The sequence below is a fragment of the bacterium (Candidatus Blackallbacteria) CG13_big_fil_rev_8_21_14_2_50_49_14 genome (genome assembly GCA_002783405.1).
Taxonomy (GTDB): Bacteria; Cyanobacteriota; Sericytochromatia; order UBA7694; family UBA7694.
Genome location: PFGG01000071.1, coordinates 1 through 110011, shown reverse-complemented (window position 1 = coordinate 110011; position 110011 = coordinate 1). Strand labels below are relative to the sequence as shown.

Annotated in this window: 93 protein-coding genes, 4 tRNA genes and 1 pseudogene; 42 read left to right on the top strand and 56 right to left on the bottom strand. The window is 49.3% G+C overall.

Annotation, left to right across the window (positions count from 1 at the left end; translation table 11 throughout):
- Positions 1–29 precede the first annotated feature (29 nt).
- The gene (locus tag COW20_19995) at positions 30–449 is read left to right on the top strand and encodes a hypothetical protein (protein ID PIW45631.1); all 420 of its coding nucleotides are present in this window, start codon (positions 30–32) and stop codon (positions 447–449) included.
- A 172-nt stretch (positions 450–621) separates the two neighbouring features.
- A complete protein-coding gene (locus COW20_19990; protein PIW45630.1) occupies positions 622–1122 on the top strand; it encodes a hypothetical protein in 501 nt (166 codons plus the stop codon).
- Between the two features lie 343 nt (positions 1123–1465).
- Here the strand turns inward: COW20_19990 and COW20_19985 are convergent, their stop codons facing one another.
- Positions 1466–1687 (bottom strand): hypothetical protein, encoded by a 222-nt coding sequence (locus COW20_19985; protein ID PIW45629.1) that lies wholly within the window; start codon positions 1685–1687, stop codon positions 1466–1468.
- A gap of 67 nt (positions 1688–1754) precedes the next feature.
- Here COW20_19985 and COW20_19980 point away from each other — a divergent pair, with 67 nt between their 5' ends.
- The gene (locus tag COW20_19980; GenBank protein ID PIW45628.1) at positions 1755–5777 is read left to right on the top strand and encodes a hypothetical protein; all 4023 of its coding nucleotides are present in this window, start codon (positions 1755–1757) and stop codon (positions 5775–5777) included.
- Positions 5778–5836: 59 nt separating this feature from the next.
- On the opposite strand, the gene COW20_19975 is transcribed toward COW20_19980, so the two are convergent.
- Positions 5837–6244 carry a hypothetical protein gene (locus COW20_19975; GenBank protein PIW45634.1) on the bottom strand — a complete coding sequence of 136 codons (408 nt, stop codon included), beginning with the start codon at positions 6242–6244 and terminating at the stop codon, positions 5837–5839.
- Between the two features lie 564 nt (positions 6245–6808).
- On the opposite strand from COW20_19975, the gene hrcA reads away from it, so the two are divergent.
- The 8 genes from hrcA to COW20_19935 all read left to right on the top strand — a co-directional run bounded on the left by hrcA (position 6809) and on the right by COW20_19935 (position 16105).
- Positions 6809–7867: a heat-inducible transcription repressor HrcA gene (hrcA, locus tag COW20_19970; GenBank protein PIW45627.1), complete on the top strand. Its 1059-nt coding sequence runs from the start codon at positions 6809–6811 to the stop codon at positions 7865–7867.
- 16 nt (positions 7868–7883) lie between these two features.
- On the top strand, positions 7884–8501 hold the full coding sequence (gene grpE, locus COW20_19965; GenBank protein PIW45626.1) for a nucleotide exchange factor GrpE: 618 nt from the start codon (positions 7884–7886) through the stop codon (positions 8499–8501).
- A gap of 68 nt (positions 8502–8569) precedes the next feature.
- Positions 8570–10453, top strand: a complete 1884-nt coding sequence (locus COW20_19960; protein PIW45625.1) for a molecular chaperone DnaK — start codon at positions 8570–8572, stop codon at positions 10451–10453.
- 35 nt (positions 10454–10488) lie between these two features.
- Positions 10489–11736 carry a molecular chaperone DnaJ gene (gene dnaJ / locus COW20_19955; protein ID PIW45624.1) on the top strand — a complete coding sequence of 416 codons (1248 nt, stop codon included), beginning with the start codon at positions 10489–10491 and terminating at the stop codon, positions 11734–11736.
- Positions 11737–11889: 153 nt separating this feature from the next.
- Complete coding sequence (locus COW20_19950) at positions 11890–12408, top strand: hypothetical protein (GenBank protein ID PIW45623.1); 519 nt, start codon at positions 11890–11892, stop codon at positions 12406–12408.
- 100 nt (positions 12409–12508) lie between these two features.
- Entirely contained in the window at positions 12509–13348 is an 840-nt protein-coding gene (locus COW20_19945) for a hypothetical protein (GenBank protein ID PIW45622.1), read from the top strand.
- A gap of 2 nt (positions 13349–13350) precedes the next feature.
- Positions 13351–13953 (top strand): hypothetical protein, encoded by a 603-nt coding sequence (locus COW20_19940; GenBank protein ID PIW45621.1) that lies wholly within the window; start codon positions 13351–13353, stop codon positions 13951–13953.
- Position 13954: 1 nt separating this feature from the next.
- The gene (locus COW20_19935; GenBank protein PIW45620.1) at positions 13955–16105 is read left to right on the top strand and encodes an ATP-dependent DNA helicase PcrA; all 2151 of its coding nucleotides are present in this window, start codon (positions 13955–13957) and stop codon (positions 16103–16105) included.
- Here the strand turns inward: COW20_19935 and COW20_19930 are convergent.
- The 3 genes from COW20_19930 to COW20_19920 are packed head-to-tail and all read right to left on the bottom strand — an operon-like array spanning position 16102 to position 21265.
- The gene (locus COW20_19930; GenBank protein PIW45619.1) at positions 16102–16689 is read right to left on the bottom strand and encodes a hypothetical protein; all 588 of its coding nucleotides are present in this window, start codon (positions 16687–16689) and stop codon (positions 16102–16104) included. The two genes, COW20_19935 and COW20_19930, sit on opposite strands and share 4 nt — an antisense overlap.
- Positions 16690–16727: 38 nt before the next feature.
- Complete coding sequence (locus tag COW20_19925) at positions 16728–17864, bottom strand: hypothetical protein (protein PIW45618.1); 1137 nt, start codon at positions 17862–17864, stop codon at positions 16728–16730.
- A complete protein-coding gene (locus COW20_19920; protein PIW45617.1) occupies positions 17861–21265 on the bottom strand; it encodes a hypothetical protein in 3405 nt (1134 codons plus the stop codon). The genes COW20_19925 and COW20_19920 overlap by 4 nt, the downstream gene beginning before the upstream one ends.
- A gap of 152 nt (positions 21266–21417) precedes the next feature.
- Here COW20_19920 and COW20_19915 point away from each other — a divergent pair.
- Positions 21418–21507, top strand: a tRNA-Ser gene (locus COW20_19915).
- Positions 21508–21510: 3 nt separating this feature from the next.
- A tRNA-Arg gene (locus COW20_19910) sits at positions 21511–21586 on the top strand.
- A 93-nt stretch (positions 21587–21679) separates the two neighbouring features.
- Here the strand turns inward: COW20_19910 and COW20_19905 are convergent.
- Positions 21680–22678 (bottom strand): hypothetical protein, encoded by a 999-nt coding sequence (locus COW20_19905; GenBank protein PIW45616.1) that lies wholly within the window; start codon positions 22676–22678, stop codon positions 21680–21682.
- A 214-nt stretch (positions 22679–22892) separates the two neighbouring features.
- On the opposite strand from COW20_19905, the gene COW20_19900 reads away from it, so the two are divergent.
- Both COW20_19900 and COW20_19895 read left to right on the top strand, forming a co-directional pair.
- Positions 22893–23249 carry a hypothetical protein gene (locus tag COW20_19900; protein PIW45615.1) on the top strand — a complete coding sequence of 119 codons (357 nt, stop codon included), beginning with the start codon at positions 22893–22895 and terminating at the stop codon, positions 23247–23249.
- A 44-nt stretch (positions 23250–23293) separates the two neighbouring features.
- Positions 23294–23908: a hypothetical protein gene (locus COW20_19895; GenBank protein PIW45614.1), complete on the top strand. Its 615-nt coding sequence runs from the start codon at positions 23294–23296 to the stop codon at positions 23906–23908.
- On the opposite strand, the gene COW20_19890 is transcribed toward COW20_19895, so the two are convergent.
- Genes COW20_19890 through COW20_19875 form a run of 4 tightly spaced genes read right to left on the bottom strand, consistent with a single transcriptional unit; the run spans position 23820 to position 28445 of the window.
- Positions 23820–25367, bottom strand: coding sequence for a hypothetical protein (locus COW20_19890; protein ID PIW45613.1), 1548 nt, complete (start codon positions 25365–25367; stop codon positions 23820–23822). The genes COW20_19895 and COW20_19890 overlap by 89 nt on opposite strands.
- Positions 25368–25376: 9 nt before the next feature.
- The gene (locus tag COW20_19885) at positions 25377–25970 is read right to left on the bottom strand and encodes a hypothetical protein (protein ID PIW45612.1); all 594 of its coding nucleotides are present in this window, start codon (positions 25968–25970) and stop codon (positions 25377–25379) included.
- A 16-nt stretch (positions 25971–25986) separates the two neighbouring features.
- Positions 25987–27846, bottom strand: coding sequence for a hypothetical protein (locus tag COW20_19880; GenBank protein ID PIW45611.1), 1860 nt, complete (start codon positions 27844–27846; stop codon positions 25987–25989).
- A 59-nt stretch (positions 27847–27905) separates the two neighbouring features.
- Positions 27906–28445: a hypothetical protein gene (locus tag COW20_19875; GenBank protein ID PIW45610.1), complete on the bottom strand. Its 540-nt coding sequence runs from the start codon at positions 28443–28445 to the stop codon at positions 27906–27908.
- A gap of 132 nt (positions 28446–28577) precedes the next feature.
- On the opposite strand from COW20_19875, the gene COW20_19870 reads away from it, so the two are divergent.
- From COW20_19870 to COW20_19830, 9 genes are all read left to right on the top strand, one after another.
- A complete protein-coding gene (locus COW20_19870; GenBank protein ID PIW45609.1) occupies positions 28578–29195 on the top strand; it encodes a hypothetical protein in 618 nt (205 codons plus the stop codon).
- Positions 29192–29725 carry a hypothetical protein gene (locus tag COW20_19865; protein PIW45608.1) on the top strand — a complete coding sequence of 178 codons (534 nt, stop codon included), beginning with the start codon at positions 29192–29194 and terminating at the stop codon, positions 29723–29725. Before COW20_19870 ends, COW20_19865 begins: the two co-directional genes overlap by 4 nt.
- An 86-nt stretch (positions 29726–29811) precedes the next feature.
- Positions 29812–30768 (top strand): glucokinase, encoded by a 957-nt coding sequence (locus tag COW20_19860; GenBank protein ID PIW45607.1) that lies wholly within the window; start codon positions 29812–29814, stop codon positions 30766–30768.
- Entirely contained in the window at positions 30765–32522 is a 1758-nt protein-coding gene (pyk, locus tag COW20_19855; protein ID PIW45606.1) for a pyruvate kinase, read from the top strand. The genes COW20_19860 and pyk overlap by 4 nt, the downstream gene beginning before the upstream one ends.
- 52 nt (positions 32523–32574) lie before the next feature.
- Entirely contained in the window at positions 32575–33267 is a 693-nt protein-coding gene (locus COW20_19850) for a hypothetical protein (protein PIW45605.1), read from the top strand.
- Positions 33264–34124, top strand: a complete 861-nt coding sequence (locus COW20_19845; protein PIW45604.1) for a hypothetical protein — start codon at positions 33264–33266, stop codon at positions 34122–34124. The genes COW20_19850 and COW20_19845 overlap by 4 nt, the downstream gene beginning before the upstream one ends.
- A complete protein-coding gene (locus tag COW20_19840; protein PIW45603.1) occupies positions 34121–35902 on the top strand; it encodes a hypothetical protein in 1782 nt (593 codons plus the stop codon). Before COW20_19845 ends, COW20_19840 begins: the two co-directional genes overlap by 4 nt.
- A 94-nt stretch (positions 35903–35996) precedes the next feature.
- Positions 35997–36365 (top strand): glyoxalase, encoded by a 369-nt coding sequence (locus COW20_19835; protein PIW45602.1) that lies wholly within the window; start codon positions 35997–35999, stop codon positions 36363–36365.
- Positions 36366–36445: 80 nt separating this feature from the next.
- Positions 36446–38428, top strand: a complete 1983-nt coding sequence (locus COW20_19830; protein ID PIW45601.1) for an HD family phosphohydrolase — start codon at positions 36446–36448, stop codon at positions 38426–38428.
- A gap of 18 nt (positions 38429–38446) precedes the next feature.
- On the opposite strand, the gene COW20_19825 is transcribed toward COW20_19830, so the two are convergent.
- Entirely contained in the window at positions 38447–39172 is a 726-nt protein-coding gene (locus tag COW20_19825) for a bifunctional demethylmenaquinone methyltransferase/2-methoxy-6-polyprenyl-1,4-benzoquinol methylase UbiE (GenBank protein PIW45600.1), read from the bottom strand.
- 199 nt (positions 39173–39371) lie between these two features.
- Here COW20_19825 and COW20_19820 point away from each other — a divergent pair, with 199 nt between their 5' ends.
- Entirely contained in the window at positions 39372–39614 is a 243-nt protein-coding gene (locus tag COW20_19820) for a hypothetical protein (protein PIW45599.1), read from the top strand.
- A 58-nt stretch (positions 39615–39672) separates the two neighbouring features.
- On the opposite strand, the gene COW20_19815 is transcribed toward COW20_19820, so the two are convergent.
- The gene (locus COW20_19815) at positions 39673–40017 is read right to left on the bottom strand and encodes a hypothetical protein (GenBank protein ID PIW45598.1); all 345 of its coding nucleotides are present in this window, start codon (positions 40015–40017) and stop codon (positions 39673–39675) included.
- Positions 40018–40168: 151 nt separating this feature from the next.
- Here COW20_19815 and COW20_19810 point away from each other — a divergent pair, with 151 nt between their 5' ends.
- Positions 40169–40843 carry a hypothetical protein gene (locus tag COW20_19810; GenBank protein ID PIW45597.1) on the top strand — a complete coding sequence of 225 codons (675 nt, stop codon included), beginning with the start codon at positions 40169–40171 and terminating at the stop codon, positions 40841–40843.
- On the opposite strand, the gene COW20_19805 is transcribed toward COW20_19810, so the two are convergent.
- The 3 genes from COW20_19805 to COW20_19795 form a co-directional block, all read right to left on the bottom strand.
- Entirely contained in the window at positions 40840–41730 is an 891-nt protein-coding gene (locus COW20_19805) for a glutamate racemase (GenBank protein PIW45596.1), read from the bottom strand. The two genes, COW20_19810 and COW20_19805, sit on opposite strands and share 4 nt — an antisense overlap.
- Positions 41731–41744: 14 nt before the next feature.
- The gene (locus COW20_19800; protein PIW45595.1) at positions 41745–42209 is read right to left on the bottom strand and encodes a hypothetical protein; all 465 of its coding nucleotides are present in this window, start codon (positions 42207–42209) and stop codon (positions 41745–41747) included.
- A 96-nt stretch (positions 42210–42305) separates the two neighbouring features.
- Positions 42306–42863 carry a 30S ribosomal protein S5 alanine N-acetyltransferase gene (locus COW20_19795; protein ID PIW45594.1) on the bottom strand — a complete coding sequence of 186 codons (558 nt, stop codon included), beginning with the start codon at positions 42861–42863 and terminating at the stop codon, positions 42306–42308.
- A gap of 793 nt (positions 42864–43656) precedes the next feature.
- Between COW20_19795 and COW20_19790 the strand changes: the two genes are divergently transcribed.
- Positions 43657–44523, top strand: coding sequence for a hypothetical protein (locus tag COW20_19790; protein PIW45593.1), 867 nt, complete (start codon positions 43657–43659; stop codon positions 44521–44523).
- Positions 44524–44754: 231 nt separating this feature from the next.
- On the top strand, positions 44755–45240 hold the full coding sequence (locus COW20_19785; GenBank protein ID PIW45633.1) for a crossover junction endodeoxyribonuclease RuvC: 486 nt from the start codon (positions 44755–44757) through the stop codon (positions 45238–45240).
- Positions 45241–45280: 40 nt separating this feature from the next.
- On the opposite strand, the gene rfbB is transcribed toward COW20_19785, so the two are convergent.
- The 4 genes from rfbB to COW20_19765 all read right to left on the bottom strand — a co-directional run bounded on the left by rfbB (position 45281) and on the right by COW20_19765 (position 47694).
- Complete coding sequence (rfbB, locus tag COW20_19780) at positions 45281–46321, bottom strand: dTDP-glucose 4,6-dehydratase (GenBank protein ID PIW45592.1); 1041 nt, start codon at positions 46319–46321, stop codon at positions 45281–45283.
- A 24-nt stretch (positions 46322–46345) separates the two neighbouring features.
- Positions 46346–46431 (bottom strand) — tRNA-Leu (locus COW20_19775).
- A 69-nt stretch (positions 46432–46500) separates the two neighbouring features.
- Positions 46501–46573: transfer RNA gene (locus COW20_19770), tRNA-Phe, on the bottom strand.
- Positions 46574–46728: 155 nt separating this feature from the next.
- Positions 46729–47694, bottom strand: coding sequence for a hypothetical protein (locus tag COW20_19765; protein ID PIW45632.1), 966 nt, complete (start codon positions 47692–47694; stop codon positions 46729–46731).
- Here COW20_19765 and COW20_19760 point away from each other — a divergent pair.
- From COW20_19760 to hppD, 3 genes are read left to right on the top strand one after another with little or no spacing between them, the layout of a single operon-like run.
- Positions 47621–49249, top strand: coding sequence for a xanthine dehydrogenase (locus tag COW20_19760; GenBank protein ID PIW45591.1), 1629 nt, complete (start codon positions 47621–47623; stop codon positions 49247–49249). The two genes, COW20_19765 and COW20_19760, sit on opposite strands and share 74 nt — an antisense overlap.
- Positions 49250–49253: 4 nt before the next feature.
- Complete coding sequence (locus COW20_19755; GenBank protein ID PIW45590.1) at positions 49254–50429, top strand: homogentisate 1,2-dioxygenase; 1176 nt, start codon at positions 49254–49256, stop codon at positions 50427–50429.
- Positions 50430–50433: 4 nt separating this feature from the next.
- Positions 50434–51477 carry a 4-hydroxyphenylpyruvate dioxygenase gene (gene hppD, locus COW20_19750; protein PIW45589.1) on the top strand — a complete coding sequence of 348 codons (1044 nt, stop codon included), beginning with the start codon at positions 50434–50436 and terminating at the stop codon, positions 51475–51477.
- 3 nt (positions 51478–51480) lie between these two features.
- On the opposite strand, the gene COW20_19745 is transcribed toward hppD, so the two are convergent.
- A complete protein-coding gene (locus tag COW20_19745; GenBank protein PIW45588.1) occupies positions 51481–52233 on the bottom strand; it encodes a hypothetical protein in 753 nt (250 codons plus the stop codon).
- A gap of 268 nt (positions 52234–52501) precedes the next feature.
- On the opposite strand from COW20_19745, the gene COW20_19740 reads away from it, so the two are divergent.
- The 3 genes from COW20_19740 to COW20_19730 all read left to right on the top strand — a co-directional run bounded on the left by COW20_19740 (position 52502) and on the right by COW20_19730 (position 59731).
- Complete coding sequence (locus tag COW20_19740) at positions 52502–53359, top strand: hypothetical protein (GenBank protein PIW45587.1); 858 nt, start codon at positions 52502–52504, stop codon at positions 53357–53359.
- Positions 53360–53365: 6 nt separating this feature from the next.
- Positions 53366–57628 carry a hypothetical protein gene (locus COW20_19735; GenBank protein PIW45586.1) on the top strand — a complete coding sequence of 1421 codons (4263 nt, stop codon included), beginning with the start codon at positions 53366–53368 and terminating at the stop codon, positions 57626–57628.
- Between the two features lie 132 nt (positions 57629–57760).
- Positions 57761–59731, top strand: coding sequence for a hypothetical protein (locus COW20_19730; protein PIW45585.1), 1971 nt, complete (start codon positions 57761–57763; stop codon positions 59729–59731).
- Positions 59732–59771: 40 nt separating this feature from the next.
- Here the strand turns inward: COW20_19730 and COW20_19725 are convergent, their stop codons facing one another.
- The 17 genes from COW20_19725 to COW20_19645 all read right to left on the bottom strand — a co-directional run bounded on the left by COW20_19725 (position 59772) and on the right by COW20_19645 (position 78337).
- Positions 59772–61001, bottom strand: a complete 1230-nt coding sequence (locus COW20_19725) for a hypothetical protein (GenBank protein ID PIW45584.1) — start codon at positions 60999–61001, stop codon at positions 59772–59774.
- On the bottom strand, positions 60998–64135 hold the full coding sequence (locus COW20_19720) for a CusA/CzcA family heavy metal efflux RND transporter (protein PIW45583.1): 3138 nt from the start codon (positions 64133–64135) through the stop codon (positions 60998–61000). Before COW20_19720 ends, COW20_19725 begins: the two co-directional genes overlap by 4 nt.
- A gap of 3 nt (positions 64136–64138) precedes the next feature.
- Positions 64139–65542, bottom strand: a complete 1404-nt coding sequence (locus COW20_19715; GenBank protein PIW45582.1) for a hypothetical protein — start codon at positions 65540–65542, stop codon at positions 64139–64141.
- A 58-nt stretch (positions 65543–65600) separates the two neighbouring features.
- A complete protein-coding gene (locus COW20_19710; GenBank protein PIW45581.1) occupies positions 65601–66032 on the bottom strand; it encodes a hypothetical protein in 432 nt (143 codons plus the stop codon).
- A 172-nt stretch (positions 66033–66204) separates the two neighbouring features.
- On the bottom strand, positions 66205–66690 hold the full coding sequence (locus COW20_19705) for a hypothetical protein (protein PIW45580.1): 486 nt from the start codon (positions 66688–66690) through the stop codon (positions 66205–66207).
- A 108-nt stretch (positions 66691–66798) separates the two neighbouring features.
- On the bottom strand, positions 66799–67815 hold the full coding sequence (gene aroF, locus COW20_19700; GenBank protein PIW45579.1) for a 3-deoxy-7-phosphoheptulonate synthase: 1017 nt from the start codon (positions 67813–67815) through the stop codon (positions 66799–66801).
- Positions 67816–68619, bottom strand: coding sequence for a tryptophan synthase subunit alpha (locus COW20_19695; protein PIW45578.1), 804 nt, complete (start codon positions 68617–68619; stop codon positions 67816–67818).
- Positions 68616–69827, bottom strand: coding sequence for a tryptophan synthase subunit beta (gene trpB, locus COW20_19690; GenBank protein PIW45577.1), 1212 nt, complete (start codon positions 69825–69827; stop codon positions 68616–68618). Before trpB ends, COW20_19695 begins: the two co-directional genes overlap by 4 nt.
- Complete coding sequence (locus COW20_19685) at positions 69824–70480, bottom strand: phosphoribosylanthranilate isomerase (GenBank protein ID PIW45576.1); 657 nt, start codon at positions 70478–70480, stop codon at positions 69824–69826. Before COW20_19685 ends, trpB begins: the two co-directional genes overlap by 4 nt.
- Positions 70473–71264 (bottom strand): indole-3-glycerol phosphate synthase, encoded by a 792-nt coding sequence (locus COW20_19680; protein ID PIW45575.1) that lies wholly within the window; start codon positions 71262–71264, stop codon positions 70473–70475. Before COW20_19680 ends, COW20_19685 begins: the two co-directional genes overlap by 8 nt.
- Positions 71261–72262, bottom strand: a complete 1002-nt coding sequence (gene trpD / locus COW20_19675; GenBank protein ID PIW45574.1) for an anthranilate phosphoribosyltransferase — start codon at positions 72260–72262, stop codon at positions 71261–71263. The genes COW20_19680 and trpD overlap by 4 nt, the downstream gene beginning before the upstream one ends.
- On the bottom strand, positions 72259–72834 hold the full coding sequence (locus COW20_19670) for an aminodeoxychorismate/anthranilate synthase component II (protein PIW45573.1): 576 nt from the start codon (positions 72832–72834) through the stop codon (positions 72259–72261). Before COW20_19670 ends, trpD begins: the two co-directional genes overlap by 4 nt.
- Positions 72831–74282: an anthranilate synthase component I gene (locus COW20_19665; GenBank protein ID PIW45572.1), complete on the bottom strand. Its 1452-nt coding sequence runs from the start codon at positions 74280–74282 to the stop codon at positions 72831–72833. The genes COW20_19670 and COW20_19665 overlap by 4 nt, the downstream gene beginning before the upstream one ends.
- Positions 74283–74539: 257 nt before the next feature.
- Positions 74540–75580, bottom strand: a complete 1041-nt coding sequence (locus tag COW20_19660; GenBank protein PIW45571.1) for a hypothetical protein — start codon at positions 75578–75580, stop codon at positions 74540–74542.
- Positions 75540–76262 carry a hypothetical protein gene (locus COW20_19655; protein PIW45570.1) on the bottom strand — a complete coding sequence of 241 codons (723 nt, stop codon included), beginning with the start codon at positions 76260–76262 and terminating at the stop codon, positions 75540–75542. The genes COW20_19660 and COW20_19655 overlap by 41 nt, the downstream gene beginning before the upstream one ends.
- Before the next feature lie 189 nt (positions 76263–76451).
- Positions 76452–77177, bottom strand: coding sequence for a DNA-binding response regulator (locus COW20_19650; protein PIW45569.1), 726 nt, complete (start codon positions 77175–77177; stop codon positions 76452–76454).
- 122 nt (positions 77178–77299) lie between these two features.
- Complete coding sequence (locus COW20_19645) at positions 77300–78337, bottom strand: hypothetical protein (protein PIW45568.1); 1038 nt, start codon at positions 78335–78337, stop codon at positions 77300–77302.
- Positions 78338–78474: 137 nt separating this feature from the next.
- Here COW20_19645 and COW20_19640 point away from each other — a divergent pair, with 137 nt between their 5' ends.
- Positions 78475–79167: an endonuclease V gene (locus COW20_19640; GenBank protein PIW45567.1), complete on the top strand. Its 693-nt coding sequence runs from the start codon at positions 78475–78477 to the stop codon at positions 79165–79167.
- A gap of 58 nt (positions 79168–79225) precedes the next feature.
- Positions 79226–80107: a bifunctional DNA-formamidopyrimidine glycosylase/DNA-(apurinic or apyrimidinic site) lyase gene (locus COW20_19635; protein ID PIW45566.1), complete on the top strand. Its 882-nt coding sequence runs from the start codon at positions 79226–79228 to the stop codon at positions 80105–80107.
- Here COW20_19635 and COW20_19630 read toward each other — a convergent pair whose 3' ends face one another.
- The 7 genes and pseudogenes from COW20_19630 to COW20_19600 form a co-directional block, all read right to left on the bottom strand.
- Positions 80108–81196: a chemotaxis response regulator protein-glutamate methylesterase gene (locus tag COW20_19630; GenBank protein ID PIW45565.1), complete on the bottom strand. Its 1089-nt coding sequence runs from the start codon at positions 81194–81196 to the stop codon at positions 80108–80110.
- Positions 81193–81834 (bottom strand): octanoyltransferase, encoded by a 642-nt coding sequence (locus COW20_19625; GenBank protein ID PIW45564.1) that lies wholly within the window; start codon positions 81832–81834, stop codon positions 81193–81195. Before COW20_19625 ends, COW20_19630 begins: the two co-directional genes overlap by 4 nt.
- Positions 81831–83057: a hypothetical protein gene (locus COW20_19620; protein ID PIW45563.1), complete on the bottom strand. Its 1227-nt coding sequence runs from the start codon at positions 83055–83057 to the stop codon at positions 81831–81833. The genes COW20_19625 and COW20_19620 overlap by 4 nt, the downstream gene beginning before the upstream one ends.
- A complete protein-coding gene (gene lipA, locus COW20_19615; GenBank protein PIW45562.1) occupies positions 83050–83958 on the bottom strand; it encodes a lipoyl synthase in 909 nt (302 codons plus the stop codon). Before lipA ends, COW20_19620 begins: the two co-directional genes overlap by 8 nt.
- Positions 83959–83965: 7 nt before the next feature.
- Positions 83966–85960, bottom strand: a complete 1995-nt coding sequence (locus COW20_19610; protein PIW45561.1) for a hypothetical protein — start codon at positions 85958–85960, stop codon at positions 83966–83968.
- Positions 85961–86428: 468 nt separating this feature from the next.
- Positions 86429–86938, bottom strand: a pseudogene (locus COW20_19605) (hypothetical protein).
- A 172-nt stretch (positions 86939–87110) separates the two neighbouring features.
- A complete protein-coding gene (locus tag COW20_19600; GenBank protein PIW45560.1) occupies positions 87111–87617 on the bottom strand; it encodes a hypothetical protein in 507 nt (168 codons plus the stop codon).
- A gap of 224 nt (positions 87618–87841) precedes the next feature.
- Here COW20_19600 and COW20_19595 point away from each other — a divergent pair, with 224 nt between their 5' ends.
- Positions 87842–88786, top strand: a complete 945-nt coding sequence (locus COW20_19595; GenBank protein ID PIW45559.1) for a hypothetical protein — start codon at positions 87842–87844, stop codon at positions 88784–88786.
- Positions 88787–88818: 32 nt separating this feature from the next.
- Here the strand turns inward: COW20_19595 and COW20_19590 are convergent, their stop codons facing one another.
- From COW20_19590 to COW20_19575, 4 genes are all read right to left on the bottom strand, one after another.
- Positions 88819–90615 (bottom strand): hypothetical protein, encoded by a 1797-nt coding sequence (locus COW20_19590; protein ID PIW45558.1) that lies wholly within the window; start codon positions 90613–90615, stop codon positions 88819–88821.
- A gap of 87 nt (positions 90616–90702) precedes the next feature.
- Positions 90703–91101: a hypothetical protein gene (locus COW20_19585; GenBank protein ID PIW45557.1), complete on the bottom strand. Its 399-nt coding sequence runs from the start codon at positions 91099–91101 to the stop codon at positions 90703–90705.
- A gap of 4 nt (positions 91102–91105) precedes the next feature.
- On the bottom strand, positions 91106–91585 hold the full coding sequence (locus COW20_19580) for a hypothetical protein (protein ID PIW45556.1): 480 nt from the start codon (positions 91583–91585) through the stop codon (positions 91106–91108).
- Complete coding sequence (locus COW20_19575) at positions 91569–92165, bottom strand: tRNA (adenosine(37)-N6)-threonylcarbamoyltransferase complex ATPase subunit type 1 TsaE (protein ID PIW45555.1); 597 nt, start codon at positions 92163–92165, stop codon at positions 91569–91571. The genes COW20_19580 and COW20_19575 overlap by 17 nt, the downstream gene beginning before the upstream one ends.
- A gap of 611 nt (positions 92166–92776) precedes the next feature.
- Here COW20_19575 and COW20_19570 point away from each other — a divergent pair.
- Both COW20_19570 and COW20_19565 read left to right on the top strand, forming a co-directional pair.
- Positions 92777–95290 (top strand): hypothetical protein, encoded by a 2514-nt coding sequence (locus tag COW20_19570; GenBank protein ID PIW45554.1) that lies wholly within the window; start codon positions 92777–92779, stop codon positions 95288–95290.
- Positions 95290–97035 (top strand): hypothetical protein, encoded by a 1746-nt coding sequence (locus COW20_19565; GenBank protein PIW45553.1) that lies wholly within the window; start codon positions 95290–95292, stop codon positions 97033–97035. Before COW20_19570 ends, COW20_19565 begins: the two co-directional genes overlap by 1 nt.
- Positions 97036–97099: 64 nt before the next feature.
- Here COW20_19565 and COW20_19560 read toward each other — a convergent pair whose 3' ends face one another.
- The 6 genes from COW20_19560 to COW20_19535 form a co-directional block, all read right to left on the bottom strand.
- A complete protein-coding gene (locus tag COW20_19560) occupies positions 97100–97468 on the bottom strand; it encodes a hypothetical protein (protein ID PIW45552.1) in 369 nt (122 codons plus the stop codon).
- Positions 97469–97482: 14 nt separating this feature from the next.
- Complete coding sequence (locus COW20_19555; protein ID PIW45551.1) at positions 97483–98232, bottom strand: hypothetical protein; 750 nt, start codon at positions 98230–98232, stop codon at positions 97483–97485.
- A gap of 22 nt (positions 98233–98254) precedes the next feature.
- The gene (locus tag COW20_19550) at positions 98255–98995 is read right to left on the bottom strand and encodes a hypothetical protein (GenBank protein ID PIW45550.1); all 741 of its coding nucleotides are present in this window, start codon (positions 98993–98995) and stop codon (positions 98255–98257) included.
- Positions 98996–99102: 107 nt separating this feature from the next.
- Complete coding sequence (locus COW20_19545) at positions 99103–99738, bottom strand: MBL fold metallo-hydrolase (GenBank protein PIW45549.1); 636 nt, start codon at positions 99736–99738, stop codon at positions 99103–99105.
- On the bottom strand, positions 99739–100653 hold the full coding sequence (locus COW20_19540; protein ID PIW45548.1) for an esterase: 915 nt from the start codon (positions 100651–100653) through the stop codon (positions 99739–99741).
- Positions 100654–100655: 2 nt separating this feature from the next.
- Positions 100656–101477, bottom strand: a complete 822-nt coding sequence (locus COW20_19535) for a hypothetical protein (protein ID PIW45547.1) — start codon at positions 101475–101477, stop codon at positions 100656–100658.
- Positions 101478–101657: 180 nt separating this feature from the next.
- On the opposite strand from COW20_19535, the gene COW20_19530 reads away from it, so the two are divergent.
- Genes COW20_19530 through COW20_19520 form a run of 3 tightly spaced genes read left to right on the top strand, consistent with a single transcriptional unit; the run spans position 101658 to position 105020 of the window.
- Positions 101658–102476 carry a hypothetical protein gene (locus tag COW20_19530; GenBank protein ID PIW45546.1) on the top strand — a complete coding sequence of 273 codons (819 nt, stop codon included), beginning with the start codon at positions 101658–101660 and terminating at the stop codon, positions 102474–102476.
- 9 nt (positions 102477–102485) lie between these two features.
- Positions 102486–103721: a hypothetical protein gene (locus COW20_19525; protein ID PIW45545.1), complete on the top strand. Its 1236-nt coding sequence runs from the start codon at positions 102486–102488 to the stop codon at positions 103719–103721.
- Positions 103722–103724: 3 nt separating this feature from the next.
- A complete protein-coding gene (locus tag COW20_19520; protein ID PIW45544.1) occupies positions 103725–105020 on the top strand; it encodes a hypothetical protein in 1296 nt (431 codons plus the stop codon).
- Here the strand turns inward: COW20_19520 and COW20_19515 are convergent.
- Positions 105004–108501 carry a hypothetical protein gene (locus tag COW20_19515; protein PIW45543.1) on the bottom strand — a complete coding sequence of 1166 codons (3498 nt, stop codon included), beginning with the start codon at positions 108499–108501 and terminating at the stop codon, positions 105004–105006. The two genes, COW20_19520 and COW20_19515, sit on opposite strands and share 17 nt — an antisense overlap.
- Entirely contained in the window at positions 108482–109900 is a 1419-nt protein-coding gene (locus tag COW20_19510) for a hypothetical protein (GenBank protein ID PIW45542.1), read from the bottom strand. The genes COW20_19515 and COW20_19510 overlap by 20 nt, the downstream gene beginning before the upstream one ends.
- Between the last annotated feature and the right edge of the window lie 111 nt (positions 109901–110011).

Sequence of the window (110011 nt, the reverse complement as noted above, 5' to 3'; positions counted from 1 at the left end):
GCAAGACCTGATGAACATAAGGTGATAAAATGCGGATTTTCAGGATACTGTTGATTGGCGGCTTGCTTGGATTCGGTTTGATGCTGGCAGGATGTAAAAAAGACAATCTCAGCGTAAAATATGCTGATGGCAGCGGCAATTTATATGTCATAATTTCCCAGCCTCGACCGCATTTGAGTTATCGTCCGGTGAGCCCTGCTTTGAGTTCCAGTGGAATATACCATGGGGGAGAGCCCGTCGAGCGCAATTTGGAACCAACACAAATTCAGGCATTACGCGTCAGACTTGAAGCTGCTCTGAAAAATCAGAACGTTCATATTCAACATCGTGTGAAAATGTCTGGCGCCCTGGAAGTATACAGTGATGAGCAGACTTTTTCAGTTATTCTGTCACCAGGTTGTGCCGAGCAGGTGGCGCTTGAAAAATTACTTCAAACTCTTAAACAATGACTTAAAACTTCAGCAGCTCAATTGAGCTGCTGAAGTTTTAAGAGTCCTTTTCTGTTTATTTAAATCTTTATTTTAAACCACAGCCTAAGTCAGTTTTTTTCGACAAGAATGACGTGAGAACATCTGTCTACATACTTGCTGATGTGAGTGAGAGAAAAGAGAGCGAAGTTAGATGAAGTCTGGATTGCAATTTTTGTTGGTGAATAGTCTTGTCTTGTTTATTCTGGGAGGGTGTGCTCAAAGCGTCAATACGACAGTCTCTGCACCTACAGACGTAAAAGAACCAGTGCGGGCTCTTTTGCCCCAAGAAAAGCCACAGCCATCAGCCTCTCCTGTTTCTATCGCAACGGTTTTGAAAGTTATTACCAGTGAGAATTTGCAGCTTCAGGTCGGAGAAGAGCTCATGTTGGTGGGGGATGTCGAAATGAGCGACAAACGCAAACTGAGTTTCGATCAAATTCAAAAACAGCTCAAAATTGAAAACCTGAAGCCAGATGTTTTGTCTTTGGATATTGGCCAACGCTTAATCAAAGCGCTCAAACCAGGTCTTGCTGAGGTGCGTATTTCTCCACTGAACCAAGAAAAATTGGGATTGACAGTTAAGGTTTTGATTGTTGCCCCCCCTCCAGCGATTGATCCCCAAGTGGCGCTAGTCGAACTGGAGATTGAATAATGCCATTCTGGTCGATTTTTCTTGTTTTAATCATGGTTCTCAGTTCCTGTCAAAACGACAGCGCGCCTCCTGCCTTGGGAACCGCTCCACAAACGCCTCCAGCGTCATCTCTTGCTAACCAAACCGCAGGTTTGGGCGTTCAGATTTATTGGCCTCTTTCTCAAAAATTCGGCATCAAAGCCATTCCGATGGCCGCTGAAGAACTTCAATTGGAAATTACCGAGGTTGCGACCCGTCAGAATTTGTATCGCTCGACGTTTTCACGCTCCGATGTTGAAAAAGACCGTATCAGTCGTCAAATTCGCATCGATATGCGGGGCAGCAAAGAGAAAGAAGTTGTTTTTTATGTTTCAGTACGCGATAAATTAAAAGCGGTTATTGCCTCTGCCAAGCAAACCATGAAGCTTAAAGCCGGTGAAGTCAACCGTGCGCAATTGAAAGTTACCCTTACCGCTGAATCTGTCAGTATCGGCGGTGGCGGCGGTGGTGGCGGTGGCGGTGGTGGTGGCGGTGGAACCACGAGCGGTGGAACCACTACCGGCGGTGGAGGGGGTGTTGTTGTCATCCCAACTCCAGCTCCAACACCTGCTCCTACGACCTATACCATTACGCCGGATCTGAATACCTTTTACGTGGATGTAGATCAGCCTTTCAGTTTAGACTTTAAGGTTTGGAATGGTACAGTGACAGGCTACTTATGGCAGTTTGCGGGAACGACAGGATTGCCCGCCGGTTTGTCTTTTACCAGTGCGACAGGCGGGAATGTCACGGGTTCACCTGCGCCCCTCAATGGTTTGCTGAGTGTTCCCGATAATACCGTCACCTTGCATGGAACAACTTCAGAAATAGGAACCTTTCCGTTTACTCTGACCGTTACCAATGGTGCCCAAACGACCCAGCGAGCCTATAATCTTGTCGTGCGCTCCTTGCAGATTTTTCCAGGCTCGATTGCGCCTGCCAATGCGGGAAGCGCCTATAATCAAGCCTTTAAAGCAATGTATGGTAAAGGCCCCTATACCTGGAGCAGTACAGGAACTTTGCCTCCGGGGCTTTCTGTCGGGACGAGCACCTCTGATACCGTCAGCTTGAGCGGAACGCCTGACGGCAATATCAATTTGCGAACCTATACTTTTACGATCAAAGTAACCGATAGCAATAACCGCAGTGCTCAGCAAACCTATGTTTTGGGCTGTGGCAACGGAGCTTTGGCTGATTTCCGCAATGCCCAGCCCGTGGTCAATACCGTCAGCCCTGTTTCGGGTGCAAATAATGCGGCCCAGACCCTTACGATTTCGGGTTCAAATTTTTCAGCTACAGCCCAGGTCTTTTTAGAAAGAATTCCTTTGACGGTCGTTTCAAGAACAGGCTCAACCCAAATTGTGGCGACTGTGCCCGCTGGCGTCGCCGCCGGAGCCTATAATATCTTGATCATGAATCCTGACAGTGCGGTTGGCCGGATTGAGGGGGGCTTGGCAAATGGCTATACGGTGACCGATGCCGGCGGACTTGTTTCAAGTGTGCCTGTGATTGCTGGGGTCTATTTACGCGCGCAGCCTATTGTTCCCACGACCACCATTGAGGAATTGCAAGCCCAGGTGCTGACCTACCAAGGAAATCTATTGCGCAGTCTTGATCAGAATACCCTTGAATTTGCACCTGTTTTGATTCAAGGCGCAAATTTTAAACCTGACTCACTGGTCTACCTTTCCGAGTTGATTTTGCCTGGATTTTATATCAATGAATTTCAGATTCTGGCGATTATTCCAACCAAACTGCTTTTCCCAGACTTACCTGGAGGGGGCGATCAGTTTACAGGCTATAATAAGCTTCAAATTGTGAACCCCAATTTGGAAGTTTCAGATGTCAATCAGGGGAAATTGAGTGTTACGGGAACGATCACGACTGCTGAAGGGCCGGGAGTAGGACGAATCTCCTATGTTTATCCTCAAAAAGGTTTTGACAGTGAAAACAACCGTGTTGTGGCCAAGGGCTGTGGTTTTGAACGTCCCCATAGCTTTACGATGGGAAGCTCGGCCATCACTCAGAAATTGGTGGAACTGCCTTCGGTCGCCCGCATGGCGATTACACCGGGAACACTTTTTCCCAATACTTCTGCCTATGATTTAAAGCTTTTCAGGGTGGTCAGTCTGCAACCTGTGCTTTCAGATACGGGCAGTGCTGTTTTTACAATGCAGGCCCGTGAGCGCAAAGTCACCTCCTGTACACCGGCTCAAATTGTTCCCAATTTGACTTTGGCGATTAATGTCAATGGAACAGGCATTGAGCAGGGGGTGCAGATCAAATATATCCGCAACGGGGGAACAGCCAACGGCACAGAATACAGTGCCCCGATTACAGGGGTAAAAACGTCGCTGGTTGCGATTCCTGTGGTGCCTGCCGGGCTTCCACAAGGGGAATACAAGATCAAAATGACCTGGCCTGATAATTTTAGCTATACCACTTCAGGTACCTGTCTCACGATTCAGCCTCTGGCCAATCAGGCTGCGCCTGTGATTAATTCAGTCAGCCCGAGTTCGATCAGCAATAATATTCTCGATCCCAATGCCGTGGTCACCTGGACAATCAATGGCAGTGGCTTTGCCAGTGGGGCTTCGATTTATATTGGCGCGAAACAGGCTATCAGTGGAACAGGAAGCGCAACTCAGCTGACGCTGAATTCAGATTCCATTTTTGGAATGCCCGCAGGCGATTATACGATTACCGTGGTGAATCCAGACGGGCAAGCTGCCCAATCACCTTCTAAGTTGACGGTGACAAATGGGGGAGCAACCTTGGCGGGTACACCGCAAATCTTGGGGATCAGTTATCCCAGTGGCCCTGTGACTTATAAATCGATGCTTTTGCCTAACTATCCAGATTCTGGTTACGTTTATTTTACTGCCTCGAATATTTTACCCGGTTCCTATGTTCAGGTGGTTAAAGATCCCAATTCCGCCTTTAATCCGCAGGATGCGTATTTGGATGGCGTGACGATTATTGATCAAAATTCAGGTTCTGTGCGCGGAATTTTGCCTCATTTGCCCGCCGGGAATTATTATCTGCGTCTGGTCAATGCCGATGGTCAGATGCATACCTCGACTCCCTTTGTCACCTTTGCCAACTCTGCTGCCCCTGAAATTGAAACCGATTTGACCAAACTGACGGGTGCGACAGATTGTAAACAACCGATTTGCCCGGCCTCTTGGCCGAATAATCTTCCGGTGACCCTGACCATCAATGGGGCGGCTATTGATGCGACCCGTACTACCAATTTTGGTGTGCTTCCCTATTACTCTGGGGTGCAATTGGTTTCAATTGCGGATCCCAGTTCGGTGGTGACGCTTCAGAATGTTACGTCTTATGGCACGAAGATTATTGCTGGTTTGCCTGATGGGGTCAGTGCCGGTGAATACCGTGTGCGGGTGGTGAACCCTGATGGCCAAAGCAATGATACCAGCAATTCGGGAGCCAAGCTTGTCAAATTTACGGTTCTGGATTCTTCGACCAAATGGTCACGTGCGCAACGCATGCCCAATATTGTCGACCCTGGAGCCTTGTCAGCAGTTCATGGGCGCATGGGGGGAACGGCTGTGGTGGATCCTGATGCAAATGGCAAGATTTATTTCTTTGCAGGCAATGATGCGCGTCAGAATTATAATTTCCCCACCAATACCCTGATGGCCTATTCCGAGGGTTCGTTCTGGGAAAATCTTTCAGGGCATTCTGCTACCGCTCCGAATGGCAATGTTCCAGCCAATCTTACCAAACGTATGTACCATGCAGCAGCTTGGAAAAATGGCGCTACCTTTGCCGATGACCGCATGTTTATTTATGGTGGAATTACCTGGAGTTGTGATTCGGCCTTGTCCTGCCCGACACTCAATGGGGCCAGTGGTTTGGATGATCTGTGGATGTACAAGCCCAGTGATAATACCTGGACACAGATCACGATTTCAGGGCCTAAAAAAATGCTCTTTCTGCATAAAATGCATTGGAATCCAGCAGATAACTCACTTTATATATATGGTGGCGCAGAGGGGGCAAGTTTTTTAAATAAAATTTTCAAATTGACGGTTAATGAAGCCAATGCGACCGCCACCTGGAGTGAAGTCACCTTCACCGGCGGCCCCGCTAATCTGCTCAATGCCTTTGATATGATCAGTGATCCTGCCAACTCCCGCTTTTATATTCTGGGGGGAGGCGAGGTCATTACGGGCATGCCATTTAACTCAAAAATCTGGGTGTATCATACGGGTAGCAATACCTGGACACAGCTGACCTCAAACAACAGTGCCAATTATGTGCCGCGAGGCTATGGTTCACACGGGTTTGACCCTGTCAATCGGAGGATTTTTGTCTATGGGGGCGGTACGACTGCCTCTGGTTCTGCGCCGAATGGCGGGCTGAGTTCAGATCTTGGGATTGGTGTGATTGACAATCTGAGCAATCCCACCGCGATTACCTGGACAAAAGATGCTACGATTCCCGTCAGAACACGCTGGGCACAGACTTCGGCCTGGCTACAGGGCCGCTTCTATGTTTTGGGTGGCAAAGACAGTGGCAACAATGTTCTGCTCTATGATCCCAGCAGTCCCGTGGATCCTTTTGCGACAGGACATTCTTACTATACTGACTTCTGGCAGTATATTCCCTAAAGCACAAAACGCCCTGGAGCAATTTATGCCCCAGGGCGTTTTGAGAGTAAGGCCTGAGATCAGGACAAAACACTCAGTTTCACTTTTAAAACTCCTTTGCCCAAATAGCCAATTTGTTTAAAGGCTTCAGGGGAAAGATCAATGATCCGGGCTGGTTTAAAAGGGCCGCGATCATTGATTTTAACAACCACACTTTGTTTGTTTTCAAGATTGGTTACCAAAACTTGGGTTCCAAAGGGCAGTGCTTTGTGGGCTGCCGTGAATTTATTGATATCGTAGGTTTCTCCGTTGGCAGTACGACGGCCATGAAAATAGCCTCCATACCAGGATGCGTAACCTGTTTCTCCCTCTGCGGTGGGACTCAAATAACGGAAGCTGCGCAAAGGCCGGGCTCCCAAACTTTTTCTCAGTTGGTTTGTCAACCCAATCAGGGTTGAGAGTTGACTTTGACCCAAAGCCTGGGCCATGGCAGGAGACACTTCAAGAATCGGTTGCTCCTGGTATTGAATCAAATAATGCCGACCGTTATAAATGGGCCGAATCTCATCACTTTGCAAAGGACGTCCCTGGGCGTAATGATTCAGGTTGCGCGCCAGATCCTGCATGCTTTCTTCAATTTCAACGATTTGAGAGGGTTCAGGAGAAAAAATTCTGAACCCGGATTTTTGACCATTTAAGGTCATGGATACACTGTGGGAGTCGCGTAAATAGCCGACCACTTGGGTGGTGGCTGCTTGCAGAGGGGAAACAGGAGAGACTAAAAGACTGATAAACAGGCTGCCCGTCAGCAATAATTGTCTGGACATGGCGTTCTCCTTTTCCATAATTATTAAGTATAAAAAATACATTTTATCCGCGATCAGGGATCATGTTATAATACCTTGACCTCAGACGGCAAATTTTTGCCTTGTTCTCCCCTCTCTCAAAACAAGTGACAGTCATCGTTTGGTCTGTATTCAGAGAAGTTATTGGCACTCTCGATAATAAAGTGCTAAAATAAACGCAGGTTAAGAAATCTGGAAATAGTGTCTATGTTGCCTGATTTTCAATTATCTGAACGTAAACAAAACCTTTTGAGTGCCATCATCAAGGATTATATTAGCCATGGTGAGCCTTTGGGTTCCCGCACGCTGTGCAAACGCCATTCTTTTAGACTCAGTCCTGCAACCATTCGCAATGAAATGGCTGAGCTGGAAGATGCCGGCTTATTGATTCAACCGCATACTTCGGCCGGCCGGGTACCTTCGGATAAGGGGTATCGGTTTTTTGTGGATCATTTAATGGAATCCTATGTGCCGACACTTGAAGAAAACCAATTTTTGCGTCGTTTGGAGCAGACATCCAAAGCAGTAGATGCAATTCTGTTTCAAGCCATTCGGATTTTATCCGATGCCACCCAAAGCATTGCTGTGGCAGAAACGCCTCATATTCGCAGCAACCCTGTCAATTCTGTACACATGTTGCCGATTGATGAAGATTCCATGGTTCTGAGCCTGACCTATGTAGGGGGAATTCGCCGCCAATCGGTCATTCGTCTTTCTCAGCCGGTCTATTCTGAAGTGCTCTCGATGCTCACCAATTATCTCAATGGACAACTCAACGACAATATCTCTTTGAACGAGTTGTTTCACCGGATTGCAACGGGGTCTTTGGAAAGAGAAATTCTCAATTATAAATCGATGGTTTTGGAAATGGTTTCTGAAATTTATGCGCAGGCCCAACGCGAAGAGAAAATTTATTTAAGCGGAACCTCGCATTTACTCAAAGAACCAGAGTTTCATACGACCGAAACCGCCTATCCGATTTTGCAATTTTTGGAGCAGGATCAGTTTGTGCATCAATTGTTTCAGCGTTTGAACCAGGAGGTTCAAACCAAGAAAAGTGATGTATACTGCCTGATTGGATACGAAAATTTTTATCAGGAACTGAAAAATTGCAGTTTTGTGGCCACTCCGTATTTTATCGACACCAAAGCTTTGGGGATGATTGGCATTCTTGGGCCAACCCGCATGGATTATGCTAAGGTGATGGGACTATTACAGACTGTTGCCAATAATTTAACACATACATTAACCAGATTTTTTAGCTGAACCGGAGGTAAGCGGAATGAATGAAAGATCCGCAGAAAATGAGCAAATTCAGATCGAGAATATAGAAGAATCTTCTGATGCGAATCTTGAAGCAGAGAGCATTGAAGAAATTTCTCTTGAAGAGGATCTTTCGGAGGCCGCAGCTGTTTTTGGAGCGCCCCCCACGAATCCTTCAGAGCTTGCTGAAATGAAAACTCAAATTGAACAATTGCAAACCAGAAATGATCAACTGATGCGTGTTGCTGCCGATTTTGAGAATTATCAGCGCCGAGTGGCTCGGGAACGTGAAGATTTGATTAAATTTGCTGGTCAACAGATTGTCACCAACCTGCTGGAGGTGATTGATAATATTGAGCGTGCTTTGCAAAATGAAGTGAAACCAGAAGAGTTCTCCCATTTTGTAGAGGGCGTCAAAATGATTCATAAACAATTTTTGGACGTGCTTCAAAAATCAGGTGTTGCAGTGATTGACGCGGTAGGACAGCCCTTTAATCCTGAATACCATGAGGCGATTATGAGTGAGTCCACCAATGACTACCCCGATGAAACTGTAATTGCTGAGTTTCAAAAGGGTTATCAGATGAATGGACGGGTGCTGAGACCCTCGATGGTCAAGGTATCCAAAGAAGATTAAGCACCCTGTGCACTTTAGAATATGAACAAGTTTTGCTGAGTTAAGCAAGGAGGATTAAGACATACGTTATGGGTAAAGTAGTTGGAATTGACCTTGGCACGACGAACTCTGTTGTAGCCGTACTTGAAGGTGGAAAACCAGTCGTTATACCAAATGCAGAGGGCAGTCGCCTGACCCCTTCTGTGGTCGCGTTTACAAAATCAGGTGAGCGTTTGGTGGGCCAGATTGCCAAGCGCCAGGCGATTACAAATCCAGAAAATACGATTTATTCAATCAAACGTTTTATTGGCCGCCGTTGGGATGATACCCAGCAGGAGCGCACCCGCTATCCTTATCACACTGAGCGTGGCAAGGACAATATGGTGGAAGTTGCTGTTCTGGGCAAGACCTATACTCCCCAAGAAATTTCTGCCATGATTCTGAGTAAGCTCAAACAAGACGCAGAAGCTTATTTGGGTGAGCCTGTAACACAAGCCGTTATTACCGTTCCTGCCTATTTTAATGATGCTCAGCGTCAAGCGACCAAAGATGCGGGCACGATTGCAGGTCTGGAAGTTCTGCGTATTATCAATGAACCTACTGCCAGCTCATTGGCCTATGGTATGGACAAAGGCCATGAACAGACCATTCTTGTTTTTGACTTGGGTGGGGGAACCTTCGACGTTTCTGTCCTGGAACTGGGTGATGGCGTTTTTGAAGTAAAGGCGACCAGCGGGAACAACCACCTGGGGGGCGATGACTTTGATGAGCGCATTATTGATTGGTTGATTGATGAATTCAAACGTGATCAGGGTGTAGATCTTTCCAAAGATAAAATGGCCCTGCAACGTTTGAAAGAAGCAGCTGAAAAAGCCAAGATTGAGCTTTCCTCTGTCTTTGAAACAGAAATCAATCTGCCTTTTATTACCGCAGATCAGACGGGCCCCAAGCATTTGAATGTGAAATTGACCCGTGCCAAATTTGAAGAAATTTGTGCTGATTTGATTGAAGGCACGATGGGGCCCATGCGTGCAGCCATGAGCGACTCTGGTCTGCAGGCCAGCCAAATCAATAAGGTCATTCTCGTGGGCGGTTCAACCCGTATCCCCGCCGTTCAGGAAGCCATTCGCAAATTTATCAACAATGAACCTGATAAAGGTGTGAATCCTGATGAAGCTGTGGGCTTGGGCGCTGCGATTCAAGCCGGTGTTTTGGGCGGCGAAGTCAAGGATGTTCTCTTGCTTGACGTCACTCCACTCAGCCTTGGGATTGAAACTTTAGGTGGCGTTTTTACCCGCATTATTGAACGCAATACCACCATTCCGACCAGCAAAAGCCAGATCTTTTCAACGGCAGCTGATGGTCAGACCAGTGTTGAAATTCACGTGCTTCAGGGTGAGCGTGAAATGGCCTCTGATAATAAAACCTTGGGCCGTTTTACACTTGAAAACATCCCGCCTGCTCCCCGTGGTGTACCCCAGGTTGAAGTCACGTTTGATATTGATGCCAACGGCATTGTCAATGTCAAAGCGAAAGACAAAGGCACAGGTTCTGAACAGAAAATTACCATTGCCAATGCCGGTGGTTTGAACAAGGATGAGATTGAGCGTATGAAGCGGGATTCTGAAGCCCATGCGGCAGAAGATAAAAAACGCTTGCAGAAAGTCGAACTGCGTAACCAGGCCGACAGCTTAATCTACACCACAGAAAAAACCTTGCGTGATATTGGCGATAAGCTTGAATCCTCAGACCGTGACGCAGTCAATGCTGCGATTACTGAACTGAGAAAATCGCTGGAAGGTGATAATCTGGACGAGATCAATGCCAAATTGACCAAGTTAAAAGACACCATGTATGCCGCTTCATCAAAAATGTACAAACAGGATGGGGGCAGCTCTTCCTCCTCTTCAGGTGGCAGCTCGCATTCTGAAGACGACAATATCGTCGATGCAGATTATGAGGAAGTGAAATAAGTCAGATTCTGACTTTCACTGAACGGAAGAGTTAAGTGTCTAAAAAAGATTATTACGAAGTATTGGGATTGTCGCGTGAAGCCACAGATGCGGATCTGAAGAAGACCTATCGCAGGCTTGCGCGACAGTACCACCCAGATGTGAACAAAGAGCCCGGCGCTGAAGAAATGTTCAAAGAAATTTCTGAAGCGTATGCCGTATTGAGCGATCCTCAGCAAAAAGCTGCGTATGACCGTTTTGGTCATGCAGGCTTGGGTGGCTTTCAGGGCGGATACCAAGGCGGTTTTGACGGCTTTGGAGGGCTGGGAGATATTTTCGAAGCCTTTTTTGGACGTGGACGCGACCCCTTTCAATCCCAGCGTGGCGGGGGGGGCAGTTCTCGCTCACGCGCTGAGAGAGGCTCTGATCTGCGTTTGGATCTGGAGGTTGAATTTCGCGATGCCATTTTTGGTATGGAGCGTGAAATCAACCTTCAGCACCTGGAGTCATGTGATACCTGCGAAGGTTCTGGGCTTGAGCCTGGAACCAATGTGGTTTCATGCCCCATGTGCCGGGGCAGTGGGCAGATACAGCAGCATCAGCGCACGGCTTTTGGCACCTTTACGCATATCGCGACCTGCCCCAAGTGTCAGGGCAAAGGGAATATCGCTGAGACACCCTGTAAATCCTGTAAAGGCGCAGGGCGTGAGCAAAAGAAAAAGACTTTGAAAATTAAAATTCCACCTGGCATAGACAGTGGCGTGCGCTTGCATGTCAGTGGAGAAGGCGATGCCGGGCTTTCGGGTGGACCTGCAGGCGACTTGTATATCGTACTGCATGTTTTGTCTGATGCTGAGGGTGTCTTTGAACGTCAGGAGCAGAATATTTATACCCATGTTTCTGTGGGCTATGCTCAGGCGGCCTTGGGAGATCGGATCGAAATACCCACGCTTGAAGGTCCCACAACGCTTGAAATTCCTGCTGGAACTCAGCCTGGAACCGTTTTTACGCTTAAAAATAAAGGCGTTCCTTTTCTGAATAACAGTGCTTTACGCGGTGACCTTTTGGTGACTGTAGAAGTGGCTGTTCCGCAGAAGGTGGGTGGCGAAGAAAAGGCCTTGCTTGAAAGTCTGTTTGTACTTGAAAAAGGCCTGAGCCGAGGTGAAGGGGGCTTTTCTATGCAGGAGGATGGCGGTCTGGTGACGGCTGAAAAATCTACGCAACGCGGAAAAGAAAAAAAACATGGTTTTTTTGATGTGCTCAAAGAAACCTGGAAATCCCATCATCCAGGCAAAGAGGATTAAGTTTATTCCCTTTGCTGTTTGAAATATTGAAATTTGAACCCCCGGTTGGAGAAAAATGTCCAACCGGGGGTTCATTCTTTGTCAGCAGTTGGGGCATTGCTTCCTGGCGGGGTACAATGATGCAAAACAATGTGGAAAGAAAGGTTGCCTTTCATGAAGATGCTTTTCGCTTTGCTTGCCGCTTTTTTCGTGTTTGGAACTTCCCCTGCTCATGCAGAAACACAAAATGCAGCTCCTCCTGAGCACCATCCTTTCAGCCTTGAGGCGGGTGCGGGCATGAATGGCGTTTTGCCTTTTTTTCACGCAAAAATGGGCTGGCGTCTGCCAGGTTTGGATGAAAAGCTTGAAACCTACCTGGATTATAGTTTCTGGAACTTGGGGCAGTCACCCGCGATGCTTCAGGTTGTTTTGCTGGGTGGGAAATATTATTTTCAACCCATGGGCCAGATACATCCTTTTGTAGGATTGAATGCTGGTCTTACCTATTTGGTCGGAGGGCCTGTGGTGGGCAATCCTGGCTTTGTGGACCCTACCAGTATGATGGGTTGGGTTTTACAGGCCGGGGGCGGGATTGATTTGATGATGACCGATCACTTTGGCTTTTCCGGCGCTGTTTATTTGGGGTATCCCTTTTGGGTGCGTCCAGAATTGAATTTGCGCTGGGCTTTTTAAAAATAATTACAAAAAAGTAAAATAAAATATTTACAATTAAGTAATTAATTGTTAGGATAGATATATGTTCTTCAACTCCAACTTACAGAGGTTTCAGAAAATGAAAAAGTATCTCTCCCTGTTGCTTGTTCCAGGGCTTTTGGCGGGGCTTTCGTCCTGCGGCCCGACCTATTCCTCGGCTACCTTTCCCAGCATGCCCTCTCCTTCGGCCTCACCTTCAGATCGATCAGCTTTGTCTTCGCTGATTGGCGAATCGGTGATTAGCAAAGAAGAGCAGCAATTGCGCGATACCCTGCAACGTAAAATTGAAGTGAAATTTCCTTTGCGGATCGGCGTGATCTATTACAGTTACAATTCTCAACTCCAATCTCAAGATCAAGAGAAAATTTTTGAATCGGTTCAAAAAAACTTTAAAGATTCGGGATTGGTGCGTGAAACCTTTCAAATTTCCAGCAGCCTCTTAGGCAATGGTGCAAATATTGATACGGTGCGTCAATTGGGAGCCCGTTTTCAAGCCGATATTGTCGTGATTGTCTCTGGCTCACATCAATTTGAACGATCCAGTGTTCAGAACTTAAGCTTTTTCGATAGCTTTACGGATCGCAGTTACTATGAAAGCAATATGACGATTGAGGCCATTGGTCTGGATATTTTTTCGGGAACCTTTTTAAATCCCCTGCGCAGTGTGGTGAAGACAGAACCACAACTTTTCGATCGGGCCGCGGCTGATTTTACCAGCCAGACCTATACCTTTCGCAAAGATGCCGAAGCCAAAGTTTGGACCGATATGAGCGCAAAGTTTATTGAAAGCCTGAAAACCCTGAAACAGGAAATTGAAAACCGGGTGCCGACTCCCAGCGCTTCCCCTTCGACTCCTGTTCCGAGCCCTTCCGTTACGCCGTTCCCTGAAGCAAGTGCATCCCCCGCAGGAGGTAAATAATCATGAAACGTTTTAAACTTTTAGCAATCTCATTGGGTCTCTTTACCGCATCCGTTTTTTCAGCCTTGCCTTCACAGGCGGCGATTCAACGCAGTGCTGACTTTTCTCCTGGTAATACGATTGGGGTGGGCATGTTTGGCCTCTCCTATGACTACGGAATTGGAAATTTCAGTCTGGGAACCTCCTTCAATACCAGTATGGCCTCTTCTTTCAGCTATTCAGGTTTACGTATGCTGCCTTCCGTGCGTGGGATGTGGCGTTTTATGGATATGGATGGCCTCTCTGCAGGGGTTTTGGCTGGATTGCAATATGATCCAGGCACTGTGGGGGGGCGTGCCTATCTGACACCCGATCTGGGGGTGGGTATGGCCTATAATTTCAAGCTTTTTGAATTGCCCATGGCCCTGCGTCTGAATCTGACTTTGGCACTTGGGAACAGCTACAATACCTATTACTCAGATGTTTCAGACCAGCCTGTTCCCAATCTCTTTCAACGCTTGACGATTGGGCCTCAGTCCAGCCTGGAGTTGGCGATTATGCCCAATCAGAACCTTGAAATTACCTTCGGTGGAGGAACTGTTCTGGGGATGCGTATTAAGCTCTAGCATGCTGAATGCGTCTCAGAAACTCGCTGTTGAACACCCCGGTGGCCCCGTTTTGGTGCTTGCCGGGGCGGGAGCGGGGAAAACACGGGTATTGACCCAAAGGGTGGCTCATCTGATTGAGTTGCAACGTGTTTCCCCCTCCCGTATTCTCGTGGTGACGTTTACCAATAAAGCTGCGCGAGAAATGAAGGAGCGCTTGATTGGCCTGATTGGCCAAAGTGCTGTGGATCGTCTTTGGATAGGTACCTTTCACGCAATTTGTGGTCGTCTTTTGCGTCAGGAAATTTACCGCTTGAATTATACTTCCTCTTTTGTCATTTACGATACCGAAGATCAAGAAAAATTGATGCGCGAAGTCTTGTCTGCTCTTGATCTTGAAACCAAGCAGGCCCGTACCTGGCTGCGGCAGGTCAGTGGTTTGAAAAACCGTGGGCTTTTGCCCCATGCCTTTCGCCGTGAGGCAACTGAATTTCATGAGCTGAGTCTTGCCAAGATTTATGATCTCTACCAGGAACGCCTGGCCCGCAACAATGCCCTGGATTTTGATGATCTCTTGCTTTTGACTTTGCGTTTGCTGGAAGAACAGCCAGACTTGCGGGAACGCTGGCAAAACCATTTTTTACACGTTTTGGTGGATGAATACCAGGATACCAACCGCGTGCAATTCAACCTTTTGCGGTTGCTTTCTCAAAAAAACCGCAATATTTTTGTGGTTGGGGATGTAGACCAGAGTATTTATTCCTTTCGCCATGCTGATTTTCAGATTATCTTGGGTTTTCAGGCTGATTACCCCGAGTCTGCTGTGATTAAGCTTGAGCAAAATTACCGCTCCTTAAAACCGATTTTATCTGCCGCCAATACCTTGATTGACTATAACCGCGATCGCTTTGATAAAACTTTGCGCAGCACACGGGGCGAGGGCTTGCCCTTGCAGTATTACCAGGCCCGCAGTGAATATCAAGAGGCTGATTTTGTGGTGCATCAGGTCCATCAGCTCCTGGAGCGGGGGCACGCTTTGGGGGATATCTGTGTTCTTTACCGTACCAATGCGCAATCTCGCCTGTTTGAAGAGCGCTTGATCCGTCAGCGGATTCCCCATCAATTGATCGGGGCTTTTCGCTTTTATGAGCGCAAAGAAATCAAAGATATTCTTGCCTATCTGCGCGTTTTGAACAATCCTTTGGACGATCTGAGTTTGAAGCGGATTTTGAATATTCCCAAGCGGGGGATTGGCGCAAAAACGCAGCAAGGTCTTGAGCGTCAAGCTGAACGGGAAGGGTTGAGTCTTTGGGATACCCTTTCCAGTCCGGCTTGTTTGGTAAATCTTCCTGGCAAAGCCCGTACCGCGATCCAATCTTTGATGGAATGGCTAAAAGGCTTGCGCGAAAAGCCTCCTGAGACCGTGGCAGAATTGATACAGCAGGTCTATACCGGCAGTGGCTATGCCCAGGAATTGCAAAAAGGGGATCCCGGAGAAACGGAAGAGCGCGAGAACCATATTGAAAGTTTGATTCAAGCTGCGCGCGAATATCAGGAAAGCCTGCCGGAAGGTATTTTGGCGGGGTTTTTAGAGCAGATTGCTCTGATGTCGGATATTGATGGGCTCAAAGCAGAAGGGCGTTTGCTGACCTTAATGACCATTCATGCCGCCAAAGGGCTTGAATTTCCGATTGTTTTTGTGACGGGGCTTGAGGAGGGGATTTTTCCACATAACCGGGCGATTGCAGCTGAAGAAAATGGTGAAGATGGTCCGATCGAAGAGGAGCGACGCCTGATGTATGTCGCGATGACACGCGCCCAGGACGTGCTTTGGCTGACACATGCCCAACAGCGTACTTTTTATGGCGCTCCTCAATATCAGCAGCCTTCGCGTTTTCTGGAAGAGCTTGAAAAACATTTACCCCAAGTGGCCGCTCCTGTTTCTGAACCTGCTCCCGCCCTTTCGCGTTTGTCTGAAATTGTGGATACGCCCTTGCCAAGCCAGTCTTTGGTAGAAGGCTGTCAGGTCTATCATGCGCAGTGGGGCGAGGGGAGGATTGAAAAAATTACGGGCAGTGAAAAACGTAAAATTGTGATTGTTGCCTTCGGCAATGGCATTGGCAAGCGTATTTTGGATTTGGCATCTGCCCCCTTGGAGCGCATTTGGACTTAGGCTGAGGGGGGAAGCGGTTGGTTTGAAATCTCGGAAAGTGTCAGTAAAAAACTCAGGAAATGCGTGAGCGTTTGCTGGTTTTGTTTTCTTTCTACTCTGCGATTCCAGCGTTCGACAATTTGGTGATAGCGGTGAAATTCATCGTTTCCTGAGGCCAGATGTTTGCGGGCTTCTTGGAGTGCCATTTTTTCGACAGGCGTTTTATCACAGTAATCCTGGTAAAGAAAATCTATATCTGGCATGATTCTGAGTCGGCCATTGGGCTGTTGATCAAAGGGAAAACTGCGGCAAGCCCTTGGTCGGGCGGGGTAATTCAGACATTGACCCTGTTCACCTAAAAATACACAGGCATCATCGCTTTCCCTGCGTTGCAGGTAGAGAATAAAGTAATTCTGATCGAGTAAAACAGCTTCTGGGTGCATGGGGTGAGAACGGTGTTTGCGGACAAAGCTTTCAGGTTCAGCTTGGGGGTGTGCTTGTCTGAGTTGGATCAAATCGGCGTGCGAAAGAGGCACATCCATTTCTCTGCAACATTCTCCACATTGGTTACAGGCAAAGTTCAAGCGCGGTTGAATAAACCACATGGTTCCTCTATCTATCTGTTTTTCTGGAGATGGTGTTTTTAGGAGTATGCGCTGTCGAGGGGTAAGACGACAGTGAAAATAGAACCTTGTTCGGGTGCTGTTTTTAGTAAAATTTGCCCATGGTGTAAATCGACAATCTGTTTGACAATGGCCAGCCCCACGCCGGTTGAACTTTCTCCTCCGGTGGGTTGAGCTGATAAACGCTGAAAATAGCCATACAAATTTTTGAGATCTTCTTCGCTAAATCCAGGGCCTTGATCTTGTATTTCAATCAGGGCTTTTTCGTTTGCTTGTGCAATATGAACTTTGATCTTGGCGCCAATAGGAGAGTATTTGATGGCATTGTTGAGCAGATTATCAATGACCTGTTTCAAGCGGTTAAAATCGCCCATTACACACAGATTTGTATTTTCTGCGAAGCTAAATTCAAGTTCTTGATCTTTGGTTTGGGCCTGTGGCTGATAGTGGGCAACGACCTGTTGCAAGAGTATCGGCAACGGTACGCGGCTGATCTGCAGTTCAATCCGCCCCAGTTCAAGGGCTGCGGTGTCGAGCAATTCTGTAATCAGTTCAAACATGCGGGTTGAAGCTTTATACAGCGTATCGACAATTTCACTGAGTTCATCGTTCTCCATGATGACGGGATATTTGCTGAGAATGGAGGAAAATCCCATCACAACCCCCAAGGGGTTTTTGAGATCATGGGAAGCAATACTCAGAAAGCGATTTTTCATTTGGATCGCCTCCTGAAGCTCCTGGTTGCGTTTTTGCAGCGCATCTCTGGAGCTTTTGAGTTGCAAATGGGTTTTGACCCTTGCCAGAAGCTCGGAGGCGTTAAAGGGTTTGGTAACATAGTCAGCGGCTCCCGCTGAAAAACCTGCGATGACGCTTTCCTCATCTGTTTTTGCCGTCAGAAATATAATCGGGATATCGCAGGTTTTGGTTTCTGCTTTGAGTTGTTTCGCGACAGTCAAGCCATCCATGCCGGGCATCATATAATCGAGTAAAATCAAATCAAAATCAGTTTCTTTGACTTGGGTTAAGGCATCCATGCCGCTGGTGGCGAAGGAGAGTTCGTAGTCTTCTCCTGCCAGAATCGAGGCGACCAATTGAATATTGGCGGGCACATCATCCACGATCAAAATATTGGCAAGAAGTGGGGGATCCTGTTTCATGGAACGGATTTGCTTTCAGTATTGAGATAGGGAGGCAAAATATTTTCCAACTGTTCCAGTATACGGTTTACAGCTTCAATATCAAAGCGTTTGACTGCATTTTGTAAATCGTTTCCCAATTGGATGAACGCCAAGAGTTCCAGACGTTTTCCCTGATCTTCTAAGACATTTGCAAACTCGCCTATTTTTCTGAAGTTTTTATTGCGAAGTGTTGATTCATAGAGTTTTTTAAGCTTTTCATCCCAGACCGCTTGAAAGTCTGCTTTTTTTTGTGGAGAAATATCCGGTTCAGGGTTTGATTCTCCTGATGGGTTGGGGGCTGAAATAGGTTTGCTCTGGCTGGAATAGGGGAGGTAGTTGGCCATGACTTCAATAATTTGTTTTAGGGTTGCGGGTTTGTGCAAATAAACATCAAAACCCGCTTTCATAATATTGTGGCGATCCTGTTCTAAAACTGAGGCGGTCAGAGCAATGACGGGAATGTCTTTAAATTTGGGATCCTGGCGTAAGATTTGGATGGCTTCGTAGCCATCCATTACAGGCATGCGGATATCCATAAAAATTAAGTCAGGTTTTTCCTGCTGAATTAAATCCAGAGCTGTTTGGCCATTTTCTGCCTCTGAGAGCTTGAATTGATAGCGTTTGAGCATTTCCAGCATCAGGCGACGGTTGATTTCTACATCGTCAACAATCAGGACATGGCTGTCAGGGGTAAACAGAATTTGTTCAGGCAGATTTTCTTTTTCCTGTTCTTCATGTGAGAAAAGCGTGACAATCGGAACCTGTTTAAGACAAACTTGAAAAATACTGCCCTGGCCAGGGATACTTTCCAATTGAATACTGCCATTCATCATTTCGACCAAGCGCCGGGTAATGGTCAGACCCAGCCCTGTGCCTCCGTAGCGTTTTGTGGTGTGGCTGTCTTCCTGTAGGAAGGCTTCAAAGATGGTTTCCTGCGCTTCGGGTTCAATGCCGATCCCCGTATCTTCGATTATCAGCATCAGGTCAACAGAGCTTGCATCTGCTGGGGAACTGGTGGCCATGGCGCGCAGGGCGACATAGCCTTCATGGGTGAATTTAATTGCGTTGCCCACCAGATTGAGTAAAACCTGGCGTAAACGAATTTCATCCAGAAGCAGGCTTTCTGGGAGGGTTGGATCTATTTCGAGAATGAAGCGTAATTTTTTTTCATCGGTTTTTTGAGCAAAAATTTGTTCTATTTCGCTGAGCAGATGCCGTAAGCGGACGGCTTCGGGCACAATCTCAAGCCGACCCGCTTCAATCTTGGAAAGATCTAACAAATCATTGATCAGGGTCAAAAGGGATTTTCCCCCTGCCTTGATAGAAGCCAGATAGTTGCGTTGCTGGATATTTTCGACCTGGCTTTCCAATAATTCCGAAAAACCAATCACGGCGTTTAGCGGGGTGCGGATTTCATGGGACATATTGGCTAAAAATTCAGACTTTGCCCGATTGGCACGCTCGGCTTCTTCTTTTGCTGCCACCAAGGCTTCTTCGGCCTGTTTGCGTTGGGTAATGTCTTCAATTTGAGCAATAAAGAACAAAGGGGTCTCCTGTTCATCACGCACCAGTGAAATGCTGAGCAAAACCCAAACAATATGCCCCTGCTTATGGTAATAGCGCTTTTCCATTTGATAGCTTGAGCGTTTGTTTTGTAGCAGTTCTTGTGTATATTCAAGGTCGGCGCTCAGATCTTCAGGATGGGTAATCTCCTGAAAGGAGCGCTGGAGTAATTCATCGCTTGAAAAACCCAAGAGCAGACAGAGAGAGTCGTTGACTCTTAGAAAATAGCCTGAGGGCAAAACCAAGGCCATGCCGATGGCGGCATTTTCAAAAGCGCTGCTGAATTGGGCCTGATTCTGTCGCAACTGTTCTTCTGTCTGTTTGCGTTCGGTAATATCGGTTGAAACGCCCAAAACTCCGATTTGGCCCATGGGGGTTTCAATTGGGGTTTTGATGGTGTCAAACCAGATTTCTCGATTTTTAAGTGCAATTTTTTCTTCAAGCTGAATGGGCGTACGTTCTATGAGCACTTGTTTATCTATGGCATTGTAAAAAAGAAAATTGGTTTGCCTGGGGTTTTCAGGGGGCAGGCTTTTATAGGTTTGAAGTTCTTCGACGGTTTTATCGAAAAATCGAGCGGTGGCTTCATTGACCATCAAAAAATGACCTGATTCATCATTTACAAAAACCAAATGGGGAATGGTATCAATGACTCTTCTTACAAACTGTTTCTGACGTTCTAACTCGATTTCAATCTGTTTACGTTCGGTGATATTCAGCATGGCACCGGTCCAGCACACTCCCCCAGTTTCAAGGCTTTGTGGCAAGGCCCTGCCTCTGACCCAGACGGGTTCACCCGTATTGTGTCTGAGGATGCGCCCTTCCCAGCCCCAGGGAGAAAGGGTTGCTGCTGAGTCTTTGAGTGCACGTTGGTAAGATTCTTGGTCTTCGGGGTGAATTTGCAGGGGAGAATTGGGGGAGTGCATGACAGAGTGGGCGGAGATGCCAAACATATGTTCGACCCCTTGGCTGATAAACGGAAAATACTGACGGCCTTGTGGATCTTCTACAAATTGATACAGAATACCCGGTACATTGGCTGCGATGTCTTCAAACAGACGCTCTTTTTCTAGTAGTTTTGCTTCGGCACTGCGGCGCGCGGCCATGCTCTCTGCAACCCACTCAAGCGCTTTACGTGCGGTTAAATCGTGCATAATGCAGAGAATTTCTTCTGGAACAGTGGGCAGCACAACCAGGGTGATTTCGGTGGGTAGGTAGTCACCCGAACTTTTTTGAAAAAGCCATTCAAAGCGATGGGTGCCTTTTTGACGGGCAATTTCAGTTTGCTCCAAAAAACTGGCGATAGAAGCTTGACCACTGGGTTGTGTGGCAGGTGAAAATACTGCCAAATGGCGACAACTCAGTAATTCCTGTTGATCTGCGCAGCCCAGTAAGTGAACGGCGGCATCGTTGCTTTCACGAATGCCGTGGCTGTCGAGCACCAAAACGGCGTCTGTACTCTGCTCAAAAAGATATTGAAATTTATTTTCGGCCAAACGTTGCGCGGTGCTGTCGACGACCAGCAGGAGCCGTCCTCCAGACGCAGAGGCCTCATTCTGCAGCAGGTAAACATCAAAAATGCGGTAATCAGGGGCCGTTTGAATACTTTGAAAATATTCAAAACCTGAGCTGAGCTGAAGCAGACCCTCAAGTTGGGGAAAAAGCTCTTTGGCATTTGTGCCTTTTAAATCATGCCGACCCGCAATCAGAACGTGACCGTCTACCCCCTCAATCTCTCCTTTTGCTGATAAATTCAGGAGTGAAAAAGGCAAGCGGGTCGAGATCAATTGTAAGATTTGGCTATTGAGAATCGACATTTTATCTGCTTTTTTTTGGATTTACTCTCTAGCATCTTACCTGAAAAAATGCCGCGAGTGAAAAGAATCGAGATTGTTCCACACAATCCCCTTGAATCCCAACCCAGGGTACGTTAAAATAGCAAGGCATTGGTGAAACGCACCTCCCTCGGGGAGGGATGGCCGAGAGGCTTAAGGCAACGCTTTGCTAAAGCGTCGAACTGGTTATACCGGTTCCGTGGGTTCGAATCCCACTCCCTCCGTACGCGCTCGTAGCTCAGTGGATAGAGCAACTGACTACGAATCAGTAGGTCGCAGGTTCAAATCCTGCCGAGCGCGCCTCAATCACCCTTTTATTTAAAACCCCGCTTTTAAAAAGCGGGGTTTTGTCTTATCTGGGGGAAGACCAAGGTTCTTGGGGGGCTGGGTTGGGCTTCAGGCTGCGACCAGGGCGACTTCCATCGCCTGTTGGGTGGCGCTGACGACCTGACGGATGGTCTGTTTCAGCGGCATGGAGATTCTTGCGCCGCAGGCGAAATGGTGGCCGCCGCCGCCAAACTGTCGCGCAATCTGATTGACGTCCATATGACATTTTGAGCGCCAACTGACTTTGACATAGCCCTGTTTGGTTTCTTTAAACAATAAAATCACTTCTGCAGTCGCCACGGTGAGCAAATCGGAAATTAAATAATCACATTCTGTTTCTTCAAGGCCGTAGCGTTCCAGCATTTCTTGACTGATCACAGCCCAGACCAGGGTATCATCCAAACTGGATTGAATCTTTGCAAAAGCTTCACCCATCAGGCGCATCAGGTTGATCGGTTTTTGCTGATTCAGCATTTGATTGATATAAGTGGGATCTGCGCCAGCAGAGATCAGTTCAGCTGCCTGACGCAAGGTCTCAGGATGGGTGGTTGGGGTGGTAAGGTTGCGTGTATCAAAGACCAGGGCCGAGTAAAGCACTGTGGCGATGGTTTTATCGAGCGGGCAGCGCAAATCTTTGAGAATACGCCAGACAATATCTGCTGTGGCTGGAGAGGATTGATCGATAAACGCGTATTTAGTAAATGTCACAGGGCCCAAGTGATGATCCAGATCTAACCAGGGGTTGACCAGTTTAACGGCTGGATGTAGTTGTTTGGGAGTACCCAGGTCTACAAAGATCATTTTCAGATTCATGTCCAGGGGTTGTTCCAATTGAACATCTGCATGTTGAAGCAGATAGTCCATATAGGGGGGAGTGGCTTCAGGCAAATAGATTTGTACGTTTTTTCCCAGTTTGCGTAAACCCAGATACAGACCAACAGCGGAACCAATTGAATCGGGATCAGGATGGATATGGGGGCAAATCAGGAAATTATCATTTTCTTTGAGAAGTTTTGCGACTTCACGGGTTTGTGAGAGTGGTATGTGTTCGCAGGGGGCACTGAACATCCGTATTCCTTTGTCTTTGCAAGGTTTAACTATGTCTTATCATAGCATAAGCAAGGCTATGACTTGTTTTTATTGATTTTTATTAAGAATCACGAATAAATGTTGTGCTTCAGGGGGGAAAGTGGCTTGACTTTATCTGAATCCACTTGAATATATTCAACTATTCATATATTTTAATTAGTATAAACTAATTTTTCCCAGTGAGGAAAACGTCATGTTGAAAAAATTAAGCCTTGTATTGATCTTTCTGAGTTTAACAGGGGGAGTTGCTTTTGCCGAGACGTGTCAGCCGAAGCCGCATTGGGGATTTCCTGCGCACAAGGTTGCGCGCAGTTCGGCTTGGCCCAAGTCTTGTCAGAATCTGGTCGCCGCGCAAATTGCAGAAGAAAAGATTCCGGGTTCTGCTGTTCAAATCAGCAAGGCCCAATGGAGCCAATGGGTGCGCTTGAACAGTGGCAGTTTGCCGCAGCACAAAATAGCGCGTCTGTTTGAAAATCATTGGATGCCCCGTGTTTTGAGCAGTGGCCAAGCCTATTCAGCCTACCCTCTGCATAAACAGGCACGAAAATAACCAGAGCCAAAGGGTCAGAACCCGATATGATAGAATAGGACACTATGTCTATCTTTCGATTTATTTTGGCCTTTTTGCTTGTGCTTGAATTCAGTTTGCCCGCTTGGGCTGAGCCAGCCTATCGCTTGCAGTTTGCTGAACCCGTAGCAGCAGAGCTTCTCAGCACGCCCAGTGATTATTGGATGGAAACCAGTTTTGCTTTGGTGGGCAGTGCTGCGGGCAATGGGGTGGCCTTGCTCAGCTTTTTTCTGGTAGATATTGCACCTACGGCTTTAAGTGATGGCAGCTCTGCACCCGCTGATTTGATTGGCTCAGGAGGAGCTCTTTGGCTTTTATTGCTGCTTTTACCGGCACTCACCACTCCCTTGACCTTGCAGTTTTTTTACCCGCTGCCGGAACATCTTCAGACTGATTTTTGGTCGACTTTACTGGGCAGTTCTGCCGCTGTGCTCTTACATGCCGTGCTGATGATTCCCCTCTTTTTCTTGGCGAAACAGCCCAGTTTAAGCCAGAGCATCTATCTAATTGCACCTGCAGCTTTGTTTTCGGGCATTTTAATTGAAGGCCTGGCTACGGCCTGGTTTTATGATCAGTCGCGCTCTCTGCGTCTGGAACAGGCCGATGCAGGTCTGAAACTGGTATATCATCTGACTTTTTAAGACAAATTGAAAGATCGATTTCAAAGAAGCGTCGCCAGGGAAAATGCAAATGCCGAATTTCTGCGGGGGTCTGTTGCAGCGCTTTGAAATCTTCTTGCCATTGCTTGAGGCGTTCATTGCCAAAACTTAGAAAACGCAGGCAGGAATCCAAGGTGACAGGCTCGCTATAGTGCGCGCAGAGACGTTGCCGCATGATGCCCTGGTACCAGCCATCATCGAGCAGACGTTCTAAAAGAAAACGCAGTTGTAATTTTCGATCTTGTTGATGCAGACAGGCTTTGAGCCAAGCGAGGGCAAAGCCAAGGGTATTGCCTGTGGTATTCCAGGCGCTGTAGACGCTGAGCCTGTGAAGGGCTTGCTTTTCTTCGAGCTGTTCAAGCAACTGCTGATCTCCGCCATTGGCATAACAAATATCTGCCAAGGCAGAAGGCAAATTCTGAGTTTCCAAGGCCTGTACAATGCGTGCATATTCTGCAGGGGTGATGGGCTGACGGAATGCGCGATCCAGGTATTGATCGGTCTGTCTTTGGGGGGGATTGTGAATCCAGAGTTGAGCTTGGGCCTGTTCTGCCGAGACCCATTCGATGCCTGCTGCTTGGGCTTGGGCCTGAAGGGTTTCGCTCAGCGGAACGCCTTCATAAAGGGTGGCCATTTCACAGGTTTCTGGAAAACTGTAATTAACCGCGACTTTCAAGCGCTCAGGCACGAGGGTGCGCATGAAGAGCACGGAGGCGATTTCATCTGCACCGGGATAGATCAAGACTTTCTTCTCCAGCCCTCTTGCCTGAATCTGGCTGCTCAGTTCGGTTTTTTCCTGTATATTCCAGCCGTATTCTCCTGAATCGTCGCAGCCAATATACAGATTTTCAAAAATACCGTCTTGTGCATATTGCAAAGCCTCAAGCAACAGTGTGAAATTGCGTTGACGCAAAGCCCGGTAATCAGTCAAAACTGCTGTGGGCAGGTGGGTTTTGAGTGCTTGATATTCCTGTTCCAAGCTGGGCTCGGGGTGCTTGCTGAGATAATCCTCAAGCCAGGCGTAGCGGTGAATATCGGTGCCATAGTCCGCCCAATAGGGGCGTTCTTCAGTGGCGTCATTGTGATTTGAAAGGCGCAGCAGAGTGGCAAAGGCTGAGATACGTAAGCTGGGGAAACGCGCTTTGAGCTTTTTCAGATCCGTCAGACGGGCTTGTAGATTTTGCAAGCTTTCTGTGGATTTGCGTGAAAAAACAAGCCCACCATAAAGCCAGGTATCCAGGCTTAAAACCAAGACCTGCGCTGTGTCAAGCTGATTTTCCAACCAGCTTTGCAACTGATCGAGGCGGGCGGGTTTTTGAACATTGCCCAAAATCTGAGCCGGGGGTAAGGCTGCTTTAAAACCTGTGATGGCCGCCAGCTCAACCGGAAAACGGCTGGTGCAGGGACGGTTATCAAGGGGCACCAGCAGAATATCGGTCATGAGGGCGCTTTAACGGCGGGAACTGAAAAGGTCAAGTACAGATTTTTTCAGCGCAGAACCCGACTGTACAAAGAGCAGACGGAAAACCAATCCCAGATAAGTGGGCCATGAAATATAGCCATCGGGAGTTTCGTGTTCTGTTGAAAAAACGGATTCTTTTTCTTTTTCTTCGTCAATGACCTGTTCGCCAGAGACATTCAGACCTGAAAGCTCATAAAAATCAAGATTCAGAAGCGTGGGGTACATGTCTCTGGGATTGAGCTTGATTTTGAGAAATTGGTCAATCGTGTCGCAGTTATAGTAGGTTTCTTCGATTTGGTTCATGATCTCTTTTTTGAGATTCATGGAAACTTCTACAACGCGGTTCAGTGGTAGTTTTTGAATAAACCACTCCACCATTTCTTCAGACACTTCGGTGGTGCGTTTGAGCATACTGCTCAGATGGGGCATTAAATCACGTAAACGAAACTCGAGATTTACGCCCACCCCAACCAGACGGTCTTCGGTGCCCGTGAGGATAATTTTTGCGCTTTGGGGGTCAATGGGCTTATCGTCCAAGGACATAATATAAGCCCCGATATCAATCATCTGATGATAGAGCATGATGCTTTACCTTACCTCATTCCTCATCTTCATCTTCTTCCTCGTCTCCCTCATCCCAGTCTTCATCGGATTCTGAAGAGCTGGCCCTGACCATTCTGCCCACCAGAACAGCACGTTGTTTGGCTGCTTTTTGTGCCTTTTTCTTGATTTTATCCTGAATCATCAAGGCCCACAAGGAGGGCTCTTCTGCGCGCAGGGTAGGCACCAGATTGGCCATGATGCGATAGTGGATATACATCTGAAGTTGAGAAATCTGCTCTTTTTGGATTTCTTCAGGCTGTTCCAGGAAATCTTCCATTTCATACAGATATTTTTCGGCCATGTTCTGAGCGACAACCAGAGAGATTTCACGCATGCCCTGGTGAGCCAATTCAGAGACCAAGTCCGTTTGTTCAATATCTTCATGCATTTCAGGCAATGCGGCTTTGATATGGGTGCAAAAATCATTGGCGGCAGTAATCGCAACGAAATTAACCAACATTTCGGATTGCTCAATATCGTTGATCAGGGTCGCCCGTTTATTGTCGTTGAAGAGCAGAGCGCCGCGGACCGCTTTGCTGACTTCCTTATCGACTTCTTCGAGCATTTCCTCGATAATTGCGGCTTCGGCACCGGCATCGGTATCCATGGAAATGATATCGTTGCCAACGACCATCATTTTAGACTGCTTTTCAGTGCTGTCATTTTCCATGAAAAAGCCTTTGATATCGGGCTTTTTAATCTGGCGGTCCATAAATTCTTGAAAGGCTTTTAGGCCACGTGGCTGGTTGAATTTTTTGGCTTCAGCATATTCAATCGCCTGTTCTGCCAGTTCATTCATGGCGATATTAAAGAGATAGGCCAGTTTGGGCTTGTCTTTCAGCTCCAGGAATTTGCCGATTTGAAGCCAGACCTTGCGCAGTTTATTGGGCGCATGCTCTTGCTCTTTTTGCATTTCAATCAGTTCTTCAGCTTCGTCCTCTTCAAGCTCTGCGATCATAAAATCGAAGATATTGTCGAAGTATTCGCTGTAGTAGTCGATTTGTTTGGGCACATTATCGCCATGGGTCATGGGGTTGATGACGCGCTCTTTGAGCTTTTCTGGCAAAATGGGCGGTGCGGTTTCAATCGAACGTACCAAAATATCCAAGGCCTGTTGAATATAGCGCAGTTCCAATGGCATATAGCCTTGGGGTTGGTTGGTGGTCATGACGATTAGAATGGACATGACCTCTCCCTTAACAATTACGGGCAGAAGCAACATCGATTTAATGCCGTAGGGAGCGGCGAACTGAACCACGCCCTGGTCTGAATATTTTGAACAATCGGGAATCATGAGAAACTGGCGGCTGCTGCGCACCTGTTCCATAATGGCCAGTGGGTGCATGAAAACACCTTCTAGATCAGGCAGTTGTCCGCCTTTGAGGGGTTCTTTCGGAGGAGGAACAGGCATGGGGATTTTGGGGGCATCATCTTCCGTTTTTTCCTGCTTGATTTTGACTTCCATGATTTCAGTGCCCACAACTACGCGTTTGACCTGGGGGCCTTCATCTTTTTTTTCGGGTTTAGGGGGCAGGTTGCTTTGCTGGCGAATCAGACAGATTTCGCCCCCATGTTCAGGGTAGGTTTCGTAAGCCGTGGCAACACAATGATCTGCTTTGAGCATGAGTTTAAAACGGTTGCAGGCCAATTTCAGCATCAGCGGAGGGTCAATAACCGAGGTTTCTAATTCAGATTGAAAATTGCCCACCAGCTTTTGGAGTTCCATGGAGCGCATCCGCTCCTGCTCCATGCGTTTCTTTTGCTCAGCCAGCGCCCGTTTCTGATCACGGGTCAGTTTTTGAGGTGGCTGTCCCTGTACAGGTTGGGCACCTGGGGGGAGATTTGGATTCTGCATAGTCTTGGTCTAACCCTTTCCTGGCTCGTTGTCTGGCTTGATCTTCTGCGCAAAATACATCAAAGGGATTCTTCAATATCCTCTTCTTCATCTTCTTCTTCAGGATTATATTTTACGCCTTTTTTCAGAGGCGTTTTTACTGAGACATTGAAGGATTTTCCGCCGATTTTAAACGACATATATCCGTATTCGCGATCCACTTCAATTTCAAATTCGCGCCCTGAAAAAACTTTTCCCATGGCGGCTGCCATGGCCCGCATGGCGGCGGGGGGAATACTTTGGCCTGCGCCCAAGAGTGAGCGGGGGGGAACATCGGCCTGAATTTGTTTTTGAGCATTGGTCATATTCGCAACAAAGCGGTTCATGCCATTGTCTTGGGCCAGCTTCATCAATTGCTGCTGATCTTGAGAGGGCAGCTGGGTCAAGGCGTTGACATTGGTCGTGGGCAGTTTGACCTGGTTCTGCATTTGATTGAACTGTTTGGCGTCAACCTTAGGTTGCGCCTGTACGGGCCTTGCCTGCTGAGGTTGCGCTGCAGGTTGGGGAACCTGTATCTGTGGTGTCTGAGGGGATACCTGATTTACTCCACCGAACGACATAGCAATCTCCTTCCAGGGCATTTACGTTTCTTTATTGTAACCGATCTTGGGAATGGGAATCCAGTCCCTGACTTTGCCGGGCACATCAGGTTCTCGCTATACTGTATAGAAGCCTTGCTTATCGGAGCCTTCATGCCTCACCGACCCTTAGCTTATCTGAATCCCGCTTTGCGCAGTCGCTTGATTCGTGCTGCGCTCAATGCGGACTCAGCTTCAGATATTATTTTCCTGCTTGAGGAACTCGAGCTGGAGAAGCCTCTGGAAAACACCCCTGAAGAACTTCAGTTTTATTTACAGTCTTTGTTGGCGCGTCTGGCACGTGACTCAGCACAAGAAGCTTCTTTTGTTCGGTGTTGTGAAGGGCTTGCTCAATTTTATCTGTTTGGGGCGGGAGAAGATCCTGTGGTTTTAAGAGAAATCAATCAGGCTTTGCCGCCTGGTTTGTCTTTTAGTCTCAAATCAGGACGTCTTTTGCTGGAGCCTTTACAGTTTTATGCTGAAGACAATCTCTTTGTTCAGGAAAGCAGGATCTGTTTTTTGGATTCTGTGGAAAGTGAAACCTTGATCGCGGGAGAACCCAAAGAAAAGCCGGAGCTGCTCTTATTGGCGCCGGAACTGCCTGAGGTATCTGAACCCGTGGCCGAAACCCCTGAATCGAAGGGGGAATCCCGTCAAAGTCAGCATCAGAGAATTGTGACGCAACGCATGCATATGTTGAAGAATCAGCTTACAGGATGGACAGGACCATGAGTTCAGAAATGGAAAATTTTAGAAAACTTTGTCAGCCGCTTTATGGTTTTTCGTATAAGTATTTTGATCAGCTCAAACCTGAAGATTTGCCCAATTTGGTGTATAACTTTATTCTCAGTCCGTTGGAAATTTATGAATTGGTCAAAAAAGCCCAGGCCCAAATTCCTGAGCTTTTCAAAGTCGTAAGAGAAGAAGACGAAGTGATGGACCTTTGGGCCCACAAGGAAATGGTCTTGAAATGTTTGGTGGTTTTGACCAATTTGAATTTTCTTTATGAACCGCTTAAAAAGGTCAATTTACTTGAAGAAGCGGTTGCGATTCGGGATCGCCTGATCGATGACTTTACCGAGAAGATTCTGGAAGACCCTGCTGTTTTGGCTTCGATTCAAGAGGGGACGATTGAAGAAGAAATTGAGAAGCGCAAACGCAGCAAGGCGATTTTTAATTTTCAACCCTTGTTTGAGCAGCATCGCTCTTTGGTGGTCGAACCCTTGGGGGTACAGTTTCAGGAAATTCCTGAGAAATTTTAATACTTTGTGCTTTGAGAGTTGACGGATCAACAGGCCTTGGTATGATACACACACAGATTGAGGAAAGTGGTAGTTGATAAACAATTATGAGTCTGGCGATTGGTTTTGATCTTGGCGGTACAACTGTAACTGCAGCCCTTGTCTCTGAGACTGGGGAGATTTTAACTCGCCTGGAGGCCCCCACGCCTGCTGAGCAAGCGGCTGAAAAAACGCTTGAGTTGATGAACCGTCTGTTTCATTCTCTTTTCGAGCAGGCACCGGGCTCTGTGGCAGGCATTGGCATGGGATTGGCTGGTTTGGTCGACCCTTTTGCGGGCATTGTGCATACCTCTCCCAATTTGCCGCTTTGGAAAGATGTGAATTTGCGTGAACCCCTTGAACGTGAATTTCAAGTGCCTGTTTACCTTGACAATGATGTCAAAGCCATGGCTTTGGGTGAATTGCATTTTGGCGCAGGCCAGGGTGCCGATTCGATGCTCTGTCTGACTGTAGGCACAGGGATTGGCAGTGCGATTGTTCTGCAGGGTAAGGTTTATCGTGGCGCGACCCTGTCTGCTGGCGAGTTTGGGCATGTGACCGTGGTGCAACAGGGCGGAAAACTCTGTGGCTGTGGCAATACGGGCTGTCTTGAAACGGTGGCCGGCACCCAGGGGATTTTGAGCCTGGCCCAGCGCTATCTGGAACGCGGCCAGGCCCCTATTCTGGCAGAGCGTGTGTTGGCGGGTGAAAAACTGATGCCACGCCTGGTGGCTGAAGCTGCCGCTGCAGGAGATGCCGGCGCCCAAAAAGTCTGGCAGGAAGTGGGAGATTGGTTGGGAACCGCTCTGGCGGGAGTGGTCAATTTCTTGAATCCCGAAAAAATAGTGATTGGGGGAGGCATTGCGCAAGCAGGTTCCCTGCTCTTTGATCCGGTTCAATCAGCGATTCAGACCCGGGCCTTTGCCCTACCGGCCCAAAAAGTGCAGGTTCTTTCTGCGCAATTGGGCCCCGACGCTGGTATTATTGGCGCCTCAGTACTTGCGCGCACAGGAGTTCAAGCATGAAAAACTTTCGTAAAACCAAAATTGTAGCAACCTTGGGGCCAGCTACGGCCAACCCCGATATGATTGAAGCCTTGATTCGACAGGGTGTGAATGTCTTTCGACTTAATTTTTCCCATGGCAGCCATGAGGATCATCTTGTCACCCTCAATACCATTCGTTCTATTTCACAGGAAAAAGAGTTGAATGTTGCGGTGTTGCAAGATTTGCAGGGCCCTAAAATTCGCATTGGCGAAGTTGAAAATGGCGAGGTCGAATTGATCGATGGCAGCCTTTTCTGTATTACCACAGAGACCTGTGTGGCTACCGCTGAGCGGGCTTCGGTTTCTTATCCCTATCTTATGGAAGATATTGAGGTGGGTTCCCGTGTTCTGATCGATGATGGACATATGGAATTGAAAGTCGAAGAAAAAACAGAGCAGGAATTGGTCTGTCGTGTGGTACATGGGGGACCTTTGCGACCTAAAAAAGGTGTTAATTTTCCCGATGCCGCGCTGCAGATTGCGGCCTTGAGTGAAAAAGACAAGCGTGATTTGGCGTTTGCCGTTCAGCACAAAGTGGATTTTATCGCTGTTTCTTTTGTGCAGCGCCCGGCTGACGTGATGGAGGCCAAGGATTATCTCACCAGCAAAGGTGCGTATATTCCCGTGATTGCCAAAATTGAACGCCAGGAAGCGATTAACAATATTGAAGCGATTATCGATATCGCCGATGGTGTGATGGTGGCCCGAGGCGATTTGGGCGTTGAAATTCCGACCGAAGATGTGCCTTTGGCGCAGAAGAAAATTATCCGGCTCTCGAATCGGGCGGGCAAGCCTGTGATTACGGCAACACAAATGCTGGATTCGATGATTCACAGTCCCCGACCGACCCGTGCGGAAGCCTCAGATGTGGCCAATGCCATTTTGGATGGCACCGATGCGGTCATGCTTTCGAACGAGACCGCCACAGGACGTTTTCCGCTCGAAGCGGTTGAAACCATGCACAATATTGCGCTGACGATTGAAGCTGAAATGGCGCGCAATGCTTCCCGTCGCTTGCCCAACCAACCCGCCCAGAATATTGCTGCGGCAGTCGGAACGGCGGCTTGTCAAATGGCTCATCATTTACATGCCACCGCGATTATCACCGCGACCCTGGGAGGCTCAATTACCCGGCAGGTGGCGAAACATCGCCCTTCGATGGTGGTGATAGCCGCCACCCCCCATCAAAAAACCTGCCGTGAAATGAATCTTTTGTGGGGAACCTACCCCATTTTAATTACACCTTCTGAGGATACCGATACACTGATGCGAACGATTCTTGATCAGGCGATTCAGCATGAGCTGGTCAGCCAGGGAGATACCGTGATTATGACTGCAGGCATTCCTGCCGGACAACCGGGCTCGACCAATATGGTCAAAGTCGAGACGGTTACCAAGGTTTTGGCCAATGGCATGGGCTTGGGCCATAAAATTGTCAGTGGCCGTGCCGTTTTGGCCCACACGGCCGAAGAGGCCATGAGCAAGGTGCAGGAAGGGGATATTCTGATCACCACCATGACCACCCGCGATTATATGCCCCTCATGGACCGTATCAGTGGGATCATTACCTCTGAGGGCGGCTTGACCAGCCATGCCGCGATTGTAGGCATGTCCTTGGGCATTCCCGTGCTTTTGGGTGTGGCCAATGCCTTTGAAATTATCCGTGAAGAGGGGCAAATTACGATTGACCCGAACCAGGGCTTGATCTTTACAGGGATTCCCAATATTACCTGATGTGGAATGGGATATCTGCCAGGGTTCTGAATCCTGGCTTTGATCTGTTTTAATGCGCCGAAGCCTCTTCGCTCTGCTTGAACTGCCCTGGCTTTTGGTTTTGAATTTCTGGAACCACTTTTATACCTTTGGATTGTGGTTAGAGGAAGCCTATCGCTTTTATCGTCTCTATCCCCTTTTTCTGGCTGATCTCTATTGGATGCTGGAATACGCCTGGTCTTCACCCTTTTCCTTGAGCCGCAAGGCCACTCAAAAAGAAGGCTTGCCAGAAGATTTGACGGTGTATGGGGAAACGCCCTGGACGACCCTGGAGGCCATTTGCCAGGAAATTGAACTGAAGCCCGAGGACGTTTTTGTAGAATTGGGCTGTGGTACAGGACGCAATCTGCTCTTCGTTTCGCTTTATTTTTACTGCCGTTCGCTGGGCTATGAGCTGGTGCCCCGTTTTATTGAGAAATTGCGCTGGCTTCTGCACAAGCTCAAACTTGAAGCGACGATTCAGATCTTCTGTCAGAATTGGTTTGAGGCCGATCTCAGTTCTGGAACCGTTTTTTTTCTGGTGGGTACCTGTTACAGTGACGAAAATTTGGAGCGGGCCTCACAAAAATTACGTGAACTTCCTGCTGGAGTGCGTGTGATTACGGTTTCTTGGGCTTTGCCTGAAGCTGATTTTGAAACGCTCAAGAGCCAGCAGATGCGCTTTTCCTGGGGCAAGGGCACCGTCTTTTTTCAGCGCCGCCGTTGAGTTTGTTTTGCTGTCTGAATTTGGACTCAGGCAGTGATCGCGTTATGATAGGATCGCTTTTGGAATCTTTTGGTGGAGTGGTGCAGATGTATCTGTTTCATCTCAGTAATTTACCCTTTGCGCTGATTATGGCAGCTTCTTTTTTCTTTCTGGCTCTGCAAGGGCTGGGCGGAGAACAGGGGAGCGATCATGAGCTGGAGCATGGGGGCGACACAGAAGCCACTGAAGGAGAACTGGAGAATCCTTGGCTGGGTTTTATCAACCTGGGCAAACTGCCACTTTCAATATTAATGATTCTTTTGTTTTTCTTTTGGGGCGCCAGTGGTTTGTTACTGAATACAGCGCTGTCAATGCAGTTGCAGGCTCACTCTGTTTGGGTTCTTTTGCTGAGTCTGGGAATGGGCTTGGCAACTTCGGCTTTTCTGACCCGTTTTTTTTCAGGCGTCTTTGCGCGCTTTTTTGTAGAAAGTTCAGCCGCCACTACCCCTGATGATTTGGTGGGATGTGTGGGGACTGTGATTTCTGGGCAAGTCCCCCCCTCTGGTGGGGCGGGTTCTGGGCGTGCGCATATTTACACCACGCATGGAACCTTGCTGCAGATTGCTTGCCTGACGCATCCGGGCTGTCAAAATCCGCAAAAGCAGGAAACCGTTTTTGTGACAGGCTATGACCCTGTCACGCGAAACTATACGGTTTTGCGCCATGAAAGTGAAGACTTTTTTCACTATCTGGGAGCGCCAGAACGGACGGAAACACTGCGTTCCCGCTTGGAGCAGAGCCGCAAGTATCAAGTACTCAGTCATTCTGAAAATGAACAGAATTTGTCTGATGAAAATGAAAGAGGTAATTTTGAATGAATGATATGGTGACGTTGATCGCCGGCCTGATTGGTCTGGTGGTGGTCTTGCTGGTGGGGCTGATGACTGCAGCTTCAAAGCTGTATATAAAAACCCCCAGCAGTCGGGCCTTTGTGCGCACCGGCAGTGGCAAAGCCAAGGTGGTGCTCGATGGCGGTTCTTGGGTGATTCCTTTATTGCATGAACTGCGTTGGGTTTCGCTGGAAACCATGCGGATTGAAGTGACCCGTAGCAGTGAAGCGGCTTTGATTACTGGGGATAAATTGCGTGCCGATGTCTCCGCTGAGTTTTATATCCGGGTAGAACCCACAGAACAGCAGATTTTGGCGGCTTCCCGCAGCTTGGGCAACCGTTCGATTTCTGAACTCGAAGTGGATGCCTTGATTGCCCCCAAACTGATCAGCGCCCTGCGCAGTGTTGCGGCGCAGAAAACCCTGATGGAACTGCATGAAAAACGCGATGATTTTGCCGATGCGGTTCATCATATCGTCAAAAATGAACTGGATGAAAATGGTCTTTTGCTTGAAACTGTGACGATCAGCAATTTGGATGCCTCGACCTTTCGCAGCGACGAGAATTATTTCGATGCCCAAGGGGTCAGCCATATTACCGAAACGATTCAAAAAGCTGCCCGGCGTAAAAATGAAATTGAGCAGGGCACCAAAGAAGAAATTGCCCGCAAGAATGTAGAAACTCGCAAGGCGATTCTGCTTTTGGACAGTGAGCAAAAAGAAGCCGAGCTTCAGCAGGAGCTTGAAATCAACCGCATGGAGATTGAACAGCGCCGTCAGATTGAATCTGAAACCGCTGAGAAAATTGCCTCGCAGGAAAAGGTCAAAATCACCCAACAGCAATCGGTGGATGAGGCCAAAATTAAACAGGAACTGGCGGTCAAAAACGCCCAGATCAATTCTGAAATTCAGTTGATTGAACGCAGCCGTGAAAAAGATACTGCCGCTGAATTGGCCAAGGTGGCTGTGGATAAAGCGCGTATCAAAGCGGAAATTGAAATTGTCGATCAGAAAAAAGAAAAAGAAGTGGCTGCAGCCCAAGCCCAGGCTGAAGTTTTGCGCAAGGAAAAAGAGCGGCTTGAATTTGAAGCCGAACGCGAACGGGCGCGTCAGGAAGTTCTGAATGTTGAAGAGGTCGTCAAGGCCCGTCGTCTGGCTGAAATTGAAATCATTGAAGCCCAGGCCGCCGCAGGCAAAGAAAAAGTGGGGCGTGAAATGGAAATCGAAGTGCAGGCTTTGAAACTGCAGCGCGAAGCCCAAGCTAAATTTGAAGCCTCTGATCTTGAAGCCAAGGCGATTGAACGTTTGGCAGAAGCCGAATTGGCACGTGCCACAGCTGCTGCTGAAGGTGAGCGTTTGATGTTGCAGGCCCGCAGTCTTTTGGGCTCAAATCTCCTGATTCAGGAACTGATTCAAGTCTTGCCGGATATTGCCCGTGAATTGGTCTCTCCGGTTGGCAAAATCAACGATATCAAATTGATTCAGATGGGTGGCATGGGCGGCCCAGGGGGCGATGGAAGCAAGTCTGGCCTGGGAGAAACCCTGCTGCGCTCGACCATGCTCTATCCTATTCTGAAAGAGTTGATGGATAGCCAAGGCTTGGATTTGAACCAATTGCTCAAGGATTTGGTGGGCAAGGTCAGCTCTGAGAAATCTGCTGCCCAACCCACTCAAAATGTACCTTTGGTCAGTTCTCAGCCCCCTGCTCCCCCTCCGGTGCCGATGGTGGTCAACAAGCCCAAACAGGTGCCCAAATCGAATCCATAAAACGCGCTTGAATCAGAAGGTCTTCTCTCTAGAGAAGGCCTTCTGCTTTTGCTCAATACCACTGAAAAACACAAGCAGTTATGAGGTTACTCCTATGCCCTTGCTCACCGCAGTTCACCATGTGCAAATCACCGTTCAGGCGGATCAGGCAGCGGCCGCCCGCCAGTTCTATTTGGAGGTATTGGGGCTGAAAGAGATTTCCAAGCCCCAAGCCTTGTTGGCGCGTGGTGGGTTTTGGTGTGAATTGGGAGCACTGCAGATTCATATTGGGCTTGAAACATTTTCTGTACGTGCTGAGAGCAAAGCCCATTTGGCCTATCAGGTAGACGATCTCGCTGCCTGGCGGAATCATCTGCAGACCCAGGGGATTGTGATTCAGGATTCGATCCAAATTCCTGGGCTGGAACGCTTTGAATGCCGCGATCCTTTTGGCAACAGGATGGAGTTTCTGCAATTGCTTTGATCGGCAGAGCGTTCCCGTGAGAACGGAAGTAGCCGTGCTATAATTGAGGTTACGCCGGATAGAGCGATAAGGTGGAGTGCATGCCCGCAGAATTATTTCCTGTTTACTATATCAGTCCTATTTTTGATAGTTTTGTTTCCCATATTGAAAGCCTTTTGGGAGAGCGTTTTGCCTTTTATTCTGTACACACCAGCGATATTTCCAGCTTGGATCTGAGTTCCCCCCGTATTTTGATGTGTGGCCTGCCTGAATTTAAACTTCTGGAAAAACGTCCTGCTGTTGAGCTTTCTGCTCTTTCCTGTATTCTCTGTTTGGAGCATGCCCAGCAGTTTGATGTGGCTTGGACCGGTCTGCCCTGGTTGGCTGAATATTGTGTGGGGCCACCCGAGCCGGAACGTCTGGCTTTTTTACTGAACCGTCTCTATAGCCTGTCATTAACTCAGGCTGAAATGCACCGTCTGTCTGCGCAATTGGCGCAGCAACGTCATCGCTTGCAAGATTTGAATGAAATTGGCGTGGCACTTTCAACCGAGCGCAATTTAGACACCCTGATGGATAAAATTCTCAAAAGCAGTATGGAAATCACGGCTTCAGATTCGGGCAGTTTGTATCTGATCGAGACCCGTGCGGGGGTGGAAGAAGATCCCAAAAATCCCTTTGCGAACAAGGGCTTGCGTTTTAAGTGGACGCGGAATATGAGCCTGAAATTGGATTTCAGCGAATTTTCAATGGATATCAATGAGAAAAGTATCGCGGGTTATGTGGCGTTGAGTGGCGAGCCTTTGAATATTCCCAATGTCTATACCCTGAATCAAAACTATCCCTTTAATTTTAATCAGAGTTTTGACCAGAATACAGGTTATCATTCCCAATCGATGCTGACTGTGCCCATGCGCAATCCCAAGGGCGAAGTGATTGGCATTCTGCAGATGCTGAATAAAAAACGCGATTGGTCAGCGCCTTTGGATTTAACCAGCCCGCAAGCTTTGCAGGCGGATATTCTGGTTTTTGGGGCTGAAGATGAAAGCCTGCTTTCTTCTTTGGCCAGTCAGGCCGCTGTAGCGATTGAGAATGCCCGTTTATACGCCGCAATTCAATCCCTGTTTGAAGGCTTTATTCGGGCTTCGGTGCAGGCGATTGAATCGCGAGACCCGACCACTTCGGGCCACTCTGAGCGTGTGGCCGTTTTAACGGTCGGGTTAGCTGAAAAACTGGACCGTGTCGATCAGGGCCCCTATCAGAACGTGCGCTTTTCTCGGCAGGAACTGAAAGAGATTCAGTATGCCTCTCTTTTGCATGACTTCGGCAAAATCGGCGTGCGTGAAAATGTACTGGTCAAGGCTGAAAAACTTTATCCCGATGAACTGAGCGCTATTCAGCACCGTTTTGAGCTGATTCGCAAAGGGCTTGAAAACGACTATAATCTGCGCAAACTTCAGTATCTTTTGGAAATGGAAAAAGACAAGGCCCTGCAGTTTTTTCCTGAGCTGGAAGAAGAATATTTCCGCCGCTTGCAAAAACTTGAAGATAATTTTCAGTTGATTCTGCAGACCAACCGGCCCACGGTTTTGGCGCAGGAAGCTTCTCAGCGCTTGCAGGAAATTCAGCATGAGGTCTTCAGTTTTAACCAACAGGATTATCCTTTGCTCACCCCCTTTGAACTTTCCCGCCTTTCGATTGTGAAGGGCTCGCTGGATCAGGACGAACGCCTTGAGATTGAATCCCACGTGACCCATACCTTTGAGTTTTTAAGCCAAATTCCCTGGACCACGGAATTAAAGAACGTGCCCCAGATTGCCTATGCCCACCACGAGAAATTAAATGGCAGAGGCTATCCACGCAGTTTGAATGCCGAAGAAATTCCTGTACAGTCAAAAATGATGACCATTTCAGATATTTATGACGCCCTGACGGCCAGTGACCGCCCCTATAAAAAAGCCCTGCCAATTTCCAAAGCTTTGGATATTTTGGGCTTTGAGGTCAAAGATGGCATGCTCGATGCCGAGCTTTATAAGATCTTTGTCGATTCAAAGGTCTATGAGCTGATTCATCATTCCGCCTGAGGATTCAGTCTGCGGTTTTTAAAAGGCCTTATCGCCCTGGTAAATCGTGGCAATGCCGAAGGTTTGGGGCATAAAATCAACATTCTGAAAACCCGCAGCAATCATATGATCGCAAAAATCCTGACCACAGGGGAAGGTTTCAATCGTTTGATTGAGATAGCGGTAAGCGGCGTCATCACCTGAAACCGCTGCGCCTATCCGGGGCAGCAAATGACGCAGATAGAGCAGGTATCCGGGGCGAACCAGACGGCTTTCAGGCAAAGAAAACTCAAGAATCAAAGCGCGTCCACCGGGTTTGAGGCTGCGGTAAATTTCACGCAAACAGAGATCCATATCCAAAACATTGCGAATTCCAAAGGACATGGTGACGGCATCATAGCTCGCCGCTTCGACAGGAATTTCGCAGGCATCACCCAAGCGCAGTTCGGCACGGTTTTCCAGGCCTTCTTGTTTGAGTTTTTGGCGGCCATAGCTGAGCATCTGTTCAGAAAGGTCAAGCCCCAAGGCCTCGCTGATGCTTTTGTTTTCCTGGCAGAGGGTAATCAGCACATCGGCGGTACCTGTGGCCAGATCCAAGAGTTTCAAATCAGGGCGTGGGGGGAGCTGCTGAGCCAATTTTTGCCGCCAGAGCGTGTCAATGCCCATGGAGAGGGTATGATTGAGAAAATCATAGCGGTGGGCAATCCGGTCGAACATTTGCCAGACATTCTGGCGACTGGGTGAGGGAGCTGAATGTGTTTGCATGTTTCTCAGTATAGTACAGGGCTTAGCTGGCTGGCACCCTTTTGCTTTCACAGGCTCGCTTCAGGCAAAATCGATCGTGGAATCTACTTGACGAAAATGAAAACTGTATTGAGAGTGTCACAATTTGTAAATACTCTTGAAATAATTCAGACCTGTGGTTTATGATAATTTTAATCACGCTCGTACTGGAGAAAAGCCTATGGCAGGATCTGTTTCGAATCACCCGATGCGCAGTCTCTTCAGTCTTGAACGCGAAGTTGAAATTGACTACGTGCAGATTCGTCCGACTTCCCGCGCCTTAAAGCAACCCCAACCCCTGGCTCCTCAGCCAGATCTGCGTTTTCGCGATACGCTGGAGCTTTCCCCCGCTCCCCAGGAGCAAAATCCTTTGAACCTGCTCCAATTTCCTGTTCCCCGTGCGATGCGTTCCGCTTCTGTTTAAAAATTGTCACAATTAAACCCGAATAAAGGTATGTACCTTTATTCGGGTTTTTTGAATCTTAGGCCCGATAATCCAGAACGGGTTGGCTGGGCAAGCCGGGCATGGCTTGGTTCAGATCCACACCGGTGCATTCGAGAATGCCCGCTTTGAGAAAAACATCAGAAGGGCCTTGGGCAGAGGCAAAGTTTTGAAACATTTTCAGGGCATCTTCGCTTTCGAGATAGACCAATAAAAAATCACCCATGGGAGTTTGCTGAATATGCCAGCTTTCCACGGGAACACCCAGTGATTTTTGGGATTGGTCGAAGGCTGTGGCGTGTTCGCCTGAAAGTCCCTGTGCAATTTCACGGACACGATCGGTTTTTCCGGGCAGAATGGGAAACATGGCAGAAAAAATAGCCATTGCAAAGTATCTCCTTTATCAGCTGAATTCACGGGCATTCTAGCATAGGAAGAAACTTCTGTCCTGCCCCCCCAAATGGAGTGTTAAAGCAAGTTTAATTTTTGTTTTTCTATAATTTAAAACATCAAAGCAATGAAACAGGAAAACTCTTATGACAGCGATTCAAAAGACCCCGGTTCTGACACCCCAAGTACAAGTGCCCGCTGCTCCAGCCCCCGCTGTTGTGAGCCCTGCTGTCAAAGCTGAGGCCCCCCCTGCTCTGGCACAGGATTCTGTAAACGTTTCAAATACAAGCCGTACGCCCTTGCAACGCCATGTTGACTTTTTTGACCGCAACCATGATCGTACGATTACCCTTTCAGAAACCTATTCTGGTTTGCGTGCCCTGGGCGTGGGCCGGGTGACTTCGGCTTTGGGAGCTGCCTTTATTAATGGGGGCTTGGGTTTTCGCACCGGTGAAACTGCCCTTTCGTTGAAGGTCAATACCGATAAAATTGCAGCTGCCAAGCATGACAGCGACAGCGATGTGTATGATCAAAAAGGTGAGTTTAACGCCGCTAAATTTGACGAACTCTTTGCCAAATATGATTTAAACCAGGATGGCGCGCTCTCTCGCGAAGAATTCCAGAATTTCAGAGCCCGCAACAAGGAAAGTACAGCTGGCGGGATTGCCTCCAAAGGGGAGTTTGACCTGCTTGTGAAAATCGCTGCAGAGCCCCAGAAGGTAAATGGCAAAGAGACCCACGTGATCTCTAAAGAACGCATGCAGTCCTTCTATGATGGCCGTCTCTTTTATGACCTGGCTGGAGAGAAAGCTCCTTTTTAGAGCGAAACCGGCAGCAGCAGGGCAGGGCTCTGCTGTGGGGTCTGGCTGAGCCGCCCATGCAAATCGCTTTGGCGCAAATGCCGCAATTCTTTTTCAAGATAGCGTTCGGCCAGGGGCTGAAAACTGGCAGGATGCGCGGTGGTATAGACATGGGTGCTGGGCTGTGGGTCTGTATTTAAAAGCCGGTTTTGGCTTAATTCTTTGGCAATTTTATCTACCAAACGCTCGGCTGGATCCAGCAGAGCGACTTTTTCACCCAAGCTGGCCCGAATCGCGCGTGCCAGATAGGGGAAATGTGAGCAGCCCAGAATCACGCCATCGAGGCCCTTTTCTTGAAGGGGCTTGAGACGTTCTGCCACGAGCTGATGGGCTTCGGCCCCTTCCCAGCGGCCACTTTCGACCAGGGGCACAAAATCTGGGCAGGCCAATTCGTGCAATTCTACGAAGGGATGGTTGAGCTGGAGCATGCGGCGGTATTGCTGGCTGCGAATCGTGGCCTCGGTCGCCAAAAGCCCGACTCGGCGGATGGTTGGGGGCAATTGAGCGCCTGCCTGGGCCAGGCCCAGAACAGGTACCCCCTGGTAGCGTTTGAGGGCAGGCAAGACGATTACCGAAGATGTATTGCAGGCCACAGCGATCATTTTGACGCCATTTTCGATCATGAAATCAATAATTTCGTGGCTGAAGCGTTGAATCTCTTCAGGTGAGCGCCCACCATAGGGCACGCGGGCCGTATCGGCGACATAAATCACGGATTCCTGGGGCAGTTTTTGCCAGAGCTGGCGTAAAACAGAAAGCCCCCCCAGACCTGAATCATAAATACCGATTGGGGCCTGGGGGTGGTGCATACATCTCTCCTGCGAAACACTAATGTGAATATTATGCATCGCTTCAAAGGGGGTTAATCAGCGACCCCAATCACAAATTCAACTTCAACAGCTGCATTCAGAGGCAGCTCGTTGACACCCACCGCAGCGCGGGCATGGCGGCCCTGTTCGCCAAAGATTTCACCCAGCAGTTCAGAAGCGCCATTGATCACCTTGGGTTGATCGCTGAAGCCATCGGCACTTTGTACAAAGCCCCCGACCTTGACGATCTGCGTGATCCGGTCGAGATCGCCCAAAACATCCTGGGCCACGCTCAGGGCGTTGAGGGTACACTGGCGGGCCGCGGCATAGGCCTCTTCAATGCTGACCTCCTGTCCGACTTTGCCGGTATGCAGCAGTTTGCCGTCTTTGAGCGGCAATTGCCCGGAGATAAACAGCAGATTGCCGTAGAGCACGGCAGGGATATAGGCGGCGACGGGTTTGGGGGCAGGGGGCAGCTCCAGACCCAGGCTGGCGAGTTTTTCAGTTATGCGTCCCATAGCGAGTTTCACTTTCTATTTTGAGAGGTTTGGGTATTATCGCATACCCCCTGAAAGGGTGGAGGAGGGTTGCTATTTCAGAGCAACAGTTAAAATTCAGGCTTCTGTTTCTTGCCACTGCTCGGAGAGTTTATAGCTCATTTGATGATCCCGCCATTCCCCTTTGATTCTGAGATGGGTTTTAGAAATTCCCAGCTCTTGAAATCCCAGTCTTTTCAGGAGTTGAGCACTTCTTCTGTTTTCAGGTATATAATTGGCCTCTACTCTGTGTATATTCAGTTCTTGAAAAACGTATGTCAAAGATGCCAAAACCGTTTCATACATGAGCCCCTGACCTTCATGGCGGCTGGCTATTTTATAACCCAGTCTGCAATTTTGAAATGCCCCACGTTCGAAGTTGGTATAGTTGATCAGCCCTATCAATTCCTGGGTTTGTTTTAAAAATATGCGCAACCGAAAGGATTTTCCAGACAGATACTCTTGTTGATGTTCTGCTGTTTTGGCCTTCCAGTGTTGAATTGTATAGAACCCGGTCGGTGGGATGGGATCCCAGGGGGCAAAATGGGCTTTATTCTCAAGATAAAATTGAGTCAGGGCTTCTGCGTCATCTGGGCTGGGCGGTTTTAAGATACAGCGTTCTGTTTCTAAATGCATTTTCTTTTCTTTCTGGATAGGCCAATCCGTTTTTTAAAAACGTGATTGTGGGATTTTTTTACTTGGTTTTATGAAAAAATTTAGGATGCTACTTGTGAGAATCCTAACATAAAACGATAGTTTCGATTAAATTCAGAAATAACCCTGCTGGAGCGGGTGTGTTTAAGCTGACCTTTACCTAAAAAAGTGGACACCTGAGAAGAGAGGTTTACACTTAGCCCCATGAATTTGTCCAAAGTATTGATTTAATAAAATTTTGTATTGCTTCAAAAATCTGTGTAGACTGAATATTAAGCATTTTTGGAGGCATCCGAAGAAAGGATGCTTTGTTTTAGCTTATACCCCAAGCCTCAGTTGTTAGTGACCAAGGAGTCTTACAGCTGAGGACAGTATCGCTATAGACATGACTTTTAGGCTTTATTGATGCCGCTCTCTGACTTGTCAAGCTAAAGCTTTGGTAGAAACAAGGGAAAAGAAATTGCGAGCTAATAGTTTCACCATTATTTGGTTAGCCATATTGCTTTTATGTGCTTGTGAGCAGAAGCAAGGATTGCCTCCTGCTGATATAAAGCCAAGCAGTACAGTATCTCCCATCTCTGTTCAACCCTCTCAGGCAACTCCCACTTCAACACCCAGTGACAAACCCTTAACTTCGTTGCCGAGCCAAAGTTCAGTTTTTCTTACCAGTCCAACTCCAGTAACACCAACATCATTGCCATCAAATACCCCAACACTTCCCCCAAGTTTGGTCAATGGATTCAGGACAAATGCTCAGTTCTCAGCTCCAACGCAATTGGTTGTTGATTACAACGATATTTTATATGTCGCTGATAGCGGTCATCACGCGATTCGTAAAATTTTACCCAATGGGCAAGTCATAACGCTCAGTGGAAATGGTTTTCCTGGCCTTAAAGACGGCCCTGTAGCTCAAGCTCAATTTAATAATCCAACAGGTATGATTTTTGATAAAAATGAGGTTCTTTATATCGCTGATACAGGTAACCACGCCATTCGTAAGATTTCTAAAGATGGAATAGTGTCTACTGTCGTTGGCAAAGGTTTAGCTGGCTTCAAAGATGGTTTGATCTCTGAAGCCTTGCTAAATAGCCCAACAAATCTGGCCTGGAGTCAGGATGGTGCATTGTTGATTACTGATACACAAAATTACCGAATCAGGAAATTGATTTTCGGCCAAGGCATTCAAACCTTTTTATATTATCAAATAGGGTTATTAGAGGCAATTACTACTGTATTAAAGGATAAATTGTATGCCATTGGAGGAGAAAGATTTTTAGAATTATTTTCCAATGGAGAATATAAAGAGATTAAGCTTGATTTATTCATTAAATTAAGCTCTCCACGTGGAATAACCTCAGATAATCAAGGCAATATCTACATTACTAATATACATCGTTACGGTCGTGTTTTAAGAATAGATAAAAATGGAAAAGCAGAAGATTTAGTCGATTTTTATTTTGGCCCAGAATCGGGCTATATTTATAACCCTGAGAAGCCAACTACCCTCCAGGGGCCTGCTGGAATTGCGGTAAATTCTCAAGGAGAGATTTATGTTGCTGAGATGTTCCAAAATAGAATTATTAAATTGATTCCTAAACCTGGAGCAATGATTCATTCCTTGGAAATATTTGCTGGAAAATAAGTGAACTTGTGTATTGTTTCTTTTCATTCAAAACTATTAAGGGCCTCGTTGTTTGCATAAAGGCAGTCTGAGCCTTAAAAGAGCGCGCGCTGAAGCTTGTGCTTTTCACTGATGCCTTCTCTCCTGCATCTCCTGGACAAATGAAACATTTTGTATTATTCTGTATGCAATGATGAGAGCCTTATCTCCAGCCTGATTCAGGCTGAGCGGTTTTCCCTGAAAGCAGAAATTATGTCTCAACCCACACGTATTTTGGGCATCGATCCGGGCAGTCACCGGGTGGGCTATGGCCTGCTCGACTGCCTGCCCGGCCGCTTTGATGTGGTGGGCTTTGGCACCCTCGAAACCCCGCCCAAATCGCCTGCCAGTGTTTGCCTGCCCACCATTTATGAAGATTTACAGGAATTGGTAAAGGGCTTTCAGCCCCATGTGGTGGCGATTGAACAGCTTTTTTTCTTTCGCAATCTGACCACGGTTATGCCTGTGGCCCAGGCGCGGGGGGTGATTTTACTGAGCATGGCCCAAGCAGGTCTGGAAGTAACCGAGTATACACCCCTGCAGGTCAAAATGGGGTTGACCGGTTATGGCCGCGCCAGTAAGCGTGAAGTTCAGGAAGCGGTTGCGCAATGGCTGGGCCTTGAAAAAATTCCCAAGCCCGATGATGCCGCCGATGCCCTGGCGATTGCCTTGTGTCATGCCCACCAAATCGGCTTTTAAAAGGGGCTCTGAGCCCGGTTGCTGGGGGAAGCCAAAAAATTCAGGGGTTTTCGCTCAGCCAGCGATCAAAACCGTAGGTTTCGCTGTAACCTGGCACCTGTTGGGCCTGTTGTTGAACCACAGCCCGCCACCACTGCGGGTTTTCAAGATACCATTTGACAGTCTGGGCAATGCCTGTGGCAAAATCTATCTGTGGCTGCCAGCCCAAATGGCTCTGAATTTTTTCACTGTTCACAGCGTGGCGGCGTACATGGCCCAGGCGGTCGGGCACGAATTGCAGCAAATCACGTGAAATGCCGAGGCAGTTCAGAACCGTGCGGCTGATTTCAAGTACGTTTTTTTCACAGTCTGCGCCAATATTAAAAACCTCGCCATTGTATTCGGGTGCGGAATGTAAAACGGCATCAATTGCGCGGCAATGATCCTGAACATGGATCCAATCTCGGGTATTCTGACCATGCCCATAAACAGGCAGGGGCTGATCGTGCAGGGCCTGTAGGATAAAACGGGGAATCAGCTTGGTGGGGTCCTGGCGGGGGCCATAATTATTGGAACAGCGCGTGCGCACAATCGGCAGACCATAGGTTTCGTAATAGCCAAAAGCCAGTAAATCCTGACCGGCTTTGCTGGCGGCATAGGGGCTGCAGGGCATGAGCGGATCGGTTTCGAGCGAGGGGCGATCCTGCCAGGCATTGCCATAGACTTCGTCGGTGCTGACCACCAGAATGCGTTGCGGTGGGGTTTGGCGGCAGGCTTCGAGCAGAACCCGTGTGCCTTCAATATTGGTGCGGATAAATTCGCCACTGGCGACTATCGAAAGATCGACATTGCTTTCAGCGGCAAAGTGAATCAGCAGATCGTGTTCGGCGACCAGGGGATTGACCTGTTGGGGATCGCAGACATTGCCCTGCACAAAGCGATAGCGTTCTGAGTTTTGAAAGGGTTCGATATTGGCAGGAAAGCCTGCATAAGTGAGAAGATCGAGGTTGGTCAGCTGCCAATCGGGATGCGTGCGCAACGCATAATCCACGAAATTGGAACCAATAAAACCGGCTGCTCCGGTAATAAGTACACGCGTCATTCGTTAAAGTTTCCGGCAGGAAGAAGGTGGGGACGGAGGGAGTTGAACCCTCATGCGCTTTCGCGCGCTACCCCCTCAAGATAGTGTGTCTGCCATTTCACCACGTCCCCGGGGAGGTTCAGAAGACCCTGGCTGTAAAAGAGGGGTGCATTGGCGGGTCTTCTGAGATCCATGAAGAGTGCCCAGAGGCGGAATCGAACCGTCGACACGCGGATTTTCAGTCCACTGCTCTACCGACTGAGCTATCTGGGCCCTTCGAAGAAGAATTATAGCATAAGCTTTTCTGACCGCAACAGGATATCTCTTAAGGATAGTTTTTTTTTCTTAAAATCTTTTCTTAATCACGACAAGGCTCTGGGCTTAACCTCTCGCAGACACAGGATTTGAGCTGAAAGAAATTTTGGGATCTAGCTTTCGCGAAAAAAGGGAGAGGCTATAAATTCTTTGAAATAGTCCTGCAGCAGTTCCTGGCCTTGGGCGGGGGCCACCCCTCCTTTTTGTGCTGCTTCGGCAATAAAAGCCAAGGTATCTGCTTTTTGGCGGCTATAAAGCCGTGTGAAACCCGTGACCAAGCCGACGAGACCTGGGGGCAGGTGGCTGATCTTGGCGGGTTTGCCCAGCACTTCAAAGGCCAGTTGTGCAATTTGCTTTTGGGTCAGGGTTTGGGGCCCCCCGACTGCCCATTCTTTTTCTTTGGCAATCATGGCTTTGACGCAGACCTGGGCCAGATCGGCCCCATGAATCGGGTTGATGGTGCTTTCACCGTGGCCCAAAACATAGGCTCTGCCCCGTTTTGCCATTTTGAGATATTCGGTCATGTCTGAAAAATAGCCAGTGGGGCGAATAATGCAAGAGGTGGTGGGCGATTCCTGTAACTCACGTACAAAACGCTCTTTGGCCTGAATGACTTCAAGATTGGGATCGAGGGCTTGGGTCAAAAGCGAGACATAGATAAATTTTTTCAATTCAGGGCTTTGTTGTGCTTCCAGCAAAAGATGGTGGTTGCCCTGGTAATCGACATCTGCAAAGGTTTGTTTACCTGCGTCACGGGTCAGACCGACACACGAAATCACGTATTCAATGTCCCGGCAAATGCCTCTCAGGGTTTCGGGCCGGGTGAGATCGGCCACCACGATTTCATCGACTTCGGGGCCTACGGCGGGCTCTAAAAAGGGGCCGCGTTTCCAGAGCTTTTCACGGTTGCGTACCAGTGCGCGCACACGGTGGCCCTGGCGTTTCAGTTCATGTACTACGTGTTTGCCGAGATAACCTGTGGCTCCGGCCACAAGCACGAATTTCATGGTTGGCTGTGTTTCCTGCGGGTCATTCGGGTCTGGAGAATGCGAGGTCTTCAGAGCCTGTGTGAGGGCCATTGTACCACAGGCTGGCTTGCTGAAAAGTCAATTGCCTAAGGCTGAACTCGTGAGCAATGCTATAATAGAAGCCAAATTCAGACATGAGGAATCCGGTATGCGCGATTATATTCTGCTCTATCTCAATGGCAAGCGTCATAAAATTCGTGGCGAACAGGCTTTTATGACCCTGGCAGAATATTTGCGTTATGAGCGGGGTTTGACGGGCACCAAGATTGTCTGTGCAGAAGGGGATTGTGGGGCTTGCAGTGTGTTGCGTGGTGAAACCCTGCCCGATCAGTCTGAGCTGCGCTACAGCACGATCAACGCCTGTATTACCTTTGTGCATTTGATGGACTGTACCCACGTGATTACCGTGGAGGGCCTCAAAGAAGACGATGCCCTCAGCCCGGTGCAAACCGCGATGGTCGAAAATTATGGCGCACAGTGTGGTTTCTGCACCCCTGGTTTTATTTGTGCCATGACCGATTTGGTCAATCACCAGGCTTATCAGAACCCCAAGGGCCAGCAATACCTCGATGAAAAACAGGTGCGCAATGCTTTGACCGGCAATCTCTGCCGCTGTACAGGCTATGCCCCGATTATTGAAGCCGGTAAAAAAGTGGATTTGACCCAGTTTACCCCCCTGCAAAAACGTTATGATACACCCGAAATGGTGGCTGAACTCAAGCAACATCGCCAGATTGGCGTGAATATTCAGGCCGATCACCTGCAGTTTTATGCGCCCACTTTGCTTGAAGAAGCGATTCGGTTTAAACAGGAACGCGAAGCGCGGATTTTTTCTTCAGCGACCGATATGGGGGTGCTGATCAACAAGGAGCGCAGCAATCCGACTGTGATTTGCAGCCTGAACCTGACCCCCGGTGCACATGCCCTGAGCGAAGAAGAGGGCGTGATTCAGGTCGGGCCCAGGGTGACCCTCAATGAACTTGAGCATTTTTTACGCGATCGGATTCCTGAATTTTCGCGCCTGCTCAAAATTTTTGCTTCGCCGCAAATTAAAAACAAAGGCACCCTGGTGGGGAATATTGCCAATGCCTCCCCGATTGCAGATACCCTGCCCTTTTTGATGGTGGCCGATGCTGAAGTGGAACTGATGGGGTTGCAAGGCGCGCGCCGTGTGAATATTAACCGCTTTTACACAGGTTATAAACAGCTGGATATGCGTCAGGATGAGTTGATTTCCAAGGTCTTGATTCCTGTGCCCGCAGCCCAGGATATTATTCGTCTTTACAAGGTTTCCAATCGCAAAGATCTGGATATCTCCACCCTGACAGCGGCCTTTCGTCTGAAAGTGAATGCCGGGCAGATTGAACAGGTGGCGATAGCCTATGGGGGCGTGGCGGCGACCGTGGTGCGCCTGCCCAAAACCGAGGCTTTTTTAATGGGCAAGCCCTTGAATCAGGAAGTCTGTCAGCAGGCAGGGGTTTTGGCCTGCACTGAAATCAGCCCGATTTCTGACGTGCGTGCCTCGGCGGAATACCGTCTGCAGGTGGCTGAAAATTTATTTTTGAAGTTTTACCATGAAATGCAGCCCGATGCGGTAGGAGTTTGATTGCATGCCATTTTATATTCAACGCGGAGAAATTCCGCCCAAACGGCATATTGCCTTTGCCAAGCCCAATGGGGAGCTTTACCGGGAAGAACTCTTTTCGACCCAGGGCTTTTCGAATATTTATTCCAATAAATACCATCACCATATGCCTACCAAGGTGCTCAGGGATGAAAAGCTCAGCCTGAACCATGGGCAAACCTGGGTCGACCCGCTTTTACAGAATTATAAGGCGCACAGTTGGCGGCTCAAAGGCGGGGGGAATTTTTATTCGGCCCGCCAGAAACTCTTGTTTAACCGCGATTGCGCATTGTATACCGCGCAGGTGACTGAACCCTGTACCGAGTTTTATCGCAATGCCTATGCCGATGAGGTGATCTTTGTGCATGAGGGGCAGGGCACGCTTTTTTCTGAGTATGGCAAGCTGCAGGTCAAGCGTTGGGATTATGTGGTGATTCCCCGAGGAACCACCTATCAACTTGAGTTTGAGCAGCCGGGCCCTGTGCATCTTTTTGTGATTGAAACCTATGGCATGGTGGGGGTTCCCCGCCATTACCGCAATGAAGCCGGCCAATTGCTCGAAACCGCGCCCTATTGCGAACGGGATATTCAAAGGCCCGCGTTTACTGAACCGATTGTTGAAAAGGGTGCTTTTCCGGTGGTGGTCAAATATGGCGAGCATTATCAGCGCAGCTTTTTAGAGTGGCACCCCTTCGACCTGGTGGGCTGGGATGGTGCGGTTTATCCCTGGACAATCAATATTCAGGAGTTTGCGCCTTTGGTGGGCAAGATTCACCTGCCCCCCTCGGTGCATTTGCTGCTGAGCACCCCGCAATTGGTGATTTGCAATTTTGTACCCCGGCTCTATGATTTTCATCCCCAGTCCATTCCGGCCCCCTATTACCATTCCAATGTGGACAGTGATGAGGTGCTGTATTACGTAGAGGGCAATTTTATGAGCAGGACTGGAATCGAACCCGGTTCGCTGACCTTTCACCGCAAGGGCCTGCCCCATGGGCCACAGCCCGGCAAGACCGAAGCCTCGATCGGTCAGAAAGAAACCTACGAATACGCGGTCATGGTGGACACCTTTGCCCCCCTTGAAATGACCGAACATTTCCGCCAGTGCAGGGAAGAAGACTATAACCAGAGCTGGCTGGAACCTAGCACCACAGAGGAGTAAACAAATGAATGAGAAGATGAATCCGCTTGGCTTGACAGGCATTGAATTTACAGAATTCGCAGCCCCTGAAGAGAGCATGATGCACGATGTTTTTATTGAATTTGGTTTTTCAAAGCTGAAACGGTTCAAGGGCAAGCAGATTGTCTATTACCGTCAGAATGGGATCCATTTTCTGCTCAACGATGAAAAAGCTGGATTTACGGCTGAATTTGTCAAAGCGCATGGCCCGGCGATTGCCTCGATGGGGTGGCGGGTTAAGGATGCAGCCTTTGCCTATCAGACAGCCTTGGAGCGGGGAGCGAAACCTGCTGAAGACAGTCACAAGGACCTGCCCTATCCTGCGATCTATGGGATAGGCGACAGTTTGATCTATTTTATTGACCGCTACGAGGGGGAGAACACGATCTGGGCGTCGGATTTTGAAGACCTGGAAAACCCTCAAATGGTAGCTGATAAGGGGTTCTTGGCGATTGACCACCTGACCAATAATGTTTTTAAGGGCACAATGGAGTATTGGGCCAATTTTTACAAAGAGATCTTTGGCTTTACCGAGGTGCGCTATTTTGATATCCGGGGCGCCAAGACCGGCTTGGTTTCCTATGCTTTGCAAAGCCCCTGTGGCACTTTCTGCATTCCCATCAATGAAGGCAAAGACAATAACAACAACCAGATTGATGAATATCTGCAGATCTATAAGGGGCCGGGGGTTCAGCATTTGGCTTTTCTCTGCAAAGATCTGGTGGCCTCTTGTGAAGCACTTGATCCGCAGAAAATTTCAACCCTGGATATTGGCGACGATTACTATGCCACGATCTTTGAACGGGTCCCCTTTGTAAAAGAAGATAAAGAAAAGATCAAGCAATTGCAGATTCTGGTGGATTCTCAAGCTGAAAATACCTATCTTTTGCAAATTTTTACCCAGAACCTGTTTGGCCCCATTTTTATTGAAATGATTCAGCGTGAAGGCGAAAAGGGCTTTGGCGAAGGCAATTTTCAGGCTTTGTTTGATTCAATTGAACGGGATCAGGCCCGCCGGGGCGTGATTTAGACTTTAGCTTCTGGCAAGGATTTTGTCTCTGCTTGATTTCAGCTCTGAACAGTTACCTCCCCTGTTCAGAGCTGTTTCTGTTTGTATGAGCTGAGCGACCAGTTCCTTTTGGGCCAGTGGGTGGCAAATCAGGTTGAGATGGCCTTGTACAGGCAATACGTGTTCTTGGATACCTTTCAGCTGAGAGGTGCGCTGAGAGGCTGTAATTTCATCTCTTTGGGCGTAAAAATTGAAATGGTTGGGAAAATGAAGCCAAGGGGAATGGGCCTGTTTGAGAAAGCTGGAGCCGGGTATGAGTTGACGGGCTGCTTTTAAAGGGCTCAAAAGAATCGCCATGGGAGTACCTCGAAAAGCGACTCCCAGGGTGATCAGCGTTTTGACGCGCCAGCGTGCTTTTTCAGGCAATTGCAAACTGATCCAGCCACCCAAAGAATAGCCGAGCAGGGTGGCGTTTTCAATCTGCTCAGCCTCCAGAAATTCGGCAAGTCTTTGCCCTTTGGTTTGAATTTGACTTGCTTGAAAGCCCAACTGTGCAATAAAAACTTCAAATCCGGCTTTTTCAAGTTTGCGTTTTAGGGGCAGAAACTCTAGGCCGCGTCCTAAAAATCCGGGTACCAAGACGATCTGTGCCCGGTTTGAGAAGCTTTTTTTTACTTGCGGTGCCTGCCAGAACCAACTGAAGGGAATCAGAACGATAAATTTCAGCAGTTCAAAGAGCTCGCGCGCCCAGAACATGAAAGCGGTGAATTTTCGCATTATTGGGGCAACTTGAAGAGTTGATTCAGGTTGGGTTGGGGCAGGTTGGCCAGCAGTCTGGTTTGTGAAAAGGCTTCCAGAGCAGGCATTTTCAAGGCCAGAACGGCGGTCAGGATCAGGGCAGAGAGAAAGACCAGGCTGTAGACTCTGTTTTTCATGGGGGGATCTCCTTTTGCTCTTGAAGCATTCTGCTTTTGCCTTTATGCTATCTGCAGGCATCAGCTTTTGGATGCACTCTGAAAATTCACAATGAAACAGGGGATTGCCCATGTCTTCTCTGGCCAGTGAGCAGCCTGATGCACTGCGCGAAATGCTTGAAAACCGGATTCAGCTGCGTAAAGATTTGATTCAGAACTTTATTCAGCGCGAGTTTCAGGGCAATCTTGCGGCCTTTGGTCGCAGCCTGGAATTGGCAGATCTCCCCCATCGCAAAACCATTTTGCGCTGGGCCTCTCAGGAGGATTTAAGTCTGCCCAAGGGTGCCAAACGTCTCTTGGCGCTTGCCCAGGCTTTGGATGTCGATCCCTTTATGCTGCTGGATATTGATTTGGATTTATTGATGGAATGCTGTCGCAAGGCCTCGTGGAATTTGGCCTGGGGCAGCGTGCATAAATCTCTGGCCTTTCTCAATGAATTGTTTCGTTTAACCGAAACCGACTGGCCTCCAGAGGAGATTTGCGCACTTTTTGACGGGCAGTGGTATACCGCGCATTTACAGCATGATCCGCGTCAGGGCCGGAATTATTATCAGCCGCTTGAAATTCACAGTGATGTGTTTTATCGCGAAGACGGTTCTGTAGACGGGCCGCGAAACCCCCAACTCTGGTATCTGGCTTTCCGCGATATGAGCTATGCCACTGGACACCCTGAACCCCGTTCGTTTTGGCGGCCTTATGCGATTGTCTATCTTTATCAGGGGGAATGGGTGCTTTTACATCTTTCGGGCATGTTGCAAAGAGCCTCTGTGTCTGAACAGGCACAGGGGCATTTTGTGCTTGAAACCTTTTTTGGGCAGGGAGGGGCTGAATTCCGCTTGGCCTCGCTTCATCCCTTTGAGACCCATGCCGTGCCCAGCGATGCTTTACCGGGTGGGCTGCCTGTCTTGCGCTGCGGTTTTCCGGAGTAGCCAGGCATGTTGCTTTTTGAAAAGGTTTGGGCAGCTGCATCAGGCCGCTTGAAACCCTTTTCTTTTAAGCTTGGGCATATTTTTGCTTTGCTTGTATTGGCGTCTGGCCTGTTTTGGTCCCAAGGAGTTGAGGCCCAGCCCAAAGTACTGCGGGTGGGTATTTACCACAATCCCCCCAAAGTCTATCAAAACCTCAATCGAGAGGCGTCTGGTTTTTTTTCTGAACTGCTGGCTACGATGGCTCAAGCAGAAAATTGGCGCTTGGAGTATATTCCCTGTGTCTGGCAGCAGTGTCTGCAGCAACTTGAAGCCGGTCAGCTTGATTTAATGCCCGACATGGCACGGACCCCAGAACGTTTGCAGCGTTTTCAATTTAACCATGAGACGGTTTTGGTGGGCTGGTCACGTTTATATGTCGCGCCAGGAAGTCAGATTCAAACGCTGCTGGATTTGGATCAGAGGCAGGTGGCGGTACTCAAGGGATCTCAACAGGAAACTGAACTGAGGGCTTTGGCGCGACAAATCGAGGTGAAGCTTGTTGTGGTCAGCGTGGACAGCTTGGAGCAGGCCATGAAACGCTTGGAGCAAGGCACTGTATCTGCTGCGGTGCTCAATCAGTGGTTTGGCGACCAGATGCTTTCGCGCTACCATGTGCAGGAAACGCAGCATTTGCTTTTTCCTGTCAAACTTTTCTTTGCTGCTCCCCGTGGCCGGAATGCGGATCTGCTGGCCCGCTTGGATAAGAAGCTGCGCCAGCTGAAGCAGGAGTCCAATTCAGTTTATTATCAGATGAAAGACAAATATTTGAGTAGGTCAGCTTCGTTTCCTGTTCTGATGCCTTCACTCACGCCTGATGAGCAGCGCTGGCTGGCTGCGCACCCCCGTTGGCGGGTAGGCAATGTGCTGGACTACCCCCCTTTGGATTTTCAGCTTCAAGGCAAGCCTGCTGGCTATGCGATAGATTATCTGCGTCTTTTAACACAGAATTTGGGTATTGAATTGGATTTTGTTTCAGGTGCTTGGGCGGATTTACTCAAGCAGAGCCAGAACAAAGATATAGATATTTTGCCTGCCATCTTTCGGTTTCCCCCTTCGCGGGAAAGCTTTTTAAACTTTACGGCTCCCTACCGCGAGGTTTTGACAGCGCTTGTGACCCGACGTGAAAACCGGGCAAAAATTCAGCGGATAGAAGATTTGGCTGGAAAAAAAGTGGCTTTGCTTCAGGGGGACTCTCTGGTCAATGCGGTCAAGCAATTGGTTCCGGGTGCAGAATTCAGCTATTTCAATAATTTTCGCGATATTTTCAATGCGGTTGCAACGGGGCAAGTCGATGCAACCGTAACAGACATGCTCTTGGCCGATGCCCTGATTCATTCGCTTGCCCTGACGAATTTGGATCTTCGTGCCGAAGCAAAATTTTCTGCTTTGCGCAATCAGCATCTGCATATTGGCGTGCGCAAGGATTGGCAAGTTTTGATGCCGATTCTTGAAAAAGCCCGTCAGGAGTTGAAGCATGAAGATTTAAGTTATCTTGATGCAAAGTGGATTTCACCCCATCTACATGAAAGAACGCATTCTTTAAGTCTGACCCCTGCTGAAAAAAAATGGTTAAGCAGTCATTCCCGTTTGCGGGTTAGTTATCACCCTGATTTTCCGCCCTTTGATTTTGAGGATTCAGAGGGCCATTATGCTGGCATGACGCAGGATTATTTGAAACTGATTGAAACGCGCTTGGGGATCTCATTTGAGATGGTTTCCAGCTCCAGTTGGGAAGCCGCTTTAGAAAAAATTCAAGCCCATCAAGTTGATCTTGTGGGCTTGATACATGATTCTCAGGATTATTCTGGGCAACTTTTACGTACAAGTGCTTTTATTCACTATGATTTGGTTTTGGTGACGCGATCCCGTCAGGACTTGATTGTAGGGCTTGAAAACTTTGCGGGAAAATCCGTGGGCTTGATCAAGGGTCGACGCAGTACCGAAGATTTGATTCGTCGCTATCCCAAAATTCAGCCCCATTTTTTTGCTTCTAGCCTTGAGGGTCTGAAGGCCTTGGCTTCAGGACAAATTGAGGCCGTTGTTGAGATTCTGCCGGTGGCAGCCTATTTGATCAATGCCCATCAGTTGAACAACCTCGAATTTGTCGCCCCTGTGAATTATGTGATACCAGGGCGAGGGTTGGGGGTGCGTAAAGACTTGCCTGTTTTGCAGCACCTTCTCAACAAAGCCTTGGCCAGTATTCAGGAAGAAGAAAAACAGACAATCGCACAAAAATGGCTGCTTTTTCCCAAAAAATTCAAACCCGATTACAGGCTGATCAGCCAGGTGGTGGGGGCGGCTTTGCTTTTGATTCTGGCTGTTTTGATTTGGAATTGGCGTTTGCGCCGTGAGATTTTGGCCCGTCAGAAGGCTGAAACCCGGTTTAAAAGTAGTGCCCAGCGTTTTCAGCGTCTGGTAGAGGGTATTCAGCAGGATTATGCCTTCTTTTCTATTGATCCCCAGGGATTGGTGCGCTATATCAGCCCCAGTATTGATACCTTGGTGGGGGTTCCGGCTGAGCAGATCTTTGAAAAGCCCTGGACAGAATTGGTTGCCTGGGATACGGAGAGTCTGGAAAGAGGGAAAGAAGTGTTCCTTCGGGCTTTGGCAGGTGAAAGTCCGCCTCCTTTTGAAGTAGGGTTTCGACAGGGGGCAGAAACCTTTATGCTTGAGATCACCGAAGCTCCAGCCCTGGACCTTCAGGGCAATATTGCCGGGGTGGAAGGCATTTTGCGGAATATTACCCGTCAAAAACAAATTGAAGAACATTTACGCCAGGCCAAAGAGGCTGCTGAAAAAGCTTCGCGCTCCAAAAGTATGTTCTTGTCGAATATGTCCCATGAAATTCGTACACCGATGAATGCGATTCTGGGCTTCAGCCGTTTGCTCAAAGAGCAGCTTCACGAGCCCCGCTGGCAAAAATATTTAGAGGCGATTAACAGCAGTGGTGAAGCGCTTCTGCATTTGATCAATGATATTCTTGACCTTTCCAAGATTGAAGCAGGCAAACTTGAATTACATGCTGAACCTACAGATATCAGAGTCCTGGTATCTGAATTGAAAAATTTACTGGAGAGCTCATTTCAGCTGAAAGGTTTAAATTTTGAAGTGCGGATTGCATCGGAGTTGCCTGCTTTCATACACTTAGACGGCTTGCGTCTGCGCCAGATTGCTTTAAATTTGCTCAGCAATGCGCTGAAATTTACACAACGGGGCAAGGTGCTTTTGGAGATAGCCTGGCAGGAACAGGATGCCCAGCAGGGAACTTTGTCTCTGAAAGTAGCCGATACTGGGTTAGGTATTCCAGAAGAGGCCCAGGCACGACTTTTTTCGGCCTTTGAGCAGGAAAAAGACAGCTATCGTCAGGCCACTGCAGGCACAGGCCTGGGATTGGCGATTTCTCGCAATTTGGCTGAAAAAATGGGCGGGAGTCTGAGCCTCAGCAGCCGAGTGAATCAAGGCTCAATTTTCACACTTTTTCTACCTGGCCTGGAAAAGACAGAGGGAAGCGCTCTGCCTGAGGTGACGGAGGCCAAGGGAGTACCCCTTCAATTTTTACCTGCCAGACTTTTAATTGCCGATGATGTTGAAACCAATCGCCTTTTACTGGGCAGCTTTCTGGAGAGCTATCCCTTTGAGCTGGTCATGGCTGAAAATGGCCTGGAGGCTCTTGAAAAAGCACGGAAAACCTTGCCAGATTTGATTTTGATGGATATTAAAATGCCCGTGATGGATGGGGTGGCTGCTTTTCTTGAACTGAAGCAAGATCCTTTGATTCAGCATATTCCCGTGATTGCTTTAACGGCTTTTAGCCTTCAGGAAGAAGAAAGTGATCTCTTAGAGCATGGCTTTCAAGATTATTTGCGCAAACCCGTAGAATTTGAAAAATTGAGCCGCTGTCTTGAAAGATTTTTGCCTCAGAAGCAAATAGAATCACTGCCTCAGCCCTTTGTGTCTGCCTCTAACCCACTTGAGCGCACTGCGGAAGAAAGGCTTGCGTTTCAAAAGGCTTTGAACCAACGCCTTCTGCCTGCCTGGGAAAAAGTGAAGGACTCTTGGGTTCTTGATGAATTAGAGAGCTTTGCTGTGCTTTTAAATCAGCTTGCAGAGCAGTATCCTGATCCGAATTTAAACGCCTATCGGATACGTTTTGATCAGGCTTTGGAGCGTTTTGATTTGGTGGGGGCACAAGCAGTTCTTGCACAATTTCCCATTCTTTTTAAAAATTAAATAAATTTATTTGACGTTATTTTTGAGGCACAGTAAGGGCTTCATATTTTTTTTTATTTGTCAATCCCCCATTGGGGGATGGTAAAGACTTTATTTTTTTTGTTAATCTAATTCCAGCGAGAAATCCGGACAATGAATGCATTGAGTCTTGCTCTAAGCATAGAGGATATACATGCCGTGGATGAGAAAATGTCTCAGAATGAGGCGAGTTCTCCACTGAATCTTACGCAAGAAGCGGGTTGTCAGCAGCGTATTTTGAATGCCTTGCCTGTGCCAGCTGTTTATTCTTCATTGGAAAACAAAATTCTATTTTGGAATCAGGCCTTTGAAGCTCAATGGGGTGCGGAATTGGACGCTTATTTGTACCAACCGATCGAGCGACTTTTTGAACCCATTGCCTGGCAGCCTTCAGAATTAGAAATTCAGCTGATGGCCTTGGCCCAAGAGCAGACGCATGCAACGGTTTTGCTTCCTCAATGGGAGTTGAAGCGTTTCTCCGAAACGCAAACCAAAGCACAAATCACCCGCAGCTTGGTTTTGAATGCGATGGGGCAAGCAGAGGGCAAGCTTTGGATGATTGAAGATCCCAATCCCTGTTGGGAAAGTTCTCAAGCCCTCTATGATCTGAATGCTGAGCTTGAGCTACTGGTTGAGAAGCGTACCCAAGAGCTAAAAGCGGCAAATCAGGCCAAGAGTCTTTTCCTTGCCAATATGTCGCATGAGATTCGCACGCCCATGAATGCCATTTTGGGGTTCAGCCAATTACTGCAGCAGCAGATTCAGGAGCCCCGCTGGCAAAAATATCTGCAGGCGATTTACAGCAGTGGTCAAAATTTACTGGGTTTGATCAACGATATTCTTGACCTGTCTAAAATTGAAGCAGGCAAGATGACTGTTGAATTACAGCCTGTGAATCTCAAGCAAGTCTTTCAGGATTTGCTCCTTTCGATGGGGCTGTCTTTTGAAAATAAGGGCTTGAGATTGAGTTTCTCTGTTGCGCCGGAATTGCCTGCTGCTTTGGCCTTGGATCCTCTGCGCCTCAAACAGATTTTGACCAATTTATTGGGCAATGCCTTGAAGTTTACCACCCATGGAGAAGTGGCGGTTTCTGTTTTTTATCAGCCAGAATCAGCTGATTGGGGGCGACTTCAGATTGCCGTCAGTGATACGGGAATTGGGATTTCAGAAGCCAATCAAAAACGGATTTTTCATGCCTTTGAACAAATTCATCAATCCTATCTCAAAGATATTGTGGGCACAGGTTTGGGTCTGGCCATCAGTCGGCAGTTGGTGCAGTTGATGGGGGGAGAAATCCATTTGAAAAGTGAAGAGCAGAAGGGCTCTGTTTTTACCCTGGTTTTTCCAAGGGTTGAAACGGTTCTCGCTCCTGAAACGACCGCCGAGAATTGGCAAAATATCCAATTTCAACCGGCCCGTCTTTTATTGGTGGACGATCTTGAAAGCAATCTGCTTTTATTGGAAAGTCAGCTTTTAGATTTTCCCTTTGAACTGAGTTTTGCCAAGAATGGTCAGGAGGCCTGTGATTTGGCCCGAAAATACCTGCCGGATTTGATTCTGATGGACATTAAAATGCCCGTGATGGACGGGATTGAAGCCATGCGGATTTTGAAAGCAAATCCGCTGACCCAAGTGATTCCTGTGGTAGCTTTAACAGCTTCTGGCCTGCGTGAAGAAGAACAGACACTTTTAGAAGCTGGCTTTCAAGATTATCTGCGCAAACCAATTGAATTTAAATATTTAATTCAAAATATGAAAAAGTATCTGCCCTACCAAACTTTGGCAGTTTCCATGCCCGCTGAAGAGCGTTCCTTGGAATTGTCGGCAATCGATAGGCTTTCATTGACTCAGATTTTGCAATCTGAATTGATGCCGTTTTGGCTAAAGGTCAAGAACTCACTGATCTTAAATGAGTTGGATGAGTTTAATCAGCGTTTGAAAGAGCTTTCAAACGCCTATTCCTGCCCGACCTTACAGCATTTTTCATCTCAGTTGGAGGCCCGGCTTCAAGCCTTTGAATTGGATCAGGTTCATGTATTATTAGGTGAATTTCCACAAATTGTGCAAACCTTGTGTAAACCTTAGCAGAGACCTGCGCGGATTCACGCAGGTCTCTGCCTGTTTTTTAGGAGGATAACCAGAGTTTGAATTCAAGTTCCAGTCGGGCTACTTCTTGACGCGCGTTCAGGGCTTCCTGCTCCAATTTTAAGAGCTGCTGCTGGGCCTGTAAAACATGCATCACATTGAACTTGCCTGCATCCAGGCCCACACGCAATTTTTCAAGGTGATCCCGTGTCAAGGGCAAGAGACTCTTCTGATAAGCACTTGCCCGTTGGTGTGCTTGTTTCAGTCGGGCCATGAGCTGGTGCAATTCGCGTAGTTGGTTTTGACGCAAACGCTCAAGCTCCAGGCGGCTTTGTTCCAACTGGCTTTGCGCAAGGGCAATGCCATGTTGATTCTGGTTAAAGAGCTGGAGGGGCGCTGCTAAGACCAGATTGATGCCCAGATCCTGGCTTTGAGGGTGCCAACGCAGGGCACTGCCCAAATTGAGATCGGGGAAGCTGCGCGATTTTTGCAGCTCTACTTCCAGTTTTGCCTGATCCAGTCGCAGTTGCTGCACCAGGTAGAGAGGGTGTCTGGCTTGAATCTGTTCGGGTTTTTCGGTGGGAGGCACCAGCGGAATCAGACTGGCCAGTTCTCCAACCCGTGTCTCTGAGGTGGCGGTGCCATAACTGAAGAGTGTTTGACGGCTTAATTTTAATTGCAGTTCGCTTTGCGCAATTTCCAGCCCCAAACGTTCAGCTTCTGCACTGGGCAAGGTGCGCTCGAGAATATTCAAACGCCCCCGTGCAATCAGTTTTTCGGTCTGACCCAGTAGTTTTTCTGCCAAAACCTGCATTTCTTTAAGTTGAGACAGGTTCTCTTGCCAGAGCAAAACCTCAAGGTAGTGTTTACTGACCTCCTGATCGAGCTGTCTTTGACGGAGCATGCATTGGTTTTTTTGAACTTCCTGTGCCAGTTTGAACACCGCTTGCTGTGCATTCAGACGCCCACTCAAAGGAATATTTTGACTGGCTGAAAAAGTAAACTGCATATAATCCTGATCAGAGACCGATGCACTGCCGAGAAAATCTTCTCCCATGGCTTCAATTCTCGGGTTTTCCAGCAAACCGGCTTCGGCAATCTGGCTTTCAAACTGCCTGATTTCCTGCTTGCAGGCCAGCAGATCGGGGTGACTCCTGTGAACCTCGTTTAAAATTTCTTGAAGGGTCAGGGGGGATTGGGCCCTGACCTGGGCCAGAGGGAGTGAGAACAAGGCCAGATTGAGGCTGAGTGCCAAAATAAGACGTTTCATGATTGGGCCTCCTTGCGTTGCGGGCGATTGAAGATCAGATAGAGCACTGGCAAAACCACCAAAGTCAGCAGGGTCGAGGAGAGAATTCCCCCGATGACGACTGTGGCCAAGGGTTTTTGTACCTCTGCACCGGTTCCATGGGCCAGGGCCATGGGTACGAAACCCAAAGAGGCGACCAGGGCTGTCATGAGCACGGGGCGCAGGCGCACCAAAGCGCCTTCGGTCACTGCCGTGTGCAGATCTTTGCCATCGGCTTGTAGGTGCTTGATAAACGAAACCAAGACCAGCCCATTTAGAACCGCGACCCCAGAGAGCGCAATAAAACCCACCCCCGCAGAAATTGAGAGCGGAATCTGGCGGATCCAAAGCGCGAGCACACCACCCGTCAGGGCCAGCGGTACCCCACTGAATACCAGCAATGCATCTTTGAGGTTGCCAAAACTCATAAACAGCAGCCCCAGAATCAGGAAGAGAGCGATCGGCACGACCAATTGCAGGCGTTGGGCGGCAGAGATCATCTGTTGGAATTGCCCTCCCCAAGCCATCCAATAGCCGCTGGGCAGCTTGACCTTGGCTTGAATTTGGCTTTCGGCTTCTTCCACAAAAGAGCCCATATCGCGTCCCCGTACATTGGCGGTGATCACAATTCGGCGTTTGCCCTGTTCGCGGCTGATCTGGTTGGGGCCGGGGGCCAATTTAAATTCAGCCACGGCTGAAAGGGGAATAAAACTGGGGTGGGTCTGACTGCTGGCATGAATCGGCACGGGCAGGCGTCTGATGCGATCTAAATCGTTGCGCAGGTTTTCTGGCAAGCGTACCACCAAGCTGAAGCGCCGGTCTCCTTCAAAGATTTCACCCACTGCTTTGCCGCCAATCGCGATTTCGATCAGCTCCTGCACATCGGCGACGTTCAAGCCGTAGCGGCTGAGCTGATTGCGTTTGAGGGCCACGGTCATCATGGGCAGGCCATCAATCTGCTCAAGTTTGACGTCTGCTGCACCGGGTACTTTTTCGATGATTTTCGCGATTTGTTCACCCTGGCTGAGTAGAATTTCGCGGTCATCGCCAAAGACTTTAACAGCCACATCGGCACGCACCCCGGCAATCAGTTCGTTGAAACGCATTTCAATCGGTTGGGTAAACTCATAGATACTGCCTGGTTGCTCTTTGAGCACGGCCTCCATTTTGGCGATCACGTCCTCTTTGCTGAGGTTGGGATTGGGCCATTGGTTCTTTTCCTTGAGCATGACAAAGGTATCGACCTCATTGGGGGACATGGGGTCTGAGGCTATTTCAGCCGTCCCAATGCGTGAAAAGACCAGTTTGACTTCGGGCAATTTTTCAAGGGCTGCATCGAGGCTGTGTTGCATTTCGACCGATTGACTCAGGCTGGTGCCTGGAATGCGTACCGGTTGTACGACCACATCTCCTTCATTCAGGCTGGGAACAAACTCTTTGCCCAGGCCGATTGCCAGCCAGGTGCAAAAACCCAGCAGAAGCAGGGTGGCACTGACCACCAATCCCCTGTGTCTGAGGGCCAGTTTTAAGCTGGGCACATAGCCCCGTTTAATCACCTGCAAGAGGAAATTTTCTTTTTCAGAAACCTTGCCACTGACGAAGAGAGCGACAGCAGCTGGTACAAAGGTAAAACTGAGAACCATCGCGCCCAGCAGGGCCATGACTACGGTCAGGGCCATGGGGATAAACATTTTGCCTTCTACACCCGTGAGGGTCAGAATTGGCAGGTAGACGATCATGATGATCAATTGGCCAAAAAGAATTTCTTTGCTGGCCTCTCGTGAGGCCTCAAAGACCACTTCGCGGCGCTCGGCGGCTTCGGGTGCGCGATTTTGGGCGTGTTGAAAAATCGCGAGGCGGCGAATGCTGTTTTCGACAATCACCACTGCGCCATCTACAATAATCCCGAAATCCAGCGCGCCCAGGCTCATCAGATTGGCGGAGAGTTTGCCTGCCACCATGCCACTGAGGGTAAAGCACATTGCTACCGGAATAATCATGGCGGTGATCAGCGCCGCCCGAATATTGCCGAGAAAGAGAAAGAGGATCACAACTACCAGTAAGGCCCCTTCGCTGAGATTTTTCTCAACGGTATGAATGGCTTTGTCGACCAGTTCGGTGCGGTCATAGACGGCGGTCGCATGTACACCAGCGGGGAGGCTTTTATTGACCTCTTCGAGTTTTTGGCCGACAGCTTCTGCGACTTCACGGCTATTGGATCCCAGCAGCATGACGGCTGTTCCCAAAACGGTTTCGTGGCCTCCTCGGGTGGCTGCCCCTGTTCGCAATTCCTTGCCCAGGCTGACATCTGCCAATTGCCGGATACGAATTGGGAACCCCGCATGGTAATCGACAATAATATTGCCGATATCCGTTTCGGTTTGGGCCTGGCCCGGTACGCGAATCAGATATTGTTCACCATTGCGTTCGATATAACCGGCGCCGACATTGGCATTGTTGCGTTCCAGGGCCATGACAAGGTCATGCAGAGAGAGTCCATTGGCCAGCAGTTTTTCAGGAAAAGGGGTGACGTGAAACTGTTTCTGGAAGCCCCCCATGGAATTGACATCGGTGACCCCTTTGACACTGCGCAATTGGGGGCGAATCAGCCAGTCCTGCAGCGTGCGCAGATCCATGGGCGTATAGGCGCTGCCATCTTCTTTGCGGGCATTGGGTTCGGCTTCTACCGTCCACATAAAGATTTCGCCCAAGCCGGTGGAGATTGGCCCCATTTCAGGCGAAATGCCTGGAGGTAGACGGTTGGCTGCTGTTTGCAGCTTTTCTCCGACCTGTTGGCGCGCAAAGTAAATATCTGTGCCATCTTCAAAGACAACCGTGACCTGAGACAGGCCATATTTAGACAGGGAGCGGGTCTGTTTGAGATGGGGAATGCCTGCCATCAAGGTTTCGATCGGAAAGGTAATTCTCTGTTCAGACTCCAAGGGGGAATAGCCAGGGGCAGAAGTATTGATCTGAACCTGTACATTGGTAATATCGGGTACGGCATCGATGGGCAAGTGTTGAAAACTGAAAATACCCAGAATCAGCACAGCCAGGGTAAAGATCATGACCAGCCAGCGCTGTTCAATTGAAAAGCGTATCAAACGTGTCAACATGGCTTATTCCTCCTGCGCGGTGAGCAAGGCGGATTTTAAGACAAAGCTGTTTTTACCCACATAGATATCCCCAGCTTTGAGACCTGCCAGAATTTCTATCGATTGACCGTCTTCTCTTCCGGTTTTTATTTCACGGGGTAGAAAACGTTCGCCCTGCTTGATAAAAATCACGGTTTTGCCTTCCAGCTGTTGAAGGGCCTGGCGTTTGACAGCCAGGGGAACTTGCCAGGTGCCTTCAGTGACCTGAATCGTGACATACATTCCCGGTCGCCAGATCAGACCTGGGTTGGCAATATGGGCATGGGCTTCTGCGGAGCGTGAGACTTCATCCACCAGGGGTTTAACATGGGTGATTTGACCCGGCGCACTTTGCTTGAGGCCATCGGCACGTACCATGACCTGCTGGCCAAGGCGGATATGATCCAATTCACTTTCATAGATTTGAATTTCGGCCCAGACTTCAGAAAGATCAGCCACCTTGTAAAGGGGAGCATCGGGCATGACACCCTGACCTTCCGTGACATTTTTTTCAACCACCACGCCACTCAGGGGAGAGCGGATTTCATAGCGGGTCATTTGGTTGGGGCTGAGGTGGGTCAGGCCACCCGGCCCAAAGGTTTGCAGTTTGGCTTGAGCTGACTCCAGGGCTGACTGGGCCAGACGCAGGGTTTGGCGATGCTCCAGCAGGGTGTTTTCACGTTGCCAGGTGAGATCTTCCAAGGCACCAATATACTGGGCTTTGGCGGCTTCGAGTTCCTGGCGGGCCTGTTGCAATTCCTGCGAGGTGGAGAGCTGGTCTTGGGCCAATTTATTTTCGCGCTCAAAACTGGTTTGGGCCAGACGCAGGCGTGAATAATGGGTCAATAACTGGCTTTTGCTGCTGCCAATCTGCAAGCCCAGTACGGCCTGGTGAATACTTTCGGGTTGGCCCCCTTTGCGCAGGGCCTGAATCAATTGTTGAATGCGTTTGCCCAGATTTTCTTCACGCTGAAGAAGTTTTTTGGCTTGCTCGGTCTGCTTTTGCTGGTTGAGATAATCCAAACGCAAATCAGCCAGTTCTCTGCTTTCGATCACGGCCAGCAGATCGCCTTGGCGAATCCGTTGGCCAATATGTTTATCGGTTAGTTCAGCAACCCCGCTGACCCGTGAAGAAATGGCCTGAACCCGGTGTTCATCCAGGGCGATTTTGCCAGGAAAATCGCGAATCTGGCGCAGGGTTTTGGGCCCGGCCTGAAGCAGTTCCAGTTTGGCGTTGGCTATGGCCTGGGCCGAAAGTTTGAGTTCTTGTCCCTGTGTTTTTTGGGGGGGGGCGGTCTGCTCTTCAGCTTTTGGCTTCTCCTGGGGACAGGCGCTCAGCACGAGAAGAGAGCAGGCCAGCAGTAGTGTTTTTCGAAATTGATCTTTCATAGGTTTTCCATTCTGTAAATTTTAAAGCGTCTCAAAACCGGGTGAGCCGGCGAACGCTTCAAATCAACAGAACAGTCGAGGCGATGTGTGCAGAAAGAGGGGGGGGAAGGGGATGTGATTCCTGATAGACAGGCAGAGGTGCTTGGGGGAACGAGATCCGAACAGCGGTATTGACCTCTTGGGTGATCACTTGAATGGTTTTAAATTCAGGAGTTTGGGCCGTTACAAAACTTTCAGGATGACTGATGCCTTGATTGGCCAGGGTATGGGCATGTCCGCCTGATTCGGGGGTGATTTTCAGCCCTCTTAAAACCGCTTGAAAAGGGGTTAAGCTTTGCTGCTGGGCCTCAACCAAAGCGGATTGGTTGGGGAGTGATGTGCTCAAACTGATACTATCGAGAAAATCCCCCTGATGGGGAATGATCACGTAAGCCAACATGCACAGCAAGAGGCCCAGTTTTCGGATCAGGGAATAAAAATCATTGCACATACTGAAAATGATTCTAGCAGGCTGCCAAGATATTGTACAGGGTATTGCTTGAGGAAAAAAAGGGGGTGATAAGGGGCTTGAGGGCTTGCCATATTTTGTTTTGGGGGAGTATTTCAAATAAATAAAGAGCAGTCTTTTTTAGACCGCTCTTTTGAAAATGATCTGCGGAGATTTATTTTAAAGGAAGGGGTTCTGCGACAGCCTGACCAGCTGCGATACCCACAGGGGTTGTAAAGAGGGATACGGTCATGCCCAAAACAAAGGATGAAACCGCGCCTGTTCCCAGTCCTGCATTGAAGATTTTCTTTTGCCCGCCATTTTTAAGCTCTTCAGGACTCATATTGGCAGAAATGGCTCCTGCCACACCACCCGCCAAGGAACCCGAGATCCCCCCCAGAGCGGCACCCATTTTGACTTGTCCAAAGAGCAGTCCCAAGGCTGCTCCTACACCTGCGCCAATTACTGCCGAGGGAGCGGCACCCGCCAAAAACCCTTTGGTACTGGGAAGAAGGCCCGTCTTGACTTTCACGTTGATATGATCCTGCTCCAAGCCAGAAGAGGGGGGCGTTTGTGTACTTTCGCTGCTAACTGGTTTGGGCGTTGAAGGAGAGATTTGGCTTGGGGGTTGAATGGGCTGAACGGATTGAATGACAGACATGCTTGAAAGCTCTCTTTTTATTTTTATTATACTTATTTTAGGCTATGAAATGCAAAAAAATGCAATGAAAGCGTGCTCTCTCAAATAGTGAGAGCACGCTTTTGAGGTTTACCCTTCAGGTGTCTGTAAAACCGCCTCAATCTGACGCAAGGTTTTGACCATGGCGCTGAACATCTCGGGAGAAATGGCCTGTGGGCCATCACAGAGGGCTTCTTGGGGCCGATCATGCACATCGACCAGCAAACCATGCGCCCCGATTGCGACTGCTGCACGCGAGGCAGGAACCACCATGCTTTTGTGGCCCAATGAGTGGCTGGGATCAACCACAATCGGCAAATGACTGAGTTTGCGCACGGCCAGAACGGCACCCAAATCGAGTAAATTGCGGGTATGGGGATCATAGTGACGCAGACCCCGCTCGCAGAGAATCACGCGTTCATTGCCTCCGGCCAGGAGATATTCTGCGGCCATGAGCCATTCATCGATCGTGGCAGAAAGTCCACGCTTGAGCAGTACCGGTTTGTCGAGCTGACTGGCAGCCTTGAGCAGGGAAAAATTCTGCATATTGCGGGTGCCAATCTGAATAATGTCGGCGTATTCATAAACGGCTTCCAGGCTGGGCAAATCCAAAGCTTCGCTGATCACAGGCAATCCTGTTTCTGCTCGGGCGGTGGCTAAGATTTTGAGCCCATCAATGCCCAAACCCTGAAAGGCGTAGGGTGAGGTGCGGGGTTTATAGGCCCCTCCCCGTAAAATTTGAGCACCGCCTGCTTTCACCGCATGGGCCAAACGCACGGTCTGTTCTTCACTTTCAACGGCGCAGGGGCCCGCCATGATCACGCATTCAGAACTGCCAAAGCGGGCAGGGCCAATCTCAAAGATACTGTCTTCGGGGTGAAAACTGCGTCCTGCCAGTTTATAGGGGCTGGAAACAGGGATCACTTCACGTACTCCGGGCATTTGATTGAGAATTTCGCGATCCACACTGCTGTGATTGCCGGTAATGCCGACTGCCAGGCTGTGTTCGCCAGGAAGTACATGGGCGGTATAGCCCAGCTTTTCAATTTTTTTCAGCAGTCCATTCAGTTCTTCGGGGCTGTGGTTTTTACGCATCATGACCAACATTTAATTTTCCTCCAGGGGGTGTTTGAGTGAGCGGATCAATGCAGAGGCTATTTCTACGGCCTGATCCGGGCCTTTTGCCGTATCCAGGGCGGCCATCAGGGCACTGCCGACGACAATTCCTTCGGCCGCGCCCTTGAGCGTGGCCACGTGTTCGGGCTTGGAAATTCCAAAGCCCACGATGATCGGGTTTTTGACCTGGTTTTTGAGGGTTGCCAGGGTGGCGGGTAAATCCGTATGAACCTGTTCGCGGGTACCGGTAACTCCGGTACGGGAAACATAATAAATGCAGGCACTTGAGGCCTGGTCAATGGCTGCCAGCCGTTCCGGGGCTGTGGTGGGGGCAGCCAGAAAAACGGTTTCCAGAGCGCTTCCTTCCAGAGCGTGTAAATAGCGTCCTGCGGTTTCGGGCAGCAAATCGACGATCAGGGTGCCACTGACCCCCGCTTCTTGGGCGCGTTTGACAAAGTTTTCAAGGCCCAGGTGGTAGATCGGGTTGTAGTAGCTGAAGAGAATCAGTGGGGTATCAAGCCCCTCGCTTCGCACTTGGGCAACCAAATCCAGGATTTGGCTGAGGTTGACGCCTTGGGCCAGGGCTTTTTCGGAGGCTTTTTGAATCACGGGGCCATCGGCCACGGGGTCTGAAAAAGGCACGCCCAGTTCAATCAGGTCGGCACCACTTTTGGCCAGGGCGTGAAGCAGTCGGGCACTGGTTTTCAGATCAGGCACCCCTGCTGTCAGGTAGGGGATCAGCGCGCTGCGGCCTTCGGCACGGCAGGCCATCAGGGTTTGGTGTATGGTTTTCATGCGTTTTGCTCCTGTTGGTAGAGTTGGTGCACGTCCTTGTCTCCCCGGCCTGAGAGATTGACGAGCAGGATTTGATCGGGGCGCAGGGTGGGAGCTTGTTTAAGCACATAGGCCAGAGCATGTGAACTTTCGAGTGCGGGCAGGATGCCTTCGCTGCGGGCGAGACGATGAAAGGCTTCGAGTGCTTCGGCGTCACTGGCTGAAAAATAGCGGGCTCTTCCCCGTTCCTGTAAATCTGCGTGTTCCGGCCCGACGGCAGGATAGTCTAAACCCGCAGAGACACTGTGGGTCTCCAGAATTTGGCCATCTGGGTTCTGGAGCACGAAGGTCTCACTGCCGTGTAATACCCCTGGGCTGCCCCCACTGAAGCGGGCGGCATGTTGACCGGGTTCCAGACTGCGGCCACCGGCTTCGATGCCTGTCAGTTGAACCTCTGCATCTTGCAAAAATCCTCTGAAAATGCCGATGGCGTTGCTGCCGCCGCCTACGCAGGCCACCACTTCATCGGGAAGTTTGCCTGTCTGCTCAAGGATTTGGGCGCGGGCTTCGCGGCCAATCACGGATTGAAAGGTGGCGACCATATCTGGATAAGGATGGGGGCCAAGAGCGGATCCGAGCAGATAAAAGGTGTCTTCGACATGGCTGACCCAATCGCGCATGGCCTCATTGATCGCATCCTTCAGTGTGGCGGTTCCGCTGTCTACGGCAAAGACTTCGGCCCCCAATAAACGCATGCGGTAAACATTCAAGGCCTGGCGGGCCATATCGACCGACCCCATATACACACGGCAGTTCAGACCCAGCAAAGCCGCTACCGTGGCACTGGCCACCCCGTGCTGGCCCGCGCCTGTCTCTGCGATGATACGGGTTTTGCCCATGCGTTTGGCGAGCAGGGCCTGGCCCAAGGAATTGTTGATCTTGTGGGCACCGGTATGGTTGAGATCTTCCCGCTTGAGAAAAATCCGTGCGCCCCCAAGGGCCTGGCTGAGATTGCGGGCTTCATAAACAGGGGTGGGGCGGCCTACATAATGGCGCAGTAAATCGGCCAATTCGGCTTGAAAGGCTGGGTCTTGCCGGGCTTCGTTCCAGGCTTTTTCGAGTTCCTGAATGGGCGCCATCAGGGTTTCTGGGATATATTGTCCGCCAAAATGGCCGAAATAACCTCCGGTTTTGAGGGGTTCGAAGGCGGGCAGAAGCGGGTTGCTCATGGTGAAGGATTCCTTTCGCTTGCAAATACAGAAGTGTTGAGGGTTTGAAACAGGGCCTGCAGTTTGGCGGGATCTTTTTCGCCTGGACGGGCTTCTACCCCGCTGGAAAGATCCAGGGCCCAAGGTTGAACGGTTGCTTGAGCGGCCAGGCTATTTTCGGGCGTGAGCCCTCCGGCTAAGAGAATCGGTCTTTGTCGTGCGATCTGGGCCGCCAGATCCCAATCTCCGGTTTGGCCGCTGCCGCCCCAAACGCCGGGGATGGCGGTATCCAGCAAAAGCAGAAAAGGGAAGTCCAGCCAGGGAGCCCAATCTGCTTCTGAACGGGGGCGCAAGGCCTTGATAATTTGAAAGCCTTCGGCCTGAAGTTTTTCACAGAGTTCAGGGGATTCATGGCCGTGCAATTGCAGATGGCTGAGCCCTGTGTTTGAAGCTGTCCGGGCCAGGGTTTCGAAGTCTTGATTGACAAAAACACCTACTTTCCAAGGTGCAGTGGGCAAGGCCGAGATGATGCTGGCTGCGGCTTCGGGGGCGATAGCCCGTGGACTGGGGGGGTAAAAAACAAAGCCCAGCGCAAAAGCACCCAGTTCAGCGGCCTCTTGGGCGTCCTCCAGGCGGGTCAGCCCACAGATTTTAACGCGGATCTTTTCAAGCATGGTGGGCCTCTTTCAGCAAGTGGGCCAGGGCCTGCCCAGGTTGCCCCGTACGCATCAGCGAGGTGCCAATTAAAAAACCGTGATAGCCCCAGCTTTGTGCCTGTTTGAGATCCTGACCCGTTACCAGGCCACTTTCGCAGATCAGGGGAACCCCCGCTGGAGCCAGTGGGGCCAGTTCCTTTGAGGTTTCCAGGCGGGTTTTGAGGGTTTTGAGATCGCGGTTATTCACGCCGAGTAGACGCGGTTTGAGGCTGGCGGCCTGGGTCAGTTCCTCGGCATTGTGCACTTCGACCAGGGGGGTCAGGCCCAACGCCAGGGCCTGGGCATGCAGTTCTTTTAAAACAGAACTTTCGAGCATGGCCACAATCAGAAGACAGGCATCGGCACCTGCGATGCGCGCTTGATAGAGTTGGTAGGGGTCCAGGATAAAATCCTTCATCAGCAGCGGTGCTTGGGGCTGGGCGGCTCTGATGGTGCTGAGGTAGTCCAGTTGGCCTTTAAAAAATTCAGGTTCGGTCAGAACGGAAAGGGCTGTGGCGCCATGCCTGAGATAATCGGCCGCTACCTCTGTAGGAGACAGTTGGGGAGCAATGTCTCCCTGTGAGGGGCTTGCCAGTTTGACTTCGGCAATGACCTGAAAGCCGGGTTGGCTAAAATGAGCGGCAAAATCTTGGGGCTGACGTGTTTCTGAGAGACGGGCCTGCAGCTCTGCCAGGGGCAGTAGGGTTTTTTCATGGGCGATACGTGCACGGGTGGCCGTGGCGATTTTTGTCAAGACACTCATAGGGGCCTCCGCAGAAGTTCAAGAGTTTTCAATACTTTGCCCTGATCGAGGGCCTCTGCAGCCAAGTGGACACCTTCACGCAAGGTAGGGGCCTTGCCGGTAATCCAGAGCGCAGCGGCAGCGTTATAACAGACCAGATCACGGGCGGCTCCCTTTTGGCCTTGAAAAATCCGCTCCAGAATCAACGCGTTTTCTTGGGCTGATCCGCCCTCAAGATCGGTCAGGGGTTGTCGTTTCAGACCTGCCTCTTCAGGGCTGAGTTCAAAGTGGGTAATTTGACCTGCTTTGAGGTGTGAGACCTGCGTAGGGGCTGCCAGACTGAGTTCATCCAAACCATCGTAGGAGGCAACGACCAGGGCTTCACGGGTGCCCAACTGACGCAGAACTTCGGCCAGAACGGGGGTGAGTTTGCGATCATAGACCCCCAAGAGCTGGTGGCTGACCTCGGCGGGGTTACAGAGCGGGCCGAGCAGATTAAAAATCGTGCGCACCCCCAGATTGCGGCGCAAAGGAGCCAGTTCTTTGAGAATGGGGTGAAAGGCAGGAGCAAAACAGAAACCGAAATGACTGGTTTCCAGTGCCTGACGCACGCCCTCGGCGCTGTTCTGGAGGGGAATGCCCAGGGCCTCGAGCACATCGGCACTGCCACTGCGACTGGAGACCGCCCGATTGCCATGTTTGACTACGGGGACGTCCAAACTGGCCAGAAGCAGGCTGACGGCTGTGGAAACATTGAAGGTCAGCCCGCCGTCGCCCCCTGTTCCGCAGGTGTCCAGTGTCAATTCTTCATGGGTTTCGACTCTTTGCATCCGGGCCCGCAAGGCCCGTGCAAAGCCTGTAATTTCAGCCGGTGTTTCGCCACGCATACGCAGCGCCGCCAAGAGTGCGCCTGTGACTTCAGCCGGCACCTCCCCATTGAGAATCCGGTCGAGTACCGCTTCTGCTTCATTGACGCCCAGGGGGGCTCCTGCAAAAAGCGTTTCCAGTACTGTTTTCATACCAAAACCTCCAAAGTTTTGAGAAAATTTTTCAACAGGCGGGGGCCTTCCGGCGTGGCGATCGATTCGGGGTGAAACTGTACCCCTTCAATCGGCAGGCTGCGGTGGCGCAAGCCCATGATCAGGCCCTCTTCGCTTTCTGCGGTAATTTCGAGGCAGTCAGGCAGACTTTCGCGCTCAGCCATCAGAGAGTGGTAGCGGGCAACCTGCATGGGAGAAGGAAGGCCCGCGAAAAGCCCCTGCTGCTGGTGCTGAATGGCTGAGGTTTTGCCATGCAGGGCTTGGGTGCGTACAATTTTTCCGCCAAAGGCCTGGGCGATGGATTGGTGGCCTAAACAGACACCGAGCAGGGGAAAACGTCCTGCTATGGCCGTGATCAGCTCCAGGCAAATGCCGGCCTGCTCCGGCCGGCCGGGGCCGGGGGAAAGCACCACGGCCTGGGGAGCCAGTTCAAGAACTTCTGTTACACGCAGGGCGTCGTTGCGCACAACCTGACAGTCTGCGCCTGCACCCGCCAGGGCTTGGTAAAGGTTATATACAAAAGAGTCATAGTTGTCGATGATCAGAATCATGCCATAGCTCCTGTGGGGGTTTGAGTGGCCAGGGCATTGGCGCTTTGCAGGGCCTGAAAGAGGACACGGGCTTTGTTGCGCACTTCTAAATATTCCTGGCGGGGAATGGAATCTGCGACCACGCCCGCACCCGCCTGGAGAATGGCTTCTCCCTGGTGAATGGCCAGACTGCGAATCGTGATGCAGGCATCGAGTTGTCCTTCAAAGCCGTGATAAAAGACGGCTCCCCCATACCAACCCCGGCGCACGGGTTCCAGTTGGCCGAGCAGTTCCATGGCCCGAATTTTGGGGGCGCCAGAAAGGGTGCCTGCCGGAAAACAGGCAAAAAGTGCATCCAGGGCTGTTTTGCCTTCGGCCAGTTGGCCTTCGACCAGCGAGACCAAATGCATGACATGGGAAAAATACTCAAGTTCCATATAGCGACTGACTTCTACGCTGCCAGGCTGAGAAACCCGGCCCAGATCGTTGCGGCCCAAATCGACCAGCATCAGGTGTTCGGCCCGCTCTTTTTCATCGGCGATTAATTCCTGTGCCAGGGCTTGGTCTTCAGCGGGGGTATGGCCTCGGCGGCGGGTGCCTGCAATCGGGCAGGTGGCAGCTTCGCTGCCGTTGGATTTTACCAGCATTTCGGGGGAGGTGCCCAATAAGACGGGGCCGCCCATATCCAAATAGTAGAGATAGGGCGAGGGGTTCAAACTGCGCAGAATGCGGTAGAGAGTGAAGGGGTCTCCTTCCAGGGGGGTGCGAAATTGTTCTGAGAGAACAGCCTGAAAAATTTCACCTTCTGCAATCGCTTCCTGAAGCTGGCTGACTTTTTCGCAGAAGGCGGCTTCACCCATGCGCCCCAAGGGGGGCTCTGCCGGGGGCGGGTCGGGCAGTTCAAGCAGGGCTTCGGCGGCCACGGGATGGCGCAATTGGGCCTGTAAAATCTGCAGATCGGTCTGGGCGCGGTTGAGTTCGGCTGCACTGGCTTCAAGGGGCAGGTGAGCCACCAAGAGGATTTTACGCTTGAGATGATCAAAGACCAGCACGCGTGCGAAACGCATTAGACAGGCTTCGGGCAGGGGAGAAGCCTCTGCGGGCAAAGGGATTTTTTCAAGGTATTGGACACAGTCATAGCCCAGATAGCCCACATAGCCCCCTGTAAAGGGTGGCAGGCTGGGGTCTGTCAGCATTTTTTCAGCTTGCAGTTTGGCTTTGAGGGTTTCCAGCGGGTGGCCGGGCAGAATTTCTCTGCCTTGGGTGGTTTGGCGACTTAAAACACCTGCCTGCAGGGTAAGAATTTCATCTGGTGCAAATCCCAAAATGCTGTAACGGGCCTGGCTCAGGTCTGAGCCTGCGCTTTCAAACAGAAAACCGGGTTGGGCGGTTTGGCGCAGGCGCAGCCAGGCAGAAAGCGGCGTGAGGGTATCCATTGGGATTTCGCGGGTCAGGCGCTGAAGCTGCATTGCGTTTTTTCTCCATTTTATTGATGTTTCAGACCAAAAAGTAAAGCCGCCACTGTGGGGGGGCACAGTGGCGGCTGAGAGGGGAAAACTTGAAAAGGGGTGACTAAATCAAGTTGTGGTTTCGCCCAAACACGAATTGCCACTGGCAGTGGAGCTCCACCACCAGCGCCAGTTAGAAATGTTTGAAGTCTGGGCTGTGTATTTCATACGCTTTATTATCCGATGCAAGCCTGAAGACTGTCAACTGGATTGGTTTTTTAAAGTAAATTCAGTTGAACCTGAAGAGCAGCGCTGTTGCTCACACTGTAGTCACTGCCAATGGTGATTTTTCCAGGGTCAACGGGAGCGTCTCCCCCATCAGTTGAGACGGCTGCAGCTTGTCCGTTGACGAGCAAACTGGAATTTGTCAGGTTGGTATCTTGGGCATTAAACGCTGCCAGAGCCACATAGTAGCTGCCAGGCATAAGATTGAGAATACTGATGCTCTGTGTATTGTTATAAAGGTTGGCATTGATACTGAAGGGACCATAACTGATCTGAGGAGTGCCTGTATTGCTGTCGACGAGATAGGCTCGAAAATAGGCTATATCATTTGCCTGATAGCTGCTGCCATCAATGACACTTAACTGAGTGTCCAGACTGGCCCCTATGGCATCACGCAGGTTCAGGGAAACTTCCAAGGCCGCACTGCTGCTGACAGTATACGTGGGGGCACTGCCTACCACCAATTGGCCTTGTCCGTTGCCGCCCTGAGTAGAAACCGATACGTTTTCTCCATTGATACTGCAAGCCGAATTGAGTTGGGTGAGGTTTTGGCCCTGACTGTCGAGGGCCAGAATGGCAACATAATAGGCTTGGTTGGAGCTTCTTAAATGATTGAAGACAAGATTTTGTTGGCCAGCGGTTAAATTCGCAGAGATTTGAAAAGGGCCGTAACTGGCGGTGAGCGGCCCGTTGGGTGTTGAGCCTGAATCGACCAGATAGAGTTTAAAACTGGCGATTTCGGAGGCCATCGCGTTCGGGCTGCCACTTGTATTGGACTGCGTTTGCCAAGTTTTGGAAGGCGTTTTGATCAATAGCTTTAACTGGGCTGAGCTTGTCTCTGCCATTTTTGTATCAATTTGCATTTCCGAAGGGGACGGAGCTGTTTCATACTGTGTTTCTGTAATGGGGCTGAAGGGTGCCAGATTCAGCAAAGAGGGGGGCTGACAGGAAGTTAGTCCTATCAGCCCCCCCAACAGAAGCACAGACCAGAGTTTAAGAGGCTGAAACAGGGTCGGCCGGTGCTGTCGAACCATCGGTTACCGTGACCTTGGAATCAATCGTGGCACCCAAAGCATCTAAAAGTGTCAGGCCTACGCCCAATTGGGTGGTACTGCTGACCGTATAGGTTGGGGCAGCACCGACGCCTACTTCACCTGCGCCACCTCCGCCTGTGGTTGAAACATAGACATTGGCGCCGCCAATGGTAATGCCCGAACCGAGATTGGTGATATTACCACCGCCAGAATCCTTTGCTTTAATGGCGACATAGTAATTATTGGTAGAAGTCGTGACGTTGTTAAAGGTAATGGTCTGTTGCCCAGTGACTAAACTTGCAGTCACATTGAATGGGCCATGGGCTGCCGTAATTGCGCCTGAAGGAGCAGCGACAGAGTCGATCAGATAGACATCAAAACTGCTGATATCTGCTGCCACGCTGTTACGTGTCCCACTGCTGCTGGCTTTAACTGCAAAGCCACCGTCAGCAGCTTTGATTGTGAGCTTGAATGAGGCTGGCGTTTTGATCTGGCCACGGCCTACATCAATGATCGTAGGTTGGGCCAAGGCTTTCTGTACGTTCATGCTGGTTTCTTGTATCCCTTGTTGCAGTACGGATGAAACTGAAACAGGGGCTGGGGTGGGTGTAGCACAGGCCACAACCAAGCTCAAGGCAAAGAAGGATGTCGCGAGAGTTTTAAGAGGGGTTGAAGCTTTCATTTTTCGATTCTCCTTGGTCTGTTTTGGGAAGGGGCCTTGAGGGATTTGGGCTCTTGGTCTCTTTCTTTATGCTTTTAGTTTAAAACTCCAAAATGACAGACTGATGCCTGGATGGTGATAGACCTGTGATAAAAGGATGATTTTTTAAATAGATTTTGAGTAAGTGTCAGGAAGGGCTGAAAGCCTTGACTAAAGCTGGTTTTGCTTAAAACGATAGCCCATGCCACGTACCGTTTCAATAAACTGTACCTCAGAGACCGAGTCGCCAAGCTTTTCGCGCAGACGTCTGATTAAGGCATCAACCGCTCTGTCATTGACATCGAGGTCTTCCTGCCAGAGTTGTTCAAGCAGTTGCTGGCGGGTAAAGAGCTGACCTGGGTGTGCTGCCAACCAAGCCAGCACTTCAAATTCTTTATGGGTGAGGCTGAGTTCTTGACCTGAGAGGCAGGCCTTATAACTTGAAGTATCTATTCTCAGGTTGTTTTGGATAATGGGGGGAGAATGAATCTGTTGTGAGGGAGCGGAGATCTGTTTCAAACGACGCAGCAGTGAATGGATCTTTGCGCGAAATGTTTTGATTTTAAAGGGTTTTACAAGATAGTCATCGGCTCCCAGTTCCAGGCCCACTACCTGATCGGTTTCATCTCCCAGACTGGTCATAAAGACAAAAAGTTGACAGGGGTTTTTTTGTTTAATTGTACGGCAGATATCCAGGCCCAGAATATCTGGCAGCATGACATCGCAAAGAACCAAATCAGGTTTGAGTGTTTCATAGGCTTGAATACCCTCTTGTCCATTTGCTGCCGTGTGAACTTGATAGAGATCCAGACTCAAAACCTCTTGAACAGTTTTCAGGATTTGAGGATCATCATCGATGAGCAGGATGATCGGATGATGGGATTTGGGCATATGCATGGAAACACTATTTTTTATTTTATTTATAAATTATAGCAGTTTTTACACTTGATTTGACTTCTGCTGAAACTTAACGGTTTTTAATTAAAAACTTTTATTTTTAAAATAAAAAATCAGATATTTTAATTAGATTGATTTTTTTTAAGTGAATAAGCCAGAATCATCTCGCGTCGATTGCGAAGTTTGAGACGCAGGGCAAGGTCTCCCTGGGGGTTGAGCGAAACAGGGTTGAGTGCAAATTCTGTGATTTTGGAATCGGCAAAGGCTTCTCCGATCGCCAGAATGCATTGATAACCGCTCTCTGTGGGGCGATAGAGGCCCAAATTTCCTCCTACTGGGGTGGCGTAAAACAGGCCGAGTTGGGCCCTCCAAGGTAACCCTCCCCGAAAACTCTCAAACCCTTGCGCTGTGCTGTAATGGCGTGTGATCTTGCCCTTGTTCCAGCTATAGATACCAGCTTGTTCTTTTTCGCTGGCAGCGAAAACCAGGCAGCCACTCTGATTGAGTGCAGGAAACAACCCCAAGCTTTCAAAGCCCGAGCCGGTTTCAATCCAAGGGCTGATTTGACCTGATTCAAAACAATAATAGCCTGCTTTGCCCGACTGGGTTTCGGCACGAAACAAGAGCCCCCCTTGGGGTGTAAATTGGGGCAAGCCTTGAAACGCTCTGAAATCTTTTCCGGTGCAGGCTATTCGGGTTTGTTTTTGGGGGGTAAAGACTTCAAGGGTTTCCTGACCTGAGTGCAACTGGGTTCTGAAGGCGATAGCTCCGTTGGGACTGATGACGGGGCCTAAGGGGCCCATTTTGCTCGTTTCTGAATTGGTTTGTGCCAAGACCTGTGTTTGCCCTGATTCGAATAAAAACAAGCCTTCAGAACCCTCCTGACAATGGGCAAACCCAGCGACCTGACCTGTTTCGCTGACCACAGGGTGGCTGACAAACTCTTGAAATTGAAGATCCGTTTGGGCCAGTGAGAGAATCTTTTGGCCAGAACCCAGGAACAGACCACTCCCTCCTTGGCGCAGGCGGGCTTGAAAGACAACCTCTGCTTGGGCATTGAGGGTTGCCACATAGGGTGAAAAAGTACTGAACTCAGCAGAATTGTCTGCGATTTGTAGGAAACGGTGTCCGCTGCTGGAAAGATGGTGAAGAATGGGCATGACCACAGTTTAGCAAAAATAGTTTCCTTCTCTTATTCTGCGGCTTTTTCGCAAGCCCTGAAGGGCTTTGTTGTACTGCTATTGGGTGAGATACTATAGTCAGATAAAAATTCAAGCTGGAGTTGCCTTTCTTTCTCATGCCCGAATTGAAGTTTCACCTGAATCCTGACTGGAATCTCAGTCTTGAAGAGGCCTTGGCTTTTCAGTCTGATGGGGCAGAAAAAGTCTGTCTAAGCGATGCTTTTTCTGAAATTCAGACGGTTGCAGGGGTTGATATTGCCTATGCAAAGGATTCTGAACTCTTGATTGCGGGGGGGGTGGTGCTCCATGCGCAGACGCTGGAAGTGCTTGAAAAAGCGTATTATGTAGGGAATTCAGTTTTTCCCTATCAGCCGGGGCTTTTCTCTTTTCGAGAAGTGCCCCCTTTGTTAAAAGCGTTAGAGCAGCTTTCCTGTTTGCCCGATCTGATTGTTTGTGATGGCCATGGTCGGGCGCATCCTCGCCGTTTTGGCCTGGCCTCGCATCTGGGGCTTTTGCTGGATATTCCTACGATAGGCTGCGGCAAAACGCCTTTGCTCAAACCTGAGTATGAGCCAGGCCCAGAGCGTGGCGCACGCAGCCCAGTACAATTGAACGGAGAGACTGTGGGTGTGGCCTTGCGTACCCAGCCCGCTATTCGCCCGGTTTATGTTTCTGTGGGCCACCGTATCAGCCTTGAAACGGCCTGTGATTGGATTTTGCGTTTGAGTGAACGCTATCGCCAGCCAGAAACCACGCGCCAGGCTAATAGCTATGTCAATCAACTGCGTCAGGCGGGTTTAAAGATTTAAGCTTGCCCCTGTGCTTGAGACTTAAACCTGTGCTACAAAACCAGCGGAGGAAATTGCCATGCCTGAATTGCCCGAAGTTGAAGTTGTTCGTCAAGGCCTCGAAGCCCAACTTCTGCACAAGCAGATTGAAGGGGTCGAGATCTATACCCCCCATATTACCCAGCCGGATCCAGAGAGCTGGTCTGAGGCATTGACAGGACAAAAACTCATGGCCCTGGAACGCCGGGCCAAGTATCTGATTCTGCGTTTGAGTCAGGATTGTCTGCTGGTACATCTGCGTATGACGGGACAGATGCTCCTGCAAGCCAACCAAAGCCCTCAGGCTGAACCGCGCGAGGCCTTGGTGCTGCCTTTTACCTATTACCGCAAGCCTGTGCTTGATTTGCCTGATAAACATACCCATCTGCGCCTGGGTTTTTCAGGGGGGATCCAGCTGTATTTCAGAGATATCCGCAAATTTGGGCGCGTAGAGAAACTCTTGCCAGAGGCTTTGACGGAACACCCTGGTTTGGCCAAGTTGGGGGTTGAACCCTTGGGGTCTGAATATACCTGGAAACATTTTCAAGGCCTTTTACAGGGGCAGCGGGCGATCAAGGCTTTTTTACTTGATCAGACCCGGATTGCGGGCTTGGGCAATATTTATGTGGATGAAGCTCTTTTTGAAGCTGGCATTCGCCCCCAACGGCCGGTGGCCAGTCTGCGGCCTGCAGAGGCCAAGCGCCTGTTTGCCGCCATTCCCAAAATTCTTGAGAAAGCGATTGCCAGTGGCGGCACAACACTGAAAGACTATCTGCACCCCGATGGAAAAGGCGGAGAGCACCAGGAAGAGTTAAAGGTGTATGGGCGCGGAAAAATGCCTTGCCTGCGGTGTGGACAGCTGCTCGAAAAAACAGTGGTGGCGCAAAGAGGAACGCATTTCTGTGCCCATTGCCAGCAATAGTCAGACGTGCCATTCACTGAGCAGATATTGAATCCGGTGGGCAATTTGGGGCAGGGGCGCGATCTCATCGGCGAGGTGGTTTTCGATGATTGCGCGGGGCATGCCGTAGACCACGCAACTCGAGGCCTCTTCAGCCAAGCAGCGCCCACCCGCCTCATGCAAGGCCCGAATGCCTTCCAGACCGTCTTGGCCCATGCCGGTTAAAATCACGCCCAAGACTTTGCCTTGAAAAAAGCGACTGGCTGAAATCAAGGTCATGTCGACAGCTGGGCGTACACCACAATGCGGTGGCTTTTGATTCAGTTCAATCCGCCCGCGGCGATCCAATTCCATATGGTAGTTTGCTGGCGCCACCAGAACCCGGCCGGGCATGAGAATATCTCCCTGGCGGGCTTCACGGATTTCAAGGGCTGAAACGGCATGCAGGCTTTCTGCAAGAGATTGGGTGAAATTGGGCAGCATATGTTGAACCACCAGAATGGGCAAGGGAAAGCCGGCGGGCAATTCTGAAAATAAGCTGTGTAGGGCTTGGGGGCCGCCTGTGGAGGTTCCGATCACCACCGCTTTGGCCACGCCTGTGGTCATTTTTGCCAGAGCTTTTTGGGAAAGGGTTGTTTGGGTTTTCAGGCGCGGGCGAGAACGCTGCAATGCCAAACGCTTGGATTGACGAGAAAGCTGACCTGCGCTGCGAATTTTGCGAATGAGTTCGCTGCGCAATTTTTGTAGTTCAAGTTCATTGTCTGAGTTTGGACGGGGAAAGAGATCATAGGCTCCCAACTGCAAGGCTTTTCGTGCCACTTCTTGGGTTTGATCTGTTTGAGAGCTGAGTACAATCACAGGCGTTGGGCATTCACTGTCAATTTGGGTGAGAATTTGTAAGATTTGAGTTTCCTCTTCAGCAGAAAGGGTGATGACATCAGGTTTCAGATGTTTAACCCGCTGTAAGGCATTGATTCCACTTGCGGGTGTATCGAGTACTTCTATGCCAGGTTCATTTTGTAGCAATTGACGCAAAATTCTTTGTGCGAAAACAGAATCATCCACAACCAGAACCCGGATAGCGTCTGGATAAGAGGCCTGCTTACTCATGACGTTGCCAGAAGTTCCTGAAAATGAATTTTTACCCGTTCCTTAATATATTCCATATTGTACTCTCTTTGCCCAGCTTCTTTGAGTGAGATCATCACTTCAGCAGGAAAACCACAGGGATTCAGCCCTTGGATCATGGTCAGGGAATTATTGATATTCAGAGCAAAACCATGCCAGGTGACCCAGCGTCTGACCGCAATCCCGATCGAGGCGATTTTTCGATCCTTGAGCCAGACGCCGGTATGACCGGCTTCTGGATGGCTGTGGGCTTGAAAATCCAAATCTTTCAGGGTGAGAATCAGGGTCTTTTCCAAGCGGCTTAAAAAAGCACGCAAATCACGTTTTTCAGGGGGGAGCCAGATTATCGGATACCCTACCAATTGACCGGGTTCATGAAAAGAGAGTTCACCGCCCCTTTCTATTTCATAGAGAGGAAAAGCGGGGAGATCTTGTAGAGTTTCAGCACGCAGCCGACGGCCACAGGTGAAAACGGCGGGATGTTCTACCAGCAGCAGTTGGTCGGGGATTTCCTGACGGGCCCGTTTTTCAACCAGCTCTTTCTGCAACTGCCAGATTTCCGCGTAATCCCGCAGCCCCAGATCCTGAATTTCCAGGGGGCGATTCACCTTACTGATTATTCCAGCAGAAGGCGTTTGGGATTTTCAAGCAACTGCAGCAGATGGCGCATGAAATAAGCGGCTTCTGCGCCATCGACCACGCGATGATCGACAGAGAGCGAAAAAGTACAAACCCAGCGGGGGACAATTTCGCCCTGATAGACCACGGGCTTTTGATAGATTTTGTTAAAGCCCAGAATGGCGACTTCGGGATAATTGATAATCGGAGCTGAGATCAGGCCCCCAATCGCGCCAATATTGGTAATCGTAAAGGTGCTGCCTCGCAGTTCTTCGGCTTTGGCTTTGCCGTCTCGCACGGCACTGCTCAAACGATCAATTTCAAGTGCCAATTGCTTGATACTGAGCTGATCGGCATTGGGGATCACGGGCACCAAAAGACCTTGGGGAGAAGCGGTGGCGATCCCCAAATGGTAATATTTTTTCAAAACCAACTCCTGGCGGGCTTCTTCCAGAGAAGCATTCAAGCTGGGGTGGGCTTTGAGCGCTGAAGCCACGGCCTTGATCACGAAAGGCAGATAGGTCAGCTTGATTCCTTCTTGCTTGAGCTGGGGAGCGACTTCTTTGCGAAATTCGACCAATTCTGTTAGATCGGCTTCATCGGCGTAGAGAAAATCGGGGGCTGTAAATTTTGCGCGCACCATCTGTTCTGCGATTTTGCGCCGAATACCGCGTAAGGGAATGCGTTCCTCTGCTGTTGACGGGTCTGTGGGTTGTGCCGGGGGGTGGGGCGCTGGGGAGGCTGTTTGGGGGATTTGAGCTTGAAGGGCTGGCTGAGCTGCTTGGGCGAGATCTTCAAGCAAAATCCGTCCAAAGGGTCCAGACCCTTTGATTTGCGAAAGATCCAAACCGCGCTCACGGGCTTTTTGCCGAACAGCCGGAGTGGCCATGGCATTGTCATTTGTGGCGGGCGCTTGCAGGGGAGCTGCCGAAGGCTGTGTGGCAGAAGGCTGTTTTTGTGTTGTGGGCGCAGCGCTTTCCATTTTTTCTGCACCTGATTTCAGGCGGGCAATCACACTGCCAACAGGTACCAAATCGCCTTCAGAAAATAAAAGCTCGGCCACGACCCCGCTTTCTGGGGTGGGAATTTCAACGGAAGCTTTATCTGTCAGTATTTCTAGCAGGGCTTGTTCGGCCTGAACGGATTCTCCAGGGGCCACACTCCACTTGACGATCTCACCTTCAGCGATGCCTTCGCCAATTGGGGGCAAACGAACTTCAATCATCGTTTTTCTCCTTCAGCAGCAGGTTTTTGACAAAGAGTTCTCCGGCCCGGTAAGAACTGCGAACCAGCGGGCCTGAGGCGGTATAGAGAAAGCCTTTGTCTTCACATATTTTTTGCCATTCGGCAAATTTTTCTGGGGGAATAAAATCCAGTACGGGCAGGTGTTTGGAGGTGGGTTGTAAATATTGACCGATGGTGAGAATATCTGTTTGGTAGGCACGCAAATCATTCAGGGCCTGTTCAACTTCTGCATCGGTTTCACCCAAGCCCAACATCAGCGCCGATTTTGTATAGCGGCTGGGATCTTTTTGTTTGATATACGCCAGTACGTTTAATGAACCTTGGTAAGACGCTTTGGCATCACGCACCTGTTTAGAAAGCCGGGCCACGGTTTCAAGATTATGCGCAATCACATCGGGTTTGGCCGCTATCAAGCGATCCAAAGCGGCAGGATCTTCCTGAAAATCAGGAATCAAAACTTCGATTAAAATACGGGGGTGGGCAAGTCGAATGGCTTCTACGGTTTGGGCAAAATGTCCAGCTCCCCCATCGGGAAGGTCATCGCGATCCACGGAGGTTAAAACTACGTAGTCAAGATCCATGGCCGCGATGGCTTCAGCGACTTTTTGAGGTTCATCTGCATCCAGGGGTTGACCGCGTTTGGCTGTTTTGACGGCGCAAAAACGACAACCTCGGGTACAGGTGTCTCCCATCAACATAAAAGTGGCCGTTCCGCCGCCCCAACATTCTCCAATATTGGGGCAACGGGCCTCTTCACAGACCGTATTGAGTTCACGCTCACGCAAAATTTGCTTCAGGTGTGCGTAATTTTCTCCTCCGGCAAGGCGAACCTTGAGCCAGGGCGGTTTGGGCTGACGAGAGAGGGGACGATCCGTAAGCATCTTCAGTCTACTTTTTAGGTTTGAAGCTGCGAATGGTCCGTCGGCGGGTCAGAAGTTTCTTGGCAGGTTTGGCTTTGGCAGCGGGTTCAGGTGCTGCTTCTGCGCTTGCATCAGAGGCTTCTGTGTTTGCCTCAGCTGGTTCTTCAGAAAAGTCATCTTCAGCTGTATCAAGAGGCTCGACATGCGCTTCCTCAAGAACTTCAGCGGGTTCAGAATAGGCTTCTGCGGTCACTGCTTCATCTTCAGTGTGAGGTTGATCTTCGGCCTCAGCGAAACTTTGGGTTTCCTCTGGGCTGGAATCTTCCTGTTCTGAGTCGTCAGCAGCATGATTTTCAAAAGATCGCGCTGTTTCGGCTGGCGTTTGCAGAATGCTGAGCAGACCATCGCTGTCGATTTGACTGAGCAATTCGTCCAGACGATTGGCCAGTTTGCCTGAGACATTGAGGGAGTCTTCACGCTCAATAAACTCTTGCAGACGTTCATCCGTAACTTCACCTGTGAAATAGCTCTCATCAAAGAGCAAATCTTCGGGCCGTTCGGGCGTAATTTGCTTTTCTTTGGGGGCTGTTTCCTGAATGGGCATCGGTGGCGGCGGTGCTGAGACCGTTTTTTCAACCACAGGAGCCGGTTTGCTCCGGCCGTTTTCCCGGTTTTTAGGCGCGGGAGCAGGAGGCGGCGCTGTGCTCTTTTCGGCTCCACCACGAAAACGACTGCTTTTTTCTGGCGGGGTAATCGCCGGAATCCGCATTTTCATGCCATCATGTGTCATCACATCAGCACGGTAGAAGAGATTGCGGATGCGGCCAATTCCCTGACAGGTTGGGCAGGGCATGGTCAACATTTCGCTGAGTCTCTGTCTTTGGCGGCGACGGGTCATTTCCACCAGTCCAAACTCAGAAAAATAGCTGATCTGAGGTTGCGACTTGTCGTGGTGCAGGGCATCGGAAAGTTTTTGCCAAACGATCTGTTGATCGCGTGGGTTGTCCATATCAATAAAGTCAATGACGATCACGCCCCCGATGTCACGCAAAACCAATTGGCGCGCAATCTCTTCTGCGGCTTCACAATTGGTACGCAGAATCGTTTCTGGCTGATTGTCCGTTGAGGTCATTGAACTGGTATTAATATCTATCGAGGTAAGCGCCTCGGTGGGCTGAATGACAAGCGTACCACCACTGGGCAATTGAACCACGGGTTGAATCGCAGTTTCGAGCTGCTGATAAATTCCGTAATTACTCAGGATGGGCACACTGCCGTTGTAGACACGCAATTTATTGCGGGCCTGGGTATCAGACCAATTGTTCAGATATTTTAGGGCACGTTCATAGGTCCCTTGTCCTTCGACCACAATTCGATTGACCGAATGTGTGGCGCCTTCACGCAGAATGCGCTCCAGAATATCCTGATCCCGGTAGAGAGTCGTTCCGGGGGTGGCTTTTTCTGAGAGTTGCAAAATCTGTTTCCAGCGGGCCAACAAGAGCTTGAGATCGTCACGCAAAGTTTGTTCTGACTGACCGACCGCTTCGGGGCGCAATACAATACCATAGCCTGAACCACAGATGATTCTTGCGATTCGGGAAAGGCGAGCCCGTTCCCGGGCATCGTAAATACGCTTGGAAAGTCCGATACGACGTTCAAAAGGGGTGAGTACCAGAAAGCGACCGGGCAGTTGGATGAATCCAGTCAGACAGGCTCCTTTGTTTCCTGTAGGTTCGCGGGTGACCTGAACAAGCAAGTGTTGTTGGGGTTTAAGAAACTGACGGATGCCACTTTGTTGCTTTTTACTGGCAGGCAGATCGGAGACGTGAATAAATCCGCTTTTTTCCCGCCCGATATCTAGGAAAGAGGCCTCTATGGCGGGAACTATGGATTCTACTGAGGCCAGAATGATATCTCCGACAAACTGCTCTCCCTCACTCAGATAAAACTCTGTAACGACACCGTTATCTAATACAACAGCGATTTTATCCGCTTCACTTACGACTATTTCCCTTGACACAATACTTTTGTTTACCTCTTTTCTTAAAGAATAGCTACATTTATGGAGGAGAGTAAAATCTTATTCAATTATCAAGGTGCAAATGCATATTTTTGAGTTAATCAATAGAAAACCCGATAAAGCTCGAGAAAACTTGTTTGAAAGAAGACATTTGCATAGAGACAAAACAGCTTTTTAAAGCACTTTTACATCTCTTAAGAAGTATTCTATCACATCTCCTGATTTAGATTGGTATTCGGGATCCTTCCCTCTTGGATTCAGCTTGACTTCAGGCTAAAAAAAAGTCTGCCCTGGAGGGGTCAGGACAGACAATTGGATAAATTCAAAATGAAAGAAAAATGATTAAAATTCTTTTTATTTCTGAGTAGTAGTGGCCGGAGCCGTGGTGGCTGGGGTTGTTGTTTTTGCTGTGGATTGCTGCGTGTTTTGGCCCGCACTGTAAGTGCCATAGGGGTTACTGCTGTAGCCCGTGCCATAGCCAGTTCCTGTACCGTAACCCGTGCCGTAACCCGTGCCGTAGCCGGTTCCTGTACCATAACCTGTGCCATAGCCAGTACCATAACCTGTGCCTGTGCCATAACCCGTACCGTAGCCAGTTCCTGTACCATAACCCGTGCCATAGGGATCGCTGTAGCCCGTGCCATAACCCGTACCGTAGCCGGTTCCTGTACCATAACCTGTGCCATAGCCAGTACCATAACCTGTTCCTGTACCGTAACCGGTACCGTAGCCCGTGCCGTAGCCAGAACCTGTATTATAAGGGTCTGTATAGCCATAGCCTCCGCCATAGCTGGGGGTTGTTCCGTAGCCGGTACCATAACCCGTTCCTGTACCGTAACCGGTACCGTAGCCCGTGCCGTAGCCAGTACCATAGCCTGTGCCATAGGGATTTTGATAGCCCATCGGCTGTTGATAGCCGCAGGCCGTAAAGCTACCTGCTAAGAAAGCAGAAAAAACCAAGAGTTTGATTTTCTTTAACATAGGGCTGAACCTCATTTTGAATTATCCATAATCTTAATTTAACTTATTTTTGTGGCTTTGTAAAGCGTTTTGATCCTGAATTTTGCATTTTTAATGAAAAATCTCCACTTTCGAGAATTCAAAAGTGGAGATTTAAAAAAACGGGGATAAGTTAAAGAGAGGGTATTAAAGCTTAGCGGGCAGGTGTGGCCGTTTTGGTTGTTTTGGGAGCACTGTAGGTGCCATAGGGGGTGGCGCCATAGCCAGTACCATAGCCAGTACCATAGCCAGGCGTAGTGCCGTAGCCAGGCGTAGTGCCGTAGCCAGGCGTGGTGCCATAGCCGGTGCCGTAGGTAGAACCGTAGCCAGGTGTGGTGCCATAGCCGGTGCCGTAGGTGCTGCCGGTGCCATAAGCTGAACCGTAGGGATCAGCATAGCCGGTGCCGTAGGTAGAACCGTATCCTGTTCCGTAGGTGCTGCCGGTGCCATAGCCTGTTCCGTAGGTAGAACCGTAACCTGTACCGTAGGTGCTGCCGGTGCCATAGGTGGAACCATAACCTGTTCCGTAGCTGGAACCATAACCAGCGCCGTAGGCACTGCCTGTTCCATAAGGATTCATGGGGTATTGCTGTGCGCCACAGGCTGTAAAACTAACTGCAGCCAGGGCGGAGATTACCAGAAATTTCAGTGCCTTCATCATGAACTTATCCCTCTTTAATTCTTTACTTTTCTGCCAGTTGCTCTGTTTCTGAAGAGGAAAGACGTTTTTTAAATCATGGAATGCTATGATGTTACGTTCTCTACACTCTTCCAGAATGAAAGCTATTCTGGCCACACTGTAGTTATCTGGAACTGAAGCACAAAACTTTCTTAATTTGAATTAGTGTTTTATTTAAGAAATGGTTAATCTTGAGGGCTGTGAATATGACCAAAATTTTTTTAACAGGGGCGACAGGATGCGTTGGCAGCTATGTTTTAAGTTCCTTGCTGGCCGATTCGGATTTTCAAATTCAAGCTTTGGTACGTACTCCTGAAAAAATACCTGCAGATTTGCGAGGGCATTCTCGTTTAAAGATCCTCAAGGGAGACCTTGCGGATTTAAATGCTTTTGAAAAAGAACTCAAAGAAGCGGAATATCTGATTCATACTGCTGTGGCCTGGGGCGAAAGTGCAGCCTATGCGCTGAATTTTAAGCAGACACGGCTTTTATTTGAATCTTTGAATCCCTTGATCTGTCGGCGAATTTTTTATTTTTCAACAGCCAGTCTTTTGGGGGCACAGCAGAGGTTTTTTCCTCGTTGTTTTTTTGCAGGAACGGATTATATTCGCAGCAAAGCAGCTCTGCATTGCTATCTGCAAGAGACAACCGCTCTCCCCCCCTTATCAGTGCTCTATCCTACTGTCATTCTAGGTGGAGATTCAAATCATACCTTCAGTGCCGCCGGTCAAGGGCTGAAAGACTTGCCTGAATGGATGCCTTGGCTGAGATTTTTGCGGATTCAGGGTCTTTTTCACTGGATTCATGCTGCAGATATTGCGCAAATGTTGGTGTATTGGCTGAAGCAGGGAACAGCAGGAACTGAAATGGTCTTGGGCAATCCAGCGCAAACGGTTGGTGAGGTTTTGGCTGAGCTGAGCGCCTATTGTGATTTAGCCCCTGTTTATCAAGTGCCCTTGGAACCTTTTTTACCTTTGCTGACAGCTCTTTTATCTGGGCAGATGAATGATTGGGATCGCTATTCCCTGCGTGCCAGGAATTTAGAGTATTCGGCTTTTTATCCTGCCCGCTTGGGGCTTTTTTCTGAACATGCTTCTTTGCAGCAGGTTTTGAGGACCATGGGAATTGCCAAGATGAAAAAAGCCCCCTGAATATTCAGAGGGCTTTTTCAGTATCTGTTTGTTTAACCCCAGAGGGCGTTCCAGGCATTTTTCATGCGATCTGCAAAACCTGGTTTCTGTCCGGGTGGGGGAACCTGTGGCATGCCTGCTACCTGTTGCTGTTGATAACCGGGAGGTGCCATTTGTGCTTGTGGCTGGGGGGGCACAAAGGGCTGTGGCTGAACAATATACTGAGGTGTCTGCTGCTGCACATAGGGATATTGCTGCGGTACGATCGGCACCTGCTGAGGGGTTGGGGGCATCATCACCTGTTGACCTTGGGGGGGCATTCCTGGGCGCTGTTGAGGCACGCCCTGGGGTGCCATTTGGGGGGCTGCAGCCTGTTGCGGCGGAGCCGCACTTAAGCGCTGAGCAATATTTTCATAGGCTGCGACTTCTTGGGCCGAAGGTTGATAACCTTGCTGTTTGACTCTTTGTTCAAGTTGCAGGGCCCATTGAATTTCCTGTTGGCTGGCATTGCCCATTTGTGACGGGGCTTGAGCGGGCTGTTGGGGAGCTGTTGCTGCCTGAGGCATCATGGGTTGGGAAGCCGGTGGCAATGTTTGAGGCTGAAAGGGTTGCGCTGCAGGCGGAGCCGTCTGCGGCTGAAACTGAGGCGCAGGCTGAACAGGAGCCGTTTGGGGCTGTGACTGAGCTGCGCTCAAGCGTTGGGCGATATTTTGGTAGGCAGCCGTTTCTTGGGCTGTTGGCTGGTATTTCTGTTGATTGACTCTTTGTTCAAGTTGCAGGGCCCATTGAATTTCCTGTTGGCTGACATTTCCTGTTGGAGGCTGTTGAGGAGCTGTTGCCGCCTGAGGCATCATGGGGGCGGGTGTCAGACTGGCGGGTACAGGCTGAGTCATTGCGACAGCCGGAGGGGTTTGGGGGGCTCCACGCAAACTGGTGGGCACGGTTACCACGGGTTGGCCACTGCCGGGAGCGGCAATGGGCAAAGGCATGGCTGAAGCTGCAGGAGGAGCAAAGGGTTTGCTCCAATTGCTCCAATCGCGATTGCCATTGGGGGCAGTGGGTGCCGTAGCAGGAGCTTGTTGGGCCGCCGCCAGTCGCTTGGCAATGTCTTCATAACGGGCAGTTTCTTGGGCGGTGGGTTGCTGACCCCCTTTTACTTTTTGTTCAAGTTGCAGGGCCCATTGAATTTCATCTTGGCTGACCTGAGGTGCAGCGGGAGCCTGGGGTGCGCTTGGGGCAGCGGCAGGAGCCTGTTGAGCAGCTGCCAGCCGTTTGGCGATATCTTCATAACGGGCAGTTTCTTGGGCGGTGGGTTGTTGTCCACCTTTTACTTTTTGTTCAAGTTGCAGAGCCCATTGAATTTCATCTTGGCTGACCTGAGGTGCCGCCGGAGCTTGAGGCGCAGTAGGCGCTGCGGGGGCCTGTTGAGCAGCGGCAAGTCGTTTGGCAATGTCTTCATAACGGGCGGTTTCTTGGGCGGTGGGTTGTTGTCCACCTTTTACTTTTTGTTCAAGTTGCAGGGCCCATTGAATTTCATCTTGGCTGACCTGTGGCACTGCCGGAGCTTGGGGGGCACCTGTGGGCATGCCGGGAGCTGGGCTGGGCTGACTGAAGGCCTGACGAATACGGGCGATTTTATCATCGATACTCGAGACCACGCGATCCATATCTTCAGGGGAAGAAACAGGTACAAAAGCATCTGAACCCATCGCTGGAGCAGAAGCAGGGCCTGTCGGAGAATATCCTGGATAGTTACCAGCAGGAGCAGGGGTGCCAGCGCCATTCCTATTGAAGGGGCTGTATACACTGGTGCCTGGCACCTGGGACTGATAACCGCTTGTATATGTCATGTCAGATACCCTTTCTCAGACCTTTACAAAATCCTTATCGCGGATTTTTTGGAAAACATGCTTATCTCTGCCTTAAATTCTGATCAATCAGGGATTAAACTCTGCAGGCAGTTCGACTTGAATCCGCGTATAAACCGCTCCCTCAAGCTTTAACTTATTGGTGCGGGCTGAAAAGATGACTTTTTTTCCGCGAATCAGGCCATCGTTCCCTTGTATTATAACAGAACCGCTCATGGTGATTTCCTGTAGCTGACGGGTTTTGGGATCTAATTTGACGGTTGCCGTCTGGCACTGAATTCGGTATTGATTGAGGGTGATTCTGACATTCCGATGAAAGCGCGTCAGACCACTGTCCAACTCCATTTCGACTTCATCGGCCAGAATTTCAATGGCCCGTTTGGGGGTTGCCAGAACGGGAGAAAGATCCGAAGAGAAGGTGAAGCAGAGCAAACAGAATATCGCCCCGATCCCAAGCTTGAGTTTCATGGCTTTAGTCTGAAATGCGTGCAATGACGTAATGATTGAGATTCAGAAAAATGGGACGCTTGATTTCATCGAGGGTTTCAAAAAATTTAGCGGGCTGGTCCAAAGTGACGATTTGGTCATTATAGAGTTCCATGAACTCGGGATCTGCATTGAGAATCACCGTAAAGTAAGTACTGAATGCGCCGATTTTCATATTGAGTTTTTTCGCGAGTACGAGTACGTTTTTAAAGTCTGTACGGGCTTGAATTCGAAGTGCCAAGGCTTTTCCTTCAGCGTGTTCGATATCAATTTCAATCACGCGTAAAGTGACTTCTTCTGAATTGTCGAGAATAAAGGTCACATTCTCATTTAAACTGTGAATATGGCTTGATACTCCCTGTGCTGCAAGTTCAAACGCCTTTGAAAGGGGGGCTGCAGCTCCGTTCATCAATTGTTGGTAGGCCTGTGGATCGGGTAGTTTCGAAGCATCAGAAGATGGTGACATGCAGTGTTTTCAATGCCTTCCTAAGAGGTATTTCCAGCATAGCATAGGCCTCTGGTAAATGAATCTCAGCTTGACGGCCTTGCTCTGCGTGATGAAAAAAGAGGTGTAAATAAGGAGGAGGAAATGCCTCCAGAAAATGCTCAGGCCATTCAATCAAAGAAAAGGCCTGGGGGTCTCTAAGATAGTCTTCAATGCCGATTTCATAAAGTTCTTCAAGGGAGCCCAAGCGGTATAAATCAAAATGAAACAGGGTTTGACCGTTGGCAAAGTGGTATTCATTTACCAGACTGAAGGTTGGGCTGGTGAGGTGTTCTTTGATTCCTAAACCTTTGGCCAAGCCCTGACTGAAGGTTGTTTTGCCACTGCCTAAATCCCCTTGTAAAAGCCAGACCGAAGGCAATTCAGACTTAAATTGAGCCAAGAGAGCCCCCAAGTTTTGGGTCTCCTGGGCTGAAGCAAGGGTGAGATTTAAAACAGGCATTTGAGGTTTCGTTTTAATTTTACAGAGTTGTGTTTGCTTTGAGCTTGAAAAGTACCCTGCACAGTGCAGAACCAGATGTTTTTGAAGCAAGTGCTCCAAACAACAACAGAAACCTCTCCAACATTTTAGGTTTCCTCAACGCAGAGGTATACGGCCATGCCAGAAGACGGTTTCAACCTTTAGAAGGGTTAGGCTCAAAACACTAGAATTCCGCATCAATGCGCAGGGTACTCTGTTTATTATCCTAGCACAGGCCTTTTGATTTTCACCACTTGTCTGAAAGACGAATGCAAAGGTCTGTGGGGAAGTGACAAAAATATTTATAAATTTAATATTTTTATCTGCTATTCAGGGTGTATTTTAATATTATTTGAAATAAAGACGTATATATAAAAAAATAGTTTTTGTTATGTTTTTAATTGATTTATTTTTAGTTTAAAAAGCTGGTTTTTAATTGGTTTTTGATTTCTTTTAATTAAGTATTAAATACGTCGGATTCTATTTTAAAAATTTTAAAATTACATTAAATCGGAGCGTTAGTTATATTGATTTAAGGTGCAAATTGTGTATAGTTGTGTTATATGGATGGGCTAATTATCTGGCCTTGATTCAGAAATCATGATTTTCCAGATCTGGCACTGTGTCTGCCCCCAGACCAGCGGTATCAAACTTGAGGTAATTTACGAATGGTTGGTTTGAGAGATCTCCCCATGCAGAGTACTGCACTGATTGCTTTTTCTCTGAGTGTTTCACTGGCTGTTGCCGGTTGTGTCGCTTCTAATCCTGAGCTTCTGCAGCAGAAACCCCTGGTTCCTACCAGTTCAGTTTCTCAAACAGTATCAGGTCCACTGCCTCAGGCGCGTCCGCTTCCACAAAGTCTCTATCGTTATGATTGGACGACTGATCGAATTCTCGGTGCCCAAGGTTTTCGCACCCAGGCTTTTGTTGATTCTGTAAAACCTGCAATGAGTGATCCTGCGATTGAACAACAGGTGAAAGAGGCCACTTCTTCAGGGGGCTTGACCAGTGATTTTGCAAAAAATCTTCCGGGTTCAGACAACAGTGAGTATTTGCCCAATACACCTGTCGTGATTGGCACTGATGCTTATTACCTTACTTCCAGTCTGTCCTCTACCAATGTCTTTGCGTTGAATGACAACGGTTCAAAAATTTGGGATCTCAGCCTGCATGATAATGGCGGGCGGTTTATTGGCACTTCTGCGGGGCTGGGTGCGGCAGGCGGTGTGAATACCCTTTACGCGCTTTCCAGTACCGGTCGGCTTTATGCGATCAATGCCGCTACAGGGCTTGTTCGCAGTTTTGTAGATATTATTGGCGAAGAGTTTGAGTTCTCCTCTCCCTTCGTCATTTCTGGAGCCACTGATAATATTTATGTTGCAGGCAGTAAACAAGGGCGTATTTACAAATACACCTTCAATGGTACAAGCTTTACCCAAAGTTACAGTCCCAAAGTGGTCAGCAGTTCGAATACCGGAAAATTCAAAGCTTCGCCTGTTGTTACCGGGGCCGGTAAACATATTTATATTGGTTCTGAAGAAGGCAAGTTTTATAAAATTCGTGAAGACAATGGCGCGATCGTTTCTACCCTTGATCTGACAACCCTCCCCCGCAGTACGGGATGTCAGGTCAGTGCCTCTGTTGCCGTGGATGCCACGCTCGACGTGGGAATTGTGTCTTGCGGATCGTTTTTATATAAGGTTCGTTTGAATGATGCTTCCAATACCACGAATCTGTCTTTGGCAGCACAGAGTCCCTTGCTTGAAATTCGTGAATTAGCGGCCTTTAAACCCAGCCGCGTGCTGGGGCCCAATACGGTCAACAGAACCTTGCCCTCTACAAACTTATTGCGTGAGCCACTGCCCACAGATACAACCTTCTCCATCGATCAACGTTTTGGTTTTAAATCAGGAGATTTCCTGCGGATTATTACCCGCGATGGTCTGAGTCTATATGGCACCTTGGATCAGGTGACGGTTGAAGGGGCTGTGACCTTAAAAGAAAGCAAATTGTTCCCCTTGCCTTCCCCAACTCCCAACCCTGCTACTTTGCTGGGGGGAGAAAGTGTAAGTGTTGTGAACCTGGCCGTGCGTCCTACCCCGCTTCCTTCGCCTTCTGCAACGCCTAGCCCCACTCCCTCACCTACAGCAGCGGGTGCAGACCAGGTGTTCCAGTTTAAAATCGGAAACCCAGAGGGGCTGGCTGAAGGTGATTCGATTATCTTTACGAATTTACCGAATACCCCTGTGGCAACGCTGTGTTCGTCTACCAACGCCAGTTGTGACAAGGATGCCACCGGTACCAACCGTCACAAGGGCATTGAGGTTGCCTTGGATGATGATGGCAAAGTCGTAACAGACAGCTCGAAGTTTGTTTACCAATTAACAGTTCCAGATCCCGGTGGCACATTAAAAGCCGCTGTTCAGGCCAAGTTGCATACGGATAAATTCGTACCCTTTGAAAAAATCACCAACCGTGTGATGGGGGTGACCAATTCTACGATTGATTTTGAATTGGGCAGTGTTGCTGAGTTTGCCACAGGGCAGATCGTTCGCGTAACGCATAATAACACCAGTTTGCGTGGACGCTTTGAGTATGGTGTTGTTGCCAGCGTGGATACCACCAATCGCAGAATCAAGCTGACTTCTGCACTGACCGACGCACCCGGTGCCGGTGACAAGGTGGATATCATGGAACCGAATACGGCAACCTATGGTCGCGTCTTGCCTACCCAAGCTTATTCCAATGGCAATATCCTCTCTTCACCTGTTTTGAGAGGCAATGGACAGCATGTCTATCTCCAGCACGGCAATGTTTTGTTTGAACTGGATTATTCAAGTGATACAAAATTCAAAGAGGAAAGCAACTATCTGGTCTTGCAAGCAGCACGTATCGATCAGAGCAATCTTTCCTTTACAGCACTTTCCCGTTCGGTGCCGCTGGTTTTATCCAATGATAAACTTTTAACAGTTGATTCTGATCCAAGCGGAAAAACAGGAATTTTCCTGAACCGTGCGTTGCTGCCTTTGAATGCGAATCTTGAGCGTCTCAATGACGTGTTCCCAATTTCGGCACCGAATGCTGCCGGTGAGCTGCCCAAGCGGGCAGAAACCCGCCCTGTTCCTTTGGGAGCAGCTTCTAATTTTGTCGTCATGGGCGGTGGCAATGGAATCGTTTACAAATTGCATAAGGATATGGCCTGGTAATGAACAGAAAACATATTCAGTGGGTCCTGGTATCTTGTGGGTTGGCCATTAGTGTCGGCTGTACCGTTCCCTTCCTGGTAAATACCCGAAATACAACAGATCCGTCTTCGCCTGTGATTTTACCTTCTTCATTGGCGTCTACTTTACCTGTTTTTCTGCCCCAACCGGGTGTGAGTTCTGGGCCAATACCCATTCCTTCCCCTTCAGGGCCTTTTGGGGCTATCGCTTCTTCCAATCCTGGCATTGACGGGCCTTTGCCAACTCCTACGGCAACGCCTTTTCTGCCCAATATTGCTCCCAATATTGACAACCAGATCTCAGCCAATCCATTGCCCGTGATTCAAGCCAGTGGCCAATTGGCAACCAATCTTCCGGTTGTGAAGTCGGTGATTAAGGGGCGCGTTTTGGGATGGGATATTAAATCGGAACAGTTCCTTCCTCTGTCGAGCGCAAAGGTAAAAGTGGATGAATCCCTTTCATTGACAACAGACAGCAATGGTTTTTATGAAACCACGCAGGAATTTGACAAGCTTGTCAGCCTTTCAGCTGGCTTTGAAGGATATACTTCATCCTCGGTCACGGATGTACCTCCTGGCACAAACCGGGATATTCACTTAACTCCGCTTAAAGAGGGGCCACTCTTCCGCCAGGACAGTTATGGTTTTAGTGGAAGTGTTACCAATCTGAATCAGAATGGCCGCGATGCTTTCATTGTGTTTACAGATGGCAATGGCAGCAATGCTTCTGCAGCTGCTCCTGATAAATTCAGTGGCCGCTATAATATGAGCGTTCGTGTCAAGGTAAATCGTTCTTCAACAAAGGGAACCCTGTTTACGGGAGTCTTTGAGTCAATCGGCAGTCTTCTGCAATTGACACAATACGGCTACAGTCCCAATGTGGTGGTTCCGACGCCTCCCCCCCAACCGATTCCTACGCCCTTGCCCAGTGCCAGTGCTGGTTATACTCCGATTCGACCCACTGACCTCTTGGTCTCATTTAATCACCAGATCAGCCCTGAAGCCTTTGGTCAAATCAATGTCAATCTGACAGCCCCCTCAGACAGTGGTTTGAAAAATGTGGTCATGCAGATTTATATGAATATGCCAGATGGTGGACGTGTTTTGGTGGCTAAATACACCAGCTATACCTCTGCTTCTGTGACCCAGACCGTTCGCTTGCCTAAGCTGAACAATACCAATTTTACGCTTGAAGCCCACAGTGGAACTTCTCTGAAGGGCAGCGATATTGTGGTTCCCAATATTCAACTCAACAATACGGTTTCACGCAGTTTTATGACGCCTCCGGTCTTCAATCGGATTGGCAGTGAAACAGATTTCAAAGATCTGAATAAAACCCATTTTATTACCAGTGATTTGACGCCTGATATTGCCTGGAACCGCCATACGGAAGCCAATAGCTATCAGGTGGATTTGCAAGGGCAGACACCGCAGCTTTTCCGCTGGGAAGCCTATACCTTGGGCACTTCGATTAAGTATCCTGACTTTGGAACAGATCACCCGTCCAGTTTAAAACTGGGAAATAATTACCGTGTTCAGTTGGTCGCCAGTGATTTTGACCTGGGTACTTTCAATGTTTTGGGCCTGAAAGACTGGAGTCAACCCATTCATTTCGAACCCGGAAAAGGAAATGATCCCTTTAGCATTAAATTATTGAATCCGACGATTAATAATTTTGCGCAAGGTTATCGTGTGACCTATAACTCGTTGACCTTCCTGTCGAACTAAGATCGATTTTTGATTGAAAAAAGCAGCGTTTAAAACGCTGCTTTTTTTTATGGCGAGAACGAAATCAGCGCTTAAAGATAAAATATACGGCTGCAACCAGACATAAAAAACCCCAGAGATGGTTCAAGCGAAAATGTTCCCCCTTAAAAACCAAGAGCGAAAAAACCACAAAAACACTGAGAGTAATGACTTCTTGTAGCACTTTGAGTTGAACCAAGGAAAAAGGGCCCCCATGGCCATTGAATCCAATTCTGTTGGCGGGGACCTGAAAACAGTATTCAAACAGCGCAATGCCCCAGCTGACTAGAATAATCGCAAGCAGCCCGAGGGATTGAAGTCCCTTGATTTGATTGAATTTGAGGTGGCCATACCAGGCCAGGGTCATGAAGGCATTGGACGCAATCAGCAGGCCTATTGTCTGAACGGCTTTCATATCGGATCGGGTATTTAACGCTTTGAGCTGCGCAGGGCCTGAAAATCAGGGTTCAGATTGGCTTCTTCAGCAAGTCTGCCCTCTACTATATGACTTTTGACCCAAATGGCAAGAATCGTAGAGGTTGCTCCAGGGGCATTGAAGACCTGCACAATTTTTTCCTCAAAGGGGTTCCAAACTGGCATGACCACTTTACGTGTGCCTTGGTTTTCCATGAAGGCTTCCATTTTTTCGACTTCAGACTGGCAGGCATGCAATTGAACATGTTCTTGAAAGACAAACAGAAACCCACCATGGGCACGGCATTTGGCGGGGCGCCCAGCATAGGCAGAACAGGTTTCATCGACCAGAAAGGGGCATTGGGTATCAGCCAGTTGTGGTAAAATTTCTGCAAATTTTTCAACCTTGCTCATATCTGCATCTTGCTGAATGGTATCGTGGACAGCCCAAAGGGATTCTGCATGGAGCAGAAAGAGGTTTTCAATGCGTTGAACCAAGGCCGCGCGTTGCTCCTCAGACCAAAATCTGAGCAGATAATCGTGTAGAATGGCCCATTCAGCCGGGCTGGCCACAGGCATGGAGGTGCCTTTGCAGCAGGTATTGCATTGTGTACGGCAGGCAATATGGGGATAAAGATCCAAAACATCACTGCTGAGTTGGTTGATCAGGGTATAGACGTCGGTTAAAGTCGGGCTGGCGTCTAAAAGCAGTTTAGACTGCAAGACACGGTCAATTTTCTGGCGGGTAGATGAAGGTTTTTGCATGTTGTGTATTGTAGCAAAGAACTCAGGCGGCTTCCAGCAAGGAAGGCAGAACGAGAATTTTGCGTTTAATGACCTTGATCAGACTTTGATTTTCAAACTTACGCAGCAGTTCTGTAATGGTCGGGCGTGTGGCATTGATCAGATGCCCCAGTTCTTCGTGGGTAATTCTCAGGTTGATCAAGGTGCCTTCCTGGGTTTTGCGTCCATATTCTAAAGCCAGTTTGAGCAGCAATTTTTGTAGCCGTTGTTCTACCGACATAAAGACCAAGTCTTCAAGTTTGTTTTCAATCTGTCGCAAGCGTTGGCCGACAAGTTTCATGACACGCAGATTGACCTCGGGGTGTCGAGCCAAAAAGCTTTCAAAATTTTGGCGGGAAATTTTGCAAAGATAGGTTTCTTCGAGGGTTTCTGCCATGCTTTCATGGGGGGTGCCGTCATTGATCAGGGCCAATTCGCCGAAGAGGGTCGGGGCTTCCAGCAAAGCCAGTGTGATTTGTTTGCCTTCGCTGGAGATACGTGAAATTCGAATCCGACCTTGTTTTAAGATAAAGATATCCTCTGCCAGATCGCCAGGCAAATAGAGAATACTGCCCTTGGGAGTCGCTTCAAAATGTGAAATCTGGGCCAGCCATTCCAAGTCTTTGGTTGCTGTTTTGAAAAAAATTTCCTGGCGCGTGAGGTGCCAAAATTTTTCTTGGCCAGGTGTGCGGCTTTCAAGTGTTGGGATTTCTGTTTGCATGGCTTTCCGTTCAGTCGGGATCATTGAACTCTTTTCTATTCTAGCAAAGACTCGGTCTTTAAAGTTTAAATAAGGCGCTTAGAATTCCCTTTCTCTTAAGGGGTGGTTGTGCTTAAAGGGCATTGAGAGTGTCACACCAGAAAAGGGTTTTGCTTTTTTTCATGCCAAAGGGTGGATTGGGGGCCATGCCCTGGATAGATTTGCGTGCTCTCGTCTAAACAGAGCAATCGGCGATGAATGGAGCGCATCAGTGTCTCTTGAGAGCCGCCCCAAAGATCGGTTCGCCCAATTCCGCCTTTAAAAAGGGTATCGCCTGAAAAGAGATGGCTTTCATGGCCTTCAAAATGGAAGCAAACGCTGCCTGGGGTATGGCCCGGTGTGTGTAATATGCGGGTTGTCTGCTTGCCAAAACAGATTTCCATTTCATCTTCAAGGGGGCGATCTGTGGGGGTGGTCGCTTCCAATTGGAGCCCAAAAAGTGCGCCTTGCATGGGTACTTGGTCATAGAGAAAGAGATCTTCTGGGTGCAAAAGAATTTCTGCTCCAAGGGTTTCTTTGAGTTCCCGTGTGGCGCCAACATGATCAAAATGGGCATGGGTGTGCAAGAGATAGCGAGCTTTCAGTTGATTTTCTTTGAGATAGTCGAGAATTTTGGGGGCATCTCCACCGGGATCAATAATCAAGGCTTCGCGTGTTTCTGGGTCGCTGACAATGCTGCAGTTGCATTGCAAGAGCCCCACTGGAAAGGTCGCGATTGCCAAAGACATTCAAACAAGCTCTCCATATAAAAATTGTAAGGGTTTGTGTACCCGCTGAGCCCAGGCCATTTCATCATGGCCCGCGAACCAATCTACGTAATAACCTAAATTTTGAAAGCGTGTATACCCCTGGGCTTCAAGCGCATGTACGAACGCTTGGGTGCTTTCAACGGTTTCTTCTGTGTGGGGATCTTGTCCCTCTTCAGTGCCAATATCTACCCAGACACGAAAATGGGTGGGAAAACTGGCAGTATCCCGCAGGATTTGGTGATTGGCCCAATAGACAGTCGGTGACATCAGGGCCAGCCGCGAGAACTGATCAGGGTAGGCACGTGCGATATAAAAGCTGATAATCGCACCCAGAGAAGAGCCTATTTGGCCGGTATAACTGGCTTGAGGCAAGGTTCGGTAATGTTGGTTGACCCAGGGTTTGAGTTCTTCCACCACAAAACGGGCATAGCTTGCCCCTTTGCCGCCGCAAGGATAACCATTAAAGAGAGAGGCGTGCCAGGTATACTCTTCCAGGCGGTCGGGGCTGTTGTAAATGCCGACCACGATCATTTCAGGAATTTTTTGAGTTTCAAAGAGGCGTTCCAAGGCTTCATCCAAACGCCATTCCCGTCCCATAAACCCTGTGGCTGGATCAAAGAGATTATTGCCGTCGTGGGCATAGAGTACGGGATAGTGACGGCGGGGCGATTGAGCATAACTGGGGGGCAGATAAATCATGATGGGGTGGGCGTGAGACATATATCGGGATTGAAGATCGGGATGTAAAATTAGTTGCCCCCGCATGGAAAGATGCCGAAATTCCATTTGGCGGGTGTCTACCAGGGAGGGAAGGCCTGCGCCAGGCTTCAGTGAATAATACAAGGGACCTGTCGGACGCTTGCGGCGGCTGCGGGGAATGCGGGAATTATTCACGATCAGTGGAAACGGGTATTCAGGTAGAGGCCAAAGGCCGTCTGCGTGGCATCTGCGCTGTCACGCTGCAGGGGTTGGGTTAAATTTGCGCCAATCACGGTGTCTTGCTGGCTGAAGACTTCAGCTCCCAGACGCAGGGTGTTTTCTGATTGACCAGAGAGTGGATTGGGTTGATTCAGGTAGCTGACGCCAACGGTGGCACCTGTTGCAATATTGACGGCCATGCCTGCGCCAATTCGGGGCTGCCCCAGGGCTGTATCGACAATAATATTGGAGGCGACAGGGCCTGTCTGCACGCCGACTCCGGCGTAGACACCGGCTCGCGCTGCAGCGGGAAGCTGCTTTAGCCAATGTTCCCGATCATTTTGGAATTGACTGGTATCGACAGATGAGGCGATACCGACCCTGACAGAAACGGCTTCGTCTGGACGGATTACGGTACCCGTCATCAGGGTTTTATCCTGTAAGAATTCAGCGCCTGTTCCTTGATTGGGGCCATTCAAGGCTTTGAGGTTTTCAACCAGGCCCGGATCCTGAGCGCGGGTCAATAATTCCGTCCCTTTCGATTGGTAGCCCACTTCCAATTGGAGAGAATCAGAGCCCAAGGTTTGACGGGTGGTAGGCGGACTGAGACGCTCAAGATAATGGGAGGGATCTGGGCTGGGGGGGGCTTCATTTGGGTTGAGAAGCTCAGGGACTTCAGCTTTTGCTGGACGAGGGCTGGGCTTGGTTTCGTCTGTTTGGGGTGAGACAACCCGTGATTCACCCTCCTGGATGCGCAGGGTCATCCGGGGTTGTTGTGCTGTAATTCGAATTTGGCCCACAGTGATTTTTCCTCTTAATACTATTATGCCTTAAAACTGTCAGAACTGAAGTGTGGATCTGGGTTCAAAGCCTGTTTTAACAATTTTTAATTCAAAGCGCTGAAGAGGGCGTATGAAATTAACTAAAGTTTAATTTGATTTTTACGTCATATCGGGACTAAGATAGGCGATAGAAAGTATATGAATCAACCCGTCAGCTTTACGCTTCTACCCCCCTCGGCATTGAGGCCGGTTTTGCCCACTTTACCGGCAATGCCTTCTGCTGTCTCTGCCCCTGATACCGGGCGTTTTTCCCGTGTTTCTTCGTTGCTGGGAATTCAGGATCAGGTTCAGGTCAGTTCCCCCTCTGCGTCGGCGGGTTTGCTCAATCCTTTGAGTTTGTTTAAGAAACCTGTGCAATCGGCCCCGGCTGTTCAAGCGCCCGTGGCTATTGCACCAGCGAAGCCTGCTGTCGGTTTAAGCGAACTTCGCTATCAGTCTTCGGTGCAAAAATTGAAGAGCATGCCTCCTTCTGAGCTCAAAACCCTGGGGCAAGAAGATAAAAAAGCGTTCTTTGAAGCGCTTTTGCCTGCCGCGATTGAATCTGAAAAACAATATGGGGTACCCGCTGAGGTCACGCTGGCCCAGGCTGCACTGGAATCGGCTTGGGCGCGCTCACCAATTGGGGGCTATAATATTTTTGGCATCAAAGGTTCAGGCAGTGCGGGAACCGTCAATGTTCAAACCCGTGAATTTTATAATGGCCGTTATGTCACGATTCGGGATAATTTTGCCCGCTATTCAAATTTTCATGATGCGGTGATCAGCCATGGCAAACTATTTCACAATGGCTATTATGATAAGGCTGTAAACCAATACGCCAAAGATAAAAATCCACTGCGTTTTCTCGACAATATTCAAGGAATTTACGCGACAGATCCCAAATATTCTCAAAAAATAAAAAGTATCATTGAGGATTACGGTCTGAGCGATATGGTCAATCGTGCGGGTATGGTATAATGGCTCCCTATGAGCCTGAAATACCTTCACCCCCAGCAAGGTCTGACGGTTACCGCAGACACACCCCAAGAACTGACTGAGCAGCTGGCACGTCTGGCTCCCGGTCAGCATATCCGTTTTTTGAATCAACCCTTTTCACTTGAGAGGGATTTTTTGCATGCTTTGCGTACCTCCCTGGGCTATGAAAAATTTCAGGAAAAATTTAGTTTTGCAGCAGAAGTTTTGCCCGAAGGGCTTTCTCTTGATACCCTTGAAAGTTTACAAAAACTGCATTTTACGGAACTAAAACTGCCTGTCGCGATCGATGCGCCCGAGCTTGAGCATTTGGCGATGATTCTGCGCGAAACGCGCCAACTGCGAATTCAGGTTCAGTTCCGTTTGTTTCAAACGCCAGGTGAAGAAGCTTCTCTGGCGAAACTTCAGGCCCTGTATTTTCTTTTGCAGGAATGGTGTGGTTGGTATTCCTTGGATTATCTTCCCACTTTGTTTGTCGATCCCGTGATCGCCAGGCGTTTTGACCGCCTCAGTCGTTTGAGTGCAGAAACCTTCAGCGCTCAGTATTTTCAGAAACGATTCAATGAGCAGATTTATCTTGCCTTCTATGAATTTTTGCGTACCCGCTTATCCCATCATGTGAAAACAATTCTTGAAATTAACCCCTATGCCAACGAGCCTTTTTTTCGCGAGATGCCGCGCCAGCCTTATCCTTGGAAGGTGACCCTGAAAGCACTGCCTCAGCATCAATTGGATCATGCCTATTTGCAGTCTTTGGGGAAAACCTTTGATGCGGTTGTTTTCTACCAGGGGCTGGAAGCCATGCGGGATCCCAAAAAAGAACTGCTTTTATTACAAAAATATACCCGTCCCACCACAGAATGGGTTTTCTTCAGCTATAATCTGGCCTCGATGCCCACATTGATTCGACTTTTGGGCAATCGTTTTGATAATATTAATCCTAGCCAGAGTGACTACCGGATTTTGAAACTCTTCAGCCAGCGCAGCCTGGAAAAGCTGTTTGAGTTTTTGGGCATCCATTTTCAAGTGGTGCCTACCCGTCTGCAGTTGGGTGAGCTTCAAGCCCAGTTTGAGCAGATTCGCCCTCTGCTGGATAATCATTTGCCTGAAAATTGGCGTGCTGTGATTTCAGAATTGGATATTATGGGATTTTCGGCACTTGGAACCCTTGAAATGGAAGAGTCAGCTCAAGAAACAGATGGTTTTTTGAGTGGTGGTTTTCTCAGTTGATGCATGACCGCTGATTTTTTCAGCTTTTTTTACGCGCTCAATCGTCATCTTGAAGCGCATCCCGATCATCTCTTGGCCCTGCATTTTAAGGAAGTGGATGATTTTGCCTGTTCCCGCTGTGCCCAATGTTGCAGTCTGCCATGGTCTGTGGGGGCTTCAGAAGCCTATATACAACGTTGGAAGCCTGTTTTTGAAGCCCACGAAGATCCCCGTTTCCATGATATTTTTGAAGCCCAGGCCCCTGACAGCCCTTCGGGGCATATGGCCCATTTGCGCAAGCAAGCGGGATCGACCCGCTGTGTTTTATTGGATCAGGACAATCTCTGTCTGGCGCAGAAGCATTTTGGCAAAGAAGCCAAACCCCAGGCCTGTCAGCTTTATCCCTATCTCTGGCAACGTGTGGGCGGGCCTTTGCAGATTTCCCACTTGATGCAGAGTTGTTATCTTGCGCCAAGTTATCTGCTCAGCGCAGGTGAACTGAGTTACCGCCTGATTCCTGCCGAAGAAGCTCAAAGCGCTGGGGGGCCTTTGTTTCCTTTGCTGGTGACCTCAGGCCTGGCTTTTTCAAGAGAAAGCCTGTATCTTTGGCTTGGGTTTTTATTGGACCATCTGCTTTTTGAATCTGAAAAGCGTTCTCCTTTGCAGAATTTACGTGGATTCACCCCTGTTTTGCGCCGATTATTAAGTCTGGCTTCGCCTGAAACAACCAGCTATGTCGTGAGCCCTGCTGAAATTGAAAACCTATACCAGCAAGACTTGACGTGGCTGGGGCAAAGCTCTTCGGCCTTGCCTTTACGCCAGGCCTATGCGCTAGAGTGGTTTTTGGTGCATATGCCGCGAACCGTGATGGGCGAGTCGATCCATGCCTTTTATACTGAGGTTTTGCAGGGAAAGCGCCAACTGCCGATGTTGGCAGAGCAGGAATATGCCTTGATCAAAACCTTTCTTCACAATTATTTGGCCCGAAAGCTGCTTTCCTGCCACCAATGGTTTACCCAGCGGGTTAATTTTTTTCAGCAATATCTTTTGTTTGCGGCCTTTCCAACCTTGATTCAAGCCCAGTTACTGGCCTATCGCGAGTTAAGAGCTGTTCCGATTGATGCCCGTTTATTGGGGCAGGCGGTCAATCTGATTGAGGGGCAATTGCTTCAGAGTTATCTTTGGCTTGAAACCCATGGTTTTCCTCAAAAAAGTGCAGAAGCCTGTTTGGAGGAGGCCGAAAAATTGCTGAGCTTTGATTTGACCCGTGCGCCTGTCCCCTTCAAAAGCCGTGAGTCGCGATTTAAGTCTGGGTTTTGAGGGTTTTCAAGAGTACCTGCGCTTTGTCCCGACAGACTGTTTTTTTGGGGGCTTGAGCCAGTTGTTTTAAGCCTGCCAGACTGGCTTCTGCCAAGCAGGGGTTTCCTGCCAGAGGCAAGAGTTTGAAAGCGAGTTCGAGCAGGGCAGAGAGATTTTTGGTGGGGATTTCAGTGTTTGCGAAACAGCATTCCAGGATACGCAGATTGAGAAGCAGTCCCTTTTCTCCTTTGAGTTCGAAAATTTGCAGCGCGTCTAAGAGATAATTCAATCCTTTGCTTTGTCTGCAACCCCCTTGAGCGATCGCCTGTGCGACGGCTTCGCTCTGTAAACGCCCATCTTCTAAGCCTGCCCAGATTAGATCGATTGCGGGTTGGCGCTGCTGGGGATGTTTTTGACTCAGCAGCCAGGCCAGGGATTTTAGGGCCGGAGCCAGCGGGATGCGTGGTAAATGGCCTGCTTGGAGTAATAAGAGCAGAAAATCATGTTTATCGAGCGGAAGAATAACTTCGTTGAGATCAGGCAATTCACTTGATTTGAGCTCTTCGCGCTTGTTTTTCCAGAGATCCTGACGCAAACGGCTGTATGCTTCTTGTGAAATACCCCCAAACTCTCCCTGTTTCCAGCGTAATTTTAAAGTGGCGACCTCAAAGAGCGACTCTGCCATATCCGGGCAGAGTCGCAGGCGTGGATAGAGGTGAATGTCTGGATTGAGACTCTCCCAAAGATTGCGGTAATGTGGGTTTAAACAGATAGCCAGAGGCCAGAGTTGGGGCCAGTTCTGATGGCTAAACTCAAAATTTCGGGTTTGTCCGGGGAGTTTGAGCGTTTGAAGTTTTTCCCATTGGGGTTGCCCCCAGAGAACCGCAAGCAGTTCAGCTCTCAATTCTGATGTGAGTTTGCTTAGCGAAAGATACAGATGAGAGTATTCTGAAAAGGGTTGCATAAGATGTTTGAGTTGATTCTGCAGGGGGCTAGCCAAATCTTCAAGGGGAGTATCTGAAGGCTCATGTTCAGAGGCCTTTGTTGTGAATTGAGACCATACTTGACTCAAACCACCCCAGAGGGTATCGAGTAAGTTGTCTGTCTCACTTGAGGAGAGAGTGCTTTCCAAGAGATTTCCAGAAAAATCCAGGCCCAGATCCAGGCGCAGATGGTGCAGTGGCAGTGTTTTGAGTTCGGTAAGCAGAGCGGGACTGAGGCGCTCTGCCCTGCGGCGGACGTGAAGAGCCAACATGAAACGACGCAGTTCGAGGTTTTCTGTTGAATCTTTTCTGGGCCGTGGGGAGGGGGAAAATTGTTGCTCCAGCAAAATATCATCAGGTGGCTGGTGGAGCCATTTTTTTTGAAAAAGCTTGATCAGAAGCAGAGCTTCTTCTTCTGGCCCAAGGGCCAGGGTCAGGATTTGGGGCCAGGATTCAGGCAGTTTGGGCATCTGTGTTTTGAGCTTTTCCCAGTGTGCTTCATGGCCATCGGGGGTAAGACGGGCCAAGCTTTTGCTGAGCATTGTGTCGCTCAGGCAGGAGGGTGGAATTTTTTCCAGACGCTGTAGAAAGCTTGGCAGACGGATCCAGCCGGTGAGGTATTCGGGTTGTGAAAGGCGAAAAGGCAGAGCTGCCTGGCGGGCCCGGAGGGTTTCTCTGAGCTCCAGACGGAAAGGGCTTTGGTATAAATCCAAGCTTTGCCAAACCTGCTCAGGAATTTTGGAGATTTGCGTTGGTTCGAGCCAGGCTTGCAGCAGCAGGGCGAGCAAAACCCGCTGTGGATTTTGAAATTTGTGTTCATGTTGGGGTTTGAGTAAACTTTCAAGCTCGGCGAAGACAGGTTTCATCTGACGCTTCAGCCGTTCTGGCTCAGGGGGAAGGGGCTGATTCAGGATGGCTTGGGCCATGCATTCAAGTTGGGTATCGTTAGGAACGGTTTGACAATGTTTTAAAAAACAGGCGCTCAGATCCTCTGGACTGTTGGGGATGGGGAGGAGTGGATCCTCTGACCACAGTCCCTGATGAGACGGCTTGGCTGGAAAACAGGCTGCCAGGCGTTCGGCTACCGAGGCGTGTTCTGTTTTTACTTGCGTGGTGGCACGGGGTTCTTTTTTCAAAAGCTGGGTGAGTGCTTCGGCCTCAAGGGGGCCCACCAAACCTGAAGCATAGAGCGCTTCCAATTCAGCCCGGCTTTCAGAAGAGAGCGCCTTTTCCTGCAGCTCTTTCAATAGCTCCTGACGTACCACAGCGTGGGGACTGAGCAATTGAAGCCGCAAGGAAGGAGTGAGCGCAGATTCGTTTTCGGGGAAAGCTTTCAGCCATTTCTTGAGCAGGTTTAGGCTTTCTTTGGCAATTTTTTGAACCGGGTGACTGAGTTGCGGAATGAGCAATTCAGGCAGGTATTCTGGGGCTTGTTTGAAGAGTTCGGGGTTCTTGAATTCTTTCAAGGCCAATTGAATGGCATTGGAACTTGAGGCTTGCAGCAGCTGTAACCAGGTTTCCAGCCTTGCTTGTTTTTCTTGAGGAAGTAGCTTCAGTACTTCGTAAAGTTTCAACCATTCCCGATTTTCTTCTTTGCGGGTATTTTCAAGCAGTCTTTGTAAGATCAGATCGACAAGGTCTGAGCGCAGGTGTTTGAGCTCTTCTGTTGATGCTGGAAGTTTTTCGGCTAAAAACTTACCCAGAATTTCTGTGTTCAGGTAGGGGGGAAAGGAATGTCCTTTCAGGGGGCCAGCACTGGCGAGATTGCGCCAACTTAGGCCGATCAGAAGATGGGGCAGGGGAATTTGATTGAGATGGTCATGAAAGCGGTGAAGTTCGATAAACAGGGATTTTCCCAGGGCATCCCGCAGTTCAGTCTCCCAAGCAGGATGCAAGGCGATCAGTTTGGAAACACTGGCGTAAAACCCGATGCCTGGGTAGTTTTCCTGGTATTCGGCAAAAAGTTTTTGCAGCGCTTCAAGCGCCCAGCTTTCTGGACGTTCGCTCAAGGCCAGACTAACAGCTAAAATACCGGGTTCAGGGCCATTCAACTGCAATGGATTTTTTTCTTGTTCCCAGAGATGATAAGGCATGGCAGGGGCTTTGCGTAAATTTTTGGCAATTCCCAAGGCCGATCGCTGATCGCAGAGCGCAGCCCAGACCGTTTCAAGATTGAGGGCCAGGGCATAGGCGTCTTCAGCGGCATAAAAGTTAATCTTTTCGGCTTGAATATAATCGCTCAGCTCAGCAGCGTGGGCTTTCAGAACAGAGGCTTCTTTTTTGACAGAAGAAAATCGGGGCTTGGCCTGGCTGTTCCAGCCAAAGGCGTGTGAACCCGAGATGAGCAAATAGGAGTCTTCGGAATAATGACAGGTTTTACGCAGACTGTTGAAATCGGCTTTGTGCAATTTGAAGCAGGTTTTACGCTCTGTCTCGCCCCATGTTTTGAGAAAATCACGGCATTCTGGAGCTGATTTTAGAACCAGATATTCAAGCAATTCAGGCCAGAGGGGGTGCATGGTGTTCTCCTGCTACGGGGGGGGATACTTGTGCGAGGTGAGCTTCTGCAGCAAAGCGCAGTGCCAAGAGATGTTTGCAAGGGCCCCGCTGCAAGCCGTGACGTTGAATCCAGCGACAGGTGCAATTTCCTTGGCTGAGATAACCGCCTTGTAGGGCCAGTTCGGCATGGTATTCGGCTGATTGGCCTTGAATCCAACCCTGAGCCGTCAGTCCTCCCGGTAGAGCCAAAACCTGTTCCAGGCTTACTTTTTCCTGGCTGAATAAAGCCTGGGAGTTTTCCAGCCGCCCCTGTCGGGCCTGAACAAAAGGCAAAACCCGGTAGAAGTAGCGGTCTGCGTGGTTATCGAAACCCAGCAGGCCTTCGCTGGCCAGGGTATCGACCCAGGCAGTACTCTGTTCAATTGAAATCTCGGCAAGTTGGCTGAGTTCTTCAAGGGTAAAACTTTCGAGCCCGGCGACCAGCATTCTTAAAAAGTCAAGTTCAGCTTGGGGGGCGATTTGAGAGAGACTGCGCAGGGCTTCCCCTTCGCCAGAGAACCCGTGTTTGACGGTACTGGAAAGCGCAAGTGTCAAACGCGCCTGGGGCAGGTGAGCGACCCAAAGGGTAGGGCCGTTTGCATGGGTTTGATAGATGTCCAAGCTTTGCAGATGGGGAATAAGTTTGCGAAAGAGCCCGAGGCGGTGAAGGCCTGATACCTCCAAAAGCTCAGCTTCGGGCAGACCTGTGGGGCGAATGGGCAGGCTTTGAAGCTGCGCGCCCCGCAGGCAGAGGCAGCGCTCTCCAGTGTCTGAGGCTTTGAGTTGCAGCAAAAATTGGCGGGCTGCCAGGGTCGGCAGGCTTTTCCACAGGGTGGCCCGGCGAAAGAGTGCCTGTGACTGAAGAAAGCCCCGCAGCCAACGTTCCGAAAGCGTGACTTTGACCTCGATTTCACGTGCCGTTTCTGTCGCCAGGGCCAGAAATTGATCGCCAACTTCCAGCACAGCTCTTTGCCCAGGCCGCAGTTGACTCAGACTTTTGATAAACGCAGGGTTGAAATTGACATGGGTGGTGCCACGGGTTTGCAGGGCGTAGCCATTGAAAAAATCGGCTTCAAAATCAACGCGCCCATAGACGCTGGCACAACTTGAAAAACATTCCAAACGCACACGTTGAGGTTCACAGGTCACCACGGGGTCAAGATAGCGCCAAAGATCCGGTCGATAAAAGCGGGATTCGACAATTTCAGAAAGCCAGAGCAGCGCATTGCGAAAGAGCAGAGGAGAGCGCACCTGGCCTCTGAAAAACTGGGCCATTTGTCCCGGGTTTTTAAGCGGCGTAGCCAGTAATATGTCGGTTTCTTCAGAATGGCTGAGAACAGTGCTTAAGGTCTGAAAATTTTGCACGAAACTTTGGCTCATGGGGCAACCTTCCTGGCTAAACTCTGGCTTTATCGGGCTCACCGTAAAACTTCGGCCTTCAGGCCGGAGATATAAGGTGTAGCGCTGGCAACAGCGCCCTCAAAATAGTAT

Bases quoted from the DNA above. Each gene is read 5' to 3' on its own strand.
- COW20_19825 (PIW45600.1), bottom strand. From the start codon at position 39,172: ATGCAAACACATTCAGCTCCCTCACCCAGTCGCCAGAATGTCTGGCAA.
- COW20_19760 (PIW45591.1), top strand. From the start codon at position 47,621: ATGGTTGGCTGTGTTTCCTGCGGGTCATTCGGGTCTGGAGAATGCGAG.
- COW20_19705 (PIW45580.1), bottom strand. From the start codon at position 66,690: ATGTCTGTCATTCAATCCGTTCAGCCCATTCAACCCCCAAGCCAAATC.
- COW20_19785 (PIW45633.1), top strand. From the start codon at position 44,755: ATGTCTCAACCCACACGTATTTTGGGCATCGATCCGGGCAGTCACCGG.
- COW20_19900 (PIW45615.1), top strand. From the start codon at position 22,893: ATGTTGAAAAAATTAAGCCTTGTATTGATCTTTCTGAGTTTAACAGGG.
- COW20_19735 (PIW45586.1), top strand. From the start codon at position 53,366: ATGTTGCTTTTTGAAAAGGTTTGGGCAGCTGCATCAGGCCGCTTGAAA.
- COW20_19945 (PIW45622.1), top strand. From the start codon at position 12,509: ATGAAAAAGTATCTCTCCCTGTTGCTTGTTCCAGGGCTTTTGGCGGGG.
- COW20_19935 (PIW45620.1), top strand. From the start codon at position 13,955: ATGCTGAATGCGTCTCAGAAACTCGCTGTTGAACACCCCGGTGGCCCC.
- COW20_19795 (PIW45594.1), bottom strand. From the start codon at position 42,863: ATGCATTTAGAAACAGAACGCTGTATCTTAAAACCGCCCAGCCCAGAT.
- COW20_19990 (PIW45630.1), top strand. From the start codon at position 622: ATGAAGTCTGGATTGCAATTTTTGTTGGTGAATAGTCTTGTCTTGTTT.
- COW20_19745 (PIW45588.1), bottom strand. From the start codon at position 52,233: ATGCGAAAATTCACCGCTTTCATGTTCTGGGCGCGCGAGCTCTTTGAA.
- COW20_19655 (PIW45570.1), bottom strand. From the start codon at position 76,262: ATGAAAGCTTCAACCCCTCTTAAAACTCTCGCGACATCCTTCTTTGCC.
- COW20_19720 (PIW45583.1), bottom strand. From the start codon at position 64,135: ATGTTGACACGTTTGATACGCTTTTCAATTGAACAGCGCTGGCTGGTC.
- COW20_19600 (PIW45560.1), bottom strand. From the start codon at position 87,617: ATGATGAAGGCACTGAAATTTCTGGTAATCTCCGCCCTGGCTGCAGTT.
- lipA (PIW45562.1), bottom strand. From the start codon at position 83,958: ATGCTTACGGATCGTCCCCTCTCTCGTCAGCCCAAACCGCCCTGGCTC.
- COW20_19545 (PIW45549.1), bottom strand. From the start codon at position 99,738: ATGTCTTTGGCAATCGCGACCTTTCCAGTGGGGCTCTTGCAATGCAAC.
- COW20_19560 (PIW45552.1), bottom strand. From the start codon at position 97,468: ATGAAAGCCGTTCAGACAATAGGCCTGCTGATTGCGTCCAATGCCTTC.
- COW20_19850 (PIW45605.1), top strand. From the start codon at position 32,575: ATGCGCCGAAGCCTCTTCGCTCTGCTTGAACTGCCCTGGCTTTTGGTT.
- COW20_19515 (PIW45543.1), bottom strand. From the start codon at position 108,501: ATGCACCCCCTCTGGCCTGAATTGCTTGAATATCTGGTTCTAAAATCA.
- COW20_19895 (PIW45614.1), top strand. From the start codon at position 23,294: ATGTCTATCTTTCGATTTATTTTGGCCTTTTTGCTTGTGCTTGAATTC.
- COW20_19765 (PIW45632.1), bottom strand. From the start codon at position 47,694: ATGGCCCTCACACAGGCTCTGAAGACCTCGCATTCTCCAGACCCGAAT.
- COW20_19520 (PIW45544.1), top strand. From the start codon at position 103,725: ATGACCGCTGATTTTTTCAGCTTTTTTTACGCGCTCAATCGTCATCTT.
- COW20_19670 (PIW45573.1), bottom strand. From the start codon at position 72,834: ATGATTCTGATCATCGACAACTATGACTCTTTTGTATATAACCTTTAC.
- COW20_19885 (PIW45612.1), bottom strand. From the start codon at position 25,970: ATGCTCTATCATCAGATGATTGATATCGGGGCTTATATTATGTCCTTG.
- trpB (PIW45577.1), bottom strand. From the start codon at position 69,827: ATGAGCAACCCGCTTCTGCCCGCCTTCGAACCCCTCAAAACCGGAGGT.
- COW20_19830 (PIW45601.1), top strand. From the start codon at position 36,446: ATGCCCGCAGAATTATTTCCTGTTTACTATATCAGTCCTATTTTTGAT.
- COW20_19835 (PIW45602.1), top strand. From the start codon at position 35,997: ATGCCCTTGCTCACCGCAGTTCACCATGTGCAAATCACCGTTCAGGCG.
- COW20_19865 (PIW45608.1), top strand. From the start codon at position 29,192: ATGAGTTCAGAAATGGAAAATTTTAGAAAACTTTGTCAGCCGCTTTAT.
- COW20_19740 (PIW45587.1), top strand. From the start codon at position 52,502: ATGTCTTCTCTGGCCAGTGAGCAGCCTGATGCACTGCGCGAAATGCTT.
- COW20_19525 (PIW45545.1), top strand. From the start codon at position 102,486: ATGAGCCTGAAATACCTTCACCCCCAGCAAGGTCTGACGGTTACCGCA.
- COW20_19875 (PIW45610.1), bottom strand. From the start codon at position 28,445: ATGTCGTTCGGTGGAGTAAATCAGGTATCCCCTCAGACACCACAGATA.
- COW20_19800 (PIW45595.1), bottom strand. From the start codon at position 42,209: ATGGGACGCATAACTGAAAAACTCGCCAGCCTGGGTCTGGAGCTGCCC.
- aroF (PIW45579.1), bottom strand. From the start codon at position 67,815: ATGTTGGTCATGATGCGTAAAAACCACAGCCCCGAAGAACTGAATGGA.
- COW20_19820 (PIW45599.1), top strand. From the start codon at position 39,372: ATGGCAGGATCTGTTTCGAATCACCCGATGCGCAGTCTCTTCAGTCTT.
- COW20_19985 (PIW45629.1), bottom strand. From the start codon at position 1,687: ATGACAACAACACCCCCTCCACCGCCGGTAGTGGTTCCACCGCTCGTG.
- hppD (PIW45589.1), top strand. From the start codon at position 50,434: ATGAATGAGAAGATGAATCCGCTTGGCTTGACAGGCATTGAATTTACA.
- COW20_19890 (PIW45613.1), bottom strand. From the start codon at position 25,367: ATGACCGATATTCTGCTGGTGCCCCTTGATAACCGTCCCTGCACCAGC.
- COW20_19905 (PIW45616.1), bottom strand. From the start codon at position 22,678: ATGTTCAGTGCCCCCTGCGAACACATACCACTCTCACAAACCCGTGAA.
- COW20_19510 (PIW45542.1), bottom strand. From the start codon at position 109,900: ATGAGCCAAAGTTTCGTGCAAAATTTTCAGACCTTAAGCACTGTTCTC.
- COW20_19975 (PIW45634.1), bottom strand. From the start codon at position 6,244: ATGGCCCAGGCTTTGGGTCAAAGTCAACTCTCAACCCTGATTGGGTTG.
- COW20_19810 (PIW45597.1), top strand. From the start codon at position 40,169: ATGACAGCGATTCAAAAGACCCCGGTTCTGACACCCCAAGTACAAGTG.
- COW20_19715 (PIW45582.1), bottom strand. From the start codon at position 65,542: ATGAAAGATCAATTTCGAAAAACACTACTGCTGGCCTGCTCTCTTCTC.
- COW20_19595 (PIW45559.1), top strand. From the start codon at position 87,842: ATGACCAAAATTTTTTTAACAGGGGCGACAGGATGCGTTGGCAGCTAT.
- COW20_19580 (PIW45556.1), bottom strand. From the start codon at position 91,585: ATGTCACCATCTTCTGATGCTTCGAAACTACCCGATCCACAGGCCTAC.
- COW20_19925 (PIW45618.1), bottom strand. From the start codon at position 17,864: ATGAAACAGGATCCCCCACTTCTTGCCAATATTTTGATCGTGGATGAT.
- COW20_19590 (PIW45558.1), bottom strand. From the start codon at position 90,615: ATGACATATACAAGCGGTTATCAGTCCCAGGTGCCAGGCACCAGTGTA.
- COW20_19630 (PIW45565.1), bottom strand. From the start codon at position 81,196: ATGAGTAAGCAGGCCTCTTATCCAGACGCTATCCGGGTTCTGGTTGTG.
- trpD (PIW45574.1), bottom strand. From the start codon at position 72,262: ATGAAAACAGTACTGGAAACGCTTTTTGCAGGAGCCCCCCTGGGCGTC.
- rfbB (PIW45592.1), bottom strand. From the start codon at position 46,321: ATGACGCGTGTACTTATTACCGGAGCAGCCGGTTTTATTGGTTCCAAT.
- COW20_19950 (PIW45623.1), top strand. From the start codon at position 11,890: ATGAAGATGCTTTTCGCTTTGCTTGCCGCTTTTTTCGTGTTTGGAACT.
- COW20_19695 (PIW45578.1), bottom strand. From the start codon at position 68,619: ATGAAAACCATACACCAAACCCTGATGGCCTGCCGTGCCGAAGGCCGC.
- COW20_19710 (PIW45581.1), bottom strand. From the start codon at position 66,032: ATGTGCAATGATTTTTATTCCCTGATCCGAAAACTGGGCCTCTTGCTG.
- COW20_19815 (PIW45598.1), bottom strand. From the start codon at position 40,017: ATGGCTATTTTTTCTGCCATGTTTCCCATTCTGCCCGGAAAAACCGAT.
- COW20_19570 (PIW45554.1), top strand. From the start codon at position 92,777: ATGCAGAGTACTGCACTGATTGCTTTTTCTCTGAGTGTTTCACTGGCT.
- COW20_19930 (PIW45619.1), bottom strand. From the start codon at position 16,689: ATGTGGTTTATTCAACCGCGCTTGAACTTTGCCTGTAACCAATGTGGA.
- COW20_19530 (PIW45546.1), top strand. From the start codon at position 101,658: ATGAATCAACCCGTCAGCTTTACGCTTCTACCCCCCTCGGCATTGAGG.
- pyk (PIW45606.1), top strand. From the start codon at position 30,765: ATGAAAAACTTTCGTAAAACCAAAATTGTAGCAACCTTGGGGCCAGCT.
- COW20_19665 (PIW45572.1), bottom strand. From the start codon at position 74,282: ATGCAGCTTCAGCGCCTGACCCGCGAAATCCCAATGGATACCCTCACG.
- COW20_19640 (PIW45567.1), top strand. From the start codon at position 78,475: ATGCCCGAATTGAAGTTTCACCTGAATCCTGACTGGAATCTCAGTCTT.
- COW20_19620 (PIW45563.1), bottom strand. From the start codon at position 83,057: ATGATTGAAGTTCGTTTGCCCCCAATTGGCGAAGGCATCGCTGAAGGT.
- COW20_19635 (PIW45566.1), top strand. From the start codon at position 79,226: ATGCCTGAATTGCCCGAAGTTGAAGTTGTTCGTCAAGGCCTCGAAGCC.
- COW20_19870 (PIW45609.1), top strand. From the start codon at position 28,578: ATGCCTCACCGACCCTTAGCTTATCTGAATCCCGCTTTGCGCAGTCGC.
- COW20_19755 (PIW45590.1), top strand. From the start codon at position 49,254: ATGCCATTTTATATTCAACGCGGAGAAATTCCGCCCAAACGGCATATT.
- COW20_19920 (PIW45617.1), bottom strand. From the start codon at position 21,265: ATGTCGATTCTCAATAGCCAAATCTTACAATTGATCTCGACCCGCTTG.
- COW20_19550 (PIW45550.1), bottom strand. From the start codon at position 98,995: ATGATCCCGACTGAACGGAAAGCCATGCAAACAGAAATCCCAACACTT.
- hrcA (PIW45627.1), top strand. From the start codon at position 6,809: ATGTTGCCTGATTTTCAATTATCTGAACGTAAACAAAACCTTTTGAGT.
- COW20_19685 (PIW45576.1), bottom strand. From the start codon at position 70,480: ATGCTTGAAAAGATCCGCGTTAAAATCTGTGGGCTGACCCGCCTGGAG.
- COW20_19960 (PIW45625.1), top strand. From the start codon at position 8,570: ATGGGTAAAGTAGTTGGAATTGACCTTGGCACGACGAACTCTGTTGTA.
- COW20_19555 (PIW45551.1), bottom strand. From the start codon at position 98,232: ATGCAAAAACCTTCATCTACCCGCCAGAAAATTGACCGTGTCTTGCAG.
- COW20_19805 (PIW45596.1), bottom strand. From the start codon at position 41,730: ATGCATAATATTCACATTAGTGTTTCGCAGGAGAGATGTATGCACCAC.
- COW20_19860 (PIW45607.1), top strand. From the start codon at position 29,812: ATGAGTCTGGCGATTGGTTTTGATCTTGGCGGTACAACTGTAACTGCA.
- COW20_19725 (PIW45584.1), bottom strand. From the start codon at position 61,001: ATGAAACGTCTTATTTTGGCACTCAGCCTCAATCTGGCCTTGTTCTCA.
- COW20_19650 (PIW45569.1), bottom strand. From the start codon at position 77,177: ATGCATATGCCCAAATCCCATCATCCGATCATCCTGCTCATCGATGAT.
- COW20_19995 (PIW45631.1), top strand. From the start codon at position 30: ATGCGGATTTTCAGGATACTGTTGATTGGCGGCTTGCTTGGATTCGGT.
- COW20_19840 (PIW45603.1), top strand. From the start codon at position 34,121: ATGAATGATATGGTGACGTTGATCGCCGGCCTGATTGGTCTGGTGGTG.
- COW20_19730 (PIW45585.1), top strand. From the start codon at position 57,761: ATGAATGCATTGAGTCTTGCTCTAAGCATAGAGGATATACATGCCGTG.
- COW20_19880 (PIW45611.1), bottom strand. From the start codon at position 27,846: ATGCAGAATCCAAATCTCCCCCCAGGTGCCCAACCTGTACAGGGACAG.
- COW20_19660 (PIW45571.1), bottom strand. From the start codon at position 75,580: ATGGTTCGACAGCACCGGCCGACCCTGTTTCAGCCTCTTAAACTCTGG.
- COW20_19585 (PIW45557.1), bottom strand. From the start codon at position 91,101: ATGAAACTCAAGCTTGGGATCGGGGCGATATTCTGTTTGCTCTGCTTC.
- COW20_19940 (PIW45621.1), top strand. From the start codon at position 13,351: ATGAAACGTTTTAAACTTTTAGCAATCTCATTGGGTCTCTTTACCGCA.
- COW20_19680 (PIW45575.1), bottom strand. From the start codon at position 71,264: ATGAGTGTCTTGACAAAAATCGCCACGGCCACCCGTGCACGTATCGCC.
- grpE (PIW45626.1), top strand. From the start codon at position 7,884: ATGAATGAAAGATCCGCAGAAAATGAGCAAATTCAGATCGAGAATATA.
- COW20_19565 (PIW45553.1), top strand. From the start codon at position 95,290: ATGAACAGAAAACATATTCAGTGGGTCCTGGTATCTTGTGGGTTGGCC.
- COW20_19645 (PIW45568.1), bottom strand. From the start codon at position 78,337: ATGCCCATTCTTCACCATCTTTCCAGCAGCGGACACCGTTTCCTACAA.